Origin of the sequence: Herbaspirillum sp. WGmk3, assembly GCF_023952535.1 — a bacterium.
Lineage (GTDB): Bacteria > Pseudomonadota > Gammaproteobacteria > Burkholderiales > Burkholderiaceae_D > Herbaspirillum > Herbaspirillum huttiense.
The window spans coordinates 299092-413438 of sequence record NZ_JAKYWT010000001.1 but is presented as its reverse complement, the minus strand read 5'-3'; the positions used below and the strand labels follow the sequence as shown (position 1 = coordinate 413438).

Sequence of the window (114347 nt, the reverse complement as noted above, 5' to 3'; positions counted from 1 at the left end):
TACTGGACCGCCAGATCCGCCAGCCCTCGACGGCGGACATGGCCCAGGTGGTCACTGCCCTGGGCCGCATGCCCGATGCGGAAAGCCTGCTGCGCGCCGTCAGCCAGACCTTGCCCAGGGACGTCAGCGCCAGTGCCATCCGTGGCACCATGGCGTCTCTGAACCGCGTCATCGCCACCCGCACCGAGAGCGGCAACATGGGCAGCGCCGCTGCAGGCAGCGGCTTGTCCTCAGGCGAGGCAGGCGGCGACCGCCAGGTGTGGATCATGCCCTTCGAGTCGCGCACCAACCAGGGCGACCGTGGCGGCGAGTCCGGCTTCAGCGCCAGCACTTCGGGCCTGGCCGCCGGTGCCGAGATGGAGTTCGACAGCGCACGCGCCGGCCTGTCCTACGCCTATGCCAGCACCAGTGTCAGCGGCAATACCGCCATCACCGGCACCGGCAGCCGCAGCCGCATCGAGTCCAACATGGTGGCCCTCTACGGCAGCCTCCCGCTGGGAGAGATGTCGCTCGGCTGGCAAGCCGACCTCGGCCGCAACGGCAACCGCCTGGATCGCCAGATGCAGTTCGGTGGCCTCAATCGCATCGCTAGCAGCCGCTTCCAGAGCTGGCATGCGCATTTGGGCACGAACGTATCGTTCACGCTGCCGCTGAGTGAAGCAATGAGCCTGGTACCGGCCCTGCAGCTCGACTACACCCGCCTGCAAAGCCCGTCCTACGGCGAGAACGGGGCAGGGGGCCTGAACCTGTCGGTGCAGGGCAAGCGCAGCCAGGCCCTGTTGCTCGGCACGGCGGCGCGCCTGAACTACGCGCTGACAACGTCTTCGCAGATCAGTACCTACCTCGGTGCCAGCTATGACGTCTTCAACGATCGCGATGACCTGGTGGCCACCTATGCCGGTGCGCCGGGCCAGTCCTTCACCACGCCCGGACCGGCTCGCTCGCCGTGGTTGTTGAAGGCGGGTGTGAGCTATCGCTTCAAGCTGGTGGAAGCGGCCGACATCTTGCTGCGCTTCGATGCCGAAGGCCGCAGCGGTTTCATCAACCAGTCGGCGGCGATCAAAGCCAGCTGGCGCTTCTGAGCGATGCACTGACCTGCTGAAAAGCTGAAAGCAGAAACAACGCGGCCGCTCCTGTAGCGGCCGCGTTGCGTTGTTGCGTTTACAGGTCCTTGCTCAATTCCGCGACCAGATAATCCAGGAAGATCTCGACACTGCGCGGCAAGGTCCGTCCGGCCAAGGTCTGTACTTCAACGAAGCGGCCATCGCTCGGACAATCGCGGATCGGCCGCATGGTCAGTTCACCGCGCTCGATGCGGTAGCGCACGGTGACGTCGCCGGTGATGGAGAGGGCATCGTTGTCGAGCACGTAGTTATGCAGCGACTGGATGTAATTGCTGGTCATCACCGGTTCGATCACCACCTGCTGGCGACTGCAGGCGATGTCGAACAACTGCCGCAGCGTCGTGGTCGGATCGGGCAGCGCCAGAGGATAGGGTTTGAGCTGGCCCAGCGACACATGGCGGAAGCGCGCCAGCGGATGATCGTTGCGCATCACCAGCGCAATGGGGCCGGGCTGGCGGTGCACGACCTTGATCTCCGGCTCGGGCAGTCGTGCGAAGGTCAGGCCGATATCGGCATTGCCTTCGCGCACCTGGCGCGACACGACTGCCGGCGCGCCCACGAAGAGCTGGAACACGAAGCCCGGATATTTTTTCTGGAAAGCGTTGATCAGGCGCGGCAGGAAATCGATCGCAAAACCTTCCGAGGCCGACAGCCGCACACGCCCGCTGCGCAAGCCTTTGAGGGCCTGCAGGTCGGCCACCACGCGGTCGGCTTCAAGTGCCATCTTGCGCGCATGCGCGGCCAGCATCTCGCCACCTGCCGAGAGCACCATGCCGCGTGGACGGCGTTCAAACAGAACCGTATCGAGCGTCTCTTCGAGACTGCTGATCTGGCGGCTGATGGCCGAGCTGGCCACGTTGAGGCGCTGCGAGGCTTCGCTGATGGAACCGCAGCGGACTACTTCGAGAAAGTAGCGCAGCGCGGTGTCTTGCAGTTGCTGTGATTTCATCCGGTGACTCCTTCCGTCCTGACCAAGGCTGACCGGCACTTTACCCGGTCGGTGCAAATAATTTCGCGCTTTATTTGGTGCGTGCTTCACGGCTTTGGTGCAGTGCTTGCGGGCTGGGCGCGCACTGCGATGCTGCACCTGCTCCACGCCCCGCAGCCCAGCAGCGATGCGGCTTTTGCCAGGGTGGTCTCATTGTGGTGCAGCATTTCTGCGTTCTGGATTCGGCAACGCAGGCTTAGAAATTTGATGATTGTGGCATCGATAAATCCTAGCCTAGTATCAGCCCCGACGTCGCGATTTTTTCTAAATTGTCTTATTCGAACGAAGGGGCAGGAATGAACGCACTACCGAAATCCCTCATGCGCTGGTCACGTTGCGCGGTATTCGTGGCGGGGGCCATGAGCGCGATGGCAGCCCATGCCGGCAAGGCCAACGACACCCTCATCTACGCTTCCGACAGCGAAGTCGAGAACATCAGCCAGTACCACAACAACCTGCGCGAAGGCGTGATCCTGGCGCACCTGATCTGGGACACGCTGATCTATCGCGATCCCAAGACCAACGAGTACAAGCCGCAACTGGCCACCGCCTGGAAGTGGGAGTCGCCCACTGCGCTGGTGCTGGATCTGCGCCAGGGCGTGCAATTCCAGAACGGCGACAAGTTCAGTGCCGATGATGTGGTGTTCACCTTCAACTATGCCGTCTCGCCGGAATCCAAGGCGGTCACGCGCCAGAACACCGACTGGATCAAGAGCGTCGACAAGCTGGGCGACTACCAGGTGCGCATCAACCTGAAGGGGCCGTTCCCCGCTGCCCTCGAATATCTGGCCGGTCCGCTGCCGATCTATCCGGCGGCCTACTTCAAGAAGGTCGGACTGGAAGGATTTTCCAAAGCCCCCATCGGTACCGGTCCCTACAAGGTCACCAGCGTGACCCCGGGGCAGGGGGTGACCCTGGTCAAGAACGGCAACTACTTCAAGGACAGCCCGCAGGGCCAGCCCTCGATTGGCAACATCAAGTTCGTGGTGATCCCCGATCCGGAAACGCGCGCTGCGCAACTGATGACCGGCGCCATCGACTGGATCTGGCGTGTGCCGCCCGACCAGGCCGATTCACTCAAGACCAATCCCAAGCTGGCCGTGCAGAGTGGCGAGACCATGCGCGTGGGCTTCATCACCCTGGATGCGACCGGTACCTCCGCGCCCAATTCTCCCTTCAAGGATGTGCGCGTGCGCCAGGCGGTCAATCACGCCATCAACCGCAAGGGCTATGCCGAGAACCTCATGCGCGGCGGCAGCCAGCCGGTCTATACCGCCTGCTTCCGCACGCAGTTCGGCTGTGACAGCAATGCCGCCATCAAGTTTGACTACAACCCGGCCAAGGCCAAGGAGCTGCTGGCGGCAGCCGGTTATCCGAACGGCTTCGATACCGACATCTACGCTTACCGCGAGCGTGAAATCGCCGAAGCCATCATCGGCGACCTGCGCAAGGTCGGCATCCGCGCACGGCTGCATTACATGAAGTTCGCGGCCCTGCAGACCGAGTACCGCAGCGGCAAGACACCCATGAGCTTTTATTCATGGGGCTCGTTCTCCATGAACGATACCTCGGCCTTTGCCGGCGTCTACTTCAAGGGCGGGGCCGATGACATCACCAAGGATCCGCAATTGCAGCAGTTCCTGCAGACCGCCGATACCTCCATCGATCCGGCCGTACGCAAAGCCAATTACACCAAGGCGCAGGAACTCATTTCCAAGCAGGCTTACGTGGCACCGATGTTCTCCTATTCGACCTTCTATGCCTTCAATGCGCAGTTGAAGTTCCAGGGATATCCGGACGAATTGCCGCGCTTCTACGAAGCTTCCTGGAAATAAACCCGGTGGCGCATGCCCTGCGTGCGCCGCTCCTGACGTCATCCGCCCAGCTTCTGCAAGGAAGGATCGCCATGTTGATCTACCTCCTGCGCCGCCTCGCCATCGCCTTGTGCGTGGCGCTGACGGTGTCCGTCGTCAGCTTTACCTTGCTGCATCTCTCCGGAGATCTGGCGGTCTCCATCGCCGGGCCGGAAGCCACCGCGGCCCAGGTCGAATCGGTGCGTACCCAGTTCGGCCTGGACCGTCCGCTGACCACGCAATACGTGGACTGGCTGGGGCGCGCCGTGCAGCTCGACTTCGGCAAGTCCTTCTACTTCCAGGGGCCGGTGATGGAAATGATTTCCGAACGCCTGCCCATCACCTTCAAACTCGGCGGCAGCGCCTTGCTGCTGGCGATCCTGACCGCCATTCCATTGGGCGTGCTGGCGGCGCTCTATCGGGATACCTGGCTGGATCGCACGGCGCTGCTGATCGCCGTGGTGGGGCAAGCCATGCCCAGCTTCTGGTTCGGCCTGACGCTGATCCTCCTCTTCGCCGTCACCCTGCACTGGCTGCCGGTGGCCGGCAACGAGAGCTGGCAGCATTTCATCCTGCCGGCCGTGGCGCTGGGCTACTACGCCATGCCCGCCATGATGCGGCTGACCCGCTCGGGCATGCTGGAGGTGCTGGGTTCGGACTACATCCGCACGGCACGTGCCAAGGGCCTCTCCAAATCACGGGTGGTGTTCAAGCATGCCTTGCGCAATGCGGTCATCCCGGTGGTGGCGCTGGCGGCAGTTGAGCTGGGATTCATGCTGGGGGGCTCGGTGGTCATCGAATCGGTCTACTCGATGCAGGGGCTGGGTCAGCTCGCATGGGACGCCATCTCGCGCAACGACTATCCCGTGGTGCAAGCCGTGGTGCTCATCATCGCCATGTTCTACATCGGCCTGACCTTCCTGGCCGATGTCATCAATGCGCTGCTGGACCCGCGCATCCGTACCCGCTGATCTTGTCTGGAGACGACATGAGCGTTACCTCATCATCCACTTTGCCGCCCCCTGCCGTGTTGAGTGCGGCCTTGCCACCGCTGCCGGCGTGGCGCCGCAAGCTGCGCCGCCTGCTGGGCCATCGCGGCCTGGTGCTGGGCGCACTGTTCCTGGCCGTCATCGTGCTGGCGGCGATCTTCGCACCGCTGCTGGCGCCGCATGATCCCTTCGAGCAGGATGTCACGGCGCGCCTGATCCCGCCGGTGTGGCAGGCCCAGGGCAGCTGGGAACACATCCTCGGTACCGACAAGCTGGGGCGCGACTATCTCTCGCGGCTGATCTTCGGTGCGCGCGTCTCGCTGACCATCGGCATTGCCGCCGCGCTGATCTCGGGCCTGATCGGTACCACCCTGGGCGTGCTGGCCGGTTACTTCGGCGGACGCACCGATGCCGTCATCAGCTATCTCATCACCACGCGCCTGGCCATGCCGGTGGTGCTGGTGGCGCTGGCCATGGCCTCGCTGGTCGGCGGCTCGCTGAAGGTGGTGATCGTGCTGCTGGGGCTGTTGCTGTGGGACCGCTTTGCGGTGGTCACGCGCTCGGCCACGCAGCAATTGCGCGATGCCGAATTCATCGCGGCCGCCAAGGCCATCGGGGCCTCGACCCCCTACATCCTGCTGCGCGAGATCCTGCCCAACATCATGGGTGCACTGATCGTCGTGGCGACGCTCGAAATGGCCCACGCCATTCTGCTGGAAGCCACGCTGTCCTTCCTCGGACTGGGCGTGCAGCCGCCCACGCCGTCGTGGGGCCTGATGGTGGCCGAGGGCAAGACCTACATGTTCTTCAAGCCCTGGGTGATCGTCATTCCAGGTGTGGCGCTGGCGCTGCTGGTGCTGGCGATCAACCTGGTCGGCGATGGCCTGCGCGATGTCAATGCGCCCGACGGCCGCAACTAACTGAGGGTTCACGCAAGGAGCACACCATGAGCATATTGCTGGACGTGAAGAACCTGAAGGTGGATCTGCCCACCGAAAACGGCATGCTGCATGCCGTGCGCGGCATCGATTTCCAGGTGCGCAAGGGAGAGATGCTGTGCCTGGTCGGCGAGTCCGGCTGTGGCAAGTCCATGACTTCGCTGGCCTTGATGGGCCTGCTGCCGCGCAAGGCGCAATGCAGTGCCGACCACATCCTCTTCGATGGCGCGGATCTCAACACCATGAGCGAACGGCAGCGCATGCAGTTGCGCGGCAAGCGCATGTCGATGATCTTCCAGGAGCCGATGACGTCGCTGAATCCCGCCTACACGCTGGGCAACCAGCTTTGCGAGGCGATGCTGCAGCAGCCGGGCGTCACACGTGGCGAGGCACGCGAACGTGCGCTCTACCTGCTGCACCGGACCGGCATCAGCAACGCCGAAGACCGCCTGCGCCAGTATCCGCACCAGCTCTCCGGCGGCCTGCGCCAGCGCGTGATGATCGCCATGTCGCTCATGTGCAGCCCGGACCTGATCATCGCCGACGAACCCACTACCGCACTGGACGTGACCATCCAGGCGCAGATCCTGCGCATGATCCGCGAACTGCAGCAGGAGTTCGGGACTGCGGTCATTTTCATCACGCATGACCTGGGCGTGGTCTCGCGCATCGCCGATCGCGTGGCCGTGATGTATGCGGGGCAGGTGGTGGAGACCAGCGGTGTGGCCCAACTCTTCGCGCAGCCGCGCCATCCCTACACGCGCGGCTTGCTCAATTGCATCCCGGTGCGCGGCAAGACCTTGCCGGGCAGCAGGCTGCAAGCCATTCCGGGCGTGGTGCCCAGCCTGGTCGGGCAGGTCAGCGGCTGCGCCTTCCGCAATCGCTGTACCCTGGCCGACAGCGGCTGCGAACAGGATCCGCCCATGGTGCAGCAGGGCGGCCCCGGCTTGCCGCATGAGGCGCGCTGTTTCAAGCTCGATGCGCCGGTGTCGGCGATGGGGGTGGCAGCATGAACACTTCCCTGACACCACGGCCACCGCTCGACGATATTGCGCTGGAACTGTGCGCCTTGTCGAAGGTGTATCCGCTCAAGCGCGGGCTGTTCCAGGCACCGGGTGAACTGAAGGCGGTCGATGACGTGTCGCTGCGTCTTTATCGCGGCGAGACGCTGGGCCTGGTCGGCGAGTCCGGCTGCGGCAAGAGCACCCTGGCCAAGATGCTGCTGGGGCTGCTGGCGCCGACGTCGGGCAACGTGCTCATCAATGGCCAGGAGGTCGATCCGACCGAGCGCCGCGCGCATGCACGGCACATCCAGCCGATCTTCCAGGACCCGTATTCGTCGCTCAATCCGCGCAAGACCGTGGGCGAGATCGTCGGCCTGCCGCTGAAGCTGCATGGCATCGGCAATGCGGCCGAGCGCAATCGCCAGGTGCGCCAGATCCTCGATCTGGTCGGCATGCCGGAGCGCACCCACACGCAATATCCCAACCAGCTCTCCGGCGGCCAGCGGCAGCGGGTGGCGATTGCGCGGGCACTGATCCTGCGGCCCGACATCCTCATCTGCGACGAACCGACCTCGGCGCTGGATGTGTCGGTGCAGGCGCAGATCCTGAACCTGCTGCTGGACCTGAAGGCCGAGTTCGGGCTGACCTACCTGTTCATCAGCCACGACCTGGGCGTGGTGGAGCATCTGGTGGACCGGGTGGCCGTGATGAACAAGGGCAGCATCGTGGAATTGGCCTCACGTGAACAACTCTTCAGCGATCCCCAGCATCCGTATACCCGCATGCTGCTGGCCTCGGCGCTGACGCCCGATCCGGGCCTGGGTATTCCGGCGCTGGCGGCAGCCGCCTGAACACATGAACCAAACTGAAAAAAACCAAGGAGCAGCAGCATGAGCAGAGCACAAGCCATCGCCGGCGTACAGGCTTACTTCGACGACGGCCGTTTCATGGAAACCCTGAAGCGCCGCGTGGCCATCCGTACCGAGAGCCAGGAAGCGGCCAGCCTGCCCATCCTCTACGACTACCTGCGGCAGGAGATCACGCCTTATCTCGTCACGCTGGGATTTGACTGCGAAGTGATCGACAATCCGTTGCCGGGCGGCAGTCCCTTCCTGATCGCCGAGCGCCTCGAGGAGGGGGCCGCCTTCACCTTGCTGACCTACGGGCATGGCGACGTGGTGCGCGGCTATGACAATCAATGGCGCGCCGGCCTCTCGCCGTGGGAGATCGTGGTCGAGGGCGAACGCTGGTACGGACGCGGCATCGCCGACAACAAGGCCCAGCACACCATCAACCTGGCCGCGCTGGAAGAAGTCATGAAGGTACGCGGCGGCAAGCTCGGCTACAACGTCAAGCTGATCCTGGAAATGGGCGAGGAAACCGGGTCACCCGGCCTGAACGAAGTCTGCCGCCAGTATGCAGAGCGCCTGAAGGCTGATCTCTTCATCGCCTCCGACGGCCCGCGCGTGAACGCTCCCACGCCGACCATGTTCCTGGGCTCGCGCGGCGGCTGCAACTTTGATCTGACCTGCCATCTGCGCGACGGCGGCCATCACTCCGGCAACTGGGGCGGCCTGCTGCGCAATCCCGGCGTGCGCCTGGCCAATGCGATCGCCTGCCTGGTCGATGAACGCGGTGCCATCCGCGTGCCGGCATTGCTACCCGATGCCTTGCCGCAGAGCGTGCGCAAGGCCCTGGCCAGCGTCAAGCTGGGCGGCGGCCCCACCGATCCCGAGATCGATCCGGATTGGGGCGAGCCCGACCTCACGCCCGCCGAGCGCGTCTTCGGCTGGAATACGCTGGAAGTGCTGGCCTTCAAGACCGGCAATCCCGAGGCGCCCGTCAATGCCATTCCGGGGCGCGCCACGGCGCATTGCCAGATCCGCTTCGTGGTCGGCAGCGATGATGCGCATTTCATCGAACACATCCGCGCACATCTGGATGAGCACGGCTATGACGATGTGCAGGTGACGCTGTCGGGCGTGCAGTTTTCCGCGACCCGGCTCGATCCGGATGATGAATGGGTGCGCTGGGGCCTGGCCTCGCTGCAGGAGAGCACCGGCAAGACACCGACCTTGCTGCCCAACCTGGGAGGCTCGCTGCCCAACGATGTCTTCTCCGAGACCCTCGGCCTGCCGACGCTGTGGGTGCCGCACTCCTATCCGGCCTGCTCACAGCACGCGCCCAACGAGCATATACTGGCCAGCGTATCGCGCGAGTCGCTGCAGCTGATGGCGGGCCTGTTCTGGGACCTGGCCGAGCAGGGCCGCGATGTGCTGGCGCGACGCCCATCCCCCACGGAGAAACAATGAGTCACCCGCATGAACACGCCCTGTGCGAGGTCGCCGACCTGCACGATATCCACGACGAAATCACCGGCATCCGCCGCCATCTGCACCAGCATCCCGAACTGTCCTTCGAGGAAGTCGATACCGCTGCCCTGGTCGCCTCGCGCCTGGAAGAGTGGGGCTATACCGTCACCCGCCACATCGGCGGCAATGGCCTGGTCGCCACCCTCAAAGCCGGCAGCAGTACCCGCAGCATCGGCCTGCGCGCCGACATGGATGCCTTGCCCATCCACGAAGAAACCGGCCTGGACTGGGCCAGCGTGAAGCCCGGTGCCATGCACGCCTGTGGCCATGATGGCCATACCGCCATGCTGCTGGGTGCCGCCAAGCACCTGGCCCGCACCCGCCGTTTTGACGGCACGCTGCACCTGATCTTCCAGCCGGCCGAGGAAGCTGGCTTCGACAGCGGCGCGCAGAAGATGCTGGCCGATGGGCTCTTCGAACGTTTTCCCTGCGATGCCGTCTTTGGCATCCACAATCATCCGGGCGTGGAAGCGGGCACATTCATGTTCAGGAGCGGTCCCTTCATGGCGGCCTGCGATACCGTCAAGATCCGCCTCACCGGGCGCGGCAGCCACGCGGCGCGTCCGCACCTGTCGGTCGATCCGGTGGTGGCTGCCGCCAGCCTGGTGATGGCCTTGCAGACGGTGGTCTCGCGCAATGTCGATCCGATGGAAACGGCAGTGGTCACGGTCGGCAGCCTGCATGCGGGCAAGGCCTCCAACGTGATTCCCGAATTCGCCACGCTGGAGTTGAGCGTGCGCTCCTTCAAGCCCGAGGTGCGCGCGTTGCTGGAAGAACGCATCCGCGCCTTGGTGGCGCTGCATGCCGAGAGCTACGGTGCGCGGGCAGATATCGAGTACCTGCGCGGCTATCCGGTGCTGGTCAACAGCGATGCCGAAACCGAATTCGCCCGTAGCGTGGCTGAGGAACTGGTGGGTGCGGAGAAGGTGATCGCGCCCTTCGGTCCGATTGCCGGCAGCGAGGATTTTGCCTACTTCCTGCAACAGCGCCCTGGCTGCTTCTTGCGGGTGGGCAACGGGCAGGGCCAGCCCATGCTGCACAACGCAGGCTACGATTTCAATGATGCCACCATCCCGGTGGGAGCTGCCTTCTGGACCCGGCTGGTGGAGCGCTGGCTGCCCGTCAAGGCTGGCTGAGAGGGGCAGCGCGCGGCTTATGCATCAACAGCATAAGCGCATGACGAATGCTTCGTTTTCAGCCGCTGCGTAGCCCGGTAAATTAAGGGCGTCTCCTCAGACGTCCTTGGACTTGGACAATTCGAGCCTGAACCCGCCACGCGCAAGCCTGGCGGGTTTTTTTTCGGCTGTTTCCCTGCGGCAGCTCGGCATGAAATTCACGTAACTTTTACAGGTCATGGAAGAGCTTGATATGCGGCAAAGCCTTGTGCCAGCTTGCTGTCGAGCTGACAAGCCGCGTTGCAGGATCAGGAATTCCCCGATGTTCGCAGTCACGTTGGGCCACTACCATGGGAACCAATGAAACACGGTCTGTGCCCCGGACCCCCGACCACAAAGTGGGGTCGTGACTGGCACGCAAGACCTTGACCAAGAATCTTGCCTTAGGAGCCAGCCATGCATTTCGTTACCGAATCCGTACCGGGTGAAATCACCCTGATGTTCATCAGCTACCTGGTCTTCTGCACCGTACTGATGTATCTCTTCGTCAAGACCGACAAGGAGTGGGGCAGCCTGGAAGTGTCGCTGGACGACATCGGCCGGCGCGACCAGCAGGTGATGGCCTCGGCCCTGCGCTACGTGAAGGTGGATGCCGAAGACCGTTCGCTGTTCGACAATGGCCTGACCCGGCCGTCGCTGCAGCACTGCGCACAGTATCACGATGTCGATTGCACCTGCTTCATGCAGGAACCGAAGAAGCCGGATTGAATTCCAGGGGAGCAGTGCCTGGGGGCGAGGGATAGCAGGGCAAGTGAGGGGAAGTGAAGCGAGGGGGAGTGAAGCAGCAAAGGCAGTACCGTTGCGTGGCACTAGGGGTAGTGCCTGCAACAACAGCAAGCATCCGCAGCAGCAGTGAACCAATGTCGTTTCGTTTTGCAATGGGTTTGTAGTGGTAGTTGCAGTTGCAGTGCGTAGCAGCAGTTGAAGTAGCCGTAGCAGTAGCAGCAAGTTTTGCGTAGTAAACATGTCTTGAGGGTGGAACGGCAAGTCGTGCAGCCGCTTTTGTTCCAAAGCGCGTCACGCAACGGGAGTGTGCAGTCCGGCACACCCGTGGAGCGGCCTAGCGGCTTGCCCGTTCTTTTCCATGAGAAAATAGCGCCCATGCAAAGCTCACATTCCTCCGCGCAGAACCTGCGCCCATTGATCCCCCTGGCCGATTACCAACGCATCTTCCGCGTCATCCATTCCGTGCTGCACAGCGTGGAAGCGGACATCCCGGCCGCCAGTTTCTTCTTTTCCGTCACCGCCGCCCAGATCCTCAAGAAGTTCTACAAGCGCAATGCCTTCCCGGTCGCCGGAGCGGCCTTCTACCTGATTCGTGAAGATGGGGGCGGCGCGCTGTCCTTTGGTTCACTGGCCGAAGACGGCCAAAGCGTCACCAGCCACCAGGACGCCTTCCACGCCTGGGTACAGTGCGACGGCTATGCGCTGGACTTCATGGCACCGCTGTTCCAGGAGCTGCTGGTTTCGGCCGGCCACCCACTGCCGGTGCCGCGCCAGATGTTCCAGAAAGACCTGCAGCGCATGAGCGCGGACGTGCAGGCGCTGGCCAAGCCGGGCGACTTCTACCTGGCTTCCAACCTGGAACTGACGCGTGAGCTGTTGCAGCAGTTCATGGCCAAGAAAGCGCTGACCAATCTGTCGCAACTGTGCCTGGAATGGTTCCGCAAGCCGCCCAAGGCCATGCCGGATGACCTGGCCTTGCAAGGCGCCGATGGCGAAGTCTCGCGCATCAAACTGCAGGCCACGGCCATCGAAGGCGTCTGGTAAGACGTCCGTCGTTTTTCTTCAGTAATGTAGTTCGGGAATGTCATGGAGGCGGATGCCTCCGAGAGGAGGGTGTGCTGGACTGATGTCCAACACACCATGCGATCATGCATATCGGTTGCATGTACCGCACTAAGGTTCACACTATAGTTCGTCGTTATGACGGCTTCATGACATTTTCGGTATCACTTTTCTCCCGGCCGCTGCCGTTCTCGCTTTTTCCTTCATCTCCCCTGTGCACTGTCATGGCGCGGTCATACGCGGCTACTAGACTTCAACACGTCTCCTCTGACCCTGTGCAGATGTTGTTGCCTGCGATGCGAGCGCGTCGCAGGCCTTTTTTTCTGCGGGTCAGCCAGTTTCTCCCAGCTTCATGCTTCACGCCCAGGCCGGACAGTGGCGTCGTAACCCGGCAGGTCGCACACGTGATGGAAGCCGCAGTCCTCCCTTCCCGTCAGGCGCAAGCTTGTCGGTGCGCGGCGCGGGGTGCGTCCCTCCCTTCCGGGCAGGCTCCGTCACCGGGGCCTGCTCATCGCTTTTTCCTCTCTTCTGCTCCCCGTGTTGCCCGCCGATTGCCCATCCGCTGCCCTGGTGGTGAATTCCCTTTGCAATCAACGACTTGATGCGCTTACCCAGCGCTTTTCCACAGGCTTGCTCCCAAAAAATGTGGATATCCATGCAAGGGCTGCAGGCCAACGGGCCTTGCCCGTCTCGTATCATTTTTCATAAAGCCCTTAACAATCAATGGCTTGAGTGGCTTGTCCAGTGCTTTTCCACAGGCTTGCTCCCAAAAAGTGTGGATATCACCCCGCTCGGCCAGTCTGGGCGCGGCTTTGCGGCGGACGGACTGGTGCGCCAAAAAACTGCCCGGGTTTGCATCTGAAATGGTTTTTCCTTTGTAATCAATTACTTGGATCTCTTGTCAAGCGCTTGTCCACAGGCTTGCTCCCAAAATGTGTGGATATCCTGCCGGAAGCGCCTGGCAATGCCGTATTTCGAGTTCGGAGCAAGCTGAAAAGCCAAGGTCGGGCGTATTTGGGTGGTCTTTGCCGGCCGCAGTTGCGTTAATGAAAAGTTGTTTTGAATCAACGGCTTGAGTGCCTTGTCAAGTGCTTCTCCACAAGCTTGCTCCCAGAAAATGTGGATATCCTTGCAGGTCCTGCAACGCTTATCGGGTCTGCCGGGCCGCCCGTTTTTTGCCTGCTGCAGCCTCGGCTAAGGAAAGTCCTTTGCAATCAAGACCTTGCCTGACTTGCCCAGCGCTTCTCCACAGGCTTGCTCCCAAAAAATGTGGATATCCGCTCAAGGGACAAGGACAAGTCAGGGCGGCGAGATGGGCGGAAGGCGACTGCACCATTTCTGCGCGTTGCCGAGGCGGGAGGGAAAAGTACTGAAGAATCAAGGGCTTGGGTGGCTTGTCAAAGCCTTGTCCACAAGCTTGCCCCCGTAAAATGTGGATAAGGCCTGCGCAGGGCAGGCCTTGGAGGAGGCAGCGGAGAAACTGGGGATAAGCCGTCGGGGCGACGACTCAGCTCTTGTCCGGCGCGCTGTAGGGTTCAACGCTGACCGCTTTCATGCTGTAGCTGGAGGCCCCCATGGAAGAATCCGAGCGTTCCACCTTGAGCACGCCGCTGATCCACACCGCATCCATGGTGCGCACATTCTTGACGGCCTTGGCGCTCTTGACGTGAATGATCTGGTTGGCCGGCGGTGGCGGCACGTGAATGCAGGCACCGAAGTAGGGGACCAGCAGGAATTCCTTGAGTGCCTCGCCTTCCCGGTCCAGGGACACCACGAAGCCGGGCAGGCGCACCGGCTTGCCTTCCATGGCCGGGTCGACCGGGGCATCCTTCCAGTATTTCTTGGCCTTCCACAGCGCCGCATCGGCACGCGGATCGTCATCGGTCATCTGGTCCAGTTTCAAGCCCTTGAAGGGGGCCATCGGGTCCCAGTCCTTGGGGATCAACGATTCCCAGGCGATCTCCTGGAAGCCGTTCACCATCTTGCCCGAGGCCTGGTAAGGCTTTTCGGTCACGGCGGCACTTTGCTGCAACTGGTCGCCGACCTTGTAGGGGCCGTTGGATGCGTCCGCCACGCCCGGCACGGTGCTGCCGGCATCGGCGCGTGCCGTGACGGCGGGGACCGCGCCGGCCAGCGCGGCAGACGTCGCCGGGGCTGCGCTGACCGCTGCAGGCGCGGCCGCCGGGGCCGCGTGGGCGTTGACTTGCGAGAGCAGGCGCACGCCGAGCCCGGCCCACAGGCCGGCGACCACGATGCCGCCTATCCAGTAAAGAGTCTTCATATCATGGCTTCCAGATCAGAGTCTTGGTGTCAGGCCGTCCGCCAGGCTCAGGCGATACGCGCGCCAGGCCGGCAACAGGCTGGCCACCAGTCCGGCCAGCACGGTCCAGAGCAGCAATTGTAATTCGCCTGCCGCCGGCCAGGCGGGATGCAGGGCGATGCCGAACTGGTCAGCCAGCATCGGCCCCAGCACCCAGATCAGTCCGCTCAGCAGCAACAGCCCCGCCAGCACGCCGCACAGCATCACGCCCAATCCCTCCACGCACAGCAGCCACAGCACATCCAGCGGACGCGCTCCGACCGAGCGCAGAATGGCCAGCTCGCGCCGCCGCTCGCCCAGGCTGGCCAGGATCGCCGCCACCAGCCCGGCCAGGCCGACCACCACCACCATGCCCGAGACCACCAGCAAGGCGTTCTCGCCGATACCGACCACGTCCCACAGCTGGTCCAGCGCCACGCCCGGCAGCACGGCCATCAAGGGCTCCTTGAAGCCATCGCCATCGGCAATGGCGCGCTGCACGGCGAACACGCGGGCGCGGCTCTTCAGGCCCACCAGGACGGCGGTGATGCTGGTCGGCGTCAGGTTGAATTTCTTCACGAATTCGGCCGGGATATGCACCCCCGGCAAGGGCGCACCGCCTTCCCAGTCAAGGTGGATGGCCTGCATGCCATCCAGGCCGATATGTACCGTGCGGTCCACCGGGGTGCCGGTGCGGGCCAGGATGCCGACCACCTTGAAGGGTTTGTCGGCGTGCTGGGTCAGCCCGAGACCACCCATGCCATGGGCCAGGACGATGACGTCTCCGAGGTGATAGTGCAACTTGTCGGCCACGTCCGCCCCCAGCACGGCATCGAAGACGCCGGCAAAGGGCTGGCCTTGGGCCAGCTTGAGCGACTGGCCGCTGCCATAGCGGAAATGGGTGAAGTAATCGCCGTTGGTGGCCAGCACCGGGAAGCCGCGATGCGAATCGCCCAGCGAGATCGGGATGGTCCAGGCCACCGCCGGATTGCGCGCCAGGGTCTGGGCACTGTCCCAGCCCATGTTGTTGGTGGCGCCGCCGATGCGGAAGATGGCGTACAGCATCAGCTGGATCGGACTGGTCCGCGCACCGACCACCAGGTCCGTGCCGGACACCGATTGCGAGAATCCGGCCCGCACTTCATGGCGCACCCGTTCGATGCCCAGCAGCATGGTGGTAGAGAGGGCAATGGCCAGCAGCATCAGCCCCAGCGTGAAGCGGCGGTTCCAGGCGCTGCGCGCGGCCAGTCGCAGGAGCAGCTTCATGCGGCCTCCTCGGGGCGGGCGGCCTGGTTCAGCTGTTCCAGCGCGATGCGGCGGTTGAAGCGTTCGGCCAGGCGCTGGTCGTGGCTGACGAAGACCAGCGCCGCGCCGCTCTGCGCACATTCGCGCTGCAGCAGGTCGAGGAAGGCTTGCTGGCGGTCGCTGTCCAGGGCCGAGGTCGGTTCATCGGCGACGATGATTTCCGGACGGCCGATCAGCGAGCGCGCGGCGGCCACGCGTTGCTGCTGGCCGATGGAGAGTTGGGTCACGGGGCGCGTCCACAGGCCCGGTGCCAGATCCAGCGCCGCCAGCAGGGATTGCGCCACGCCCTTGAGATCGGCCCCTTGCTGGCCGGCACGCTCCCTGCGGTAGGACGAGAACTGGCAGGGCAGCAGCACGTTGTCGAGGATCGACAGATATGGCAGCAGATTGAACTGCTGGAAGATGAAACCGATGTGATCCACCCGGAAGCGGTCCCGGCGCGCCGCCGAGAGGCTGTGCAGCGGCTGGCCCAGGACTTCCACGGTGCCGGCCTGCGGCACGATGATGCCGCCGATGGCCGCCAGCAGGGTGCTCTTGCCGCTGCCGCTGGGGCCGCTGACGAAGACATGTTCACCAGCCGCGACCTGGAAATGCGGCAAGCCCAGCGCCGGGTGCGTCTGGCCGGGCCAGGTGAAGCGCAGATCGCGCATGGCGATGGCGGCGGCCGGGGAGGGGCGTTCAGGGAGAGTCATGACAACATGAAGGAAAAGCGCAGGAGTGCCGAGGCAGAGGGGCAGGGCCGATCATAGCGCCGCTGCCTGTCATTGGCCTGACTGGCCGCCGGGGCAAGTGGCCCCGGCGGTTCGGAGGATCAGTTCAGGGGGATCAGGGCGCTGCCTGGCACCAGTTGCACCGCACCTTGCTTCTTGGGCGTGGCCAGTTGCACGTCGATGCGCTGGAAGCCGGGGAAGGCGGCAAACAGGCCGCTCACATCCACCGTATTGAGTGCGCCAGGGGTGGCGCAGACCAGGGTGAAATCGCCATCGAGGTCGGCATGGCCATCGCTGGGGGCGGGCTCGCTGCTGGCGGGCGTCTTCTCACCCAGGAGAGCCGGTGGCAGCACGGCCGACTCCAGCTGTACTTCGGCCGGCTTGCACTGGGCAGCGGCATCGGTGGCAAACATGCGGTTGACCTCACGCAGGTTCTTGACGGCGGCGCGCACGGTGTCCTTGTCCTTGCCGCTGCTGGCGGCGTGTTCGAAGCCGACCAGGTTGATCAGCGGGCTGTCCAGGTGCAAAGTCAGGGTGTTGCCTTCCAGGGCCACGTCCAGCTTGCCCACGCCGTGCACGTGCGCGGGATGGTTGCCATGATGGTCATGGCCTTCATCGGCGGCCAGCGCTGGCAGGCTGGCCAAGGACAGCAGGACGAGAGGGATCAGGGGCAACGATGGACGGGATCGGAACATGGGCGGCTTCTTTCTTGTGCTTGTTGTAAAGAGAATTTAAGGGGGGGCGGCAAACCGGCAACGCAAGGAAACAGACTGCAAACCAGGGCAGAAGATCCGCCCTCAGAGCGGCATTGTGCCCCGGACAAAGGGCAGATTTGCAGCGTTGTTACATTCTGCAACAGGGTTGCATTATAATGCCTGCTTTTCCTGTTTCTGCAACTCGGTTGCGCCAACGGGCAAGTGTGCTCTTCCCGGCCTTGCTGGCCGCCTTGTCCGGTGCCCGTGTTGCTTCTTCTCAGATTGCCTGCCGTGTCGTTTCTCTCTCGATTCCTGTTGAAGCAAGGCGTGCTCGCCAGCCCCTGGTGGGAGCGTGTGCTGGCCGTTGTGCCCGTAGTCCTGCTGCTGTGGCTGGGCGTGCACTGGGCCTTGGGGGAGGGCTGACATGGACGCTGCCATCTCGCTGGACAACCTCACCGTCAGCTATCGCCGCCATCCGGCCCTGCACCATGTCAACGGGGCCTTTGCGCGTGGTTCGCTCACCGCCATCGTCGGTCCCAACGGGGCCGGCAAGAGCACTCTGCTCAAGACCATGCTGGGGCTGGTGCGCTGCAATGACGGACGCGTGCATACCCATGTCGATGCACGCCGCATCGCCTACCTGCCGCAGCAGGCCGAGATTGACCGCAGCTTCCCCATCACGGTGATCGACTGCGTGCAACTGGGTTACTGGCAGGCCAAGGGCAACTGGGGCGGCATTGACGCCGCCATGCGCCAGCGTGCGGTGCAGGCGCTGGCGGCAGTCGGGCTGGACGGTTTTGCCGGCCGCCCGGTGTCCAGCCTCTCGGTCGGGCAGTTCCAGCGCGTGCTGTTTGCCCGCATCCTGCTGCAGGATGCCGAGGTGATCCTGCTGGACGAACCCTTCAATGCCATCGACGCCCGCACCACCGGCGACCTGCTGCGCATCATCTCGGCCTGGCATGCCGAACGCCGTACCGTCATTGCGGTGCTGCACGACCACGACCAGGTGCGCCGCGCCTTCCCGCAGACCTTGCTGCTGGCGCGCAATGTGGTGGCCTGGGGCGAGACGGCCGAAGTCATGTGTGAAGAAAACCTGCAGCGCGCCCGCGCCATGGCCGAGGCGGTCGATGAGCATGCCGGCGTCTGCGAGGTGAGCGAGGCGGAAGTGCTGGCCTTGTCGCGCGTGCATGACCATGCGCATGAACATTCACATGGGCATCCCCACGCGCACCATGCCGCCAGCCCGGGAGGCCAGGCATGAGCGTACTTTCGACGTTGCAAACGCTGGCCATTGCCCCGTTCCTGGAATTTTCCTTCATGCGCCGCGCTTTGGTGGCTGCCTTTGCCCTGGCGCTGGGCAGTGCCCCGCTGGGCGTGCTGCTGACCCTGCGCCGCATGAGCCTGTTCGGCGAGGCCTTGAGCCACGCCGTGCTGCCGGGTGTGGCGGTGGGTTTCATCTTCTTCGGCCTGTCGCTGCCGGCGCTGTCCATCGGCGGGTTTGCTGCCGGGGTGCTGGTGGTGGCCGTGGCCGGCTGGATCAGCCGCCATACCGAACTGAAGGAAGACGCCAGCCTGGCTGCCATCTACGTGGTGGCCCTGGCGCTGGGCGTGATCCTGATTTCGCGCCACGGCACCCAGCTCGATCTGCTGCACATCCTCTTCGGCAACGTGCTGGGCGTGGACAGCGAAGGCCTGGTACTCATTGCCGGTGTGGCCAGCGCCAGCGTGCTGGGCATCGCCGCGCTCTATCGCGGGCTGCTGCTCGAGAGTTTTGATCCCTCGTATATGGCCGTGGGCGGCGGACGCAGCGGCGGCGCGATCTACCAGCAGGTATTCCTGATGCTGGTGGTGATGAACCTGGTGGCCTCCTTCCAGACCCTGGGCACCTTGATGGCGGTCGGCCTGATGATGCTGCCGGCGGTCTCGGCGCGGCTGTGGCACGACACCTTGCCTGCGCAGCTGTGCAACAGCGTGCTGCAGGCGGCGCTGGCCGGGTATGCAGGGCTGCTGATCTCGTATTACGCCTCGGTGCCGTCCGGCCCCGTCATCATCGTCTGCGCGGGCGTGCTGTATGCCGCCTCGCTGCTGTTGGCCCCGCGCGGCTGGCTGCCGCGCCTGTTGCGGCGACCGCACCTGCAGGCCTGAGACTTCACTTTCTCCTGTCTATTGCTGATTTCTTCTGCTTCTCTTTCTCCGGAGTATTCATGAAACTGTTTCGTCCTCTCTCTGCGCTGCTGGCGGCCCTGGCCGTGGCGGCGAGCCTGCCCGCGGCCGCTGCCGAGCGCATCCCGGTGCTGGCCAGCTTCAGCATCCTGGGCGACGTGGTCGCCAATGTCGGCGGCGAGCGCATCGCCGTCTCCACCTTGGTCGGTCCGGATGAAGATGCGCACGTCTTCCAGCCCGCGCCGGATGACATCAAGGCGGTCTCGCGTGCCAAACTGATCGTGGTCAATGGCCTCGGTTTCGAAGGCTGGATGGAGCGCCTGGCGCAGTCGGCCAATTACCGTGGCCCCATCGTGGTGGCTTCGGCCGGCATCAAGCCGCGCGAGCGCGTGGGTGACGATGAGGACGATCACGCCCACGGTGCCGGACATGAACATCACGGCAAGGACGACCCGCACGCCTGGCAGGATCCGCAGAACGTGATCGTCTACACCCGCAACATCGTCACCGCCCTGGCCAAGCTGGACCCGGCCGGTGCCGAGGTCTACCGCAAGAACGGCGAGGCCTATGTCGCCAAGCTGCAGGACCTGGATGCCTGGGCTGCACGCCAGTTCAGCCAGATCCCGGATGCCAAGCGCAAGGTCATCACCTCGCATGACGCCTTCGAATATTTCGGTGCGCGCTACAAGGTGCGCTTCCTGGCTGCGCAGGGCGTGTCTACCGACAGCGAACCCAGCGCCCGCGAGGTGGCTTCGCTGATCCGCCAGATCCGCAGCGAGAAGATCAAGGCCCTGTTCTTCGAGAACATGAGCAACCCCAAGCTGCTGCAGCAGATCGCCCGCGAATCCGGGACGGCACCGGGCGGCAAGCTGTACGCCGATGCATTGTCGAAACCGGATGGTCCGGCAGCGGACTACCTCTCGCTGATGCGCTACAACATCACGCAATTGCTGGAAAAGATCCGTCTCAACTGAGGCGCGACAAATCGCGTATGCTGGTGGCCCCGCGCCGCCGCCCTGGCGGCGTCCGTCACCTTGCATAGGAGAATTCCCGCATGAGCACCGTTACCGTCGTCGCCATCATCACCGCCAAGCCCGGCCAGCGTGAAGCGCTGCTGGCCATCGCCCGCGCCAACCTGGCCGCCGTGCGTGCCGAGGAAGGCTGCATCGAATATGGACTGGTGGTGGATGTGGATGGCTTCGGCCCGAACCAGGCGCCGCTGGGGCCGGATACCTTCGCCTTCGTCGAGAAGTGGAAGGACGAAGAAGCGCTGAAACTGCACTTCACCCTGCCGCACATGACTGACTATCGCGAGAAGTCCAAGGACCTGATCGCAGATCGCAAGGTGCATGTGCTGAAGTCGGCGGACTGATCCTCGCCGCGTTTGTCCCCGCGCCCGGCGCGGGGATGGACTCCCTCAATATTCGCCAGGAAAATCCGCCGGCCAGGTCTGCTGCGGATCGAACGAAGACGCTTGGCCCATCTGCTTCAACCACATGATGAAAGTCTTCAGTGCCGGATTGGTGTCGGCGCTGCTGCGATAGAGCATGTGGTAACCCTCCCCGTGCAGCACGATCTCCGGAAACAGCCGCACCAGCCGGCCTGCGGCCAGATCGTCATCCACCAGCGCCAGCGTGCCCATGCCCACGCCTTGGTCAGTAGCAGCCGCCTGCAGGCTCAGGAAGGAATGTTCATAGACCGTCCCCGGCATCTTGCGCCGCACCGCCACCCCGGCCTTGCCCAGCCACTGCGACCAGGCCGCTGACCGGCTGGAGAGGTGGATCAGCGGCACCTCCACGAAATCGCGCGGGACCCGGATCGGGTGCGTCTCCAGGAAGTGCGGCGAGGCCAGCGGCACCGACACGTCATCCAGGAAGCGCACGCAGTCATAACCGCTGCGCTCCAGCGGGCTGCGCCAGATGATGACGTCGAAAGGATCCTTCACATCCTCGAAATACTCCGACATGGTCGTGGTGACGCGCACCTCGATCCGCGGGTTGTCAATCTGGAACTGCGACAGGCGCGGAATCAGCCAGCGCATGGCCACCGAGGGCGCGGCGATCAGGCGCACCACGCGGCTCTTGCCGGCCAGCGACAGCTGTTCGGCCGCCAGCGCAATGCGGTCCAGGCTGGCCTTGACCTCGGCATAGAAGGCCAGGGCCGCTTCTGTGGGTTCCACGCCACGCGACTGGCGTAAAAACAACGGTTGTTCGAAATACTCTTCCAGCGTTTTGATCTGCTGGCTGACCGCGCTATGGGTGATGAAAAGTTCATGGGCCGCCAGCGTCAGACTCCGCGTCCGGACTGCCGCTTCGAACACCTTGAGGGCCTTGAGCGGGGGTAAGGATGAAGACATGCTGTAAGAAAAACTTATAGTGGTGACGGAAAATGTTGCTTTGCAAAAGCCGGGGGCGACCTTATTCTTCAATCACCCAAACGTCAAACAGAAGGAATTCATCGTGAACAACGTCAGTATATTGGCAAAAGATGCCGGTTTTTCTAACAATTTGCGCTCCCTGGTCGAGCTGGTGAAGTTTGCTGTCCAGCAAGTCATCGCCGCCCATGCCCTGAAGCCCGTGCGCAACGATGCTACCGACCTGCATGACGCCGCCTACTTCGAAGGCGTGACCGACCACTTCGAAATGGAAGTACGCCTGCGCCAGCTGGATCACAGCCACCTGCACGCCGTCTGGAAGCTGCAATCGCAGATCTGAATGCCGATGCGGCCAGCTTGATGGCAGCACCCGCAGCAATGAAATACCGCAGTACCCGGCAGGACCAGGCCCGATGCGCCTGAAGAACGACGAAGAAGAGACCGGCTCCGCATGCCCGGAGCCGCAGCAGGCAGCCAGCAGTCGCCCACAGAGGCAGACCCTGCCCGACGCATCTCCGTAGTACCCGTATTGCCCGCAACGGTGGCCTGATGGCCGACGGCACCCCCAACATGGCCAGGTGCACGCTGCGTTGAACACCCCCGATCCCCGCTGCTGCGGGGATTTGTCGTTTACGCGTGTGTTTCCTGAAAAGCCATGCCGTCTAGCCCGCTCCGGACACTTTCCTCTTAACAAAAATGACATCGCGCGGTAGTGGAGCACTGCTATATTTGTCGCGGGGAAAAGAAATATGTTGCTGTTCATGCAGGTTCCGCTTCATTGCTTCTTACAGGGGAGTTCGCCATGTTGTCTTCACTTCGTGCCCGGCTGATCGTCATTTGCGTACTGATCGTGGCGGTGGCCATGATCGTTCTCAGTGGTGCCAACATCTACACCGTCCGCAGCGATACGCTGGAGGGCATTTCGACCCAGACCCGCCAGCTCACCGAAAGCTACGCCGCCAACATCACCGAGTGGGTGCGCAGCAAACGCATCATCACCGGGGCCATGAAGCAGGCCTTGAAGCAAAGCGATGTCCTGCCCATCGTCGCGGCGGCCCAGGAGGCAGGTTCCTTTGACGACGCCTACATCGGCTATCCCGACAAGCGCATGCTGGCCCTGCACCCGATGCCGGCCGGCTACGATCCGACCGCGCGGCCCTGGTACAAGCAGGCGGTCGATGCCGGCAAGCCGGTACTCACTGCCCCCTACGTGGACGCCACCACCGGCAAGCTGGTCGTGACCTTCGCCGAGCCGGTCAGCGACAAGGGGACCCTGCAGGCCGTGCTGGGCTCGGACGTGCAACTCGACAACGTGGTGAGTACCGTGGCCGGCATCAAGCCCACGCCATCCAGCTTCGCCTTCATCGTCGGCAAGGATGGCCTCATCATCACCCACCCCAACAAGGAGCTGGCCTTGAAGCCGGTGTCGGCGCTGGACCAGAATCTCTCCGCAGCCTCGCTGGCCGGGATGAAGCAGGGCGGCAGCGCGACCATCGGCGGCGTACCCTATCTGCTCTTTACGCAACCCATCGACAACACTGACTGGTCGCTGGTGGTGGCGCTGGATTATCGCGAGGCCACGCATGCGGTTGGGGCGCTGATGGCGCTGGCGGTGATTCTGGCCGTGGTGGCCATCGTCGCGGCGGCATTGCTGCTGAGCTACACCATCACGCGCCTGCTGCGCCGCCTGGGCGTGGTGCGCAATGCGATGGAAGAAATCGCGTCAGGTGACGGCGATCTTACGCGCCGGCTCGATACCAGCGGCAAGGATGAACTGGCGCAAATTTCCCGCGCCTTCAATCACTTTGCCGACAAGATCTCGCGCACCTTGCTCGATATCCGGCGCGCCAGCGAGTCTGTGAAGGTTTCTTCCAGCGAAATCGCCAGCGGCAACATGGACCTGTCCGCCCGCACCGAGCAGCAGGCCGGTTCCCTGGAAGAGACCGCCTCGGCGATGGAAGAACTCACCTCCACCGTGAAGCAAAACGCCGATAACGCCCGCCAGGCCAACCAGCTGGCGGTGTCGGCCTCGGATGTGGCGGTGCATGGTGGCACCGTGGTGGGCCAGGTGGTCAGCACCATGAGTTCCATCAATGAGTCTTCCCGCAAGATCGTCGACATCATCAGCGTCATCGATGGCATCGCCTTCCAGACCAATATCCTGGCCTTGAATGCTGCCGTGGAAGCGGCGCGTGCCGGTGAGCAGGGGCGCGGGTTTGCGGTGGTGGCGTCGGAAGTGCGTTCCCTCGCGCAGCGCTCGGCCACGGCCGCCAAGGAGATCAAGCAGCTCATCGATGACTCGGTGCAGAAGGTGGAAGCGGGCAGCCAGCTGGTGGCCCAGGCCGGTTCGACCATGGATGAAGTGGTCTCCAGCGTGCGCCGCGTGACAGACATCGTGGGTGAGATCAGTTCAGCCAGCCAGGAGCAGAGTGCCGGCATCACCGAAGTGGGCAATGCCGTGACCCTGATAGATGAGGCGACCCAGCAGAACGCGGCGCTGGTGGAGGAAGCAGCGGCAGCGGCCAAGTCCCTGCAGGAACAGGCGGCTCACTTGGCTGCCGTGGTGGCGGGCTTCAAGCTGGATGAAAGCGGCGGGGCCGCACCGATCACGCCGCCGCCGGTTCATCATGCAGCCCCGCCGCCGGCTGCAGCAGCCCGTCCGGCACCGGTCAACATCACGCCCAAGCCGGCACCGCTGAAGGCCAAGCCCGCCAGCAAGCCTGCGCTGCCGGCCGAACCGGCTGCGCCTGCCGCGCCCAAAGCCGCACCGAAAGCACCGCCCAAGAGCAGTGGCGGCGACGACTGGGAAGAGTTCTGAGCGAGGAAATGGAAGCGGGTCGCCTCAGGCCCGCTTCTTCAGCAGCTGCATGGGCGCAAACAATTGCTGCATGCCGCTGTGCTCGATGAAGCTGAGGTTGTAGGGATGCTCGGCCACCGCGCGCGGGAATTGCGCCACCAGCGGCAGGCCGCTCAGTTGCTCGGCGATCTTCCCCCACAGCACCAGCGTCGGCAGGGATTTGCCCTGTGCCTGGCCATGCTCGGCCAGCGCGCGCAATACCGTTTCAAAGAAGGGCTTCCAGCCCTTGGCGTCCTTCACCGGTGCGACGTGGCTGCGGAACACCAGGCTGGCATTGAGCAGCAGGAAGCCTTGCGCAGTCAGGTTGTCCTGCAGGTCGGCCAGGGTCTGGATGCTGCCTTCGACATCGGCCTGGGCCTGCGCCGCAATGCCGGCCAGCGCATCGCCACTGGTCTGGCCCGCCTGCAGCGCGCCTTCGGCCACCAGCAGCATCTTCATGAAATTGCGCAGCGAGGTCGCCCGATTGACCTGCTTGGACAAGCCCTTTTCCGACCACAGCGAACCCACCGCGCCATCCATGAAGCACACGCCGGTGGCGCTGGCCGCGCGCGGGTAGGGGCCTTCGCCCACCAGTACGTAGCGCACCTGGTCCATGGGCTGCGTGAAGGCTGCGAACAGGCGGCCTTCGGTGGGCAGGTAATCGTCCTGCGCCAAGGTGGGCAGATAGGCGGGATCGGCTTGCTGGATCGCCTCCATGCCGGCGCGCAGGGCGGCATGCCAAGAGGGATGGGCGGTGTGGATCAGGTCGAGCAGGGGAGCGGGGAGGGCGGAAACGGAAGACATGGAAAATGAAGGGGAGGCACGGCCGTATGAATGAAGTGGCGGCATTGTATACCGCCCGGCCGGCCTCCCTGCAGGATCAGGCCACTGCCGAATCGCTGCCCGATGCGCCGAAGAGCTGCTGCTTGAGCAGCTGCAGCTGGTCGCGCGCCGCGGCGGCCTTTTCGAACTCCAGGTTCTTGGCGTGTTCCTGCATCTGCTTCTCCAGGCGCTTGATCTCCTTGCTGATCTGCTTCTCGCTCATGGATTCGTAGTTGCGCTTCTCCTCGGCCACCATCATTTCGGTGCGTGCCTGGGCCGGGTTGAAGATGCCGTCGATCAGTTCGCGGATTTCCTTCTTGATGCCGGTCGGCACGATGCCATTGGCGGCATTGAAGGCCAGCTGCTTGGCGCGGCGGCGCTCGGTCTCGCCGATGGCCTTGTGCATGGAATCGGTCACCACGTCGCCATACAGGATGGCCATGCCGTTGAGGTTGCGGGCCGCGCGGCCGATGGTCTGGATCAGGCTGCGCTCGGAACGCAGGAAGCCTTCCTTGTCCGCATCCAGGATCGCCACCAGCGAGACTTCGGGAATGTCCAAGCCCTCGCGCAAGAGGTTGATGCCGACCACCACATCGAAGGTACCCAAGCGCAGGTCGCGGATGATTTCCACACGTTCGACCGTATCGATGTCGCTGTGCAGGTAGCGCACCTTGATGCCGTTGTCGGAGAGGAATTCGGTCAGTTGCTCGGCCATGCGCTTGGTGAGCGTAGTCACCAGCACGCGCTCGTCCTTGGCGATGCGGTCGTTGATCTCCTGCATCAGGTCATCCACCTGCGTGGTGGCCGGACGCACGGCGATGATGGGGTCCACCAGACCGGTCGGGCGCACCACCTGTTCCACCACCTGGTCGGCGTGGGTGTTTTCATAGTCTGCGGGCGTGGCCGAGACGAAGATGGTCTGGCGCATCTTCTTCTCGAATTCGTCGAACTTCAGCGGCCGGTTGTCCAGTGCCGAGGGCAGGCGGAAACCGTAGTCCACCAGGTTCACCTTGCGCGCGCGGTCGCCGTTGTACATGCCGTTCAACTGGCCGATCAGCACGTGCGATTCGTCCAGGAACATGACGGCGTCCTTGGGCAGATAATCCACCAGCGTCGGCGGCGGGTCGCCCGGCTTGGCCCCGGACAGATGGCGCGAGTAGTTCTCGATGCCCTTGGTGAAACCGATCTCGGTCATCATCTCGATGTCGAAGCGGGTGCGCTGTTCCAGCCGCTGTTCTTCGATGAGCTTGTTTTCCTTGCGGAAGAATTCCAGGCGCTCGGCCAGCTCTTCCTTGATGGTCTCGATGGCGCGCAGCACGGTCGAACGCGGCGTCACGTAGTGCGAACCGGGATAGATGGTGAAGCGCGGGATCTTCTGGCGCACCCGGCCGGTCAGCGGGTCGAACAGTTGCAGGCTGTCGATCTCGTCGTCGAAGGTTTCGATGCGCACGGCCAGCTCGGCGTGTTCGGCCGGGAAGACGTCGATGGTGTCGCCGCGCACGCGGAAGGTGCCGCGGCCGAAATCGACTTCGTTGCGGGTGTACTGCATCTGGATCAGGCGGGCGATGACGTCGCGCTGCGAGACCTTGTCCTTGGCGCGCAGGGTCAGGATCATCTGGTGGTATTCGTTCGGGTTACCGATACCGTAGATGGCCGAGACAGTTGCCACGATCACCACGTCGCGCCGTTCCATCAGCGACTTGGTGCAGGACAGGCGCATCTGCTCGATGTGCTCGTTGATCGAGGAATCCTTCTCGATGAACAGGTCGCGCTGGGGGACGTAGGCTTCCGGCTGGTAGTAGTCGTAGTAACTGACGAAGTATTCCACCGCATTGTGCGGGAAGAATTCGCGGAATTCGCTGTACAGCTGCGCCGCCAGCGTCTTGTTGGGGGCGAACACGATGGCCGGGCGGCCCAGGCGGGCAATCGTGTTGGCCATGGTGTAGGTCTTGCCCGAGCCGGTCACGCCCAGCAGGGTCTGGTAGAACAGGCCGTCGTTGACGCCTTCGACCAGCTTGTCGATGGCCGCCGGCTGGTCGCCCGCCGGGGGGAAGACCTGGTAGAGCTTGAAGGGCGAGTCGGGGAAGGTGACGAACTTGCTCTCGTCCAGCTCGGTATTGATGGGGGTCAGTTCAGCCATGGTCTGGGTTGCCTTTGTCGCGCGGGTTCCGGTGAGCCGCCACGGTGCAGGAAGAACCGGCAAGGCCCGCAAACGGGGCATTGCACACAGGCAAGGTGGAGGCGTGAATATTCATCAAATGCTGCCGGGATGCTGAAGTTCAAGACACAATCTGCGCCTCCGCAGCCGGCAAAACCGGACGCAAAGCCGCGTCAGGAGCCAGCTCATCCACTGGGGCGGACGGCCTGGCGCGGAGTGGGTGCAGATCGGGGTTATGTCGATAGAACATGGTGTCATGCAGATTCAGCAGGCAATTGGGCCTGTCTGTGTCTGTGATTGGCCATCCACATTTGTTAGAATGCAGTGTTGCAAAAAGGTGCACATCCGAATCTCTCCCTGTGCACCCATTTCCTTCTGCAGCGCTTTGTTGCAGCTAACTTTTCATGTTATCACGATGAACGCACCTGTCTCCGCCTCCCTGTTTTCCGCCATCGAAATGGCGCCGCGCGACCCCATCCTGGGCGTGACCGAAGCCTATAACGCCGACCAGAACCCGGCCAAGACCAATCTGGGCGTGGGCGTGTACTACGACGACAACGGCAAGGTCCCCCTGCTGGAATGCGTGAAGAAAGCCGAGGCGGAACTGGCGGCCAAGCTGGCCCCGCGTACCTACCTGCCCATCGACGGCCTGGCCACCTATGACCGCGCCGTGCAGGAGCTGGTCTTCGGTGCCGGCAGTGCCGTGGTGACCGAGAAGCGTGCGATCACCGTGCAAGCCTTGGGCGGCACCGGTGCCCTGAAGCTGGGTGCCGACTTCCTGAAGCACTTTTCGCCGGCCGGTACCGAAGTCTGGATCAGCGATCCGAGCTGGGAAAACCACCGCGCCCTGTTCGAGATGGCCGGCTTCAAGGTCAACGCCTATCCGTACTACGATCCGTCTACCCGTGGCGTGAACTTCGCCGGCATGCTGGAGGCTTTGAAGTCCATGAGCGCCGGCTCGGTCGTGCTGCTGCACGCCTGCTGCCACAACCCGACCGGTGCCGACCTGACCGACGACCAGTGGACCCAAGTCATCGACGTGGTGACCTCGCGTGGCCTGGTGCCCTTCCTGGACATGGCTTACCAGGGCTTTGGCGACGGCATCGCCGAAGACGGCCAGGTGGTGCGCCGCTTCGCTGAAGCCGGCGGCCCGCTGTTCGTGTCGAACTCCTTCTCCAAGTCCTTCTCGCTGTACGGCGAACGCGTCGGCGCACTGTCGATCGCTGCGGCCAGCGCCGAAGAAGCGGCACGCGTGCTGTCGCAACTGAAGCGCGTGGTGCGTACCAACTACTCCAACCCGCCGATCCACGGTGGCCAGGTGGTCGCGACCGCCCTGGCGTCGCCCGAACTGCGCAAGCTGTGGGAAGACGAACTGGCCGAGATGCGCGTGCGCATCCGCGAAATGCGCCAGCTGCTGGTGGCCAAGCTGAAGGAAAAGGCCCCGGGCCATGACTTCGACTTCGTCATCAAGCAACGCGGCATGTTCTCCTACTCGGGCCTGACCAAGGCCCAGGTGGATCGCCTGCGCAACGAGTTCTCCATCTACGCCGTCGACACCGGCCGCATCTGCGTGGCTGCGCTCAACACCAAGAACATCGACGTGGTGGTCGACGCCATCGCCAAGGTGCTCTAATTGGCATGCGCGGCCCCGTCTTCGGAGGGGCCGCGCAGGGCGCTTTCTCCTATGAAAAAATGCGCCTTTCCCTGAAAAAAGTTTTGACATGAAGTAAAAATCGCGTCATAATCTTTTTCTCAGCTGTTCCCTGATAGCTCAGTCGGTAGAGCGACGGACTGTTAATCCGCAGGTCCCTGGTTCGAGTCCAGGTCGGGGAGCCAAAGAATGCGAAGGCCTCGCAAGCAATTGCGGGGCCTTTTCAATTAGTGTGAGGCTGGTGTTTTGGTCTCGTACGAAGGGCGGCAGGGCTATGCCGCCACGATGCAGAACGATGTAAAAAATTTTCGTTTTACACTCTGGTAAATCTGAAAAAAATCGTTCATAATCGCGCCCTCAATTGATCCCTGATAGCTCAGTCGGTAGAGCGACGGACTGTTAATCCGCAGGTCCCTGGTTCGAGTCCAGGTCGGGGAGCCAGAATACGAAAGCCTCGCAAGTTTCTTGCGGGGCTTTTTTGTTTTTGGCTTCGTATCTTGTGATGCTCACGCACTGCGCTGGAAACGAGCACAGTTGAGCTGGTTTTTAGCTCACCAGATAAATGCTTCGCCTAGCGTGTCTTCATCTCGTAGCAGTCGCTACCGGCCTTTTCCGTTTCACTTCCTGTCAATTAAACGCTGCTAGAATCGGCATCCCCCGACCAGCCAGGACTTTGCCATGAGCGACCCCATTCGTCTGACCCAATACAGCCATGGTGCCGGTTGCGGCTGCAAGATTTCGCCGCAGGTGCTGGAAGTCATTCTGGCCGGCAGCGGTGCCCAGCATCTCGATCCCAAACTCTGGGTCGGCAATGCTTCGCGCGATGACGCCGCCGTCTATGCCATCGATGAAGAGCGCGGCGTGGTATCAACCACCGATTTCTTCATGCCCATCGTCGATGATCCCTTCGACTTCGGCCGCATCGCCGCCACCAATGCCATCAGCGACATCTACGCCATGGGCGGCGATCCGCTCATGGCCATCGCCATCCTCGGCTGGCCGGTCAACGTGCTGCCGCCGGAAGTGGCACGCGAAGTCGTGCGCGGTGGCCGCGCCGCCTGTGATGCGGCTGGCATCCCGCTGGCTGGCGGCCATTCCATCGATGCCCCGGAACCCATCTTCGGCCTGGCCGTGACCGGTGTGGTCGAGAAGCGCCACATGAAGCGCAACGACACCGCCAGTGCCGGCTGCCTGCTCTACCTCACCAAGCCGCTGGGCATCGGCATCCTCACCACCGCAGAAAAGAAGGGCAAACTGCGCCCTGAAGACGTCGGCACCGCGCGCGACTGGATGTGCCAGCTCAACCAGCCCGGCAGCCGCTTCGGCAAGCTGGCGGGCGTGGCCGCAATGACCGATGTCACCGGCTTCGGCCTGCTGGGCCATCTGGTGGAGATGTGCGAAGGCAGCGGCGTGAGCGCACGCATCCAGCACGCGCTGGTACCCAGCCTGCCGGGCGTGCCTTACTACCTGGCTGAAGGCTGTGTGCCGGGCGGCACCGGGCGCAATGTCGAGAGCTACGGCAGCAAGATCAGCCCGCTCAGCGAAGCCCAGAAGAACCTGCTGTGCGATCCTCAGACCAGCGGCGGCCTGCTGGTGGCGGTGCGGCCCGAAGCCAATCCGGAATTCCTGGCCACCGCCGCCGCCCTCGGACTGGAACTGGCCCCCATCGGCGAACTGGTGGAACGACAGCGTTACGCCGTAGAGGTGCTTTGATGGCCGATCTGCAGCCCAGCCGCGAACTGTTCCTCGCCGATACGCCCATGCTGGATGCCCGGGCGCCGGTGGAGTTCGGCAAGGGCGCCTTTCCGACTGCGGTGAACCTGCCGCTGATGAATGACAGCGAGCGCCATCAGGTCGGCCTGCGCTACAAGGAGCAGGGCCAGCAGTCCGCCATCGAACTGGGTCAGCAACTGGTCAGCGGAGCGGTGAAGGACGAACGGATTGCGGCCTGGGCGGCGTTCGCAAAAGCGCATCCGGAAGGCTGCCTGTATTGCTTCCGCGGCGGCCTGCGCTCGCAAATCACCCAGCAGTGGTTGAAGAGCGAAGCCGGCATCGCCTATCCGCGCGTGGCCGGCGGCTACAAGGCGCTGCGCCATTTTCTGATGGAAGCCATCGACCAGGCCTTGGCCGAGTGTTCCTTCGTGGTGGTGGGCGGCATGACCGGCTGCGGCAAGACCGACGTGCTGCTGCAGCTCGACAACGCGCTGGACCTGGAGGCTTACGCCAATCATCGTGGCTCCAGTTTCGGCAAGCGCGCCAGCCCGCAGCCTGCGCCCATCGATTTCGAACACCGTCTGGCCATTGCCCTCATCAAACTGCAAGCGCAGGGCCATCACTGGTTTGCGCTGGAAGACGAAAGCCGCCTGATCGGTGCCTGCGCCTTGCCGCTGGCCCTGCACCAGCGCATGCAGAGCCTGCCCATAGTGTGGCTGGAAGACAGCCGGGAAGGGCGCGTGGAGCGCATCCTGCGCGATTACGTCAGTGGGCTCTGCGAGGAATACGTGGCGCTGGATCCGCGCCACGGGTTTGAACGCTATCGCGCGCATCTGCTTGCTGCATTGGGCAAGCTGGTCAAGCGCCTCGGCGACCAGCGCTACCGCCGCCTGCTGCAGATGATGGAATCGGCGCTGGCGCGCCAGGAACAAGACGGCGTGGTCGACCTGCACCGCGCCTGGATCGATGCCTTGCTGGCGGAATACTACGATCCCATCTATGCCTTCCAGCGGGAGTCCAAGCGCTCCCGCCTGCTGTTCGCAGGACAGCAGGCCGAGGTGGTCGGCTTCCTGCGCCAGTATCGGCCCTGAATCAATTTACAGCAGCACCACCGCCACCAGCCCGCTGACCACGCCGATGAGCATGGTCAGCAGGGTGACGGTCGTGAGTACGCGCGGCGTGAAGGATTTGCGCAGCATCAGCAGCGACGGCAGGCTGATGCTGGGCAAGGTCATCAGCAACGCCACGGCCGGCCCCACGCCCATGCCCAGCGAGAGCATGGATTGCACGATGGGGATCTCGGCGGCCGTCGGAATCACGAAGAGCGTGCCCACCACCGCCAGCGCCACGATCCACAGCAGGCTGTTGCCCATGCTGGCATCGACCTGCGGGAACAGCCACACCCGCGCCGCGCCCAGCGCCAGCACCACCACGATGTAGACCGGTGCCGTGGTCCAGAACAGTTGCCACAGCTTGCTGCCCCAGCGGACCAGGAAATGACGGCCATCGTCCATCGGTTCATATTCGGCGGCGGCCACCGCATCGAGGGCGGCCTGCGGCAGGGTCTCGGTCTGCGCCACGCGTTGCGCGATCAGCGACACGCCCACTACCAGCAGCACGCCGGCCACCAAACGCAGCGCGGCCAAATGCCAGCCCAGCACGAAGCCCATGAACACCAGCGTGGCCGGATTGAGCACCGGGTTGGCGATCCAGAAGGCCAGCGCGGCCCCCACCGACACCTGCTGGCGGCGCATGCCCGCCACCACCGGTGCGGCGCAGCAGCTGCACATCATGCCGGGCAGGGCGAACAGGCCGCCACGCAGGGTCGAGCCGAGGCCAGCGCGGCCGAACACCCGCAGCAGCCAGTCGCGCGGCACCAGTACCTGCACCAGCGAACCCAGCAGCACACCCAGCACGGCGGCTTTCCAGATGGCCAGGAAGTAGACGGTGGCATATTCCAGCGCAGCCGACCACGGAGCAGTTGGCGCATTGGCCAGGATGGAGCCGCCAATGCTGTGCTTGTCGGCGGCCACGAAGGATTTCAGGTAGTAGGGCGACCACTTCACATAGTAGAGGCCGATGGCCGCCACCAGGATGAACAGCAGCGGCTTGAGCCAGGCAGAAGAGCCGCGCGAGGCGGAGGATGAGAAGGTCATGGGAAGATCTGGTGGTAAAGAATAGTGGGAGAGCAGGAGAGTGCGCGCATGATACCTGCCGCGCGCCACTTCGTCAGTGCGCCAGAAGGACATGTCAGACAACTGCGGCGCCCCCTGTCACCGGCCTGAAGTGCAGATTCCTTCACATTCACCGCTTGCGTCCGTTTCGTGTCCTGTTATACTGCGCTTGCTGTTGTATGACGTCTTATGACAATCACCCCAACACACAACAATACGCCAAGAGACACTTCCGGCAAGTCCCGATGCCAGTCCGCCCGCGTTCTTGCGGCGGCGCTTTCGGGGCCGGCCAGGCGGAGCGGATGGCGAGAGACCTGGAGAATCCAATTGGCGCAAAGCAACACCCCCAGCGGGGCAGCGGCCGGCAAGCCGACCCATATCCGCTACCTGATCCTGTTCCTGCTGTTCGTCGTCACCACCGTCAACTACGCTGACCGCGCCACGCTTTCCATTGCCGGTTCGGCCATGAAGACCGAGCTGTCGCTGGACCCGGTCACCATGGGCTACATCTTCTCGGCCTTCAGCTGGGCCTACGTGCTGGCCCAGCTGCCGGGCGGCTGGCTGCTGGACCGCTTCGGTTCCAAGAAGATCTACATGTGGAGCATTGCCCTGTGGTCTTTCTTCACCTTCCTGCAGGCCGGTGTGACGTGGATGAGCACGGGTGCGGCCGTGATCGCGCTGTTCCTGCTGCGCTTCATGGTGGGCCTGGCCGAAGCGCCGTCCTTCCCGGCCAATGGCCGCATCGTCGCCGCCTGGTTCCCGACCAAGGAACGCGGTACCGCCTCGGCCATCTTCAATTCGGCGCAGTATTTCGCCGCCGTGATCTTCACCCCGCTGATGGCCTGGATCGTGCACACCTACAGCTGGCACCATGTCTTCACCGTCATGGGCGTGGTCGGCATCCTGCTGGCCATGGTCTGGGGCAAGATCATCTACAGTCCCAAGGACCATCCGCGCATCAACCCGGCTGAACTGGAGCACATCGAATCCGGTGGCGGCCTGGTCGACATGGACAATAAGAAGGTCGCCGCCCCCTCCACCAAGGGCAAAGGCTACATCCGCCAGTTGCTGTCCAACCGCATGCTGCTGGGTGTCTACATCGGCCAGTACTGCATCAACGTGATCACCTATTTCTTCCTGACCTGGTTCCCGGTGTACCTGGTGCAGGAGCGCGGCATGTCCATCCTCAAGGCCGGTTTCGTGGCCTCGATCCCGGCGGTGTGCGGCTTCATTGGCGGCGTGGTCGGCGGCCTGATCTCGGACCGCCTGATCAAGAGCGGCATGTCGGTGACCTGGGCGCGCAAGATCCCCATCGTGGGCGGCATGCTGCTGTCGATGACCATGATCCTGTGCAATTACGTCGATGCACAGTGGATGGTGGTGGGCATCATGGCCCTGGCCTTCTTCGGCAAGGGCGTGGGCGCGCTGGGCTGGGCGGTGGTGGCCGATACCGCGCCCAAGCAGATCGTGGGCCTGTCGGGTGGCCTCTTCAACATGTTCGGCAATGTGGCCGGCATCACGACCCCGATCGTGATCGGCTATATCGTCAAGGAGACCGGTTCCTTCTCCGGTGCGCTGGTCTTCGTGGGCATCAATGCACTGGTGACCGTGATCAGCTATCTTGTCATCGTCAAGGAAATCAAGCGCGTCGAACTCAAGGACGCCTGATCCGTTTTACGGGCGGCCGCTGTTGCAGTGGCCGCCCTTCATTTGAATTGCAGCATTCTGTCGCATGGGACTTAGCATGAGCACCGATACCGCCGCCAGCCAGGCATTCACACCGCGCTACATCATGATGAACGACAGCGACAATGTCGCCATCGTCGTCAATGACGGAGGCCTGCCTGCCGGCACCGTCTTCCCCGACGGCCTGACCCTGGTCGACCGCGTGCCCCAGGGCCACAAGATCGCGCTGCGCGATCTCAAGCAGGGCGAGGCCATCGTGCGTTATGACGTAGCCATCGGCTACGCCGTGCGTGACATCCCCAAGGGCAGCTGGATCGAGGAATCGCTGGTGCAGATGCCCCCGGCGCGCGGTCTCGACAACCTGCCCATCGCCACCAAGAAACCGGCCCCGCAGCCGCCGCTGGAAGGCTATACCTTCGAAGGCTACCGCAACGCCGATGGCTCGGTGGGCACCCGCAACCTGCTGGCCATCACCACCACCGTGCAGTGCGTAGCCGGTGTGGTGGAGCATGCGGTCAAGCGCATCCGCGCCGAGCTGCTGCCCAAGTATCCCAATGTGGAGGACGTGGTGGCGCTGGAGCACACCTATGGCTGCGGCGTGGCCATCGATGCGCCCAATGCCGGCATCCCCATCCGCACCCTGCGCAACATCAGCCTGAACCCCAACTTCGGCGGCCAGGCCATGGTGGTGAGCCTGGGCTGCGAAAAGCTGCAGCCCAACCGCCTGCTGCCGGAAAACATGATCCCCATCCACAAGGCCGGCGAGCCCTATGTGGTCTGCCTGCAGGATGCGGAACACGTCGGTTTCAACTCCATGATCGATTCCATCATGAAGATGGCCGAGGCGCGCCTGACCGAACTGGACAAGCGCCGCCGCGAAACCTGCCCGGCCTCGGACCTGGTGGTGGGTGTGCAATGCGGTGGCAGCGATGCCTTCTCGGGCGTGACGGCCAACCCGGCAGTGGGCTTTGCGACCGACCTGCTGGTGCGCGCAGGCGCCTCGGTGATGTTCTCGGAAGTGACCGAAGTGCGCGACGGCATCGACCAGCTGACCTCGCGCGCGGTCAACGAGGAAGTGGCCCAGGCCATGATCCGCGAGATGGACTGGTACGACAATTATCTGAAGCAGGGCGGTGTCGACCGCAGCGCCAACACCACCCCCGGCAACAAGAAGGGCGGCTTGGCCAACATCGTCGAGAAGGCAATGGGCTCCATCGTCAAGTCCGGCTCCAGCCCGATTTCGGGCGTGCTCTCGCCGGGCGACAAGCTTCAGCAGAAGGGCCTGATCTATGCGGCCACGCCCGCCTCCGACTTCATCTGCGGCACCTTGCAACTGGCGGCCGGCATGAATCTTCATATCTTCACCACAGGCCGGGGTACGCCGTATGGCCTGGCGGCCGTGCCGGTCATCAAGGTCGCGACCCGCAATGACCTGGCGCGGCGCTGGCATGACCTGATGGATGTCAACGCCGGTCGCATCGCCAGCGGCGAGGCCACCATCGAGCAGGTCGGCTGGGAGCTGTTCCAGCTGATGCTGGACGTGGCCAGCGGCAAGAAGCGCACCTGGGCCGAACAGTGGAAGCTGCACAATGCACTGACCCTGTTCAATCCGGCACCCGTGACCTGATCCTCCCTTGGGGCCCGCTTGCGGGTCCTTTTTTTTGTTCCATCGTCATGCCAACAACAAGATGATTCGCCAGGAGACCGCATGAGCAACACCCTTTCTTCACCTTCTTCCCGCCTCGCCACCTTGATTGCCTCTTCCGTCCTCAGCCTGGCCGCAGCGCATGCCGGTGCGGCCACTGTCGCCTACGTCTCCAATGCGGACAGCCAGGACATCTACGTGCTCCGGCTCAATGGCGATGGCAGCGTCAACCTGATCGACAAGGTCGATACCGGCAGCACCGTGATGCCGCTGGCGCTGAGCCCGGACCACAAATTCCTCTATGCCGCGCTGCGCGGCCAGCCGTATTCGGTGGTGAGCTATGCCATTGATCCCGCCAGCGGCAAGCTCAAGGCGCTGTCCAAGGTGCCGCTGGCCGACAACATGGCCAACATCGCCACAGACCGCAGCGGGCGCTACCTGCTGGCCGCGTCCTACTCCGGCAACAGGATCTCGGTCAATGCCATCGGGACGGACGGTACCGTGCAGGCCCCGCCGCTGGCGGTGATCCCGACCGGGAAGAACGCGCATTCCGTGCAGGTTTCTCTTGACAATGCTTTCGTCTTTGCCAGCAACCTGGGCAGCGACGTGATCCTGCAATACCGTTTCGACCCGGCCACCGGCACCGTCACGCCCAACAGTCCGCCGTCGGTCGCCACCAAGGCCGGTGCCGGGCCGCGCCATTTCGTGTTCTCGCCGGACCAGCGCTTCGTCTATTCGACCAATGAGCTGGACGCCACTGTCAACACTTACGCCTACGATCGCCAGTCCGGCACCCTGACCCTGCTGGCCAGCGACTCGGCCTTGCCGGAAGGCTTCAAGACCAGTGAACAGCTGGCGGCCGCCGACCTGCACCTGACGCCGGATGGCCGTTTTCTTTATGCCACCGAGCGCGCCTCCAACACGCTCAGCGCTTATCGCGTGGACCCGGCCAGCGGCAAGCTCACCCGCATCCTCAACATTCCCACCGAAACCCAGCCGCGCGGTTTCAACATCGATCCGCAAGGGCGTTACCTGCTGGCCGTCGGCCAGAAGGCCGGGCTGACCAGCTATGCCATCGACCGCGACAGCGGGGCGCTTACGCCGGTCTTCCGCTACACCTTGGGACGCAATCCGAACTGGGTCGAGATCATCGACTTGCCCGGCGTACGCTGATCCCTGAAGGGTTTTGATTCACCCTCAGAAACCTCAATATGTTGTTTTTTGGGCTTGCCGAATGTCATTTCGGCAAGCTTTTTCACATCTGTGCCCCGTCGTATGAATCAGGCTTGATCCAGGACAGCCAGTCCCGGGTGTTGCCGGTGCACAATGCGAAAACGGACATTTGCTGACTGCCCTAACCGGGAATTGGGGGAGTTTTGGTTGGTTTGCCGCCGATATGAAGCGCGACGCGGTGTTGTATCGTCTGCGCCATGTTGTTCATTTCACTTGTTGTATCAATATTAAGCGGAGAGAGGGAATGCGAAATCTGACGGTTCGCTTCAGCCTGATGAGCGCGCTTGCGCTGTTTTCATGCATGATCGTAGTGGGGGCTGGCGTAGGCATCTTTGCACTGGGCCGGGCCAACCAATCCACCGAGTACGTCCACGAGATCACCGAGCGCACCTTGCTGATCAATGACGCCTACAAGGACACCACCCGTACCCGGGCCGCCCATTCGCGCATCTATTCAACGCTGATGGAGAAGGGCGATGCGGCCGTCATCGAGTCTGCCTTCAAGAGCGCCCAGATGACCTATGACCGCAGCCTGAAGTATCTGGATGAATACGCCAAGCTGCCCGACCTGGAGGGGCAGGATCCGGCTACCAAGACCGAATTGATCGAATCGGCCAAGGCCCTGAACGAGATCCTGAAGAAGGCCACGGATACCCTCAAGGCCGGCGACGCGCAGGGCTATTCCCAGCTCAACAACAATTTCATCAGCAAGGGCGGAGCCCGCTTCTCCACGGCGCTGGAGGCTTATCAAAAGCGCGCCATGGAGCTCAATGACAAGGCCACGGCCGAGCGTCAGCGCGAGTACAACCTGGTGGTGTGGCTGGTGGTCGCCGGTCTGATCGGCGCGATGTTCCTGGTCGTGGGCGTGCATTTCCTGCTGCGCAACATCGTCCTGACCCCGCTCAACCGCGCCGTACACCTGCTGGACCTGGTTGCCAATGGCGATCTGAGCACCAAGGTCGAGGTCAAGAATGACAATGAAATTGGCCGCCTGTTCTCGGCCATCCGCAGCATGCAGCAGGGTCTGCTGACTACCGTCTCGCGTGTGCGCAGCAGTTCGGACAGCATCGACACCAGCGCCAAGGAAATCGCCGCCGGCAACATGGACCTGTCTTCGCGCACCGAGCAGCAGGCCAGCTCGCTGGAAGAAACCGCGGCCTCCATGGAGCAGCTGACCGGTACCGTCAAGCAGAATGCCGACAATGCCCTGCAAGCCAACCAGCTGGCGCATTCGGCGTCTTCCACCGCCAGCAAGGGCGGGGAGGTGGTGTCGCAGGTGGTCGATACCATGCAGGCCATCAATGAATCCTCGCGCAAGATCGTGGACATCATCAGCGTGATCGACGGCATCGCCTTCCAGACCAACATCCTGGCGCTCAACGCCGCAGTGGAAGCTGCCCGTGCCGGTGAGCAGGGCCGCGGCTTTGCCGTGGTGGCGTCCGAAGTGCGTTCGCTGGCCCAGCGTTCAGCCGCCGCCGCCAAGGAAATCAAGTCGCTCATCGATGCCTCGGTGGAGAAGGTCGAAGCCGGCAGCCAGCTGGTGGAACAGGCCGGTGCCACCATGGGCGAAGTCGTCACCAGCGTGCAGCGCGTCACTGACATCGTCGGTGAAATCGCCGAAGCCAGCCGTGAGCAAAGCACCGGCATCGAGCAGGTCAACCGTGCCATCACCCAGATGGATGAAGTGACCCAGCAGAATGCTGCGCTGGTGGAGCAAGCAGCCGCTGCGGCCCAATCGCTGCAGGCCCAGGCCACCAATCTGGTTGGCGCGGTCAGCATCTTCAAGATCGATGCGCATCAGGTCGCCAGCCCGGCGGCCAAGCCGCGTCCGGCGCCGATGGCACCGCCGCCGGCCCCGGCTGCGCCCGCTGCACCTGCCTTGAAGCCTGCGCCGCCCGCACCCGCTGCTGCGGCACCGAAAGCGGCCCCCAAGCTGCCGCCGGCCAAGCCGGCCAAGGCCGCGCCGCCTGCGCCGACCAGCCGCCTCAAGGACGATGCACAGGATTGGGAAGAGTTCTGAGTTTTTGACATTCCCCTTCATCAAAACCTCCGTCGCTCAGGCCACGGAGGTTTTTTTTCGGCCAGGGCCTGCACTTTCTTTCATATCGCCCAAAAAGGGAGGGGCCGCAGCTGCCTGCGGCCCCTCCCTCGGGTACTGCCGATCAGATCAGGCAGTCTTTATTGCGGACCCAGCTTCTTGATCAGTGCAGCCAGTTCTTCGTGCTCTTCCGGCGTGCAGTCGGTCAGGGGCGTACGCACCGGTCCGGCATCGTGGCCGACGATCTTGGCACCGGCCTTGACGATGGAGACGGCATAACCGGCCTTGCGGTTGCGGATGGCGAGGTAGGGCAGGAAGAAGTCATCGATCAGCTTGCCCACGGTGTCGTGGTCTTCCTTGGCGATGGCCTGATAGAACTCGACGGCGGTCTTGGGGATGAAGTTGAAGACCGCCGAGGAGTACACCGGCACGCCCAGCGCCTTGTAGGCGGCAGCATAGACTTCCGCAGTCGGCAGGCCACCCAGGTAGGTGAAACGGTCACCCAGCTTGCGGCGGATATGCACCATCGGTTCGATCTCGCCGATGCCGTCCTTGAAACCGATCAGGTTGGGGCAGCGGTCAGCCAGGCGTTGCAGGGTCTCGGCATTGAGCTTGCAGACTGCACGGTTGTAGATGATGACGCCGAAGTTGACCGATTTGCAGACCGCTTCCACGTGGGCGGCGATGCCGTCCTGGCTGGCTTCGGTCAGGTAATGGGGCATCAGCAGGATGCCGTGGGCACCCAGGCGCTCGGCTTCCTGGGCGTAGGCGATGGCCGCGCGGGTGGAGCCGCCGGCGCCGGCGATGATGGGCACCTTGCCGCGGCAGGTGTCGACGGCGGTGCGGATGATGTCCGAATATTCACCCGGGACCAGCGAGAAGAACTCACCCGTGCCACCGGCGGCGAACAGCGCGCTCGCGCCATAGGGCGCCAGCCATTCCAGACGTTCGATGTAGGTCTTGGGGCGGAAGTCGCCTTGCTCGTCGAAGTCCGTCAGCGGGAACGACAGCAGGCCGGAAGAGAGGATCTGTTTGAGGTCTTGGGGTGTGTACTGGGACATGGTTTCGCTCGACGCCGTTAGGAATGGGTTGGAAAACGAGGCAAATAGGATGAATGTTGTCTCTGATCTTCTTGTATCCAATTAGGATATCAGTCATCGTACAACATAAGATTTCAGAAAGCCAGTACTTTGTTGTGATGGTTTGCGCAAGGTGGAGGGCGGGATTTCCGGCCGGCCGGGCCGAGGAGATCGTCGGATGGCGGGGGCTTGCTGAAGAGGGGGGAGAACGGAAGCGGCCGGTCCGTGCAGCACGGACCGGCCGGACTTGCGCGGGATCAGGCGTTGCCGGCGGTGCCCGATTCGGCTTCCTGCTGCGCGCGGCGCAGGCGCTCGCGGCTGTTGGTGAGGTGATTGCGCATGGCGGCGCGGGCGGCTTCAGCATCGCCGCGGGCGATCGCCTCATAGATGTCTTCGTGCTCGCGCTGTACCCGCTCCAGGTAGCTGGCCTGCTGGTCATGCGCCAGCTCGGCGGTATTGATGCGCTTGCGCGGGATCACACCCATGCCGAGATGGCTAATGATCTCGATGAAATAGCGGTTGCCGGTGGCGTTGGCGATGGCGAAGTGGAAACGGAAGTCCGGGCCCACGGTGTCGCCGCCGCTTTTCTGGTTGGCGTGGAACAGGTCCAGCGCCTCGCGGATTTCCTGCAGCTGGGCATCGCTGCGGCGCGATGCGGCCAGGCCGGCGGTTTCGGTCTCCAGGCTGATGCGCAGCTCCAGCAGCGCCAGCAGGTCGCGCATGGTGGTGATGGTGGCCGGGTCGATGTTGATGTTGGAACCCTTCTTGACCTCCAGCACGAAGGTGCCGATGCCGTGCCGCGTCTCCACCAGTCCGGCCGCCTGCAGGCGCGAGATGGCTTCACGCACCACGGTGCGCGAGACGCCCTGGGTCTGCATGATCTCGGATTCGGTGGGCAGCTTGTCGCCCGGCTTGAGGCTGCCGTTGGAGATCATTGCGGTCAGCGCCGCCACCACTTCCTGCGACAGGCTCTGGGGCTTGCGGCGCGGGCGCAGCAGCGGGTTGGGGGTATCGCTTACATCCATATCGTTTTATTTCTCGGGAGCGCTGGCAGACCGGATTGTGAATGGTTGTGATCGGTCCGCATCAGGCGGGGTGAACATAGTCGCGCCATCTTACCAGATCGATAAGCCGCCACGACGCCAGGACCAGCCGTAGTCGTGAGAGTAGCGCACTTTGCGCAAGAGGTCAGACAGTTTCAGGTGAATTTGTCGACGGCTTGCGCCAGGCCGGGTTTTGGCCGATATGAAGGAAAAGGCAGGGTACCTGACAGAATTACTCGGGTTTGCTATACTTGACTCAAATATTCGGGAATTCAGGGTAACCGGCCCCGCCGGTGCATTTGTTTCTGGAGCGAACTTCATGCGTCTTACCACCAAAGGCCGTTTTGCCGTGACAGCGATGATTGACCTGGCTTTGCGCCAGGGCAAGGGCCCCGTCACGCTGTCGGCCATCAGCGAGCGCCAGGAAATTTCTTTATCATATCTGGAGCAGTTGTTCGGCAAGTTGCGGCGTCACCAGATCGTCGAGTCCGTGAGGGGGCCCGGCGGTGGTTACAATCTCGCCCGCAAGGCGGCTGACGTATCGGTCGCCGACATCATCATCGCGGTGGACGAACCCCTGGATGCAACCCAGTGCGGTGGCAAGGAAAATTGCCACAGCGCGGCGCATCCGGGCGGCGCACGCTGTATGACGCATGAGCTGTGGTCCACCCTGAACGAGAAGATGGTCGAGTACCTGGATTCGGTATCCCTCCAGGACCTGGTGGACCAGCAAAAAGAACCCAAGGCGGCCGAACACCGTGCCGCCGACTCGCAGAGCGTGGTGGTGATGCACCGCCCGCAAGCCGCAGCCTGATTTGGAGCAAGGACCTTATGAACGCACCCCTGGAAAAAAGCCTGCTGGAGACCATCAAGGCTCCGCACTTCCCGATCTACATGGACTACTCGGCGACCACCCCGGTCGATCCGCGCGTGGCCGACAAGATGATTCCCTACCTGCGCGAGCAGTTCGGCAACCCCGCTTCGCGCAGCCACATGTACGGCTGGACTGCTGAAAAGGCCGTGGAAGAGGCGCGTGAAGAAGTGGCCAAGCTGGTCAACGCGGATTCGCGCGAGATCATCTGGACCTCCGGTGCCACCGAGAGCAACAACCTGGCCATCAAGGGTGCGGCGCAGTTCTACAAGTCCAAGGGCAAGCACATCATCACCGTCAAGACCGAGCACAAGGCGGTGCTGGATACCTTCCGCGAGCTGGAACGCGTGGGCTTCGAAGCCACCTACCTGCAGCCCCAGGACAATGGCCTGGTCACCGTCGAGCAGATCGCTGCGGCCGTGCGTCCGGATACCATTCTGGTGTCGGTCATGCTGGTGAACAATGAAATCGGCGTGATCCAGCCGGTGCCGGAAATCGGCGAGTTCTGCCGCTCCAAGGGCATCATCTTCCACAGCGACGCCGCCCAGGCGACCGGCAAGGTCAAGATCGACCTGGAAAACTGGAAGGTCGACCTGATGAGCTTCTCGGCTCACAAGAGCTACGGCCCCAAGGGTATCGGTGCGCTGTATGTGCGCCGCAAGCCGCGCGTGCGCATCGAAGCACAGATGCACGGCGGTGGCCACGAGCGCGGCCTGCGTTCGGGCACCCTGGCTACCCACCAGATCGTGGGCATGGGTGAAGCCTTCCGCCTGGCGCGTGAAGAAATGGACAGCGAACTGTCCCGCATCCGCGCGCTGCGTGATCGCCTGGCCAAGGGCCTGCAAGAGATCGAAGAGACCTACATCAACGGCGACATGGATCATCGCGTGCCGCACAATCTGAACGTGAGCTTCAACTACGTGGAAGGTGAATCGCTGATCATGGCCATCAAGGACATCGCCGTTTCGTCCGGTTCGGCCTGCACCTCGGCCAGCCTGGAGCCGTCCTACGTGCTGCGCGCCCTGGGCCGCAGCGACGAACTGGCGCACAGCTCGATCCGCTTCACCATCGGCCGCTTCACCACCGAGGAAGATATCGATTTCACCATCGAGCTGATCAAGAGCAAGGTCGGCAAGCTGCGCGAGCTGTCCCCGCTGTGGGACATGTACAAGGACGGCGTGGACCTGTCCACCATCCAGTGGGCGGCCCACTAAACCAGGATTCTGCCAGCCATCGCCAGCAGCCGCAGCAGGGCAGGGGCGATGGCCGAAACCATCATCTAGGGAGCAAAGAACATGTCTTATTCCGAAAAAGTACTCGACCACTATGAAAACCCCCGCAACGTCGGCGCCTTCGAAAAGGGCGACGACACCGTGGGCACCGGCATGGTCGGCGCGCCGGCCTGCGGCGACGTGATGAAGCTGCAGATCAAGGTGGGCGCGGATGGCGTCATCCAGGATGCCAAGTTCAAGACCTATGGCTGCGGTTCGGCCATCGCTTCGTCGTCGCTGGTGACCGAATGGGTCAAGGGCAAGACCCTGGACGAAGCCCTGTCCATCAAGAACACCCAGATCGCTGAAGAACTGGCCCTGCCGCCGGTGAAGATCCACTGCTCGATCCTGGCCGAAGACGCCATCAAGGCTGCCGTGCAGGACTACAAGGCCAAGCACGGCGAACAGCAGCAAGCCGCCTGAGCGGCTTGACGGGCAGGACAGCAAGGCCGTTTTCGATTTCGTAAGGCAAGCATCATGGCAATCACGTTGACAGAGAAGGCAGCAAAACACATCAGCCGCTACATGGAGCGCCGTGGCAAGGGCATCGGCCTGCGCCTGGGTGTGCGCACCACCGGCTGCTCCGGCCTGGCCTACAAGCTGGAGTATGTGGATGAACAATCGTCCGAAGACACCGTCTTCGAGTCGCATGGCGTGCGCGTCTTCGTCGATCCCAAGAGCTTGCCCTACATCGATGGTACCGAGCTGGACTTCGCCCGGGAGGGACTGAACGAAGGATTCAAGTTCCAGAATCCGAACGTCAAAGATGAATGTGGCTGCGGCGAAAGCTTCCGCATCTGACCTGCATTTTCAGTTTCTTGTCGATGCCGTCGTACCGGCTTTGTGGTGCAGGCGGCCCCAGTGCTTAGCCGGACCGTGATAGCCCTGTGACAGCCTCGTGATTGCTCCCTGCGGGGCCGACCTGGTCACCGTCCGCCGTCCCTGATGTGCCAAGCCTGTTGCAGTCCGACAGGCTTTTTATTTTTCAGCCATGCAAAACCACTTCGATCTGTTCCAGCTGCCGCAACGTTTCGCCATCGACCAGAAGGCGCTGGAGCAGGCTTTCCACAGCGTGCAGGGCCAGGCGCATCCGGACAAATTCGCGCACGCCAGCGATGCCGAAAAGCGCGTGGCCATGCAGTGGGCCACACGTGCCAACGAGGCTTACCAGACGCTGAAGAACCCGTTGAAGCGCGCACGCTACCTGTGCGAGCTGCACGGCGTAGACCTGCAGACCGAATCCAACACCGCCATGGCCCCCGCTTTCCTGATGCAGCAGATGGAATGGCGCGAGACGCTTGACGACGCCAAGGCCGGCAAGGACATCGATGCCTTGGAACAGCTCAACACCGAACTGCTGACCGAGAAGAAAGCCGAGATCGCGCGCATCGAAGCGCTGCTGGATGCGGGCGACTACGCCGCTGCCGGCAAGCTGGTGCGCCAGCTGATGTTCCTCGACAAGTTCGGGGCCGAGATCGGCGATGCCTTCGCCCTGATCGAAGGCTGATGGGAGACGCACGATGCCCGATCTGTTCCTGTTCCTGCTGGCCGCGATGACGCTGACCCTGGCACCGGGTCCGGACAACCTCTATGTGCTCACGCGCGGCATCGCCCAAGGGCGCAAGGCCGGGCTGGTGGCCGCTGCCGGGTTTTGTTCGGGACTGATCTTTCATACGCTGCTGGCCGTGCTGGGTTTTGCCGCCCTCATCAAGGCTTACCCGCCGGCCTACCACGCGCTGCAATACGCGGGTGCCGCCTATCTGGCCTATCTGGGTGTGCGCACGTTGCGTTCGGCTTCCAGCGGCATCGCGATGTCGGCAGACGGGCAGGGCGCTGCTGCGGTCCCGCTGCGCCGCATCTATTGGCAGAGCGTGCTGGCCAATATGCTCAACCCGAAGGTGACGCTGTTCTTCATCGCGTTCCTGCCGCAGTTCGTGCAGCGCGAGGCTGGCCATGAAGCCCTGCAGATGCTGATATTGGCGCTGGTGTTCATTGTTCAGGCCTTCGTCATCTTCAGCGCCATCGCGCTCTTTTCCGGTGCCGTCGGTGCGGTCTTCCGCCGTCGCGCTTCCGCTTCCGTTCATCTGAATCGCCTGGCAGGCTGTGCCTTCATCGGCCTGGGCATCCGGATGGCCTTACCTGAATAACGGCGAGTCACTTCGCCCCAACGCTCCACGACGAGTCCACACCTTATGGCTTTACTGCAGATTTCCGAACCGGGCATGTCCACCGCGCCACACCAGCGTCGTCTGGCCGTCGGCATCGACCTGGGCACCACCAATTCGCTGGTGGCGACCGTACGCAACAGCATTCCCGAAGTCCTGGCCGATGATGACGGCCGCGTGCTGCTGCCCTCGATCGTCCGCTACCTGCCCAACGGCCATGCCAACATCGGCTACAAGGCCCAGGCCGCGCAGACCATTGATCCGCGCAATACCATCGTCTCGGTCAAGCGCTTCATGGGCCGTGGCCTCAAGGACATCGCCCACGCCGAGAACATGCCCTATGACTTCCAGGACCAGCCCGGCATGGTGCAGATCAAGACCGTGGCCGGCGTGAAGAGCCCGGTGGAAGTCTCGGCCCAGATCCTGGCCACGCTGCGCCAGACAGCTGAAGATGCCCTGGGCGACGACCTGGTGGGTGCCGTCATCACCGTGCCCGCCTACTTCGACGATGCCCAGCGCCAGGCCACCAAGGACGCGGCGCAATTGGCCGGTCTCAATGTCCTGCGCCTGCTCAACGAACCGACGGCGGCAGCCATTGCCTACGGTCTGGACAATGCCTCCGAAGGCATCTTCGCGGTCTATGACCTGGGCGGCGGTACCTTCGATATTTCCATCCTCAAGCTCACGCGCGGCGTCTTCGAAGTGCTGTCCACGGGTGGCGACTCGGCCTTGGGCGGGGATGACTTCGACCATCGCCTGTTCTGCTGGATCAGCCACGAGGCGCAACTGCAGCCGCTGTCGGATGAAGACACGCGCCTCCTGATGGTCAAGGCGCGCGAAGTCAAGGAGCTGCTCTCCACCAAGGAGGAAGTGCAGATCGATGCCGTGCTCAAGTCCGGCGAAGAAGTGCACCTGTCGATTACCGCCGCACAATTCAACGAGATCACCCAGCACCTGGTCGCCAAGACCATGGCCCCGGTCCGCAAGGCCCTGCGCGATGCCGGCCTGACCGTGGAAGACGTGGATGGCGTGGTGCTGGTCGGCGGTGCTACCCGCATGCCGCACATCCGCCGCGCGGTGGGCGAGTTCTTCAAGACCAATCCGCTGTCCAACATCGACCCCGACAAGGTGGTGGCGCTGGGTGCGGCCGTGCAGGCCAACCTGCTGGCTGGCAACCGCGCGCCGGGTGACGACTGGCTGCTGCTGGACGTGATCCCGCTGTCGCTGGGCATCGAGACCATGGGTGGCCTGGCCGAGAAGGTCATCCCGCGCAATTCCACCATCCCCTGTGCCCGCGCCCAGGAATTCACCACCTTCAAGGATGGCCAGACCGCCATGGCGATCCACGTGGTGCAGGGCGAGCGTGAGCTGGTGGCCGACTGCCGTTCACTGGCCCGCTTCGAGCTGCGCGGCATTCCGCCGATGGCTGCCGGTGCGGCGCGCATCCGCGTGACCTACCAGGTCGATGCCGATGGCTTGCTGGCGGTGTCGGCGCGCGAGATGACCTCGGGCGTGGAAGCCTCCATCACCGTCAAGCCTTCGTATGGCCTGGGCGACGACGAGATTGCGCGCATGCTGCAGGAATCCTTCAGTTCGGCCGATGAAGACATGCAACGCCGCGCCCTGCGCGAAGAACAGGTCGAAGCCGAGCGCATCGTCCTGGCCACCCGTTCGGCCCTGCAGGCCGATGCCGCGCTGCTTTCGGAAGAAGAGCGCGTGGCCATCGAAGCGCAGATCGACGCCGTGACGGCCGCCGCGCAAGGTGCGGATCACCTCGCCATCAAGGCGGCGGTGGATGCGCTGGCGCATGGCACGGAAGAATTCGCCGCACGGCGCATGGACCGCAGCGTCCACGCCGCGCTGGCCGGCAAGAAACTGGACGAAGTCGCGTAAGCGATGTCGTCACCCCGAATACTGTAGACACGATAGACAAGACACGAGAGCCACCATGCCCCAGATCGTCATCCTCCCCCATCCGGTCCTTTGCCCTGAAGGCTCGGTGATCGATGCCCCCGCCGGCAAGACCCTGTGCGATGCGCTGCTGGACAGCGATATCGACATCGAGCACGCCTGCGAAAAGTCCTGCGCCTGTACCACCTGCCACGTGGTCATCCGCGAAGGTTTCGAGACCCTCGATGATCCGACCGACAAGGAAGAAGACCTGCTGGACATGGCCTGGGGCCTGGAAGCGACGTCCCGCCTGTCTTGCCAGGTGGTGCTGGGCGAAGACGACCTGACCGTCGAAATCCCCAAGTACACCATCAACCACGCTTCGGAGAATCACTGATCTTCCGAGGTTTTCGTTCGGTGCCATGGCACCGGGGAGACTGACATGAAATGGACTGATACCCAGCAGATCGCCGAGGAACTCTACGACAAGTTTCCCGAGGTCGATCCCAAGACCATCCGCTTTACCGACCTGCATCGGTGGGTGATGGAGCTGGATGGGTTTGAGGATGATCCCAATCGCTCTGGTGAGCGCATTCTGGAAGCCATTCAGGCGGCGTGGATTGCCGAGGCTGAATGACATCAGCCAGATTGCCGATCATGATCTGTCTCTCGGGTCAGAACAACGGCAATCTGGCTCGGATCCAATCCCACTTTGTTGGCGGGATGCTCAAGTGCTTCTTGTATCCTGACTCGTCCGACGTATCCACATAGCTGACAGATTCACTGTCAAACTTCAGCGCTTCGTGGAAGCTTTTTCCCGCATACCAGTTGACTGCAAAGTAGCGCCTGGCAAGGAGCGTACCTTTTTCGTCGAACACCTTGAGTTCGATGTTGTCGTCGGAGCCGTCTTGATCGTTGCCACCTGTGCCGCACATCTGGAATCGATATGAAGTTCCGTTCAGGAACTTCACGCCCCCGTCCAGCGTATCTGGCCGATTGTAAAAATCGCAGCGAGCATAATGAGGCCGCGTGAGATGAACGATAAGGCCTGCGCCAAGATAAATCAGAAAAGCTAGCCCAATGAGCTTAAGGATTCTGGTCGGCATATTTCACCAAGTTTCAGGTCGATGGGCTTCTTCAGTTTCAGGTGCAAGGGTTTTGAATACACCATGAAGTCGCCGCCTCGTTGGTGTTTTTCTCTCCATCGATTGTAGTCTGCGTTAAACACCGGGAAGTAGACGTCAGGCTCCTTGAATTTACCGAACACGCCTTTACGCGTGTCCACCGGTTTGTTGATCGCCTTTAGCCAGATATCGATATCCGTGTCTTTCTTGGACGAACTTGATCCCGTAAGCCATGTGCCTGGTGCGATGATGATTCCGTGCTTGTTCCAATGTCCAAGATATTGTTTTCCGTTGAATGAATAATTATCTTTCACATAGACATAGATATGAGTAATCTTCCCGGTGGCATTCAGGCAATAGAGGGTGCGACCTCTTTCATATCTGAAGTATTTTTCAGCCAAAATCTCGACGTTCCCTACTGCAGCATAGATATTGAAATTCGCCAGCGAACCGGTGAGATCGGTCAGCGTAAGTCCATTGAAAGTATCTCCGTCGCTGATCGTTAGCTTCTGGAACTGCCATTCGGCATGGAAGTTCCGCAAGTCGCCTAAAAACGAGGAGGTATCAACGCTTAAATTGCTATTCCTGCTTTCGAAGAGATGACGGACGAAACCCTTTACCGCGTCTGTAGCAGCACCAACGGCACGCGGCGTATAGATGTCACTGGCAAGAAATTTTTCGTATTTCTTCCGAACACTTCCGAATCTCAATGCCCATTCAAGAGATACGACGCTGTCATTGAGGGGCTGCTCTGAACGAGGATCATCGTTAAAGATATGGGCCGCACTGGAAAACCACGTTCGCGCCAGTTTCGCCGATACGGTCCAGCCCAATTGGTCCATCGCGAAAGGTACGTCTTGCAGATCGAAAGCCGGCGGGTTTTCACAAACTTCAAATTCAAGTTCGGTCGGTATCGTCTTCCTCTTGGCCTTCGCTTGTGGAGTTTTTGATTGTTGTGCAGGCGGCGGGACCCGAGCTTGCTTCTCACCCTTTTTTGACTCGGTAGTGTGGTTTGGTGGAGAAGGAGGCTTTGCTCCTGGTGGAAGCCTCTCAATTGATATGCCCGTTGGGGTCTCCAGAGGAATGCATCCCCTGACTCCCTTGAATTCTTTCAATTCGATACCGAACAAGCCTTTCTGAGGTTGGTAATACGGCGCTTTCTTTAATTCGGCCATGGACATCCCGTCTCTAGAGTTAAGGCATAGCAGCCTTTGCGGCGTCACCCGTGACGGAACGCCGTTGCGAACGCAAAAGGCTACCGTTAACGGGTACCGAAAATCTTCGAAACTAGAGTGGGAAATTCATCCCAGGATTTGCCTGCAGTGATCTAGATGAACAGGTCGGGCATCCCTTTCGATCCGCCAGCATATTGTGGAAAAATTTTCTCCAATGCCTGATCCGGGATGCGCATATGCCGCTCCGACAGCGCACACAAGACCGCCCGGAAATCCGTCGTGATCGCCAGGTCGCGCCCCTCGTTCAAGACTGTCTGATTCAGCCCCGGCCACTGACCATAAATCTTGCCGCCGCGCAGATTGCCTCCCATCAGCCACATCGCATTGCCGTGGCCATGATCGGTCCCGCCGTTGCCATTCTCCTTGAAGGTGCGGCCGAATTCGGACATCACCACGATCACCGTGTCATTGAAGGCTGGCCCCAGTTCACGCGCCAGCATGGCCAGGCCCGTGGCCAGCGGCGACAGACGCCCGGCTAACTGGCCGGTCCCGTTGCCTTGTGCAATGTGCGTATCCCAGCCCCCCACGGCCAGGAAGGCCAGCCGGATGCGCGGATCATGCCGCATCAGCCGGCCCAAGCGTGCCGTATCCATGGAGAGCCCATTGGGCAGCGGCGCGCCGTTGTTGGCCATCTGCTGCTCCTGGCTGTTGATCTCGGCCATGAGCTGCTTGCGCGCGGCCATGCCATCGCGATAGGCCTTGCCCAGCGCATCATCACCGCCATACAGCGGATCGAAGACCTGGCTCCAGCGCGGCTGGTCAATCATGCTCGGACGCGTGGCATCGCGCCCGGTCTGCAGATTGGCCGCCACGTTGTGGCCGCTCAGGATGCGCGGTGTGGCGCTGCCGACGTTGATGGCCTGCAGTGGCGACTCGGCCGGCGGCAGGTAATCCATCACCCGGTTGAGCCAGCCATCGCGCGTGCTGTGCTGGCCGGGTGTGCCGGTTTCCATATAGTCCTGCGCTTCGAAGTGCGAGCGCGAGCCATCGGGCGAACCCGATGCATGCACGAAGGCCAGCTGCCCGCTTTCCCAGTACGGCATCAGCGGCTGCAGCGCCGGATGCAAACCGAAGTAACCGGTCAGGTCCAGCGCGCCGTTGGCCTGGCCGGGACGTGCCACCGCAATGGTCGGACGCGCCTGGTAGTACAGCGGATCGCCATGCGGCACCACCACGTTGAGGCCATCGACGGCCCCGCGCAGGAACACCACCACCATGCGCGGCGCACCGTCACCCTGGGCATGCGCGCGCGGGGCAGGGGAGCCGTAGGCCACCTTGCCGGGCGTGTGGTTGCTGCGGCTGATGGTCTGGTCGCCGGTCGGCACGACAGCACAGCCGGACAAGCCGATCGGCACCAGGATGGCGCCGCTGCCGGCAGCGCCCAGATAACGGAGAAAATGGCGGCGGTTCATGCTGGCCTCCAGCGGTTAGCGTTTCATGAAATCGGGACTGCCCAGGACCAGGCCGGCACGCTGGTTCTCAGGTGCGGCATTGATCTGTGCGGCGGTGGCCGGCGTGATGGCCGGGCCGAGGGTGCGCAGCAAGGCCGCTGCGTCCAGCGGCGGAGCCTCCGTATTGGAGGGCGCAGGCGCGCCTTCCACGCGGGCGATCGGCGACTTGCCGCTGGCCAGGTTGCCGGCCAGATTGATCCGCCGCAGCAGCGCGCCGGGATTGAGCCAGGCCGCCTGCGAATACTTGTAGCCCTCGGGCGTGAGCCAGCCGTACAGCGGCATGCCGAATTGCCCCAGTTCGCCATTGACCGGCTTGGGATTGCGCACCGGAATATCACCCGCGCGCAGGGCCGAGACCACGAACTGGTACGGCGTCTTGAATTGCGTCTGGTAATTGCTGCGGGCCCAGAATTGCGGACTGTCGAACAGGGTCTGCAACACGGCCCGGATATCGCCATGGCTGGCCAGGAATTTCTGCGCCAGCTTGTTCACCAGCGCCGGATCGGGTTGGTCGGCGACGAAGTATTCCACCAGCTGGGTCGAGATGAAGCGTGCCGTCGACGGATGATTGGCCAGGATGTCCAGCGCTGCCTCTCCTTCCTGATAGCCGCTCGCCTGCAGCGGTTTGCCGAGGAAGATCTTGGGGCCGTTGTCATGCCGTTGCGCGGCGAAGCGGAAGGGCGAGGCACCGGCCTTCATGGCGTCCACATCGATGGTCCAGCCGGAGAGAATGCGCGCCAGCGTGATCACGTCGGCCTGCTGATAGCCACCATTTACGCCCAGCGTATGCAGCTCCATCAGCTCGCGTGCATAGTTCTCGTTAAGCCCCTTGAAGCGGCCGCGCGCACCGGGCGTGCCGGCACCGCTGGAGAGCCAGTTGTCGAGGTAGTAGAGCATCGCCGGATGATGCGCCACCGCCCCCAGCAGATCGCGGAAGTTGCCCAGGGCATAGGGGCGGATGGCGTTCTTTTCATAGTCGCCCACCCAGTAGCGCACCCACTCCTTGCCTTCGAAGACGTTGAAGTGATTGGCCCAGAATTCCGTCATGACTTCTTCCAGCTGGCGCGGGCTTTCGCTGGCCTGCAGCAGCCGCGCCATGTGGAATTGCGGCGTCAGTTCGCGCGGCGCGCGCTGGCGCGCGGCCTGCTGCTCTTCCTTGCTGGCGCTGCGGTCGAAGGAGGGCGGGCCATAGTCGACGAACAACTGTGCCGGCGTCATCTGCAGGCCCGGCAGCGCCGCCAGGCGCGCCTGCAAGTCATCGGGCAGGGGGATGCGCTCGGGATGCAGTTGCTGGTCGATGTAGCGCTTCACGCCCATGCGCTCCACCTGCTCCAGATCGCCGGGACGCGGGCCATAGGCGAGCCGGTTGAGTACGTGCAGGGCGCGCTCCTGTTCCGACAGCGGGGCACTGGCGGAAGTCGGTCCAGCCGCCTGGGCCTGCCCCAAGGTGCAGGCAACCAGTGCCAGCATCAGCCAGGCTGAACGTGAAGGAAAAAGCTGCTTGAAGGGCGCTTGCATCGACGAGCCTCGCGAAGTCGAAAATTGGGGAGAACAGCTGCAGGCCAGTATGGTGATGGACTTGCACGCGGGCTGTAATAAAGTGTAATGCACGGGGCTGGCCGCGCCGCGATCCCGTGCTGCGGCGGCCGAGCGCCACTGTAGCGCAGCAAGCATTGTTCTTCATACAGGGTGTTACAAAGCTGACGCCTTCGTCAGCTTCCCGCAAGCGCGGTAAAGTATAAAAATTCTGCGATTTGTCACTGTTTTTCAGACGATTCTTATGCGCCGGAAGGCGGCGCTCGACCACAATAACGCCTTCGTCAGCGGCTGCATCAGAAGGGGGGCTGATGATGCACCGCAGCGGCTTCACATGATCAGAATACGAGGGGATAGCGCATGACATGGACCTTGGCATCGGCGTTGCGCATCGCGCTGCTGGACGACCACGCCGTGGTGCGTTACGGCCTGGCCAAGCGTCTGGCCGAGGAGCCGGATTTCACCGTGGTCGGCGCTTTCGCCACCAGCAAGGAGCTCATGGCAGCCTTGCGCGCCTCGCCGGCCGATCTGCTGCTGATCGATTATTCGCTGGGCAGCAATGACATCGACGGTCTCAACCTGATCCGCGCCTTGCGCGTGCGCTTTCCGCGTTCCAAGATCCTGGTGACCTCGGCCCACAGCAGCCCGGCGACGGTGGCCATGGCGATGAAGGCGGGGGCACGCGGTTTCGTCAGCAAATCGCAGGAGCTGGCCGAACTGATCCTGGCCATCCGCACCATCAGCCGGGGACGCGAATATCTCAACAGCACCATGACCCGCGAGCTGGCCATCATGCAGGCCGCCGAAGCGGCCACGCGCAGCCAGCCCGAAGTGCGCCCGCCGCGCCGGCGGCCGCGCGGGACCGACATCTCGCCGGACTCGCTGTCGGACATGCCCAGCCTGTCGCCGCGCGAACGGGAAGTCCTGCGCTGCTGCCTGGACGGCATGTCGGTCACCGACATCGCGGAAAAATTCGCACGCAGCGTCAAGACCATCAGCGGGCAGAAGCAATCGGCCTTCCGCAAGCTGGGCGTGCGCAGTGACAATGAACTGTTCAAGATCGAATACCAGATCAAGGAGCTGTAAATGCCGCACCAGAGGGAAAGCGCCACTACCGGGCAACGTGAACCGGCCGTGCTGCTGGTCGATGATTCCGTCACCATTCGTTACGCCATCCAGAACCGCCTGCAGCGGCTCGGCTGTCAGGTCGATTGCGTGGCCGATGGCGGCAGCGCATTGGCCGCCATCCGGGCGCGGCCCTACGGGCTGGTGCTGCTGGATTGCTTCCTGCCCGACATCCCCGGTCAGGAAGTCGCCCGCCAGGTGCGGCAGCTGGAACAGACGCAGCGCCAGCGTCCTTATACGCCGCTGATCGGCATTTCCGCCGAAACCGACGCCCTGCATGTGCAGCGCTGTCTCGACAGCGGCATGGACGGCATGCTTCCCAAGCCCCTGCAGACCCAGGCCATCCGGCGCCTGCTGGCCCTCTGGTGCGATCTCGACAATGAGGAGGATGGCCAGGCCATGACGCCTGAACAGGAATATGGACAGGATCTGGACCGGCTCTTCCTGCAAACCACCCGCAACGATCTGGCGGCGCTCGAACAGGCCAGCCTGCAGGGCGACAGAGGAAGGATGGTGCAGCTCGCACATCGCATGAAGGGAGCCGCCCTGACCATGGGCCGGCTGGAACTGGTGGCGCTGCTGGATTGCGTGGAAGAAGCGCTGCGCGCCGAGGCCGATGGCCAGGCCGCCATCAGCCTGCTGCTGCAGTCGCTGGCCAGTGCCCTGCAGGCGCGCAGCCTGCAGGCCTGATTCCGTCAGATTCGTTCAGGCACCCACCCACGGCAGGCCGGCCTTGCACCAGCCCTCGATGGTCTTGCGGTGGCCGTCGGCGTCCTTGTTGCCTTCAAAGCCTTCCAGGATATCGAAGCACTGCGTGTAGCCGTTTTCCGTGGCCAGCTTGGCGGCATGCTTGGAACGCACGCCCGAGCGGCACAGGAACAGCAGCACTTCACCGGGCCGGGCGACTTCCTGCAGTTGTTCGAGGAACTGCGGATTGGGCTTGCCCTCGGGGTAGAGATTCCATTGCACGGCCAGATGCTGTCCGGACGGGATCTGGACCACGCCGACCCAGTCACGCTCGGCGCGGGTGCGCACGTCGACCAGCTTGATGGCGGGATCGGACTGCAGCAGGGCCAGGGCTTCCTGCGGGGTCACGGCACCGGCATAGGGCAGTTGCCCGTCGGTCGCGCGTTGGGTGGCAGTGCTGAGAATCGAATCGTTGCTCATGGGTAAAGCCTCTGAAGAAGAAAGAAGCGCGTACAAGGAAGCGCAGGAATGCCGGTGAAAGCCCCTGAAGCGCAACGAAGCCAGTGAAGGCAATGTGCACCCAGGGGAGATGATTTTAAACAATATAAACAGTTAGGCAATTTTCCCAAGCTGGTGCACGCATGGCAGTTCATCCGGGGGGTGCCCCAACACGGCGCATGCGCCATAGTGGTGCAATTCATATCCAAATCCATGGATATGCATTTACTTGGTGCATTATTGGTAAATTGCACTAAAATAATGCATATCTGCAGTACCTCTGCACCGCGCGCAGCGCCCCAACTGGCGCGTCCTCCCTAAAAACTTCCATTATTGGCGCACCCGAAAGGTTGGTGGCATGGAATCTGCTATCATCCGCGACTGAGTTCGGCGCAAGACCGTTGTATCAAATGCAAAGATCCAGTCGCAGAAAACGGCTCAACACCCCAATTTATACTACTTCCTCGTTTTAGGAGATTCGCATGGCAAGGACGGCCGCAGAGGTTTTGAAGATGGTGAAGGACAACGAAGTCAAGTTTGTCGACTTCCGTTTCGCTGACACCCGTGGCAAGGAACAGCACGTTTCCGTGCCTGTTTCGCATTTCGACATCGACAAGTTCGAATCCGGTCACGCCTTCGACGGTTCGTCGATCGCCGGCTGGAAGGGTATCGAAGCCTCCGACATGCTGCTGATCCCGGACCCGAACACCGCCAACATCGACCCGTTCATGGAAGAGACCACCCTCTTCATGCAATGTGACGTGATCGAGCCGTCCGACGGCAAGGGCTACGACCGCGATCCGCGCTCCATCGCCAAGCGCGCTGAAGCCTACCTGAAGTCCTCCGGCCTGGGCGACACCGCCTACTTCGGTCCGGAACCCGAATTCTTCATCTTCGACGGCGTCCGTTGGGGTGCTGACATGTCCGGTTCCTTCGTCAAGATCGACTCCGAAGAAGCTTCCTGGAGCACCGGCGCCAAGATCGAAGGCGGCAACTCCGGCCACCGTCCGACCGTCAAGGGCGGCTACTTCCCGGTTCCCCCTGTCGACAGCTTCCAGGACATGCGTTCGGAAATGTCCCTGATCCTGGAATCCCTGGGCATCCCCGTCGAAGTGCACCACCACGAAGTTGCTGGCGCTGGCCAGAACGAACTGGGCACCAAGTTCTCGACCCTGGTCGAGCGCGCTGACTGGACCCAGACCCTGAAGTACGTGATCTGGAACGTCGCCCACACCTACGGCAAGACCGCAACCTTCATGCCCAAGCCCCTGGTTGGCGACAACGGCTCCGGCATGCACGTGCACCAGTCGGTCTGGAAGGATGGCAAGAACCTGTTCGCTGGCGACGGCTATGCCGGCCTGTCTGAGTTCGCGCTGTACTACATCGGCGGCATCATCAAGCACGCCAAGGCCCTGAACGCGATCACCAACCCCGGCACCAACTCGTACAAGCGTCTGGTCCCTGGCTTCGAAGCTCCGGTCAAGCTGGCCTACTCGGCCCGCAACCGTTCCGCTTCGATCCGTATCCCGCACGTGGCGAACCCGAAGGGCCGCCGCATCGAGACCCGTTTCCCGGATCCCCTGGCCAACCCGTACCTGTGCTTCTCGGCTCTGCTGATGGCCGGTCTGGATGGCGTGCAGAACAAGATCCACCCGGGCGAAGCTGCCACCAAGGACCTGTACCACCTGCCGCCGGAAGAAGACAAGCTGATCCCGACCGTCTGTGCTTCGCTGGATGAAGCCCTGGAGCACCTGGACAAGGACCGCGAGTTCCTGACCCGTGGCGGCGTGTTCACCGACAGCATGATCGATGCCTACATCGAGCTGAAGATGCAGGAAGTCCAACGCTTCCGCATGACCACGCACCCGATCGAATTCGACATGTACTACTCGCTGTAATCGAATCCGCATCCGGAGAAAAAGGGGAAGCTTGCTTCCCCTTTTTTTATGCGCGGCGCACCGCCCGCTGCAGGGCAGTGCGCCCGAAAATTGCTAGTCAAAACAGATCCAGTACAACATCCGCCGCGGCAAGCCTTTGCAAGATGCAGCCAGACCGGCACGAGACGACATGACCCCAGGCATCAAGAATCCTCCCATGAAGACACCGCTCCCATCCCTCGATGGCCTCGACCTGCTGGCCTCGGCCGTGATCATCCTCGATGCCAATGGCGGCATCGTCTACGCCAATGCCGCCGCCGAGAACCTGCTGGAGAGCTCCTTCAAGGTGCTCTCGCAGCAGAAGCTCTCGGAGCTCTTCCTCAATGGCAAGGAGCTGACCGCGCTGTTCTACCAGGCCATCGAACACCAGTTCGCCGACAAGCGCCTGGACCTGGTGCTGGAGCGTGCCAACCGCGAGCCGCTGCAGGTCCACACCATCGTCACGCCCCTGGACAGCACCGACTGGCCGGTGCTGCTGGAGCTGCGCGAGAACGTCCAGCAACTCAAGCTGGACCGCGAAGAGCGCATGTTCGACCAGAGCCAGGCCAACAAGGAACTGATCCGCAACCTGGCCCACGAGATCAAGAATCCGCTGGGCGGTATCCGTGGCGCCGCCCAGCTGCTGGAGCTGGAGTTGCCCGAGCGCCACCTCAAGGAATTGCGCGAATACACCCAGGTCATCATCAAGGAAGCCGACCGCCTGCAGACCCTGGTGGATCGGCTGCTAGCCCCGCACCGCCACCCGCACATCGTGGGCGACGTCAACATCCACGAAGTCTGCGAACGCGTGCGCAGCCTGGTGATGGCCGAGTTCCCGCAGGGGCTGACCATCAAGCGCGACTATGACCTGTCGATCCCCGAATTCCGGGGCGACAAGGAGCAACTGATCCAGGCCGTCCTGAACATCGTCCACAACGCTGCGCAAGCGCTGGCCGACCGCATCCGTGCCGGTGATGGCGAGCTGATTCTGCGCACGCGCGTCTCGCGCCAGGTGACGCTATCCAAGGTCAGATACCGGCTGGCACTAGACTTGCATATCATCGATAACGGTCCGGGCATTCCTCCCGACATCCAGGAAAGAATCTTCTATCCGCTGGTGTCGGGTCGCGAGGGAGGCAGCGGACTGGGGCTGACCCTGGCGCAGACCTTCGTGCATCAGCACATGGGGGTCATCGAATGCGACAGCCGGCCCGGTTGTACCGATTTCAGAATACTTATACCGCTGCCGTGAGCATGGCCGCAGGCGGCGCGCCAAAGCCGAGTGGATGCAGAGCATCCGGTCCACCAAGGGGGCTGCGGACAGGGCGTCAGAAGCGCCGTGGATCGCGGGAGCATTAACAGCATGACCAACGCAGGAAGAAGTTATTTATGAAGCCAATCTGGATTGTTGACGACGACGAATCGATACGCTGGGTGCTCGAAAAAGCCCTGGCCCGAGAAAATCTCGCCACGCAGAGTTTTTCCAGCGCACGCGATGCGATGGCAGCCCTGCAGAACGGCACGCCGCAAGTGCTGGTGTCCGACATCCGCATGCCCGGTGCCTCCGGCCTGGAACTGCTGCAGACCATCAAGGCCAAGCACCCCGGCATCCCGGTGATCATCATCACCGCCTTCTCGGACCTGGATTCGGCGGTCTCCGCCTTCCAGGGCGGCGCCTTCGAATACCTGGCCAAGCCCTTCGACGTCGACAAGGCGGTCGAACTGATTCGCCGCGCGCTCGACGAGAGCCTGCGCGAAACCGATATCGAACAGGGCGCGGCCCAGACCCCCGAAATCCTCGGGCAGGCCCCTGCGATGCAGGACGTGTTCCGCGCCATCGGCCGCCTGTCGCAATCCAACGTGACGGTGCTCATCACCGGCGAATCCGGTTCCGGCAAGGAGCTGGTGGCGCGTGCCCTGCACAAGCACAGCCCGCGCGCCAGCCAGCCGTTCGTGGCGCTCAACACGGCGGCGATTCCCAAGGACCTGCTGGAATCCGAACTGTTCGGCCATGAACGCGGTGCCTTCACCGGCGCGCAAGCGATGCGCCGTGGCCGTTTCGAACAGGCCGAGGGCGGCACGCTGTTCCTCGATGAAATCGGCGACATGCCGCTGGACCTGCAGACGCGCCTGTTGCGCGTGCTGTCCGACGGGCACTTCTATCGTGTCGGCGGCCATCAGTCGCTGAAGGCCAATGTACGCGTCATTGCGGCCACTCACCAGAACCTGGAGCAGCGTGTACGTGAAGGTTTGTTCCGGGAAGACTTGTACCACCGCCTGAACGTGATTCGCCTGCGCCTGCCCAGCCTGCGCGAACGCAGCGAAGACATTCCCATCCTGGCCCGCTACTTCCTGGCGCAGAGTGCGCGCCAGCTGGGCGTGGAGGCCAAGCGCCTGTCGCCGCAGGCGATGCAGTTCCTGTCGCAGCTGGAATTCCCCGGCAACGTGCGCCAGCTGGAAAACCTGTGCAACTGGATCACCGTGATGGCCCCGGGCCAGACGGTCGAGATCAAGGACCTGCCGCAGGATCTGGTGGAAGAACGCGTCCATGCACCGCAACCGGCGCAGACCGTTTCCGCGCCCGCCTCGGCGGCTGCCGTGGCCGCTCCGGTGGCGTATGCCGATCCGGCGTCCGCCGCTGCACCGGCGGATGCTGCGGCCGGCAACTGGATCTCGCTGCTGGAAGTGGAGGCGGCGCAGATGCTGGCCTCCGAACAGCCTGAAGTGATGGACATCCTCGGCCGCCAGTTCGAAGCGGCGCTCATCAAGATCGCCCTGAAACACACCCACGGCCGCAAGAACGACGCCGCCGTGCGCCTGGGCATCGGCCGCAACACCATCACCCGCAAGATCCAGGAACTGGGGATCGGCGGCGCGGAAGACGACTGATCCGCAGCGCAACCGTCAAGCAGGGGAGGTCTGCCCGCGTGCCGCCGCGTGGGCAGCATCAGCAAGGGGAAGAGGCGGCGGCCACAAAAAAGGAAATGGCCTGGATCGCGAGATCCAGGCCATTTTTATTGATGCTGCTGATAAACGATTTATAAAATTTAAATCATTTAGTTAATTCAGCAAGAGGGGCGCGTTCACATGGCCAGGCGCGGCATGTGAGGCTGGCCATTGGTCGCCAGAGCGGGCATGAGCGGCGCAGCCTGCAGGAGCTGCGCGTCGATGCGGAACACCGACGCCGCCGCCGTCAATTGTTCGGCCTGTTGCATCATGGCCTGGGCGGCAGCAGCGGCCTGTTCCACCAGGGCGGCGTTTTGCTGCGTGACCTGGTCCATCTGCAAGATGGCTGCATTGATTTGCGTGATGCCGGCGCTTTGCTCTTCCGAAGCATGCGCGATGTCGCTGATGATGCGGGTGGTATCGACCGAGGCGCGCATGACTTCGGCGATGGTGCCGCCGGCCTTTTCCACCAGCGTTGTGCCGCTCTGGATGCGCCCCACAGAGCCTTCGATGAGTCCCTTGATTTCCTTGGCGGCACCGGCGCTGCGCTGGGCCAGCGCGCGCACTTCGGTGGCCACCACGGCGAAGCCGCGGCCGTTCTCGCCGGCGCGTGCCGCTTCCACGGCGGCATTGAGGGCCAGGATATTGGTCTGGAAGGCGATGCCTTCGATGACGCTGATGATGTCCGACATCTGGTGCGAGCTGACGGCGATCTCGCGCATGGTGCTGACCACTTGCGCGATTTCCGTTTCACCACGGCGGGCCACATCGGCACCGGCACTGGCAACGTGGCTGGCCTTGCGGGCGTGGTCGGTATTCTGCTGCACGGTGCTGGTCAGCTGTTCCATGCTGGAGGCGGTTTCCTCCAGCGAGGCGGCCTGTTCTTCGGTACGTTGCGAGAGATCGGTATTGCCCTGGGCGATTTCGCGTGCGGCCACGTGGATGGCACCGCTGGCCTGCTGGATCTGGCCGACCAGGCCGGCCAGCTGTTCGCGCATGGTCATGAGCGAATGCATCAGGCTGGCGCGGTCACCCTTGCGCAGTTGCAGTTGCGCGCTCAGGTTGCCGGCGGCGATCTGGGCCGACAGCCACATCGCTTCGGCCGGCTCGCCACCCAGCTGGCGCGTCAGGCGGCGGCTGATCAGCAGTGCGATCAGCAAGCCGATCAGCGCCGATGCCAGGGTCAGGCCGATGATCAGCATGCGGCTGCCGGCATAGGCTTCGCGCGCGCTGGTGGCGGCCTCGGCGACGCCCTTTTCGTTGACGGTGATGAGACGCTGGATCTGCACTTCCATCGCCGCGCGCAGCGGGAAGAGCTGGTCTTTCATGATGTCCACGGCCTGCTCCTGCTTGCCTTGCTCAAGGGCGGCCAGCATCTGCTGGCTCACGGCCAGGTACTTGGGCAGCAGGGCCTGCAGCTCGTCGTAGGCGGCTTGTTCCTCGGACGTATGGATGAGCGGACGATACTGGTCGGCGGCGCTGGTGTAGCGTCCCAGCGAGGCGGTCAGGCGCGTGCGGGCATCCTGCATGCGCTGCGCATCATTGGCGGTGAGCGCACGATACTGGGCCAGGTTGAAGGCGCGGATCTCGGCCTGCATGGTCTTGGCCGTGGCGACGCTGGGCATGAGGTTGGTCTGCACTTCGTTGAGCTGTGCGTCGACGGTATTGAGTCCGTACCAGGCCGCCGCACCGAGCACGGCCATGAACAGGATCAAAACGGAAAAACCCAACATAAGCTGGGTGGCAACTTTGGTCTGTCTGAAATTCACGATATCCCTCAGGGGGCTGGCCTGCCGCCACTGACGGCAGACGAAGGGTGGATGATGATTCCGACGCAGGCGCACGGCCTGCAAGGGTGAGCGGCAGTGCCGTCAGGATGAGCTCCGGGGGAAGCGCCATGAACTTTAATGGCAGTCTTGCCCAAATTCAAGATGAATTTGGCAGGATGACGCCAAACGGAAACACTCTTTCAATTATGCTTATCAATGCATAAATATGGATTGGCAACAAGTTGACCGAAGTGCCACCGCATCTCGATCAAAACTGACAAATTGCGTGGTGTGCACCCGTGACGAGTCCATCAAGAAAAATGGCCAGGATCGGGTGATCCTGGCCATTTGGCGGATGTGCCATGTACGGAGCGGAAGTCGCTGCAGCAGCGCCTGCCGCTCCGCTAAAAAGCAGTAAATGATTTATATCATTTGTCTGTTTTCGGTCAGCGCAGGCGCAGCACGAAACGTGCGGCCAGCGTGGCGATCAGACTCAGCACTGCGCCAAAGATGACGAAGTAGCTCACCGACAGCTTGTTGCCGGTGAAGTCGATCAGCCAGGTGATGATGAGGCCGGCGAAGCCGCCGAAGATGGTGACGGCAATGTTATACGCCAGCGACATGCCGGTGCCGCGCGTGGCCACCGGGAAGATGTCGGCCAGCAGGGCCGGCATGGAGGCGAAATACATGGTCATGAGCACGCCGATGACGGTCTGCAGCAACAGCAGTTGCAGGAAGCCCGGCGAGTTGGTCAGGAACACGAACATCGGATAGGTCAGCACGATGTACAGCGCGCTGCTGGTGATCATGAAGGGCGTGCGGCCGATCTTGTCGGACATCGCACCCACCAGCGGCGAGCCGATGAACATGATCAGGCCGGCCACCGACATGGCGGCAAACGAGGACCAGGCCGGCAGGCCCAGCTGCTTGACCGCATAGGTCGGGATGTACAGCGACAGGTACACCGAGACGGTCGCCATGATGACGCTGCCGGCACCGATCAAGAGGCGCATCTTCTGGTGGGCGAAGGTATCGCGCAGGGGCGCATCGGTCTTTTCGCTGGATTCCTTGAACTCGGGTGCTTCATCCAGATGGCGGCGGATGTAGATGCCGGCCGGTGCGATCAGCAAGCCGAAGATGAACGGCACGCGCCAGCCCCACGAGGCCAGTTGCTCGGGCGTGAGCATGTTGTTGAGCACGGCGCCGAAGATGGCCGCCAGCAGCAGGCTGATGCCCTGGCTGGCCACCTGCCAGCTGGAGAAGAAACCACGGCGATGCGGGGCATGTTCCACCAGGAAGGCGGTGGAGCTGCCGAACTCGCCACCGGCGGAGAAGCCCTGGATCATCTTGCCCAGTGCGATGCCGGCCGGCGCCAGCAGGCCGATGCTGGCGTAGCTGGGCATGAAGGCGATCATCGCCGTGCCGACCGTCATCAGCATGATGGACAGCATCAGCGCCGCCTTGCGGCCTGCGCGGTCGGAGTAGGCGCCCAGCACCACCGCGCCCAGCGGACGCATGAAGAAGGACACGCCGAAGGTGGCGAAGGTCAGCAGCAGCGAGACGCTGTCGTCGCCGGTCGGGAAGAACTGCTTGGCGATGACCACGGCGAAGGCGCCATAGATGAGGATGTCGAACCATTCGAGCGCATTGCCGATGGAGGACGAGATGATCGCACGCCGCGCTTGCGGATGCGTGGTGCCGGCGCCAGGCGCCGCGGTGTTGCTGGTCATGGAGACTCCCTGATGGATACGTGGATGGAGGAGCAGCACGCCGTTCTGACCCTGGCGGAGCAGAAGGCTGCCTGGCTGTGTATGGATGGTTGTGGGCTCCCTGTGACGGCCGGGGCCGTTACAGCGGGCGAGGATAGGCGGCGCGACGCGGCACTGTCAAGGCGCAGTGCGGGGGATTATCAGGAGGCAGGACGCGCACCTGATTTTGCGAAATAATTTTCTCGTTTCCCGTGCCTGCAGCCTCATGATGGCTCCCTGTTCTGCGCTTCCGTTTCCTTGAGCTTGCGCCACAAGGTCGTGCGGCTGATCCCGAGATGGCGCGCAGCCGCGGCACGGTTGCCACGGAAGCGGCGCAGTGCAGCTTCAATGGCATCAGCGTCGGGGGCGATGTCGGACGTGATCAGCTCATGGGGTGCCACCACTTCCGCCGTGTTCGACAGCAGCGGCTGCGCCATCCCCGCCAGCTCCGGCGCCACCCGCTGGATCAGCGCCGGTGTCAGCGCCTGCAGCGGTTCTGCGGCCAGGAACAGGGCCAGTCTTTCCATCAGGTTGCGCAGTTCGCGCACGTTGCCGGGCCAGTCATAGGCACACAGCAGCGGTGCACAGCGCAGGATCTCGGCCCCCAGGTTGGCGTGCGGCCGCGCATCCATTGCCGCCAGCGCATGCTTGAGATGCCATTCGGCCAGCGCCGCAATATCCTCGCGGCGCGCGCGCAAGGGCGGCAACTGCAAACGCAGTACGCTGAGCCGGTAATACAGGTCCGCCCGAAATCGGCCTTCACGCACCCGCGCTTCCAGATCGCAGTGGGTGGCGCTGATGATGCGCACCTGGACCGCAATGGGCCGCGTGCCGCCCACGCGCACGACTTCGCGCTCTTCCAGCACGCGCAGCAATCGCGTCTGCAGTGGCAGCGGCATCTCGCCGATTTCATCGAGCAGCAGCGTGCCGCGATGGGCCGCTTCAAAGACACCGGCCCGTCCGCCACGGCGCGACCCGGTGAAAGCGCCTTCCTCATAACCGAACAGTTCGGATTCCAGCAGCGATTCGGCCAGCGCGCCGCAATTGATGGCCACGAAGGGGTGGGCTGCCTGGGTCTTGCCCTGCATGCGCGGATGAGCACGATGGATGGCTTGCGCCGCCAGTTCCTTGCCGGTGCCGGTCTCACCCTGGATCAATACGTTGGCCGGCGAGCGCGCAAAGAGCGTGATCGACTGGCGCACCGTTTCCATCACCTCCGAATCGCCCCGCAGGTCCTTGAGGTGATGCCGTGCGCGCAGGCTGTCAGCGACCGGCAGGCTGGGGCCACGCGTGCTTTCCAGCTGTGTCAGCCGCGCCAGTTCCAGCGCATCTTCAAAGGCCTGCCGCACCGTGGCCGAGGAGTAGAGGAAGATCCCCTGCATCCCCGCTTCCTCGGCCAGGTCGGTGATGAGCCCGGCCCCGACCACCGCCTGCACGCCGCCGGCTTTCAGTTCCTGCACTACGGCGCGCGCGTCTTCTTCGGTGGCATAGGTGCGCTGGGCAATGTCGAGTCCGAACATCTGCTGGAATTCGGTCAGGGCCGGCATCGCCTCCTGATAAGTGACCAGCCCGATGCGCGCGCTGATCTGGCGGGCACGGGCCAGTGCCTGCATCACGTCGAAGCCGCTGGCGCGCGCCACCACCACCGGCACTGGCAGGCGGCTTTTGAGATAGGCACCGTTGGAGCCGGCCGAGATCACCACATCGCAGCGCTCGCTGGCCAGGCGCTCGCGGATGGCGCGCACGGCCTCGTCGAAGCCCAGATGTATGGGCTCGATATCGGCCACGCCGTCGAATTCCAGCGTGATGTCGCGGAAAAGTTCGGAGAGGCGCGACACGGACACGGTCCAGATCACGGGCTTGTCGGCCAGGCGGTCAGCGGGGGCAGGGCGTTTCATGGTGGGCGTTCGCGGCGTTTCGATGAAACGTTAATGTAACACTGATGAAACGGCCAGGGTTGTGGAACATCAACCCGACAGAAGGCGGGTACGCCCGGAGAGCGCACCGGAAGGGAAGCCTGCCAGCCTTGTCCGGCGCTGGTTTCAGACGATATGAAGGTTTTTTCATGCCTTGCGCCATGCAATGCTGCACTGCGATGGCACGGCCGTTGCAATGGTGAACGCACATGTCGCAGGACGGGTGTGATGCAGCCCCGCCCGCCGCAGTCAGGCAATCCAGACTTTCCGTATTTCAACCTCATCGAGAAGGTGTCCACCATGGCTCTCCACTCCGCAGGCGCAGCGTTCCGCCAGGCCGTCCAGGAAGAATCCCCCTTGCAAGTCATCGGCGCGATCAACGCCAATCACGCCCTGTTGGCCAAGCGTGCCGGCTTCCGCGCGATCTACCTGTCCGGCGGCGGCGTGGCTGCGGGTTCGCTGGGCCTGCCTGACCTGGGCATCTCCAACCTGGATGACGTGCTCACCGACGTGCGCCGCATCACTGACGTGTGCGACCTGCCGCTGCTGGTGGACGTCGATACCGGCTTCGGTGCCTCGGCCTTCAACGTGGCGCGCACCGTGAAGTCCATGATCAAGTTCGGCGCGGCCGCCATGCACATCGAAGACCAGGTCGGCGCCAAGCGCTGCGGCCATCGTCCCAACAAGGAGATCGTCACCAAACAGGAAATGGTGGACCGCATCAAGGCCGCCGTCGATGCCCGTACCGATGAGAACTTCGTCATCATGGCGCGCACCGATGCGCTGGCGGTCGAAGGGCTGGACGCCGCCATCGAGCGCGCCGTGGCCTGCGTCGAAGCCGGTGCCGACATGATCTTCCCGGAAGCCATCACCGACCTCGCCATGTACAAGCAGTTCGCCAATGCGGTGAAGGTGCCGATCCTGGCCAACATCACCGAATTCGGCTCGACGCCGCTGTTTACCGTCGACGAATTGAAGGGCGCCGATGTGGGCCTGGTGCTCTATCCGCTCTCGGCCTTCCGCGCCATGAACAAGGCCGCCGAAAACGTCTACCAGGCGATTCGCCGCGACGGCACCCAGAAGAACGTGGTCGATACCATGCAGACCCGCATGGAGCTCTATGACCGCATCGATTACCACAGCTACGAGCAGCGTCTGGATGCGCTGTTTGCCCAGCAGAAGAACAAGTAAAACATTACCGCAAGACCGAATACCCCCTTCCGATAATCAGTTTCGAGCCAATACAGACTACGAGGAGAACACGATGAGCGATCAGCAAGCCCCCGGTTTCAAGCCCAAGAAATCCGTTGCCCTCTCTGGCGTGACCGCCGGCAACACCGCCCTGTGTACCGTCGGCAAGACCGGCAATGACCTGCACTACCGCGGCTACGACATCCTGGACGTGGCCGACAGCTGCGAGTTCGAGGAAATCGCTCACCTGCTGGTGCACGGCAAGCTGCCCACCGCCGCTGAACTGCGCGCTTACAAGGCCAAGCTCAAGGCCCTGCGCGGTCTGCCGGCCAACGTCAAGGCGGCGCTGGAGTGGCTGCCTGCGGCCTCGCATCCGATGGACGTGATGCGCACCGGCGTCTCGGCGCTGGGTTGCGTGCTGCCCGAGAAGGATGACCACAACACCCCCGGCGCGCGCGACATCGCTGACCGCCTGATGGCGTCGCTCGGTTCCATGCTGCTGTACTGGTACCACTACAGCCACAATGGCAACCGCATCGAAGTCGAGACCGATGACGATTCCATCGGCGCGCACTTCCTGCACCTGCTGCACGGCGAGAAGCCTTCCGACGCCTGGGAGAAGGCCATGCACACCTCGCTGATCCTGTACGCGGAACACGAATTCAACGCCTCCACCTTCACCGGCCGCGTCATCGCCGGCACCGGTTCGGACATGTATTCGGCCATCACCGGTGCCATCGGCGCACTGCGCGGCCCCAAGCACGGCGGCGCCAATGAAGTGGCCTTCGAGATCCAGAAGCGCTACGACAACCCCGACGAAGCCGAGGCCGACATCCGCCGCCGCGTCGAGAACAAGGAAGTGGTGATCGGTTTCGGCCATCCGGTCTACACCATCTCCGACCCGCGCAACAAGGTCATCAAGGAAGTGGCGCGCAAGCTCTCCAAGGAAGCCGGTTCGACCAAGATGTTTGACATCGCCGAACGCCTGGAAACGGTCATGTGGGACATCAAGAAGATGTTCCCCAACCTGGACTGGTTCTCGGCCGTGTCCTACCACATGATGGGCGTACCGACCGCGATGTTCACGCCGCTGTTCGTCATTGCCCGCACCTCGGGCTGGGCGGCGCACATCATCGAACAGCGCATCGACAACAAGATCATCCGCCCCTCGGCCAACTACGTGGGACCGGAAGACCTGAAGTTCGTGCCGATCAGCAAGCGCAAGTAAGACCAAGCAAGACGAAGTGCCCGCGCAGTTGAGTCATCAGCGGATGGCGCGGGCATGAGGGGCAAGAGAGGGAGAGGGAGCAGCAAGAAGAAGGAAGCGGCGGCCGGCGCGTGTCGGCCGCAGCATTCCCCGGGACAGTGGCAGTGCGCAGGCAGATTTGTAACAAGCGTTACATGTGGTCGAGTCAGATGCAATAACTTGCTAAGATGCGGTCGGATCTTTTTCGCCCCCGCGTCCACCCCTGACTCTCCATGGATCATCCGATGATTGCTGCCATCGTTTCCCGCCGTCTTTCCGCATTGCCCCTGACTTCCTTCGCACTGGCCGGTGCCGTGGCTGTTGCCCTGTCCGCCTGTTCTTCCACGCCCGTGCCGGTCACCGAGACCAAGCCGGTGCTGCCGCAGCTGCTGCAGTCGCCCGCCGCCACACAGCCGAGCTGGGCCACGCAATTGAAGACCGGTGCCTTCAGCTGCGAGATGGGCAACAAGGTGGAAATCCGCATGGATGGCCGCGTGACCGATGGCGTCACGCTGGTGTGGAAGGGCAGCAGCTACATGATGAACCCGGTCAGCACCTCGACCGGTGCAGTGCGTCTGGAGAACAAGGGCGAAGGCCTGGTGTGGATCCAGATCCCGTCGAAGTCCATGCTGCTCAATTCCAAGATCGGGCAGCAGCTGGCCAACGACTGCCGCACGCGCTGACAATGCAGCGCCGCGCCGTCGTGCAGGTCTGACGTCGGCGCGTTCTTTCCACCTCGCATTTCCTCCTCCCTTGTCATGCCGATGGCGTCTTGCTGTCGGCATCGCTCCTGCTTGATTTGAATCATCGAAGACCGCTGATGCAAGCGGCGGATTCAGCCCCTCGTAAGATTCAGGTGCAAGACTGGTTTCATCGTCGCATGAGGGCCACGCATGGCAAACAGGTTTTTGCCCATGCACCAGAGCCACGCGACCATCGGCCTGCAAGCCACGCTGCGCAAGGCCGACAGCGGTTTTCAATTCGAGAGACATGAGGAGACGTCATGCAATACGAGGATTTCTATCGCCGTTCCATCGAGCAGCCTGAAGCCTATTGGGCAGAAGAAGCGCAGCGCATTCATTGGGACAAACCGTTCACCCGCACGCTCGATTATTCCCGCGCACCGTTTGCGCGCTGGTTCATCGGCGGCACCACCAATCTTTGCCACAACGCGGTGGATCGCCATCTGGGCGAGCGGCCGCATCAGGCGGCGCTGATCGCCATCTCCACCGAGACCAACACCGAACGCGTCTACGACTTCGCCGAGCTGCATCGCGAAGTGCAGGCCATGGCCGCCACCATGCTGTCGCTGGGCGTGCGGCGCGGCGACCGCGTGCTGATCTACATGCCGATGATCGCCGAGGCGGTCTTCGCGATGCTGGCCTGCGCCCGCATCGGCGCGGTGCATTCGGTGGTGTTCGGCGGCTTTGCCTCCAACAGCCTGGCCTCGCGCATCGATGATGCGCAGCCGACCCTGATCGTCTCGGCTGATGCCGGTTCGCGTGGCGGCAAGGTGATCCCTTACAAGGGTTTGCTGGACGAAGCGATCAACCTGGCGCAGCACAAGCCGCAGAAGGTCTTGCTGGTGGATCGCGGTCTGGCGGAGATGGCGCGCACGGCGCAACGCGACGTCGATTACGCGCCCTTGCGTGAACAACACCTGGACCAGCCGGTGCCGGTGGCCTGGCTGGAATCGAATGAAACCAGTTACGTGCTCTATACCTCCGGTACCACCGGCAAGCCCAAGGGCGTGCAGCGTGACGTGGGCGGCTACGCGGTGGCGCTGGCCTCGTCCATGCAACACATCTTCTGCGGCAAGCCGGGCGAGACCTACTTCTGCACATCCGATATTGGCTGGGTAGTGGGCCACTCCTACATCGTCTACGGGCCGCTCATTGCGGGCATGGCGACGGTGCTTTATGAAGGCTTGCCGATCCGGCCCGATGCGGGCATCTGGTGGAGCATCGTCGAGAAATACAAGGTCACGCGCATGTTCTCGGCACCGACGGCCATCCGCGTACTGAAGAAACAGCCGGCCGAATGCATGGAGCGCTACGACACGTCTTCGCTCAAGGCCCTTTATCTGGCCGGCGAGCCGCTGGATGAAACGACGTCGAGCTGGATCTCGGGCGCGCTGAAGGTGCCGGTCATCGACAACTACTGGCAGACCGAATCGGGCTGGCCCATCATTTCGATTGCCAAGGGCATCAGCGACAAGCCCACGCGCCTGGGCAGTCCCGGGGTGCCGATGCCGGGCTATCGGCTGGCCATCCTGAACGAAGCGACCGGCGAGCCTTGCGCGGCTGACGAGAAGGGCGTGGTGGCCATTGAAGGCCCGCTGCCGCCGGGCTGCATGCAGACCGTCTATGGCGACGATGAGCGCTTCGTCAACACCTACTGGCGCAGCCTGCCGCGCGAGGTCTACTCGACCTTCGACTGGGGCATCAGGGACCAGGACGGTTACTACTTCATCCTGGGCCGCACCGATGACGTCATCAACGTGGCTGGCCATCGGCTGGGCACGCGCGAAATCGAGGAGAGCATCTCCAGCCATCCCAACGTGTCCGAAGTGGCCGTGGTCGGCGTGGAAGACAAGCTCAAGGGACAAGTCGCGATTGCCTTCGCCATTCCCAAGCAGGCCGATGCGATTGCCACGCCCGAGGGGCGCCGTGCGCTGGAAGCGGAAATCATGGGCGTGGTGGACAAGCAGATCGGCGCAGTGGGCCGCCCAGCGCGGGTGTTTTTCGTCAGCGGCTTGCCCAAGACGCGTTCGGGCAAGCTCTTGCGCCGGGCCATCCAGTCCATCTGCGAAGGACGCGATCCGGGCGACCTGCCCACCATCGAGGATCCGGCCGCGCTGGAGCAGGTGCGGGCGGTCATCAAGGACTGACTCGCAATACCCTCATGAAGGCACGGCGTTCCTGCAGCGGAGCAGGGACGCCGTGCCTGGCGTAATTTGGTTACACTGACGGCTTTCGCTTTTCCACGATTGCGTCCCGCCCATGTCGCCCTCCATCCGCCCGGCCACCGCTGCCGATGCTCCCGCCCTCTGCGGCATCTACAACCATTACGTGCAGACCACCGTGATCAGCTTCGAGACCGAAGCGGTCAGCGTCGAGACCATGGCCGCGCGCATTGCTGATGTGCAGGCTGATTTCCCCTGGCTGGTCTTTGAAGAGCAGGGCGAGGTGCTCGGCTATGCCTATGCCAGCAAGTGGAAGCCGCGTGCGGCTTACCGGCACTCGGTGGAGAGCTCGGTCTACCTGCGCCACGATGCCGGTGGACGCGGCATGGGCAAGCAGCTTTATCGCGAACTCATTGCGCAGTTGAAGCCCTTGGGCGTGCATCTGGTCATCGGGGGCATTGCCCAGCCCAACCCGGCCAGCGTGGCGCTGCATGAGAGCGTGGGCTTCGTGGCCTGTGGCGTCTTTACGGAAGTGGGTTACAAGATGGGACGCTGGATCGACGTGGGATACTGGCAACTCAAACTGCAAGAGGCCCAATGATGAGATCGACCCGAGCCGCCAGCGCCATCGAGCGCCTGAACGAACGTACCGAATCGCGCGAGTACTCCATGCTGCGCACCTCCGATGAACGTTTCATCCTGACCCGGCGCGTGGCCGGGCAGCCGCTGGAGAAGCTCAACGAGGCCATGGAGCTGGATGATTTCGTGCGCTTCGTCAACGCCCAGGGACCGCAGAAGGCCAAGCGCGTGAGCAAGCTGGATGTGCAGTTCGAGAAGAACATGCGCAACAAGAAAGAACAAACGCCACCTGAAGGTGGTGTTGAATAAATCCTCATGAGCTTGAACGCAAAACGGCAAATGATATAAATCATTTGCCGTTTTTTTTATGGCTGGAGGGGTATGTGTCTCAGTCCGCCAGGGTGGCGATCACCGGTGCGTGATCCGAGGGTTGTTCCCACTTGCGCGGCACCTTGTCGATGACGCAGGCGGTGCAGCGCGGCACCAGTTCTTCGGACAGCAGGATGTGGTCGATGCGCAGGCCGCGGTTCAGGCGGAAGCCCATCTGGCGGTAGTCCCACCAGCTGTACATCTTTTCCGGTTGTTCGAAGAGGCGATAGGAATCCGTCAGGCCCAGGGCCTGCAGCTTACGGAAGGCTTCGCGTTCCGGTTCGGAGACCAGCACTTGGCCTTGCCAGGCGACCGGGTCGTGCACGTCGCGGTCTTCGGGGGCGATGTTGTAGTCGCCCAGCAGGGCCAGGCGCGGGTTCTTCGCCTTTTCCTGGGCCAGCCATTCGTGCAGGGCGGCCAGCCAGCTGAGCTTGTAGGGATACTTTTCGGATTCCAGCGACTGGCCGTTGGGAATGTAGGCACAGACATAGCGCACGCCTTCGATGGTGGCGGCGATGATGCGCTGCTGTTCGTCGGGGAAGAGCGGGTTGTTCTTGACCACGTCGTTCATCGGATGGCGCGAGAGGATGGCCACGCCGTTGTAGGTCTTCTGGCCCGAGAACTCGACCAGGTAGCCGGCGGCGGCGATCTCGGCTGCGGGGAACTTGTCGTCGGTCAGTTTGGTTTCCTGCAGGCAGAGCACGTCGACCGGGTTTTCTTCCAGCCATTTCAGCACTTGCGGCAGGCGGACCTTGAGGGAGTTGACGTTCCAGGTGGCGATTTTCATGGAGACAATGCAGTGGTGAATCGGAGGCGGGCCGTGCGCATCATGGCCGATGCGTCGTGGACAACGGGCGACATCTTACCGCATTCACCAAGGCGGCAGGTTGGACTAGGTCGGCCGAGACCGAAGACTTCCTTCAAAACAGAAGGGGAAGGCCCTCGCAGACATTCCCCTTCGTTGTGCCATTGCCGGCCCGCAATCCGGGCCAAGCAATCAGATCCCGAGCATTACGCCGGCATCATCTGCGCATTCATCTGCGCCTTGTCACCCTTGTCACCCGCCTTGCGACGACGATAGGCCGCGAAGCCGATCAGGCCCAGGCCGCCGATCATCATGGCGGTGGTCGAGGCTTCCGGGACCGGTGCCACGCTGATGTTGCCGGCGAAGCTGCCGCCCGCCGAGCCCAGCACGGTGCCGGCCACCGACAGGGTGTACAGGCCGGAAGTCAGGCCATTGGTGCGCAGGCTGAAGATCTGCAGGTCACCGCCGGACAGTTGGGTGCCGGTGTAGGTCTGGCCGTTGCCGCTCAGGGTGAAGCTGTTGATGCCCACGCGCGAGAGGCCGTCCAGGGCGATCGACACCAGGGCCGAGGAAACCGACGCGCCGGCACCGCCGATGTTGAAGGTGAAGTTCTCCAGGAAGGTCTGGCCAGTGGTGCCATCGCCGAAGCGGGCGTTGAAGGTCGACGTGGCGTCGGTCCACACCAGCGTGCGCGTACGCTCCAGGTCCGCGGCGCCAGCCGAGGATGCCATGGCGACGAATGCGGACGCGACAAGGAAACTGCTCAACAGTTTTTTCATAAAAGACCTCTTTCCAGTTCGATTGATTGGTGGGTATTCGATTGGTATTTGATTGCGAAAGCACTGCAAGGGGGATAGCGATCCGACAGGTTTTTTTATTGGTGTTGGCGAGGCCGGAATCCTGTCTCTGTTTGTGATATTTGTTCATCGAGACGGAGTGAGAATAATGGAAAAATGCTAACGTTAGCAATAAATTATTACGCTTTTCCTGTCACTCCTGTTGTGATGTAGGAATCCATGAAGCCGCGCCGGTAAAGGGTTTCCGACGAAGTATGGATTCTCTTGAGGCAATTAGTTTGGATGCGGAAACTAAGTTTTTAGGGCAACATGAACTCCTTCTCATGGGCTGAAAAACAGGACGAAATTTGCGTCAGAAAAAGTGACGCATGAACATATTCGGGAACTATTTACGCAAGGGAAGCGCGGCCGTAATGCTCAGGATCACGCGAAAAAAATTCGCAAGGAAGTCCAGCTCATCCGTAGAGAAAAAGTGCGCTGTGCGCAGAGCGCGCTTCAGCGGAACGTGACGATCCTTGACTACATCACAGCGCGTGTGCAGCAGCGGCAAGCGAGGACATCAGAAGACAACGAAGAGAAGAAGAGAAGAAGAGAAGAAGAAAAATCGGGAGAGCAGGTACGGCAGTGACGCGACCTGAAGCCGGGCAGGGCGCCGGCTTCAGGCAGGGATGAGAAGTGGCTTACTTGAAGCGATAGCTGACCGCCACGATGGCGGTGTCATCGGTGTGACGGCGCACCAGCGGACTGTCGGCCACCGCGTTGTCCAGCCATTTGCGGCGCAGGTGCAGGTTGAGGTGCCAGTCGCCGGTCAACGGGACATCGGCGGCCAGACCAAGGGTCGGGCTGGTGGACGCACCGGCGCTGTACTGGCGCAGGCCGCTGGCGGCCGCTTCGCTGGAAGTGACGCCGACGAAGTAATCGTTGTAGCTGCCGCTGCGGTATTCGACGCCGAGCTGCGGATAGAGGGTCACCGGACCCAGGTCGATCTGCGCCGCATAGATGGCCTCGGCCAGGGTGCCATGCGACTTGTTGAAGTCACGGAAGACGTTGAGGAAGAAACCGCCGATGGGCGTTTCCTGATAGGTACCGATGCCGAGCGGAATCGGATCCGAACGGCGCTGCAGGCCCCGCTGGGCATCGAAACCGTCCAGGCTCACGCGCCCGGCCAGTTCCAGATAGCCGTAGCCCATGCGCACGGTCTTGACGCCGAAGGTGTCGAGCCGGGCAAAGAAGCGCCCGTAGTCGGCATAGGCATAGGGCAGGACGTGGTTGCTGCGGTCGGCATCGGGGCCGTTGCGGTCGACGCGGTAGACGCCTGCGCCGATGTCACCGGTGAGACGGTCCTGCAGTGGCAGGGGATCGGGCGTGGTGGTTGCTGGAGCGGCTTGCTGAGCCAGAACGGGGAGGGCGCAGCAGGCCAGCGTGAGCATGGCGAGTATGTTTTTCATGATGGGCAGTGGTGTGGAGGCAAGCGGCATTGTAGCGGTCAGCGGGGCGCTGCGGCATCCGCTCACGAAAATGGCCTGCCGCGCAGGCAGGCCATGGCTGTCATGGGCAATTGGCGCCGGACGCAGGCGGCCCGGCACGGTTCAGTGCATCAGGACTGCTGAAGGGTCGGGTAGTCGGTATAGCCTTCCGCACCGCCGCCATAGAGCGTGGCCTGGTTGATCTCGGCCAGCGGTGCGCCGGCCTTGAAGCGTTCCACCAGATCCGGATTGGCGATCCACGGGCGGCCGAAGGCGACCAGGTCGGCCAGATTGCGGTCGCGTGCCTTCACGGCCATCTCCAGGTCATAGCCATTGTTGGCGATGTAGATGCCCTTGAAGAGATCGCGCAGGATCTGCAGGTCGAAGCCACCTTCGACTTCGCGCGGGCCGCCGGTAGCACCCTCCACCACGTGCAGGTAGACCAGCTTGTAGCGGTTCAGCTGCTCCACCACATAGCTGAAGAGTGCCTTGGGATCGCTGTCGGCGATGTCATTGGCCGGGCTGATGGGCGACAGACGGATGCCCACGCGCTCGCTGGGGATCACCGAGGTCACCGCTTCCACCACTTCCAGCAGCAGGCGGGCACGGTTCTCGATGCTGCCGCCGTAGTTGTCGCTGCGCTGGTTGGTCTTGTCACGCAGGAACTGGTCCAGCAGGTAGCCGTTGGCGGCGTGGATTTCCACACCATCGAATCCTGCCTGCAGGGAAAGTTGCGCAGCGATCTTGTATTGCTCGACGATGGCGGGCAGTTCAGAGGCATCCAGTGCGCGCGGTTCCACGAAGGGCTTGAAACCGCTCTCGGTGAAGGCATTGCCTTCCGGCTTGATGGCCGAGGGCGCGACCGGCAGCGCGTTGCCCGGCTGCAGGTCAGGGTGCGAGATGCGGCCCACGTGCCACAGCTGCAGGAAGATGCGGCCGCCCTTGGCGTGGACGGCGTCGGTGATTTTCTTCCAGCCGGCCACATGCGATTCGTTGTAGATGCCCGGGGTCCAGGCGTAACCCTTGCCCTGTGGCGAGATCTGGGTGGCCTCGGCGATGATCAGGCCGGCACCGGCGCGCTGGGCATAGTATTCGGCCGCCAGTTCGGTGGGCACGTCGCCCGCCTTGGCGCGGCTGCGGGTGAGCGGCGCCATGACGATGCGGTTCTGCAATTGCACCGCACCCAGTTGCACGGGCTTGAAGAGGTCACTGTGAAGATGGGCATTGGTATTGGCGTTGGTCATGCTGATCCTTTCTTGTTGGCATTCGTTGGGATGAACTGCGTCGACCTTGCTACCGACCACGGCGGGGGCGGCAGTGTTCCGGAAAAAGTTCACAGTCTAGAGGGGAACGCGCAGCCTTGCAGGCGGTCGCTGCGGCTTTGCTGATGGGCAATGTTCAGGGTGGGATCTGGTCCAGCCAGGGCCCCAGGCGGGTCTGCGCATCCTGGCGCGCAGCGCGGTTGGCCTCGACCGACTGGCGTGCACGGCCCGGGTCGTCGAAGTCATGTGTGGCCCCCGCATAGAGCGTCACCACCGGCGGCGGTGCCTGGCGCAGGCGGATGGACTGGCGCAGGACGCGCTCGCAGGTCTGCGGCGAGACTTCCTCGTCGGCGCTGCCCAGCAGCACCTGCATCGGTTTGTCGAACTCGGGGTGGGACGACAGCAGGGCCTGCTTGCCGCAGCCCGGATAGAACACCAGCGCGGCGGCGAAGGAGGGCGCATCGCCCGCCGGCCGCGCAGCCTGGCGCTGCATCACGTTCAGTGCCGTGCTGCCGCCATTGGACCAGCCTTGCAGCATGATGCGGCGGACATCGACTTCGCTGCGCGTGGCCAGCCATTGCAGCGCTCCTTCCGCGTCCAGCGGCCGAACGGTGAGTTCATTGACGGCGGCGCGTTCGGGCGCACCATGCGTATGGCGGCCAAAGCCGTGGGCTACGCCGCGCGGCCCGAAACTGTCCACCAGCAGGACCACGTAGCCGCGTGCCAGCCAATAGCGCGTCCAGTCCAGATGGCGGGCGGTCAGCGTGCTGGCATCGCAGGGCGAGGGGATGGCCGGGCCGATCTGCGTGCAGGCCGCATTGACGCGGGAGGAATACAGGCCGGCGCGTCCATGCAGCAGCACGATGGCCGGATGCGGGCCGGCACCGAAGGGATCGTAGAGATAGCCGGTGAGGGTGGTTTTACCGTCAGATGAAGGAAAACGCACGGTCTGTGCGGGCGGCATCGGCGCGTCTTGCGCCATGGCCGGTCCCGGCAGGATCAGTCCAGGGCTGGCAACCAGCAGTAAAAAGATGAAAAAAAACCACCGCAACACGGCGTGCTGCGGTGGTCTTGCTCGGGCGGCGTCCGGGGACGTCTGCGACAAGAGGGCGGTCATGGCGTGGCCGGTTCCGTCTCCGTGTCGCAGGCCCATCAGGCGCGTGCCGACTTGGCGCGCGCCTGGTTGAGCAGCCAGGTGGTCAGCAGCGGCACCGGGCGTCCGGTGGCGCCCTTGGCCGCGCCGCTCTTCCAGGCGGTGCCGGCGATGTCCAGGTGGGCCCAGGTGTACTTGCGGGTGAAGCGCTCCAGGAAGCAGGCTGCCGTCACGCTGCCGCCGGGCTGGCCGCCGATGTTGGCGATGTCGGCGAAGTTGGACTTCAACTGCTCCTGGTAGGCGTCCTGGATCGGCATGCGCCAGGCGGTGTCGCCGCTTTCCTTGCCGGCCGCCAGCAGGGCGTTGGCCAACTGGTCGTGGGTGTCATCCTCGCGGGTGAACAGGCCCGTGTTGTGATGGCCCAGGGCCACCACGCAGGCACCGGTCAGGGTGGCGATGTCGACCACGGCAGCCGGCTTGAAGCGTTCCACATAGGTCAGCGCGTCGCACAGGATCAGGCGGCCTTCGGCGTCCGTGTTGAGGACTTCGATGGTCTGGCCGGACATCGAGGTGACGATGTCGCCCGGCTTGGTGGCGCGGCCCGAGGGCATGTTTTCGCAGGTCGGGATGACGCCGATGACGTTCAGTTTCAGGCCCAGTTCGGCGATGGTACGGAAGGTACCCAGCACCGAGGCGGCACCGCACATGTCGTACTTCATCTCGTCCATGTTCAGGCCCGGCTTGAGCGAAATGCCGCCGGTGTCGAAGGTGATGCCCTTGCCGACCAGCACCACCGGTGCATCCTTGGCCTTGCCGCCCAGGTGCTTCAGGACGATGAACTTGGGCGGCTGGTCGCTGCCGTTGGTGACCGACAGGAAGCTGCCCATCTTGAGCGCTTCGAGCTGCTTGCGCTCCAGCACTTCCACGCCCAGCTTGAATTCCTTGGCCAGTTTCTTGGCGGTCGTGGCCAGGTAGGTCGGGGTACAGACGTTGCCGGGCAGGTTGCCCAGTTCCTTGGTCAGTGCCATGCCGTTGGCCAGCGCCACGGCCTCGCCCAGGGCGGCCTTGGCGGCAGCGCCTTGCTCGGCGGCGACCAGCAGGGTGATCTTCCTGACGCCGGTGGGCGCCGGGTCCTTCTTGCTCTTCATCGTGTCGGAACGATAGACGGCGTCACGGCCGGCCAGCACCACGGTGCGGATGGCCCAGTCCAGGCCACGGCCCTTGATGCCATCGAAGGGCAGGGCCAGGGCGGCATCGTCACAGCCCAGGGTGGCCAGGGCGCGCACCAGGGCGCTGCTGGCAGCGGCAAAGTTCTTGTCAGCGCCCTCGTCTTCGTTGCCCAGGCCCAGCAGCACGATGCGTTCGGCGGCGATGCCGGTCACGCCGCGCAGCAGCAGGGTCGAGCCCGGCTTGCCGGAAATGTCGCCCGACTTCAGCGCGGCGCTGATCGCGCCCAGCTTGTCGAGGGCACCGGCGGCCTTGGACAGCTTGCGGTTTTCATAGATGCCAACGACCAGTGCGCCGGTCTTTACGCCCGTCAAGGCGTTTTTTGCGTCCAATGTTTTTGTGCTAAAGTCCATCGTTCGTCCTTTATATGAATTACTTGGCGATTATAGAGCCCATTTCGTCGCGACGCGCGCATGAGTTCTGTCAGGTGAGCCAGCCTCGGACACGATGCCGGGCACCGGCCATCCCTACAACGATCCCGACACCAGAAACCAAGCCAGCATTCCCATGATTTTCCAACGCGCCCTACGACGCGAACTGACCAGCACCGCAGGTGGGGTCTTCACTACGCTGTTCACCATCACGCTGACGGTGATGCTGATCAAGATCCTCGGCCAGGCCGCAGGCGGCCAGGTTGCGTCGCAAGACGTGCTGGCCCTGATCGGCTTCCAGTCGCTGAACTACATGCCCATCATCCTGATCCTCACCGGTTTCATCTCGGTGCTGCTGGTGATGACGCGCAGTTACCAGGATTCCGAGATCGTGGTCTGGTTCGCCTGCGGCATGTCGCTCACGCGCTGGATCGCGCCGGTGATTCGCTTCGGCTGGCCCATCGTGGCCCTGGTGGCGACGCTGTCCTTCGTGGTGACGCCCTGGGCCAACGAACAGAGCAGCGAATACCGCAGCCGCTTCGAACAGCGCGAGGACATCGCCCGCGTCTCTCCCGGCAAGTTCCAGGAGTCGGCGGCGGCCAACCGGATCTTCTTCGTCGAGGGTATTTCCGGCGATGCCTCCAAGGTGCGCAACATCTTCGTCAACACCATCAACGCCGACGGCAAGAACAGCGTGGTCGTCGCCAAGGAAGGCGAGACCCAGATCGATCCTGATGGCGAGAAGTTCGTGGTCATGAACAAGGGCCGCCGTTACGATGGCTCGCCCAGCCTGCCGGATTTCCAGATTGTCGATTTCGAACGCTATGGCCTGCTGATCGGCAACCAGTCGCAGAGTGCCGCCGGTGAACGCTCGGCGCGCGCCTTGCAGATGAAGGAACTGCTGGCCAAGCAGGACGGCTATGCGCGCGGCGAACTGCTGTGGCGCATCGCCCTGCCGCTGATGGCGCTGGCGCTGATGCTGCTGGCCATTCCGCTGTCCTTCGTGAACCCGCGCGCCGGCCGTTCGCTGGGGCTGCTGGTGGCCTTGCTGCTGTTCGTCGTCTACTCCAATACGGTCAGCGTGTTCCAGGCTTCGGTGGCGCAGCAGCGCATGAGTTTCGTGATGGCCTGGTGGCCGGTCCACCTGATCGTGGTGGCGCTGATCGTGGGCATGTTCGTCCTGCGCCTGAACATCAACCATCCCTATCACCCATCCCGGATGTGGAGCCGAGTGCGCCGCGCCCTGACGTTCAAGCGCGAGGCCTGAGATGAGAGTCATCCAACGTTACTTCACTGCCGAGATCACGCGCTCGGTGCTGTTCGCACTGGCGGCCTTCCTGGCGCTGTTCGCCTTCTTCGAGATGATGGGCCAGCTGGAGCAGGTCGGCCGCAATGGCTACAAGCTGCAGCAGGCGGTGTTCTATGTGCTCATGGGCTTGCCCGGCAATGTCTATGAACTGATGCCGACGGCGGTGCTGATCGGTACCATCTACACGCTCTCGCAACTGGCGGCGCGCTCGGAATTCACCATCATGCGTGTCTCCAGCATGTCCACCGGCATGGCGGCCAAGGTGCTGCTGCGCATCGGTGTGGGCTTTGCGGTGCTGACCATCGTGTTCGGCGAACTGATCGCGCCCAAGGCGTCCGAGTGGGCCGAAAAGCTCAAGCTGCAGGCGCAGGGGGCATCGATGTCTTCGCAGTTCCGCTCGGGCATGTGGGCCAAGGACGTCATCAAGGACAACGGCCTGGAAGGCAACGTCACCGGCAGCCGCTTCATCAACATCCAGACCGTGCAACCGGATGGCCGCATCGAAGGCGTCAAGCTCTATGAACTTGATACCGACTTCCACATGGCGCGCATGGTCGTGGCCAAGGATGGCATCTACGAGGGCAATCATCAGTGGGTGCTCAACGACGTGGTGCAATCGGACTTCGTCGGCGGCAAGGACCGAAAGATCACCGAGCCGGTCAAGACCGTGAAGCTGCCGCAGCTGAAGCTGGTGTCGGAAGTGACGCCGGAAATTCTCTCGGTGCTCTTCGCCGATCCGGACCGCATGTCGGCTTATGACCTGCTGGCCTACACCAAGCATTTGGAAGCCAACAATCAGCGCACCGACCGTTACGAAATCGCGTTCTGGAAGAAGATCGTCTATCCGCTGTCGATCTTCGTGATGCTGGCGCTGGCCTTGCCGTTTGCCTACCTGCATTTCCGTGCCGGTGGCGTGAGCCTGAAGATCTTCACCGGCATCATGATCGGCGTCTGCTTCCAGCTCATCAACAGCCTGTTCTCCCATCTGGGTCTGCTCAATACCTGGCCGGCCTTCATGACCGCGGCCTTGCCCAGCCTGCTGTTCATGGTGCTGGCCATTGGCGCGCTGTGGTGGGTGGAGCGGACCTGAGTTCGTCCTGCGATTTCGTTTATTTAGCCTGAAAGACTGCTGCACATCATGAGCCAAGCCACCTCCCAAAGCCTGATCCTGTTCGCCCACGGCGCTCGCGACCCTGCCTGGGCTGCGCCTTTCGAGCGCCTGCGCGCGCTGACGCAGGCGGCCATGCCGGGGACCAGCGTGGAGCTGGCCTTTCTGGAACTGATGCAGCCGGACCTGCCGACCGTGGCAGCCAGGCAGATTACCGCCGGCAGCCAGCGCGTGACTGTCATTCCGGTATTCCTGGGGCAGGGCGGCCACGTGCGCCGTGATCTGCCGGAACTGCTGGAGCAATTGCGCCAGGCGCATCCGGGTGTGGACGTGCGCACCGTCGCTGCAGTTGGCGAGGATGAGGCGGTGTTGAAGGCGATTGCGGCGTATTGCGTGGGGACGGTCAATAGCTGATCCGGCGGTCAGCACTCCTGGATGCGACGATGGCCCGGAAACAGGCCATCTTTTTTTTGGGGGGCCGTGAGCCCTTCAGAACAGGCGAGCGCCGTTGGGCACGGCCTGGTCGGGCTTGAACAACACCACCTCGCCCTGGGCGTCAGGAAAGCCCAGCGTCAGGACTTCCGACATGAACTTGCCGATCTGGCGCGGCGGGAAATTCACTACCGCCGCCACCTGACGGCCGACCAACTGCTCCAGCGTGTAGTGGGTGGTGATCTGGGCGCTGCTCTGGCGCACGCCGATGCCCGGGCCGAAATCGATCTTCAGTTTGAACGCAGGCTTGCGTGCTTCAGGGAAGGCGTCTGCGGCGATGATGGTGCCGATGCGGATATCGACCTTGAGGAAGGCCTCGAAATCGATGGCAGCAGCTGCAGGGGCGGCAGGGTCGTGGAGCAGGTGCATGAGCTTCAGTCCCGATCCGCCAGCGCCGGCCCGATCATCACCAGCACCGGCCCGCTACAGGCTTGCAGTCCGGCCTCCAGACCGGCCAGTTGCAGATGGTAGATGTGCTCGTCAGGACGGCTGCAGTTCTCCACCACTACGACCGGCGTATCGGGCGCATGGCCCAAAGCCAGCAAGCGCTGCGCAGTGGCCGTGGCTTCGCGTCCGCCCATGTACTGCACCAGCGTATCGCCATTGGGCATGCGCACTTCATCCGGCTCGTCCACACCCGTGCTGGAGGTGAACAGCGAGACGCTGCGCGCAATCCCGCGCCGCGTGAGCGGACGCTTGGCGGCCGAGGCGGCGGCCAGTGCGGCAGTGATGCCGGGGACGATTTCGTAAGGGATGTGGTTGGCTTCAAGCGCCCGCATCTCTTCATCGGCACGGCCGAAGAGCATGGGGTCGCCGCCTTTGAGGCGTACTACGCGGCGGTACTGCTGCGCGGCTTCGACCAGCTTCTGGTTGATGACGGGCTGGGCCGTGGAGCGCTGGCCGCTGCGCTTGCCCACCGACACCTTCACGGCTTGCGGACACAGTGCCAAGATTTCTTCGGTGACCAGGGCATCGTGCAGCACGATGTCGGCCTGCGCCAGCAGGCGTGCGGCGCGCACCGTCAACAGGTCAGCGGCCCCGGGGCCCGAGCCGATCAGCCACACCATGCCCGGATGCTCCGGGCTGGGGGCGGGTGAATCGGAAGAAGGTGAAGTCGCTGCCTGTTGGGTGGCCATGGCCTGGTCGAAGAGACGATTGCGGATCGAAGGAAATTCAGTCGATCCGAATCATACCAGCGGCCACTGTCTGGTGGCTCACTTCGTCGATCAGGATGAAGGCGCCAGTGGCACGGATGTCCTGGTAGGCATCGGCCGCGATGGGCTGCTGCACGTTCACGCTGATGCGGGCGATGTCATTGAGCTTGAGCGTATCGGCGGGACGGCGTTCCTGGGTGTTGATGTCCAGCAGCGTATCGACCTTGGCCACGCGCGCCGCCACCTGCTTGGTGGTGTGCTTGAGCCAGTACTTGCGGCGCAGGTCCAGCGGTTCTTCGGAGAGCCAGCAGACATCCGCGTTGATGGTCTTCAGGATGGTGGACGGCTGTGCCTCGGCGGCCAACAGGTCGCCGCGCGAGATGTCCAGGTATTCGTCCAGCAGGAGGGTCACTGACTGGCCGGCCGTGGCCGATTCCAGTGAACCGTCCAGGGTCCGGATGTCCTTGACGGTGGCGCTCTGGCCGCTGGGCAGCACTACCAGCTTGTCACCCTTGGCCACCTTGCCGGCTTCGATGCGGCCCATGTAGCCGCGGAAGTCATTGGCTTCATGGCCGTTGTGGCGCGCCACCAGCTGCACCGGGAAGCGGAAGGCTTCTTCGTGCGCATCTTCATAGACCGACAGCGACTCCAGCAGGGTGATCAGCGTCGGACCCTGGTACCAGGGCATGCGCGCGCTGGCTTCCACCACGTTGTCGCCGGCCAGCGCCGACAGCGGGATGGCGTGCACATCCTTCAAGCCCAGTTGCTGCGCGAATTGCTGGTAAGCACCGACGATGCGTTCATAGACGGTCTGGTCGTAGTCCACCAGGTCCATCTTGTTGACGGCCACGATCACGTGCTGGATCTGCAGCAGGTGGGCGATGGTGGAGTGGCGCTTGGTCTGGGTCAGCAGTTCCACGCTGCCATCGTCGCCCAGCTTCACCTTGGACACGTCCACCAGGATGATCACGGCGTCGGCAGTCGAGGCACCGGTCACCATGTTGCGGGTGTACTGCTCATGGCCCGGGGTGTCGGCGATGATGAACTTGCGCTTGGGGGTCGCGAAGTAGCGATAGGCCACGTCGATGGTGATGCCTTGCTCGCGCTCGGCTTCCAGGCCATCGGTGAGCAGCGACAGGTCGACCGTGTCGCCCACGGTACGCTTGTGCTTGGCGCGCGAGATGGCGTCTAGCTGGTCGGCGAAGATGCCCTTGCTGTCGAACAGCAGGCGGCCGATCAGGGTGCTCTTGCCATCGTCCACGGAACCGGCGGTGATGAAGCGCAGCAGGCCGCGTTCGTGCGGTTGCGCGGAGGCCTGGGCCAGTTGTGCTTGGGTTGCGGCGGCGTTCATCAGAAATATCCTTCCTTCTTGCGTTTTTCCATCGAGGCTTCGGACGTCTGGTCGTCCATGCGGGTCGCGCCGCGCTCGGTAATCTGGGTCACTGCGGTCTCGGCGATGATGGCTTCCACGGAAGCGGCATCGGAAGACACCGGGCAGGTGCAGGAGATGTCGCCCACGGTGCGGAAGCGCACGACCTGCTTCTCCACGGTCTCGCCTTCGCGCGCCGGGGTGAGGTCGGTGAGCGGCACCAGGAGGCCATTGCGCGGAATCACCTCGCGCTCATGGGCAAAGTAGATCGAGGGCAGGGCCAGCTTTTCGCGGGCGATGTACTGCCACACGTCCAGCTCGGTCCAGTTCGAGATGGGGAAGACGCGCATGTTCTCGCCCGGATGCACGCGGGTGTTATACAGGTCCCACAGCTCGGGGCGCTGGGCCTTGGGGTTCCATTGGCCGAATTCGTCGCGGAAGGAAAAGATGCGTTCCTTGGCGCGGGCCTTTTCTTCATCACGGCGCGCGCCGCCGATACAGGCGTCGAACTTGAATTCTTCGATGGTTTCCAGCAGCGTCACGGCTTGCGCGGCGTTGCGCGAATCGGTTTGCGGGTTGCGCAGGCGCACGGTGCCGCGCTTGATCGAATCTTCCACCGAACGCACCACCAGGCGCTCGCCCAGTTCAGCGGCGCGGCGGTCACGGAATTCGATGACTTCCGGGAAGTTGTGGCCGGTGTCGATGTGCACCAGCGGGAAGGGGAACTTGCCGGGACGGAAGGCTTTCTCGGCGATGCGCAGCAGCACCACCGAGTCCTTGCCGCCGGAGAACAGCAGCGCCGGGTTGCTGCACTCGGCCGCGACCTCGCGCATGATGTGGATGGCTTCCGATTCCAGCCAGTCGAGGTGACGGTTGCTGGCGTTGTCCAAAAAGAGGGTGTCTACCGCAGTGTTCATGCCGGACCTTCCGATGCGTTGCTTGTTGTTGCTTTGATTGAATTCTGGTTCAGCTCGCTGCATGCGCCTTGATGCGCACCAGCTTGCCGTCGACCACGTGCAGGCCGCATTCCTTGGAGTCGGGGTTCTCCCACCACCAGCGGCCGGCGCGGATATCTTCACCGGGCTGGATGGCGCGGGTACAGGGCTCGCAGCCGATGGACGGGTAACCCTGGTCGTGCAGCGGGTTGTAGGGCACGTCGTTGGCGCGGATGTAGTCCCACACGTCCTGTTCGGACCAATCGGCCAGGGGGTTGAACTTCTCCATGCCGTGGGCTTCGTCCCGTTCCTGCACGTGCAGCTCGGCCCGCGTGACCGATTGCGCGCGGCGCTGGCCGGTGACCCACGAGGCCTTGCCCTGCAGGGCGCGATTGAGCGGCTCCATCTTGCGGATGTGGCAGCACTCCTTGCGCAGTTCCACACTGTCGTAGAAGGCGTTGGCGCCGTGCTTCTGCACGTAGGCTTCCACCGCCTCAGGCTGGGGACGATAGGGCGCGACCTCGTAATCGTAGGCCTCGCGGATGCGGTCCAGCATGCCTACGGTTTCCTTGTGCAGGCGGCCGGTTTCCAGGGTGAAGATGCTGATGCGATCCTGCAGCTGGCCGCGCAGGATCAGGTCGGTCAGCACCATGTCTTCGGCCGCCAGGCTGGAGGCCAGCGCCGCCGGGGCGTACTCGGCGGCGATGCGTTCCAGCGTGGCCTGGGTCTTGGCGATGAGTTCTTGCAAGCCTGGGGTAGCCATGGGCTGTCCTTCCTTCTTCACGATCGCGCCTCAGTCGGCGGTCTGCACGGTTTCGCGCTTGACGCGGCGGAACAGCGGGTTCTTCTCGTCCCAGGAGGTCTGGTACTTTTCCGAGAAGTCGGTCAGGCCCTTGACGGCATCGTGGATGTTCTTGTCGGCACGCACGGCGAAGGCGTCGAAGCCCACGCGCTGCATGTAGAACAGCTGGTCGCGCAGCACGTCGCCGATGGCGCGCAGCTCGCCGGTGTAGCCCAGGCGGGCACGCAGGTTGTAAGCGATGGAATAGCCACGGCCATCGGCGAACTTGGGGAAGTCCACGGCCACGACCTTGAAGCTGTCCAGCTGGCCCTTCAGTTCTTCCGGACGTTCATCGCTGGCCAGCCAGACGCCGATCTCGGCGCGCGACTTCAGGGCATCGCCCTGGGCCTGCCACACCTTCAGCGGCACGATCACGCGGCCTTGCGGCACGGTCACGGTGTCTGCGGTCTCGCCTTCAGCCAGGCGCAGGACGGTCCAGTCGTCGCTGACGACGGTCTTGTTCTTGATGATTTCAGGCATTTGCGTCTTCTCCTGCGACATACTCGGCCGAACGGATCGGCGTTGCGTAAACGAATTCCTTGAACGGGGTCACACCGATGCGGCGCACGGTGTCGATGAAACGTTCTTCCTCGGTGCGCTGCTTGACGTACACCTGCAGCAGGCGGTCGATCACGGTCGGCATCTGGGTGGCCGAGAACGAGGGGCCGATGATCTTGCCGATCGAGGACTCGTTGCCCTGGGCGCCGCCCAGCGACACCTGGTACCACTCGGAACCATCCTTGTCCACGCCCAGGATGCCGATGTTGCCCACGTGGTGGTGGCCGCAGGCGTTGATGCAACCGGAGATGTTCAGTTCGATGTCGCCGATGTCGTGCTGGAAGTCGATGTTCTCGAACTTCTCGGCAATGGCCTGGGCGATCGGGATCGATTTGGCATTGGCCAGCGAGCAGAAGTCGCCGCCGGGGCAGCAGATGATGTCGGTCAAGAGGCCAATGTTGGGCGTCGCCAGTCCATGCGACTTGGCGGCCTTCCACAGGGCATACAGGTCGGATTGCTTGACGTCGGCCAGCACCAGGTTCTGTTCGTGGGTCACGCGCAGTTCGCCGAAGCTGTATTGATCGGCCAGGTCGGCCACGAAGTTCATCTGGTCAGCGGTGATGTCGCCCGGGGGCACGCCCGGTTTTTTGAGCGACAGGAGCACGGCGGCATAGCCGGCCTGCTTGTGCGCCTTGACGTTGCGCTTGATCCAGTTGGCGAAGCCACGGTCTTCGGCCTTCAGGCGTTCATATTCCGCATCCACCGCCGGCAAGGTTTCGTAGGCCGGATCGGTGAAGAACTTGGCCACGCGCTGCAGTTCTTCTTCGGTCAGGGTGGAGGGGCCGTCCTTGATGTCGGCCCATTCGGCTTCGACCTGGCGTGCAAACTCTTCAGGGCCGATGGCCTTGACCAGGATCTTGATACGGGCCTTGTACATGTTGTCACGGCGGCCGTACTGGTTGTAGACGCGCAGGATCGCTTCGAGGTAGGACATGGCGTGCTTCCAGGGCAGGAAGTCACGGATCACGCTGCCCAGGATGGGGGTGCGGCCCATGCCGCCGCCCACCAGCACGCGGAAGCCGACTTCGCCGGCTTCATTCTTGATGACGTGCAGGCCGATGTCGTGCACAGCAGTCGCGGCGCGGTCTTCGGCAGCGCCGCTGATGGCGATCTTGAACTTGCGCGGCAGGTAGGCGAACTCGGGGTGGAAAGTGCTCCACTCGCGGATCAGTTCGGCGTAGGGCCGCGGATCGACGATTTCGTCGGCAGCCACGCCGGCCAGTTCGTCCGAGGTGGTGTTGCGGATGCAGTTGCCGGAGGTCTGGATGGCGTGCATTTCCACGCTGGCCAGTTCGTCCAGAATATCGGGAGATTCTTCCAGCTTGATCCAGTTGAACTGGATGTTCTGGCGGGTGGTGAAGTGGCCGTAGCCGCGATCGTACTTGACGGCGATTTCGGCGAACTTGCGCAGTTGCCGAGAGGCCAGCATGCCGTAGGGAATGGCGACGCGCAGCATGTAGGCGTGGCGTTGCAGGTAGAGCCCGTTTTGCAGGCGCAGGATGCGGAATTCGTCTTCGATGAGCTCATCCGACAGGCGCCGACGCACCTGGTCCCGGTATTGTGCGACTCGCTCTTTGACGATCAGGTGATCGTATTGGTCATAGCGGTACATCTTGTCTTCCCTGTTAACGTCTTATGGGCGACCGGATCAGGGTGCGCCCGATTGAAAATGAGCCTACCAAATCAGCTTGACTGCAACGCTCGTCAGCGTAATGGCCAGCAGGCCGCGCAAGAATTTCTCCGGCACCGCTCGCGCCGCGAGCGATCCGATGGTGATGCCTGGCACCGATCCCAGCAACAAGGTCGCCAGCAGTTCCCAGTTGATCGAACCCAGCCACCAGTGGCCCAGCGCCGCAATGGCGGTCAGCGGCACGGCATAGGCAATGTCGGTGCCGGCAATCTCCGCCGGAGACAGGCGAGGATACAGCAACACGAGCAAGGTGGCGCCGACGGCACCGGCACCGATGGAGGAAATCGTCACCAGCGTGCCTAGAAGGGCACCGGCGGCGATGGTGGCGTTGGCGAGCGTGGCACCCTGCAGCTGGCGTTGCGGATGGGCATTGAGCCAGGCTTGCATGCGGGCGCGGAAGAGCAGGGCCACCACGGTCAGGAACACCGAGATCGCAATCGAATAGCGGATGGTCAGCGCGATGCCGTCGCTGACGGCACCGAAGTGCTTGAGCAGCAGGGTGGTCACCAGCGCAGCGGGCAGGGCGCCATAGGACAGGCGGCGCACCACATCCCAGCGTACCGTACCCTTGAAGCGATGGGCCAGGGTGCCGGCGGTCTTGGTCGCGGAGGCAAAGGCCAGGTCGGTGCCCACGGCCACCGAGGGATGAATGCCGAACAGCAAGGTCAACAGCGGTGTCATGAGCGAGCCGCCACCGACCCCGGTCAGTCCGACCAGCAGTCCAACGGCAAATCCGCTTACTACATAAGAAACAGTCATAACACCTCGCCCATTAGTCTGCGAATCGTAATAAACTTATGTTTCAAACCAAACTACATAGTATTTATTTGCTTATATACGCCTTTGGCATATGGAAATGCGCCAAACGAGGCAGGTAAGGCCGGTGAGGCCAGCAAGGCAGGCGCGGTGCGCCGCCATACCAGGTAGAAGCGAAGGAATTCCCTCATGAATCTTCATCAATTCCGTTTCGTTCGTGAAGCGGTAAGGCAGAACTTCAACCTCACGGAGGCCGCCAAGGCCCTGTATACCTCGCAGCCCGGGGTCTCCAAGGCCATCATCGAGCTGGAGGAGGAGCTGGGCGTGGACATCTTCACGCGCCACGGCAAGCGTATTCGCGGCCTGACCGAGCCGGGCCGCGCGGTGCTGCGCTCGGTCGAGCTGATCATGCAGGAAGTGGATGGCCTCAAACGTATCGGCAAGGAATTCGCCGCCCATGACAGCGGCAGTTTCACCATCGCCACCACCCACACCCAGGCGCGCTATGCGCTGCCCAAGGTGGTGCAGGCCTTCACGCAGAAGTATCCGAAAGTGCATCTTTCCTTGCTGCAGGGTAACCCCAAGCAGATCACCGAGATGGTGCGCAACGACCAGGCGGACATTGCCATCGCTACTGAAGCGCTGGCTTCAGGCGAGGGATTGGTCTCGCTGCCTTGTTATCAGTGGGAGCATGTGGTGGTGGTGCCGCCGGATCACCCCTTGCTGCAGTCCAGAAGCCTGACGCTGGAAGAGATTGCCGGCAATCCCCTGATTACCTACGATTCCGCCTTCAGCGGCCGCAGCAAGATCGACCATGCCTTCTCGCTGCGCCAGTTGAAGCCTGACGTGGTGCTGGAAGCCATCGATGCCGATGTGATCAAGACCTATGTCGAGCTGGGCATGGGCGTGGGCATCATCGCCGGCATCGCCTTCGATGCCGAGCGCGACCGTGGCTTGCGCGCCATTCCGGCCGGCCACCTGTTCGGCACCAATGTCTCGCGGGTGGCCTTGAAGCAAGGGGCGTATTTGCGGGGATATGTCTATACCTTCATTGAATTGCTGGCACCGACCCTCAATCGCAAGCTGATTGCGCAGGTCATGGAAGGCGAGAAGGACATGTATGAACTTTAAGGCGTAAGGCCCGGCGCCGAGCAGTGCGCCAGGCCTGAAACAAAACGGCCGGATCCTTGCAGATCCGGCCGTTTGCGTTAGCAGCGCTTGGCGGCAATCTTATGCCACCGCCGTGCGCTCCAGGTCGCGGCAGCCATCCAGCAGGAAGGACAGGCCCACCACCAGCACCAGTTCACCTTCGGCCGAACGGGCCGTACCGGTGATGCCGGCAGTGTGGATTGCGGTCAGCGGCTTGATCACGAGATCGGCCGTGCCTTCCACCGATTCCACGCCCAGGATGTAGGGGTGGGGAACCGCCATGACGATACCCACTCGCTCATTGCCCGGCTCGTAGCCCAGCACGCCGGCCAGCGAATTGACCGGCAGCGGACGGCCCTGGTCGCGCAGCACCGGGGCGCCGCCGACTTCGTCGAAGGTTTCCGGCAGCTCGACCACGCGCTCCACCACCGCCATCGGCAGGGCCAGCGGAGCACCGGCGCAGCGCACCAGCATGGTCGGGATGATCGACAGTTCGATGGGCAGGCGGATCGAGAACTTGGTGCCCTTGCCGATGGTGGATTCGATGCGGATGGTGCCGCGATGCTTTTCCACCGCCGTCTTGACCACGTCCATGCCCACGCCGCGTCCGGAGACGCTGGAGGCCACTTCTTTGGTCGAGAAACCGGGCAGGAACACCAGCTGCAAGGCTTCGTCGGAGGTCAGCGCCTGGTGTTCGTTGATCAGGCCCTTGGCCAGCGCCTTGTTGCGCAGCATGTCCGGGTCCATGCCCTTGCCGTCATCGAAGACTTCGATCATGACGCTGCTGCCGGCCTGCCAGGCGTTGAGCGAGATGGTCGCCTTGTTGGGCTTGCCGGCGGCGGCGCGGTCCACTTCGATACCGTGGTCCAGCGAGTTGCGCAGCATGTGCACCAGCGGGTCGTAGAGGCTGTCCACCACCACGCGGTCGACTTCGGTTTCGGCACCGGTGATGACCAGGTCGACGTCCTTGCCGAGGTCCTTGGCCAGTTCGCGCACCAGTCGGGGGAATTTCTGGAACAGGCGGCCGACCGGCTGCATGCGCGTGGACAGCGTGGCGCGTTGCAGTTCGCTGGAGTAGCGCGAGGCGCGGCCCAGGGTTTCGGCCAGGGTCGACATCAGGGCCGCAGCGGTCCCTTCGAACTTGAACTGCTGCAGCTTTTCCAGCAGCACGGCAGCCTGGTTGGCGGCCTGCACCGATTCGCCGGCCACTTCCAGCAGGGCGTCCAGCTTGACGGCATCGATACGGATGCTTTCTTCCTTGGCCCCGCCAGGGGAATCGGTGGCGCGGCGATTCTGCTGTACCGGCGCGGCGGCCTTGGGCTCGCCATCGGCTGCGGGCGCGGCAGGCGCGGCGGCAACGGGTGCCGCTGCGGCGGCAGCCACCGGGGCCGCCTCGGCGCTACCCTCCGCGACCGGCGCGGCAGCCGCACCGGGCACCAGGGCCTGGTAGAGGGCGGGCCAGTCCAGTTCGCCATTCTTCATCACGCTGGCACTGCCATCGACGCTGACGGCGGCCACTGCAGCGGCGGCTGCGGGCGCGGCCACCGGTGCTGCGGCTGCCGGTGCTGCGGCTGCCGGGGCAGGCGCTGCTGCCGCTGGGGCAGGGGCCGGCGTGGATTCGCTCTTGCCTTCGATGGCCTGGGTCAGGATGTCCTTCAGTTCGGCCGGCATCGAGGCCAGGCTGTCGGGCGCCGCACCGTTGGACAATTCGTTCAACTGGTCGGCCACGAAGCCGCTGGCCTGCAGCGCTGCTTCGATGGCCAGCGGCGTGACCGGGGCCTTGCCGGTGCGCAGCGCATCGAACAGGTTTTCGGTCAGGTGGCAGGCCGACACCATGGCCGGCAGGTTCACGAACCCGGCGCCACCCTTGATGGTGTGGAATGCGCGGAAGACCGCGTTGAGGATTTCAAGGTCATCAGGATGTCGTTCCAGCGTCAGCAGGTGCTCTTCCACGTTGGTGGCGAGATCCAACGCTTCAACGACAAAATCCTTGAGCATTTCGTCATCCATTAGAACCCCAGGCTATCGAGTAAGTCGTCCACGTCGTCCTGCGCCATGGCGGTGCCTCCCACGGAGGGGCCATTCATCAGGGTTGCCGGTTTGTCTGCATCGATCTGCGCCTTGACTTCCGGCGGCGCGTTGTCGCGCAGCAATTGCGCCAGTTCGCGCTCGGCGGCGGCGGTGATGCCCACGATCTTCTTGATCAACTGGCCGGTGATGTCCTGGAAGTCCTGGGCCATCATGATTTCCAGCATGCGCGCCTTTTCCGCCTCGGTCGATTCCATCACCGAATTGGAGAACTTCTGCGAGTCGCCCGCCAGAGCCTTGAATTCCTCGATGTTCATCTGGCCGGCATACAGCTTGGTCCAGCGCGCGTTGATGTCCTTGGCTTGCTCCTGCAGGCGGTCCTGGGCCGGCATGCCGGAGTCCAGCGCATTGAGCACCTTGTTGGCGGCCTGCTCGGTGAGGGTGGCGATGTGTTCCAGACGGCTCTGGGCGTCGCCGATCTGCTCGGCCACGTCGGTCAGCGAACGGTCGTAGCCGAGTTCGCGCATGGAGTCGTGCAGCAGGCGCACGATACCGCCCAGGCGTTCGTACATGGGCTTGTCGCTCTGGTCCTCCTGTTCGCCTGCAGCCGCTTCTTCGGTGCCGGCGGCGGCGGGGGCGGCGGCAGCGGCAGCCGGTTCGGCAGTCATGCCCGGTAGCGTCTGCGAGGAAATTTCGTCAAACAATGCTTCCAGATCAACGTCGTCGCTCATGATTACTGATTCTCCCAACAAAGGTGTGCGCTCGTCGGCGCACTGCTGTGCAAAGTTGCCCGTAGGCGGATCTAATGCGTCGTTCCGGGAGGCACAGCCACTACCACCGCCCCGATATCAGACAGATATCGGCAGCCAGAGGCAGTCTCTGAAGGCCCGCAGACCACGACAACGTTCAGGATGACAGTGAGGCCGGCCGACCCCGCAAGGGTCCGCCGGTCGACGATGCCATGGCGCCGAGTATAGGACCGCTTGGCGTGATCTCATCGGCCAAACAGCGAGTGAAATCCCCCATTTGTTTCAATTTTTCGGCCCCACCACAAAAAATTGGCAAGAACCGCGATTCAAATGTTTTTTGATAGAAAAATCGAATTTTTTCTATATATCACTGCTGAGGATGGATTTTATCCGGCTTTTTCCTGAAAGCAATTGCGGCTGTCCCGCTTGTGCTGATTTACATCACCTGGGTGCTGCGGCTTGTGGCGTGTACGCTGCACGCCTACAATGGCGCGGTTTTGGTGCCCGCCGGCGTGTCCTCGCCGGCAGTTAAACGGGAAACACGCGCCAGACCGCCTGCAGCCAGCAGGGCGGTCAGCCAAGGTGTACTGCCCCCGCAACGGTAACCAGGTGCCGGCGACGATGTGACGATGCGTCGCGTCTCGCCGGCGAGGCCTCTTCCACGCCACTGTGTTTTTGCGCGAACGTTCACTTCGCCACATGGGAAGGCCGATGGTCATGCCTGCAGTCCGGAGACCGGCCAGAACAGGAGGAGCCCGCACAGCCAGTATTGGTGCGGTTTTCCGTTGATTGCGGCCCGCGGGGAGGCTGGCTGCACAGATTCTTTACCTGATTTTTCATGCATATCGCTTATTTCCAGGCCCGCTGTGGCGGTCCTCGCCCCCGTATTGCCCTGCGCACTGCCAGTGCGCTGATTCTTTCGGCTTTCGCTGCGTCGACCCACGCCGCCGATACCAGCCAGCCACTGTCGGCGGTAGTGGTCTCGGCTTCGCGCTTCCCCAATGATCCGGCATTCCCGCCGGTCGCTGCCACCGTCATCACCGCCGAGCAGATCCGCGAAGCCGGCATCGACAACGCCAACGAAGCCATCCGCAAGCTGGGCGGCGTCTATGGGCGCCAGAGCCTGTCCGGCCCGCGCGACTTCCCGCTGGACCTGCGCGGCTTCGGCACCAATGGCGACCAGAACATGGTGGTGCTGGTCGATGGCGTGCGTATTTCCGAGAATGAACTGGCCACGCCGCTGCTGTCGGCGATCCCCATCGAGACCATCGAGCGCATCGAGATTGTGCGCGGCGGCAGCAGCGTGCTGTATGGCAGCGGCGCTACCGGCGGCACCATCCAGATCATCACGCGCCGCCCGCAGGCCAATACCGTGCGCGGAACCGTGATCGGCGAAGTCGGCAGCAACGGTCAGCGCGCCGGCCGGGCAGCGGTTTCGCGCGGCTGGGACAACATGTCCATCGACGCCAGCTATGCCAAGTCGCATGCCGACAACTGGCGCGACAACAGCAAGTCCAATCAGGAAAATTTCAGTACCACGGTGCAGTGGTTCGCCAGCGACTGGCGCTTCGGCCTGCGCGCCAACTTGTCGCGCGCCGATTTCGGCCTGCCGGGCAGCCTGAGCCAGGCGCAATATGACGCCAATGCGCGCCAGACCAGCAAGCCGCTGGATCACGGCTCCTATGACAATGACAGCATCACGGCCTTCCTCGAGCGCCGCTTCGGTGCCTTCGACGTGGCGGCCGAGCTGTCGCATCGGGAGAAGATTTCGCGCTCCACCTATGTCAGCAGCGGCTCCACCGCGCAAGCCAACATCCGGACCACCCAGTTCTCGCCGCGCCTGCGTCACGTACTCGACAGCGGCCTGTGGAAGAACGAGGCCATTGCCGGCGTGGACCTGGCCGAATGGAGTTCGGCCACCAATGCCAGCTATGGCAACAGCGATGCCTCCCAGCATTCGAAGGCGCTGTACCTGCGCGATGAAATCGAGTTCGACCGCAACGCCCGCCTCGCTGCCGGCGTGCGCCGCGAGCAGTTCACCCAGCAGAGCGATTCCGGCGCCTATGGCCGCACCAGCGCCGTCAATGCCTGGGATCTGCAAGCCAGCTATGCGCCGCTGCCGCTGCTGCGCGGCTTCGTCAAGACCGGCCAGAGCTATCGCCTGGCAACTGCCGACGAGAACGGCTTCACGGCCTTGCCCAGCGGCGCGGTCCTGAAACCGCAGGTTTCGCATGACCTGGAACTGGGCGCGACCCTGGGCCATACGGCGCGCCAGGTGACGCTGCGCTGGTTCCGCCATCGCGTGCGCGACGAGCTGTATTACGACCCGACCGCCAACGGTGGCTTCGGGGCCAACAGCAACCTGGCCCCGACCCGCCATCAGGGCGTGGAACTGGAAGGCCGTGTGCAGCTGACCGAGACCCTGGGCTGGAGTGCGACCTACCAGCACATCAATGCGCGTTTCGAGGAAGGCGACAACAGCGGCAAGCAACTGGCGCTGGTGCCGGCCAATACGCTGTCGACCCGCCTGAACTGGAAGTCCGGACAGCAAAGCGCCGACGTCGGTGCACGCTGGGTGGACCGCCAGCGCATGGGCAACGACTTCGCCAACACCTGCGCGCGCATGCCTTCGTTCACTACCTTCGATGCGCGGTATGCGGTGCGTGTCAGCGCCTGGGAATTTGCCGTCACGGGGACCAATCTGGCTGATCGCAGGTATTACTCGCAGGCGTATGACTGCAGTGGCGGGGCGGTCTCGGGCATCTATCCGGAGGACGGACGGGCCCTGAAATTCACCGCCCGCTACGACTTCTGATGCTGACCTGATCCTGGCCCCGATGCGACGTTACCTGCCTGTGCTGTGCACCTTGCTGCTGCTGTCCCTGCTGGCCTTGTCGGCGGCGGTGCTGTGCGGCAGTACTGGCTGTTTGCGTCCTTCGGCCTCCGCCGACCAGGTGGCGATGCTGCTGTCGCTGCGCGTGCCACGCGCGCTGACCGCCTTTGCCGTGGGCGGCGCGCTGGCCCTGTCGGGGGCGCTGATGCAGGTACTGTTGCGCAATCCGCTGGCCGATCCCTATGTATTGGGCTTGTCGGGCGGTTCGGCGGCCGGGGCCTTGCTGGCCATGCTGGCAGCCCTGCGGCTGGGCTGGCCGGTACAGGCCGTCACCGCACCCGGCGCCTTGCTGGGCGCGGGGCTGGCGATGCTGCTGCTGTTCGGGCTGGTGCGTCCCTCGCTGCGGCATCTGGCGGTGTCTCCCTTGTTGTCCAGCCAGCGCCTGTTGCTGACGGGTGTGATGCTGGCAGCGGGATTCGGTGCGCTGATTTCGCTGGCGCTGTCGATTGCGCCGGATGCGCAGTTGCGCGGCATGGTGTTCTGGCTGATCGGCGACCTCGACGATGCGCGCCTGCTGCCGTTGATGGCACCGGTGTTGCTGCTGGCATTGCTGTGGAGCTGGCGTCATGCGCCCTCGCTCAATCTGCTGGCACGCGGCGATGCCTTTGCGCAGTTGCTGGGCGTGCCGGTGATGCGCCTGCGGGTGATGCTGCTGTGTGTAGCGGCCGCGTGCACGGCCAACGCCGTGGCCATGGCAGGGACCATCGGCTTCGTCGGACTGGTGGTGCCGCATGGCTTGCGCCTGCGGGTCGGCAATGACCAGCGCCTGCTGCTGCCGGCCTGTGTCCTGGGCGGCGGGGCCATGCTGACGCTGGCGGATCTGCTGGCGCGTACCGTGGTCGCACCGGTGCAACTGCCGGTGGGAGTGATCACGGCACTGGTGGGCGTGCCAATGTTCCTGTGGCTGCTGGCGCGGAGCCGCCCATGACGAATATGGCGCATTCTTCAGTGCCCGTTCTGCAGACCCTCCAGCTGGCAGTGCACGCGGGTGCGCGCGTCCTGCTGCAGGCGCTGGATTGGCAGGTCCGCGCGGGTGAATTCTGGTGCGTGCTGGGGCGCAACGGGGTCGGCAAAAGCAGCCTGCTGCATGTACTGGCCGACTTGCAGGCGCCGCATGCCGGCGAGGTTCTGCTGCAGGGAAGGGCGCTGTCGTCCTTTTCGCCGTCGCAACTGGCCTTGCAGCGCGGCCTGCTGTTGCAACATCAACAGGATGCGTTTTCGCTGCCGGTGCTGGATGCCGTCATGGCGGGCCGCTTTGCCCACGGCGATGGCTGGGGCGGGCCGGAGAAGGACAGCGCGCTGGCCTTGTCCGCCCTCGGACAGGTCGGCCTGTCCGGCTTGGCGGGGCAGGATCTGTTGCGGCTGTCCGGCGGGGAGCGCCAGCGCGTGGCGCTGGCGACCTTGCTGGTGCAGGCTCCCGCGCTCTGTCTGCTCGATGAGCCGACCTCGCATCAGGATATCGCGGCCCAATTGCAGGTAATGCAATTGCTGCAGGAATGGGCGCAGGAGGGCAGGGCCGTGGTAGCCAGTTGTCACGATATCAATCTGGCGCGGCGCTTTGCCTCGCATATCCTGCTGCTCGACGGCAGCACCGCGCACGGCGGCACCGCGGAAGCCATCCTGCAGCCTGCAGCGCTGGAGGCGGCGTATGGATGCCGCTTCTTCCCGGTCGCAAGCCTGGACGGTGTGGTGTTCGTGGCGAGCCAGGGTGAGCAGGAGAAGCGCAGGGTTTGAAAGAAGCTTCGTATTCTCATCTGCTGATATGTTGTTTTTCAGCAAAAGAGCTCAAAAAATCAACAGAAAACTCTTTACCAATATTTACGAATTCTCGCCTCCCGATATAATTGCCGCCGGGGAAAACCCTGACGAAGTACTGACAATTATTTAGGGATATCAGGAATGAAAAAGAATATCGCAGCAGCAGTTGCAGCAGTTGCAGCAATCGCAGCAATGATGGCCGCCGGTTCGGTGGCAGCGCAGACCGTTGACAGCGGCGTGTACATCGGCCTGGAAGGCGGCGTCGCCACCATCAGCAGCATCGCTACCCCGACCAACGGCGTGAAGACCTCCGAAACCAACGAAACCGGTGCCCTGCGCGCCCTGGTTGGTTATCAGATCAACAAGAACTTCGCGATCGAACTGGGTTACTTCGCCACCGACGACTTCAAGCAAGACGGTACCAACCGCACCGGTACCGTGCGTTACAACGTCAAGGCTGACGTCAAGGGCGCCGATCTGTCCGTGATCTACAAGTTCACCGAATTCGTGCCAGGCCTGTACCTGAAGGCGGGTGCGACCCGTTCCAAGGTTTCCCTGGAACTGAGCCAGCCGTCCGGCACGAGCTCCTTCTCGCAAACCGGTACCGGTTACCTGTACGGCCTGGGCTATGAGTTCGCCGTGGCGAAGAACGTTGGCATCAACGTTGGCTACACCCGCTTCGAAAAGTTGGGTGGCGAAAGCGACAACAAGATGAATCTGTACTCGGCTGGCGTGAAGTACAAGTTCTAAGCTTTACCTGCAGTTTTGCGGGTCTTGAAATCCCTCCCTGGTGGAGGGATTTTTTTCGTTCGCGCGATCCACTGACGATTTGTCTTCTCGCTGCTGGTCGAGCAGGCTTTCCCTGATGATCCCATCAAGGGCAGCGCCAAACTTTCTTCCATTCCCGAAAAGCTTTTGGAGTGACATCGAACTCCGTCGACAAAGCAGTTGAACTTTGGTGTCAGACAGCCATGACAGCCTTGTTGCTCATTAATATCGCGCCGGCTTTCCGGTTCCTCTTTCTGGATCGGATGGCAATCTCCGCGCCGGTCTGGTGCCGTTGCGGATCTGTCAAACATGCACTTACTTTGTCGGGGTAATGATGAGCAAAATCAAATTGCTGGTGTCCGGGACGATGCTGCTGGTGGCTACCGCTGCATCGGCGCAGGCGGTCAAGGCCGAGCGGGGATTCTATGTGGGCTTGGAAGGCGGGGCCGCCACTTACGATACCGATATCGAACGCGACCGTGATGTCCGCGAGAACAATGATGCCGGCCTGGTACGACTGGGCGTCGGATATCAGTTCAATCCCAATTTTTCGGTGGAGGCCGGTTATTTCCGGATCGGGGATGCGACGCTGGAATATCGCGACCGATTCTCCCGGGATTTTTCCAGCGGCGGTGTGAAGGGCTTCGATCTGCTGGCGACCTACAAATTCACCGGTGGATTGCCTGGAGTGTATCTCAAGGGCGGGCTTACCTTGGCAACGCTGACTGAGAACGGGTCATATGAATTCAATGATGGCTACATGTCATCCGTCAGCCGTACCCGCTCGAGCGAATCGGGAGCCGGCTATCTGCTGGGTCTGGGCTATGAGTATGACGTGACCAAAAGTGTCAGCCTCAACGGCGGTTATACCCGCTATCAGAGTCTGGGCGGCAATTCCCATGCTCACGTCAATCTGTTCAGCCTGGGCCTGAAATATCGCTTCTGAGTGCTTCATTCTGACGCTGCACATCCCTCTTCGTGAGGGATTTTTTTATTGAGCGCTTGTTGCTTGCCGTGCCTGATCCAGCTTCCCGCACACTTCCTGCGCCGCCTCCAGCACCCGTGGCCCGGCGCGGTTCAGCCAATCCGCATTGACGGTATGGAGCTGCCCGTCGCGCACGGCTCGCAGGCGGGGAAAGGCCTTCCAGCGCTCCAGCGGCTGGTCGCGCGCATCGCCTGCCGTGAGAATCACTTGAGGATCTGCTGCCAGTACCGACTCCACACTGACCGTAGGCGCCAGTTGCGGCAGGTCGGCGAAGATATTGCGTCCGCCGCACAGGCGCAGCACGGACGACACCATGTGCTGGCCGTTGAGCGTCATCAGAGGCTGGCTCCAGATCTGATAGAACACGCTCACCGGCGTACGGCCGCGATATTGCGCTTCCAGCTGCTGCCAACGCGCACGGAAGGCAGTCGCCGCCGCTTGGGCGGTGGCCTCGGTACCGGCCAACTGGCCCAGTCGTTCCAGCGAAGTAGCGATCATGCCGAAATCGGCCGGCTGGCTCTCGAAGACGGGAATGCCCAGGCTGCGCAGGCGCGCCAGTTGCAGGGGTTTGTTGCCGCTGTGCCAGGCCACGACCAGATCGGGTTTGAGGCTGGCGATGCGCTCCAGGTCGAGCGCGTTGTAGCCGCCCAGGTTGGGCAGGCGGGCAGCTTGCGGGGGATAGTCGCTGTGATTGCTGGCGCCGACGATCTGCTCGCCGGCGCCGGCCGCGTACAGCAGTTCGGTAACATGTGGGGCCAGGCTGACGATGCGGCGCGCCGGCTGTAGCAGGGTGACGTTCTGGCCCAGGTCATCCTGGACGGTGATGCTGGCGTGAGCCGCGCCGGCAGCCAGCAATCCGGTGAGGGACAGCAGCCAGGCCGCCAGCGCACGCATGGATCAGATTTCCAGGTTGTCGATCAGGCGCGTGGCACCCAGCTTGGCGGCAGACAGCACGACCAGCGGCGCGCCTTGTTCCATGTCGGCTGCTGAAGGCGGCTGCAAGTCGATGCGCTTGCGCACGGCCACGTAGTCCGGCTTCCAGCCACGGCCGGCCAGGCGTTCCATGGCCAGTTGCTCGACCAGGGCGACGTTGTGCTGGCCGCCGCGCACTTCGTTGGCGACGTCGTTGAGCACCTGGTAGAGCAGCGGCGCTTCGGCGCGTTCTTCGGCCGACAGGTAGCCGTTGCGCGAGGACAGTGCCAGGCCGTCGTCGGCGCGGTAGGTTTCGGCGCCCACGATTTCGGTCGGCAGGGCGAACTGGCGCGCCATGTTGCGCACGATCATCAACTGCTGGTAATCCTTCTTGCCGAAGACGGCGACGCGCGGCTGCACGCAGGAAAACAATTTCATCACCACGGTGGAGACCCCGGTGAAGAAGCCGGGACGGAATTCACCTTCCAGGATGTTGCCCAGGTCATTGGGCGGCTGCACGCGGTATTCCTGCGGTTCCGGGTACATATCCTTTTCGGTGGGGGCGAAGAGGACGTAGACGCCTTCCTTTTCGAGCTTCTCGACGTCGGCCTGGAAGGTGCGGGGATACTTGTCGAAGTCCTCGTTGGGGCCGAACTGCAGGCGGTTCACGAAGATCGAGGCCACCACCGGGTCGCCGTGGGTGCGCGCCAGGCGCATCAGGGACAGATGGCCTTCGTGCAGGTTGCCCATGGTCGCCACGAAGGCGGTGCGCAACTGGCCGCGCAGGTGGTCGCGGAGTTCTTCGATGGAGGAAATGATTTTCATGCGGATTCTCTGGTTGCGGGCGGACTGTCGCGTGGCTTGTCGCTCAAGCCTGCGCAGCCCGGCCCCGGTTGCCGGTCGGCTGCGCCCGCTCAGCTGGGCGAGTACGACAGTCTGACATAGATGGGCGCGAAGGCTTCGGCCTGGGTGATTTCGATGAGCGTTTCCTTGGCCAGTTCGAGCAGGGCGATGAAGTTGACCACCACCACCGGCACCCCGCGCGAGGGATCGAAGAGGTCCGAGAACTCGACGAAACGCGCCGACTGCAAACGCCGCAAGATGCCCGTCATGTGCTCGCGCACCGACAGTTCTTCGCGGCTGATGTGGTGATGCTGGGTCAGCTTGGCGCGTTTGAGGATATCAGCCCAGACCGCCTTGAGGTCGTCGATGTCAACCTCGGGCCAGCGCGTGACCACGGTCTGCTCGATGTGGACCTGGGTGCGCACGTAGTCGCGGCCGACTTGCGGCAGCTGGTCCAGCTCCTGGGCGGCCAGCTTGATCTGTTCATATTCCAGCAGGCGGCGCACCAGCTCGGCGCGCGGATCTTCCGGCTCCTCGCCGGGCTCGGCCTTCTTGGCCGGCAGCAGCATGCGCGACTTGATCTCGATGAGCATGGCGGCCATCAGCAGGTACTCGGCGGCCAGTTCCAGGTTCTGCTTGCGGATCTGCTCGACGTATTCCAGGTATTGCGCGGTGACTTGCGCCAGCGGAATGTCGAGGATGTTGAAGTTCTGCTTGCGAATCAGGTACAGCAGCAGGTCCAGCGGACCCTGGAAGGCTTCCAGGAAGACTTCCAGCGCATCCGGCGGGATGTAGAGGTCATTGGGCAGCTGGAACAGCGGTTCTCCGTACAGGCGTGCCAATGCCACGCCGTCGATCACGTCGGGCGTGGTGTCCTGCTGGCCTGCGGGGGTGATGTCGATGGCGTCGGCGCTGGGTTCCGCGCCGGGCTGGCCGGCGGGATCGGTGCCACCTGCTTGAACCGTCATGCGAACAGCTTAGTGGCTCTGGTAGACGTAGGGCTGCTGGGCCACGCGCGAAGCCTTGTCACGGGCGGACTTGTCCAGGTCCAGCGGTTCCTTGTCCCACAGCAGGGCGCGGCCGGCGCGTTGGGACTCTTCCAGCTTCGGGTTCTTCGTCTTCAGTTCGTCGATGAACTGGGTGATTTCAGATACGTAGGTGGTCTTTTTTCCGAAGAGCATGATATTTTCAGGCCAAATGTTACACAGAAGCCGTATTTTACCTTGTCTTCATCAGGGATAATCAATTACCTATGCGTGAACCCATCTTCACCCGCCTGCGTCGCCACGCCGGTCATTTCGGCGCTTTGCTTGTCGCTCTGGCCATGTTTGGCTGCGACCGCAATGGCAATCCCATCGAGGAGTTCGGTTTGGACAAGCTGCAAAAGGGTGTTTCCAGCGAAGCCGACGTGCGCGGCGTAATGGGCCAGCCCGATACCGTCTGGGAAGACGGGGGCGGGGCCAGGACCCTGGAATACCCCAAGGGACCAGAAGGCATCCGGACCTGGATGTTCCGTATCGGGGCCTCCGGTACGCTGATCGACTACACGCAGGTGCTGACGCAGGATCATTTCGACACCATTCGTCCCGGCATGAGCACCGAGCAGATCCGGCGCGAATTCGGCCGGCCGCGCAGCGTGGTGCAGTTCGCCCGCAAGAATGAGGAAGTGTGGGACTGGAAGTATCGCTACGTGCACGAGGACCGGCTTTTCAACGTGCATTTCGACATCACCACCAAGCAGGTCGTGCGCACCTCGATTTCGGAAATCTCTGGCCACTGAACCGCTGCGGGTTCAGCGTATTCCCGCCCGCATGAACGACTGCACGAATTGCCGCTGGAACAGCAGGAACGCCAGCAGCAAAGGCGCAGAAGTCATCAGCGTGGCCGCCGTGATGATGGACCAGTCTACCCCCTGGTCGGTGGAGGAGAATACCTGCAGCCCCACCGTCAGCGGGCGCGATTCCACCGAATTGGTCACGATCAGCGGCCACAGGAAGTTGTTCCAGTGGGTACTGACCGAGACCAGCCCGAAGGCGATATAGATCGGCTTGGCCAGCGGCACATAGACCTGCATCAGGATCTGCCAGGCCGAGGCGCCTTCCACGGTTGCGGCTTCATCCAGCTCGCGCGGCACCGTCTTGAAGGTCTGGCGCAGCAGGAAGATGCCGAACGCCGAGGCAAAGTAGGGCAGGCCAATCGAGAGGATGGTGTCGCGCAGACCCAGCAGGTTCATGGTCTGGTAGTTCTCCACGATCAGGATGTCGGGCATCACCATCAGTTGCACCAGTACCAGCATGAACATCACATTGCTGCCCCGAAAAGTGAAGCGGGCAAACGCATACGCGGCCAGGGTGGCCAGCACCAGCTGCGCCGCCAGGATCATCGTCACCAGCAGGAAGGTGTTGAGGAAATAGCGCGGAAACGGCGCGGCATGCCAGGCGTTGGCAAAATTCTGCAGCGTCAGCGGCGCATCCGGCACGAAGCGGGTGGCGTAGGCGGCCGGATGGAAGGCCGTCCACAGCGCGTACAGCAGCGGCAGTAGCCACAGCAGCGCCAGCACCCAGGCAGCGACGGTTTCCAGCGCACGATGGCGCTCAGCGAAGGGTGAGGTAGGCGCGATCATTGATAGTGGGTCCTGCGGTCAAGTACACGAAACTTCACCAGCGCAATCAGTCCCAGCAGGGCCAGCAGCACTACCGTCAGGGCTGCAGCGTAGGAAGAATCCCAGAAGGCGAAGCCAACTTCATAGATGTAGTACAGCAGCAGGGAGCTGGCGTTGTCCGGTCCGCCCTTGGTCATCACCACGATGTGATCCACCAGGCGGAAAGCGTTGATGAGCGCATTGATCAGCACGAAGAGTGTGGTGGGCATGAGCAGCGGGAACTGCACGCGCCAGAAGTATTGCCAGCGCGACGCCCCTTCGAGTGCGGCGGCTTCGGCCAGCACCGGCGAAATCTGCTGCAGGGCGGCCAGGTAGAAGATCATGAAGAATCCCGCCTCCTTCCACACTGCCACCACCATCAGCGCACCCAGCACGGTCTGCGGATTGCCCAGCCAGTTGTGCGAGGGCAGGCCCAGCGCGCCGGTGATCTGCTCCAGCAAGCCATATTGCGGCGTATAGAAGAACAGCCAGATATTGGCCACCGCGATCATCGGCAGCACCGTCGGGGTGAAATAGGCCAGGCGCAGTATGCCGCGCCCGGCCAGTTTCTCGTTGACCCACAGCGCCATCAGGATGGCCAGGGCGATGGCCAGCGGAATGGTGCCGAGGGCGAACCAGAGGTTGTTGCACAGGGCCTGCCAGAACACCGGATCCTCCGCCATCAGTCGGTAATTCTCCAGCCCGACGAAGACCGGCGGGCGGCCTGCCTTGGGCGTGGAAAAGAAGCTGTGCCAGAGCGTGGCCAGCGCCGGATAGTGCGTGAAGGCGATCAGCAGCACCATGGCCGGTGACAGCAGCAGCCAGGGCAGCACGGAGGAGGGCAGGCGTTTCATCGGCAGGTCTTGTGCAACGGACAGCGCTTAGCGGCCGTAGGCGCGCAGGATGCGCTCGGCTTCGCGCTGGGCATCCTTCAGGGCAGCCTCCGGGGTCTTGGTGCCGGACAGCGCCGCCTGCAGGTTGTCGTTCAAGGCCTTGGTCACACGCTGGTTGTCGTGGGTAGACAGTTCAGCCACGCCATACTTCATCTGCTCGCGCGCCACGTCGGCGGCCGGGACGTCCTGCAAATATTTCTTCATTTCCGGGGTATCCCAGGCATCCTGGCGCGGGGCCACATAGCCGGTGGCAATGGACCACTGTGCCGCGCGTGCCGGCTCGGTGGCGAAGCGGATGAACTTCATGGCGGCCTGCTGCTCGGCCGGCGAAGTCTTGTTGAAGACGTAGAAGTTGCCGCCGCCGGTGGGGCTGCCCGGATGCTTGATGCCGGGCAGCATGGCCACGCCGAAGGGGAAGCTGGCGTTGGTGCGGATGTTGGTCAGGTTGCCGGTGGTGGTCCAGACCATGGCAGCCTTCTGCTCCAGGAAGTCCTTGGGCGTGGTGCCCCATTCGATGGAACCGGCCGGCATCACCTTGTCTTTTGTGGTCAGGTCGACCCAGTGCTGCAGGGCCTGCACGGCGCCCGGCTTGTCGAAGTAGGTCTTGGTGCCGGCGCTGTTCATGAGGATCGTGTCATTGGAAGCGGTCATGGCCTGGAACATCCAGTAGCCGAAGCCGGTGGAAGGAATCTTCACACCCCACTGGCTGACGTTGCCGGCGGCATCGCGCTTGGTCAGCTTCTTGGCGGCTTCCACCATCTCGTTCCAGTTGGCCGGGGCCTTGTCGGGGTTCAGGCCGGCTTCCTTGAACAGGTTCTTGTTGTAGTACATCACGATGGTCGAGCGCTGGAAGGGAATGCCCCAGGTCTTGCCTTCGGTCTGGCTGTTTTCCATGAAGCCCTTGTAGAAGCCGTCGATCCACTTCTTGTCTTCGGCGCTGCTGGCCAGGCTGTCGATGGGGACGATGGCGTTCTCGTCGATCAGGGTGAAGAGATCGGTCGAGAGCAGCACGGCCAGGGTCGGCGGGGTGCCCCCCTTGAAGGCGGTCAGTGCCTTGACGATGCTTTCCTGGTAGGTGCCGGCATAGATGGCCTTGACCTTGATGTCGGGATTGGCCTTCTCGAAATCGGCCACCATGCTGTCGATGGTCTTGGTGACCGCGCCGCCCACGGCGACCGGGTAATAGAAGCTGATCTCGACCGGATTGGCGGCCAGCACCGGCGCACAGAAAGCGGCTGAGACAGCCAGGGCGGCCAGGGACTTGAGGAAGGTTCTACGCATGATGCATCTCCATGAGGTGGATGGGTTGGCTTGCTGCGGAAATCGTTTTACGGATCAGGACCGGCGCAGGCCGCTCTCCTGGTCGAAGAAATACTGGTCGCGGTCGTTCCAGGCCAGGTGGACCGTTTCGCCCGCGTTGAAGCGATGTTGTCCGGGCGCGCGCACCAACAGCGAGGCGCTGCCGATGCGCGCGCCGATGATGGTGTCGGCACCGAAGTATTCGACCGTCTCCACCAAGGCGGGCGCGGTGGCCTCGCTGGCAGCGGCCAGGCGGATGTGTTCAGGGCGCAGCCCGAGTTGCAGGGGGGGCTGGCCGAGCTGATGCAACACCACGTTGCTACCGGCGATGGCCAGGCCTTGCGCATGCGCTTGCAGGGGCAGCAGGTTCATCGGCGGCGTGCCGATGAAGCGGGCGGCAAAGGCCGTGGCCGGCTGGGCGTAGAGATCGGCGGGCGCTGCGTCCTGTTCGATGCGGCCTTCACGCAGCAGGATCACCTGGTCGGCCATGCTCATGGCTTCGGTCTGGTCATGGGTGACGTAGACCATGGTCATGTTCAGCTGCTGCTGCAGGGCGCGGATCTCGCGGCGCATTTCCTGGCGCAGCTGCGCATCGAGGTTGGAGAGCGGCTCATCCATCAGGCACACCGGTGCATCGGCAATGATGGCGCGGCCCAGCGCCACGCGCTGCTGCTGGCCGCCGGAGAGCTGCGCCGGGCGGCGCTCCAGCAGGTGCGACAGGCCGAGAATGTCAGCCACGCGCTGCAGGCGCGACGCATGGCCTGCACGCGGCTCCTTGCGCACGCGCACGCCGAAGAGAATGTTGTCGCGCACGCTCAGGTGCGGGAACAGCGCATACGATTGGAACACCATGGAAATCTTGCGCTGCGCCGGGGGCAGTTGCGTGACATCGCGGCCGCCGATGTGGATGCTGCCGGATGTGGGTTTGTCCAGTCCTGCGATCAGGCGCAGGGTGGTCGACTTGCCGCAGCCGGAGGGCCCCAGCAGGACGGTGAACTGCCCCGACTTGACCTCAAAATCGATGTTGCTCACCGCCTGGGCTTGACCCCAGTGCTTGCAGACGCCCTGCAAGGAGATGGCTGCCATGCTGGTTTCCTCGTGGAGATGCGATCACGCCGCCGCGCCGCTGCGGATCTGCTCCACCAGCAGGCGCGCGCTCGGTTCGTCGATGATCAGTTCGTTGATGAAGCCGCCGCGCAATGCGGCTTTGAGGCCCGGCAGCTTGCCGGTGCCGGAGACCACGCACAGCGAATGCGCGGCGCGTGCAAAGCACGCCATGTCCGGGCCGCTGTTGCGGGCATTGAAGGCCACATCGCGCCAGGAACCATCGGCGCGGAAGAAGACGGTTGCGATGTCGCCGACCAGGCCTTCGTCGCGCAGGATCTGGCGTTCTTCTTCACCCAGATAGCCAGCGGTATGGATATAGCTGCCGGTGGCCTCGGCTCCGATGGAGAACAGCAGGATGGAGGCGCGCTCCTGCAGGTCGCGGATGGCCTTGATGCTCTTTTCTCGCCACAGCGCCGTGCGCGTTTCGGGATAGTCGAAGAAGGCCGGCACCGGCAGGTGATGGGCGCGCGCACCATAGTTCTGGGCAAAGCGCGAGACGATGGATTCGCTGAAGCTGTTGATGAAGCTGGCACCGCTGCCCGAACCGTTCAAGGCGACAACGTCCACGTCATGCACATGACGCGGCAGCAGCTGGTCGGCGATCTGCGCCACGGTCGTGCCCCAGGCCAGGCCGATGACGGTGCCCGGCGTGACCAGTGAATTGACATAGGCCGCAGCGTGACAGGTGACCCGCTGCAGGGTTTCCTTGTCGGTGGCTGCCGCCGCCACGGGCACTACCTGGATCGACCGCAGGCGATAGTGATGGGCGATGGCCGCTTCCAGGCTGCCGGAGACCTGCTGCGGATCGTGTACGCGGATTTCCACCAGTCCGCGCTCCAGTGCGAAGGACAGCAGGCGCGAGACGGTCGCGCGCGAAGTACCGATTTCGTCGGCAATCGCGGCGGTGGTCATGTTCTGGAAGTAGTAGAGTCGCGCAACGCGCACCGCCATGTAGACAGTTTCCTGTCTATCCCCTTGGGCCATTGTTATTGTGCTTACCTGTGAATGTGAACTGATGGCGCATGCCCTTGGACTGCTCCCCGGCAGGCCAGGCGGGCTTGGCCTCCTGACAACGTTTTCACGATGGTAGCGAGCGAATGTTACCGCTTGATGAACAAACGTTCCAATTTGCCGAGGTGGCGGGGAGGCAAAAGAAAAGCGACGCATCAGGCGTCGCTTTCAAGGGGGATCACAGGAGGAGAAACATCAGTGCCGCATCACGCGCCGCATCACGATGGGCGGGGCTTCCTGCGGATTGGCGCGGGTGTATTCCAGTTCCGGCGCGATCTCGAAGCCGAAGGCGGCATACAGGTCTACCAGCTGCACCTGATCGGTGCGTACCGCCAGCCGCAATTCGCGCACATCGGCTGACTGGGCACGATGGATCAGGGCTTCCATCAGGTGCTGGGACAGGCGTTCACCCCGGAACGCCGGGGCGATGCCCATGCGGCGGATTTCCCAGACATCGCTTTCGGTGTCCAGAGGCAGCCAGCGCACCGATCCGGCGGGCGTCTCGCCACTGAGCAGGATGAAGGCACCGCCATGCTGCAGGTCTTCCTGCACATGGTCGGGTGCCTCGCGATGGCCCGAAGAACTGGGCGCAACCTTGTTGGCCCAGCTGTGACGGGTCAGTTCGGCGATCAGACTGGCATCTTCCGAGGTGGCTTCACGTATCACCAGGTTCATGACGTTCTTTCCTCCTGCACAGGCAATCGGCGGCGAATGCCTCAGCGCACGCGCATGCCCGGCTCGGCACCCGGCCAGGGGGTGAGCACATAGATGCCCGGATTGGCTTTCTCGTCCTTGGCGGAGGCGGCCAGCACCATGCCCTCGGAGACACCGAACTTCATCTTGCGCGGCGCCAGGTTGGCCACCATCACGGTCAGCTTGCCGACCAGTTCTTCCGGCTTGTAGGCCGAGGCGATGCCCGAGAAGACATTGCGGGTGCGGCCTTCACCGGCATCCAGGGTCAGGCGCAGCAGCTTGGTGGAGCCTTCCACCGCTTCGCAGTTGACGATCTTGGCGATGCGCAGGTCGACCTTGGCGAAGTCATCGATGGAGATTTCCGGCGCCAGCTCTTCGATGGCGCTTTCTGCCGCTGCGGGTGCGGCTGCAGGCGCTTCCGGCGCTTCGAACAAAGCATCCAACATCTTGGGATCGACGCGCTGCATCAGGTGCGAATAGGCATTGATGACGTGGCCATCGGCCAGCGGCACGGCCACATCGCTCCACTGGAAGGGCTGGACCTGCAGGAAGGCTTCCACCTGGGCGGCCAGTTGCGGCAGCACCGGCTTGAGGTAGACGGTCAGGATGCGGAAGGCTTCCAGCAGGCGACTGCAGACTTCGTGCAGTTGCGCATCCTTGCTGCTGTCCTTGGCCAGTTCCCAGGGCTTGTTGGCGTCCACGTAGGCGTTGATGGCGTCGGCTTGCTCCATCACCAGGCGCAGGGCCTTGCCGTATTCGCGCTGCTCGTAGAGGCTGCGGATCTCTTCAGCCACGCCGCGCAGCTTGGCCAGGAAGGCATCGCCAGCGATGGCCCACTGGGTGGAAACACGGCCTTCGAAGCGCTTGGCGATGAAACCGGCAGCGCGGCTGGCGATGTTGACGTACTTGCCGATCAGGTCGGCGTTGACGCGGGCGACGAAGTCGTCCGGGTTGAAGTCCACGTCTTCCACCTTGGCATTCAACTTGGCGGCGATGTAGTAGCGCAGCCATTCCGGGTTCATGCCGATATCCAGGTAGCGCAGCGGCGAGATGCCGGTGCCGCGCGACTTGGACATCTTCTCGCCGCTGACCGTAATGAAGCCGTGCGCGAACACGTTGGTCGGCGTCTTGCGGCCGGCGAACTTCAGCATGGCGGGCCAGAACAGGGTGTGGAAGTAGGTGATGTCCTTGCCGATGAAGTGATACTGCTCGGTCTTGTCATCGGCCATGAAGGCGTCGAAGTCGCGGTCGGTCTTGACGAAGTAATTCTTCAGCGAGGCCAGGTAGCCGATGGGCGCGTCCAGCCAGACATAGAAGTACTTGCCCGGTGCGTCCGGGATCTCGATGCCGAAGTAGGGCGCGTCGCGGCTGATGTCCCAGTCGCCCAGGCCGTCTTCGCCATCCAGCCACTCGCGGGCCTTGTTGGCCACTTCCGGTTGCAGGCGGTTGCTGTCCAGTGCCCATTCGCGCAGGAAGGCCACGCACTTCGGATCCGAGAGCTTGAAGAAGAAATGTTCAGACGACTTCATCACGGGCGTGGCGCCCGAGAGGGTCGAGTAAGGATTCTTCAGGTCGGTCGGGGAATAGACCGCGCTGCAGTTCTCGCAGGAGTCGCCATACTGGTCCTTGGTGCCGCACTTGGGGCATTCGCCCTTGATGTAGCGGTCCGGCAGGAACATGTTCTTCACCGGATCGTAGAACTGGTCGATGGTCTTGGTGGAGATCAGCTTGGCCTCGTCGCGCAGCGCGCGGTAGATTTCCTGCGACAGTGCGTGGTTCTCCGGGCTGTCGGTGGAGCTCCAGTTGTCGAAGGCGATATGGAAGCCATCCAGGTACTGCTTGCGGCCGGCGGCAATGTTGGCCACGAACTGCTGCGGCGTGATGTTGGCCTTTTCGGCGGCGATCATGATGGGCGCGCCGTGGGCGTCGTCGGCACCGACGAAGTGCACCTCATTGCCCTGCATTCGCTGGAACCGGACCCAGATATCGGCCTGGATGTATTCCATGATGTGGCCGATGTGGAAAGCGCCGTTGGCGTAGGGGAGTGCGGTCGTGACGAAGAGTTGGCGAGGTGCGGAAGTGCTCATTGGCGATACGGACGATGCAAGTAGGTTAAGGCGCGTGCGCGCCGAAAAAGCAAGAAAGCTGCAAGAAAACTGCCATGAAAGAGGGGCATTCTATCAGTCAGAGGGCCTTGGGCGCAGTAGTTGCTCCATTGCAATCAAAGTGAAGCTTTGTGCAAGGGTGGTTTGATTGCCGCACAGGGCGGCCCTGGCGCGATTGGTTTAGACTTGCGGGTTCTGAGCAAGGAGAACCAATGAGCATTACCGTGGAAGAGATCAAGGCGGCCCTGTTGCAGGTGATCGACCCCAATACCGGCAAGGACATGATCCGTGGCAAGGAAGCCCGCAACATCCGCGTCGAGGCTGGCCGCGTGCTGCTGGATGTGGAGCTGGGCTATCCGGCGGCCAGCCAGATTGCGCCTATTCGCCAGCTGGTTGAAGAGGCGCTGGGCAAGCTGCCGGGCGTGACCGCAGTCGAGGCCAACGTCTACTTCAAGATCGTGGCGCACGCGGTGCAGCGCGGCATCAAGCTCAAGAGCAACGTCAAGAACATCATCGCCGTGGCGTCGGGCAAGGGCGGGGTAGGCAAATCCACCACGGCGGTCAACCTGGCGCTGGCGCTGTCGGCCGAGGGCGCGCGTGTGGGCATCCTGGATGCCGATATCTACGGTCCTTCGCAGCCCATGATGATGGGCATCTCCGGCCAGCCCGAGACCAAGGATGGCAAGACCATGGAGCCGCTGGAAAACCACGGCCTGCAGGTCTCGTCCATCGGTTTCATGATCGATCCGGACGAGCCCATGGTCTGGCGCGGCCCCATCGTCACGCAAGCCCTGCAGCAATTGCTGGACCAGACCAACTGGCGCGACCTGGATTACCTGATCGTCGACATGCCGCCGGGCACTGGCGATGTGCAGCTGACCTTGTCGCAGAAGGTGCCGGTCACCGGTGCGGTCATCGTCACCACCCCGCAGGACATCGCCCTGCTGGATGCGCGCAAGGGTTTGCGCATGTTCGAGAAGGTCGGCATTCCCATCCTGGGCATCGTGGAAAACATGAGCATGCACGTCTGTTCCAACTGCGGCCATGCCGAGCCCATCTTTGGCGTGGGCGGTGGGGAGAAGATGTGTGCGGACTTCGGCGTGGACTTCCTGGGGGCCTTGCCGCTGACCATGGAGATCCGCCAGCAGACCGATTCCGGCAAGCCTACCGTGGTGGCCGATCCGGATGGCAAGGTGGCCGAGATCTACAAGGCCATCGCCCGCAAGGTGGCCGTGAAGGTGGCCGAGAAGGCGCGCGACATGACCAGCAAGTTCCCCAGCATCGTGGTGCAGAACGACTGATGTCTGCCCCGGAGCGGCCCGCCGGCATGGCGTGCCGCCCTGCAAAGGCATTAAAATGACGCCTTTCCGAATTTCTTTGCTTGACCGATGGCCGGCCCTGGCATTCCAGGACCGGCCTGATTTTTACTCGCTATCATGACTGCCACTCAAGTTCGTACCCGTTTCGCTCCCAGCCCCACCGGCTACCTGCACCTGGGCGGCGCCCGCACGGCGCTGTTCTCCTGGGCCTATGCCCGTCGCTTCGGCGGCACTTTCGTGTTGCGCATCGAAGATACCGACGTCGAGCGTTCCACCCCGGAAGCGGTGCAGGCCATCATCGAGGGCATGCAGTGGCTGGGGCTGGAGCATGACGAAGGTCCGTTCTACCAGATGAAGCGCATGGATCGCTATCGCGAAGTGATCGGCCAGATGCTGGAGCAGGGCACGGCCTACTATTGCTACTGCACCCCGGAAGAAGTGGAAGCCATGCGCGAGCGCCAGCGTGCGGCCGGCGAGAAGCCGCGCTACGACGGCACCTGGCGTCCGGAACCGGGCAAGACCTTGCCGGCCATCCCGGAAGGGCGCAAGCCGGTGGTGCGATTCAAGAATCCGCAAGACGGCGAGGTGAGCTGGAATGACGTGGTCAAGGGCCCCATCACCATCTCCAACCGTGAGCTGGACGACTTGGTGATCGCCCGTCCGGACGGCACGCCGACCTACAACTTCTGTGTTGTGGTGGATGACTGGGACATGAAGATCACCCACGTCATCCGTGGCGACGACCATGTGAACAATACGCCGCGCCAGATCAATATCCTGAAGGCCCTCGGCGGCACGCTGCCCGAGTATGGCCACGTGCCGATGATCCTGGGTGCGGATGGCGAGAAGCTGTCCAAGCGCCACGGTGCGGTGAGCGTGATGGATTACCCGGCCCAGGGCTATCTGCCTGAGGCCATGCTGAACTATCTGGCGCGCCTGGGCTGGAGCCATGGTGACGACGAGATTTTCTCGATGCAGCAGTTCTGCGAATGGTTCGACCTGGATCACCTGACCAAGGCGCCGGCGCAATTCAATCCGGAAAAGCTGAACTGGCTCAACAACCACTACATCAAGCTGGCTGACAACGCCCGCCTGGCTGATCTGGTTCGCTCGCTGCTGCAGGCACAGGGTGCGGTGTTCGAGGGCGCGCCTGATCTGGCGGCCGTGATTGCTCTGCTGAAGGATCGTGCCAATACCGTCAACGAGATTGCGGCTGCGGCGCTGATGTTCTATCGCCAGCCGGCCCCGGATGCGGCCCTGGTGGCCCAGCACATTACCGAGGCGATCAAGCCGGCGCTGGCTGACTTTGCCCGGCGCGTGGCGACGGTGGAGTGGAGCAAGGAAGCGATTGCGCCGATGATCAAGGAAGTGCTGGCTGCGCACGGCATCAAGATGCCACAGCTGGCGATGCCGTTGCGCCTGATCGTGGCGGGGCAATTGCAGACGCCGGCCATTGACGCCGTGCTGCAATTGTTTGGCCGTGAGGCTGTAGAGGCACGTTTGGCGGCATATCTTTGAAAAAAAGAAATTATTTTTCAAAAAGCTGTTGTCTTTTGAAAAGAGGTATTGCATAATCTCGCTTCTTCGCAACGGGGGTATAGCTCAGCTGGGAGAGCGCTTGCATGGCATGCAAGAGGTCAGCGGTTCGATCCCGCTTACCTCCACCAG

General features: G+C 62.9%; 103 protein-coding genes, 3 tRNA genes and 1 riboswitch (1 of these 107 running past the window's edge). Of the genes, 60 read left to right on the top strand and 46 right to left on the bottom strand.

Features of this window, described 5'->3' with window-relative positions; genetic code table 11:
- A protein-coding gene (locus MKD49_RS01655; protein ID WP_252695263.1) for a S8 family serine peptidase crosses the window boundary here: on the top strand, positions 1 to 1082 show its final stretch. Its footprint begins 3094 nt before the window's first position; the window shows 1082 of its 4176 coding nt (coding positions 3095-4176); its start codon lies beyond the left edge, outside the window; the stop codon is at positions 1080 to 1082.
- A gap of 79 nt (positions 1083 to 1161) precedes the next feature.
- Here MKD49_RS01655 and MKD49_RS01650 read toward each other — a convergent pair whose 3' ends face one another.
- A complete protein-coding gene (locus tag MKD49_RS01650; RefSeq protein WP_034331414.1) occupies positions 1162 to 2073 on the bottom strand; it encodes a LysR family transcriptional regulator in 912 nt (303 codons plus the stop codon).
- A 335-nt stretch (positions 2074 to 2408) separates the two neighbouring features.
- Here MKD49_RS01650 and MKD49_RS01645 point away from each other — a divergent pair, with 335 nt between their 5' ends.
- The 9 genes from MKD49_RS01645 to MKD49_RS01605 all read left to right on the top strand — a co-directional run bounded on the left by MKD49_RS01645 (position 2409) and on the right by MKD49_RS01605 (position 12213).
- Positions 2409 to 3947 (top strand): ABC transporter substrate-binding protein, encoded by a 1539-nt coding sequence (locus MKD49_RS01645; RefSeq protein ID WP_252695262.1) that lies wholly within the window; start codon positions 2409 to 2411, stop codon positions 3945 to 3947.
- A gap of 71 nt (positions 3948 to 4018) precedes the next feature.
- The gene (locus MKD49_RS01640) at positions 4019 to 4936 is read left to right on the top strand and encodes an ABC transporter permease (RefSeq protein ID WP_121042182.1); all 918 of its coding nucleotides are present in this window, start codon (positions 4019 to 4021) and stop codon (positions 4934 to 4936) included.
- A gap of 17 nt (positions 4937 to 4953) precedes the next feature.
- Positions 4954 to 5874 carry an ABC transporter permease gene (locus MKD49_RS01635; RefSeq protein WP_252695261.1) on the top strand — a complete coding sequence of 307 codons (921 nt, stop codon included), beginning with the start codon at positions 4954 to 4956 and terminating at the stop codon, positions 5872 to 5874.
- Between the two features lie 26 nt (positions 5875 to 5900).
- Positions 5901 to 6905: an ABC transporter ATP-binding protein gene (locus tag MKD49_RS01630; protein ID WP_252695260.1), complete on the top strand. Its 1005-nt coding sequence runs from the start codon at positions 5901 to 5903 to the stop codon at positions 6903 to 6905.
- Positions 6902 to 7747, top strand: a complete 846-nt coding sequence (locus MKD49_RS01625; RefSeq protein ID WP_252695259.1) for an ATP-binding cassette domain-containing protein — start codon at positions 6902 to 6904, stop codon at positions 7745 to 7747. The genes MKD49_RS01630 and MKD49_RS01625 overlap by 4 nt, the downstream gene beginning before the upstream one ends.
- 39 nt (positions 7748 to 7786) lie before the next feature.
- On the top strand, positions 7787 to 9208 hold the full coding sequence (locus tag MKD49_RS01620) for a M20 family metallopeptidase (protein ID WP_252695258.1): 1422 nt from the start codon (positions 7787 to 7789) through the stop codon (positions 9206 to 9208).
- Positions 9205 to 10404 (top strand): M20 aminoacylase family protein, encoded by a 1200-nt coding sequence (locus MKD49_RS01615; RefSeq protein ID WP_252695257.1) that lies wholly within the window; start codon positions 9205 to 9207, stop codon positions 10402 to 10404. The genes MKD49_RS01620 and MKD49_RS01615 overlap by 4 nt, the downstream gene beginning before the upstream one ends.
- Positions 10405 to 10839: 435 nt before the next feature.
- Entirely contained in the window at positions 10840 to 11151 is a 312-nt protein-coding gene (locus tag MKD49_RS01610) for a hypothetical protein (RefSeq protein WP_121042171.1), read from the top strand.
- Positions 11152 to 11544: 393 nt separating this feature from the next.
- Positions 11545 to 12213: a DUF2026 family protein gene (locus MKD49_RS01605; protein ID WP_039784845.1), complete on the top strand. Its 669-nt coding sequence runs from the start codon at positions 11545 to 11547 to the stop codon at positions 12211 to 12213.
- 1525 nt (positions 12214 to 13738) lie between these two features.
- Here the strand turns inward: MKD49_RS01605 and MKD49_RS01600 are convergent.
- The 4 genes from MKD49_RS01600 to MKD49_RS01585 form a co-directional block, all read right to left on the bottom strand.
- Positions 13739 to 14512 (bottom strand): DUF3299 domain-containing protein, encoded by a 774-nt coding sequence (locus MKD49_RS01600; RefSeq protein ID WP_121042167.1) that lies wholly within the window; start codon positions 14510 to 14512, stop codon positions 13739 to 13741.
- Between the two features lie 15 nt (positions 14513 to 14527).
- Positions 14528 to 15796, bottom strand: coding sequence for an ABC transporter permease (locus MKD49_RS01595; RefSeq protein ID WP_252695256.1), 1269 nt, complete (start codon positions 15794 to 15796; stop codon positions 14528 to 14530).
- Complete coding sequence (locus MKD49_RS01590; RefSeq protein WP_252695255.1) at positions 15793 to 16527, bottom strand: ABC transporter ATP-binding protein; 735 nt, start codon at positions 16525 to 16527, stop codon at positions 15793 to 15795. Before MKD49_RS01590 ends, MKD49_RS01595 begins: the two co-directional genes overlap by 4 nt.
- Before the next feature lie 119 nt (positions 16528 to 16646).
- Complete coding sequence (locus tag MKD49_RS01585) at positions 16647 to 17240, bottom strand: DUF2796 domain-containing protein (RefSeq protein WP_252695254.1); 594 nt, start codon at positions 17238 to 17240, stop codon at positions 16647 to 16649.
- Between the two features lie 291 nt (positions 17241 to 17531).
- Here MKD49_RS01585 and MKD49_RS26400 point away from each other — a divergent pair, with 291 nt between their 5' ends.
- From MKD49_RS26400 to MKD49_RS01565, 5 genes are all read left to right on the top strand, one after another.
- Complete coding sequence (locus tag MKD49_RS26400; protein ID WP_256497406.1) at positions 17532 to 17663, top strand: hypothetical protein; 132 nt, start codon at positions 17532 to 17534, stop codon at positions 17661 to 17663.
- Position 17664: 1 nt separating this feature from the next.
- Positions 17665 to 18501: a zinc ABC transporter ATP-binding protein AztA gene (gene aztA, locus MKD49_RS01580; RefSeq protein WP_039784849.1), complete on the top strand. Its 837-nt coding sequence runs from the start codon at positions 17665 to 17667 to the stop codon at positions 18499 to 18501.
- Positions 18498 to 19385 (top strand): metal ABC transporter permease, encoded by an 888-nt coding sequence (locus tag MKD49_RS01575; protein WP_039784850.1) that lies wholly within the window; start codon positions 18498 to 18500, stop codon positions 19383 to 19385. The genes aztA and MKD49_RS01575 overlap by 4 nt, the downstream gene beginning before the upstream one ends.
- Before the next feature lie 59 nt (positions 19386 to 19444).
- Positions 19445 to 20377, top strand: coding sequence for a metal ABC transporter substrate-binding protein (locus tag MKD49_RS01570; RefSeq protein ID WP_134136120.1), 933 nt, complete (start codon positions 19445 to 19447; stop codon positions 20375 to 20377).
- Between the two features lie 80 nt (positions 20378 to 20457).
- The gene (locus MKD49_RS01565) at positions 20458 to 20775 is read left to right on the top strand and encodes a putative quinol monooxygenase (RefSeq protein WP_039784852.1); all 318 of its coding nucleotides are present in this window, start codon (positions 20458 to 20460) and stop codon (positions 20773 to 20775) included.
- A gap of 45 nt (positions 20776 to 20820) precedes the next feature.
- Here MKD49_RS01565 and MKD49_RS01560 read toward each other — a convergent pair whose 3' ends face one another.
- Positions 20821 to 21759: a LysR substrate-binding domain-containing protein gene (locus MKD49_RS01560; protein ID WP_252695253.1), complete on the bottom strand. Its 939-nt coding sequence runs from the start codon at positions 21757 to 21759 to the stop codon at positions 20821 to 20823.
- A 19-nt stretch (positions 21760 to 21778) separates the two neighbouring features.
- On the opposite strand from MKD49_RS01560, the gene MKD49_RS01555 reads away from it, so the two are divergent.
- Both MKD49_RS01555 and MKD49_RS01550 read left to right on the top strand, forming a co-directional pair.
- The gene (locus MKD49_RS01555) at positions 21779 to 22117 is read left to right on the top strand and encodes a hypothetical protein (protein ID WP_252695252.1); all 339 of its coding nucleotides are present in this window, start codon (positions 21779 to 21781) and stop codon (positions 22115 to 22117) included.
- A gap of 462 nt (positions 22118 to 22579) precedes the next feature.
- The gene (locus MKD49_RS01550; protein ID WP_252695251.1) at positions 22580 to 24595 is read left to right on the top strand and encodes a methyl-accepting chemotaxis protein; all 2016 of its coding nucleotides are present in this window, start codon (positions 22580 to 22582) and stop codon (positions 24593 to 24595) included.
- Positions 24596 to 24619: 24 nt separating this feature from the next.
- Here MKD49_RS01550 and MKD49_RS01545 read toward each other — a convergent pair whose 3' ends face one another.
- Together MKD49_RS01545 and uvrB are read right to left on the bottom strand one after the other, a co-directional pair.
- Positions 24620 to 25417 carry a uracil-DNA glycosylase gene (locus MKD49_RS01545; protein WP_209583726.1) on the bottom strand — a complete coding sequence of 266 codons (798 nt, stop codon included), beginning with the start codon at positions 25415 to 25417 and terminating at the stop codon, positions 24620 to 24622.
- 76 nt (positions 25418 to 25493) lie between these two features.
- A complete protein-coding gene (uvrB, locus tag MKD49_RS01540) occupies positions 25494 to 27575 on the bottom strand; it encodes an excinuclease ABC subunit UvrB (protein ID WP_034334595.1) in 2082 nt (693 codons plus the stop codon).
- A 433-nt stretch (positions 27576 to 28008) separates the two neighbouring features.
- On the opposite strand from uvrB, the gene MKD49_RS01535 reads away from it, so the two are divergent.
- From MKD49_RS01535 to mnmH, 5 genes are all read left to right on the top strand, one after another.
- The gene (locus MKD49_RS01535; protein ID WP_252695250.1) at positions 28009 to 29226 is read left to right on the top strand and encodes an amino acid aminotransferase; all 1218 of its coding nucleotides are present in this window, start codon (positions 28009 to 28011) and stop codon (positions 29224 to 29226) included.
- A gap of 127 nt (positions 29227 to 29353) precedes the next feature.
- Positions 29354 to 29429 (top strand) — tRNA-Asn (locus tag MKD49_RS01530).
- A gap of 180 nt (positions 29430 to 29609) precedes the next feature.
- Positions 29610 to 29685, top strand: a tRNA-Asn gene (locus MKD49_RS01525).
- Between the two features lie 237 nt (positions 29686 to 29922).
- Complete coding sequence (selD, locus tag MKD49_RS01520; protein ID WP_134222881.1) at positions 29923 to 30957, top strand: selenide, water dikinase SelD; 1035 nt, start codon at positions 29923 to 29925, stop codon at positions 30955 to 30957.
- The gene (gene mnmH, locus MKD49_RS01515) at positions 30957 to 32048 is read left to right on the top strand and encodes a tRNA 2-selenouridine(34) synthase MnmH (protein WP_252695249.1); all 1092 of its coding nucleotides are present in this window, start codon (positions 30957 to 30959) and stop codon (positions 32046 to 32048) included. The genes selD and mnmH overlap by 1 nt, the downstream gene beginning before the upstream one ends.
- Positions 32049 to 32054: 6 nt before the next feature.
- Here mnmH and MKD49_RS01510 read toward each other — a convergent pair whose 3' ends face one another.
- Positions 32055 to 33113: a permease gene (locus tag MKD49_RS01510; RefSeq protein ID WP_252695248.1), complete on the bottom strand. Its 1059-nt coding sequence runs from the start codon at positions 33111 to 33113 to the stop codon at positions 32055 to 32057.
- A 345-nt stretch (positions 33114 to 33458) separates the two neighbouring features.
- On the opposite strand from MKD49_RS01510, the gene MKD49_RS01505 reads away from it, so the two are divergent.
- The 4 genes from MKD49_RS01505 to MKD49_RS01490 all read left to right on the top strand — a co-directional run bounded on the left by MKD49_RS01505 (position 33459) and on the right by MKD49_RS01490 (position 39715).
- Complete coding sequence (locus MKD49_RS01505) at positions 33459 to 34799, top strand: MFS transporter (protein WP_204725682.1); 1341 nt, start codon at positions 33459 to 33461, stop codon at positions 34797 to 34799.
- Between the two features lie 76 nt (positions 34800 to 34875).
- Positions 34876 to 36444 (top strand): galactarate dehydratase, encoded by a 1569-nt coding sequence (garD, locus tag MKD49_RS01500; protein ID WP_252695247.1) that lies wholly within the window; start codon positions 34876 to 34878, stop codon positions 36442 to 36444.
- 81 nt (positions 36445 to 36525) lie between these two features.
- The gene (locus tag MKD49_RS01495; protein WP_252695246.1) at positions 36526 to 37635 is read left to right on the top strand and encodes a beta-propeller fold lactonase family protein; all 1110 of its coding nucleotides are present in this window, start codon (positions 36526 to 36528) and stop codon (positions 37633 to 37635) included.
- 304 nt (positions 37636 to 37939) lie between these two features.
- Positions 37940 to 39715, top strand: coding sequence for a methyl-accepting chemotaxis protein (locus MKD49_RS01490; RefSeq protein ID WP_252695245.1), 1776 nt, complete (start codon positions 37940 to 37942; stop codon positions 39713 to 39715).
- A 158-nt stretch (positions 39716 to 39873) separates the two neighbouring features.
- On the opposite strand, the gene kdgD is transcribed toward MKD49_RS01490, so the two are convergent.
- Positions 39874 to 40794, bottom strand: coding sequence for a 5-dehydro-4-deoxyglucarate dehydratase (gene kdgD, locus MKD49_RS01485; RefSeq protein ID WP_088757000.1), 921 nt, complete (start codon positions 40792 to 40794; stop codon positions 39874 to 39876).
- Positions 40795 to 41069: 275 nt separating this feature from the next.
- Entirely contained in the window at positions 41070 to 41837 is a 768-nt protein-coding gene (locus MKD49_RS01480) for a FadR/GntR family transcriptional regulator (RefSeq protein WP_121042135.1), read from the bottom strand.
- Positions 41838 to 42174: 337 nt separating this feature from the next.
- On the opposite strand from MKD49_RS01480, the gene iscR reads away from it, so the two are divergent.
- The 9 genes from iscR to iscX all read left to right on the top strand — a co-directional run bounded on the left by iscR (position 42175) and on the right by iscX (position 48689).
- On the top strand, positions 42175 to 42669 hold the full coding sequence (iscR, locus tag MKD49_RS01475; RefSeq protein WP_034331344.1) for a Fe-S cluster assembly transcriptional regulator IscR: 495 nt from the start codon (positions 42175 to 42177) through the stop codon (positions 42667 to 42669).
- Positions 42670 to 42686: 17 nt separating this feature from the next.
- Entirely contained in the window at positions 42687 to 43940 is a 1254-nt protein-coding gene (locus tag MKD49_RS01470) for an IscS subfamily cysteine desulfurase (protein WP_034331343.1), read from the top strand.
- Positions 43941 to 44021: 81 nt separating this feature from the next.
- The gene (iscU, locus tag MKD49_RS01465) at positions 44022 to 44420 is read left to right on the top strand and encodes a Fe-S cluster assembly scaffold IscU (RefSeq protein ID WP_034331342.1); all 399 of its coding nucleotides are present in this window, start codon (positions 44022 to 44024) and stop codon (positions 44418 to 44420) included.
- Positions 44421 to 44474: 54 nt separating this feature from the next.
- Positions 44475 to 44798 carry an iron-sulfur cluster assembly protein IscA gene (gene iscA, locus MKD49_RS01460; RefSeq protein WP_006712826.1) on the top strand — a complete coding sequence of 108 codons (324 nt, stop codon included), beginning with the start codon at positions 44475 to 44477 and terminating at the stop codon, positions 44796 to 44798.
- Between the two features lie 190 nt (positions 44799 to 44988).
- Positions 44989 to 45504: a Fe-S protein assembly co-chaperone HscB gene (hscB, locus tag MKD49_RS01455; protein WP_252695244.1), complete on the top strand. Its 516-nt coding sequence runs from the start codon at positions 44989 to 44991 to the stop codon at positions 45502 to 45504.
- 13 nt (positions 45505 to 45517) lie between these two features.
- Positions 45518 to 46144 carry a LysE family translocator gene (locus tag MKD49_RS01450; RefSeq protein ID WP_252695243.1) on the top strand — a complete coding sequence of 209 codons (627 nt, stop codon included), beginning with the start codon at positions 45518 to 45520 and terminating at the stop codon, positions 46142 to 46144.
- Positions 46145 to 46189: 45 nt separating this feature from the next.
- Positions 46190 to 48055, top strand: coding sequence for a Fe-S protein assembly chaperone HscA (gene hscA / locus MKD49_RS01445; protein WP_252695242.1), 1866 nt, complete (start codon positions 46190 to 46192; stop codon positions 48053 to 48055).
- Between the two features lie 55 nt (positions 48056 to 48110).
- Positions 48111 to 48449, top strand: a complete 339-nt coding sequence (gene fdx / locus MKD49_RS01440; RefSeq protein WP_013235088.1) for an ISC system 2Fe-2S type ferredoxin — start codon at positions 48111 to 48113, stop codon at positions 48447 to 48449.
- A gap of 45 nt (positions 48450 to 48494) precedes the next feature.
- Positions 48495 to 48689 carry a Fe-S cluster assembly protein IscX gene (gene iscX / locus MKD49_RS01435; RefSeq protein ID WP_252695241.1) on the top strand — a complete coding sequence of 65 codons (195 nt, stop codon included), beginning with the start codon at positions 48495 to 48497 and terminating at the stop codon, positions 48687 to 48689.
- Between the two features lie 37 nt (positions 48690 to 48726).
- Here the strand turns inward: iscX and MKD49_RS01430 are convergent, their stop codons facing one another.
- From MKD49_RS01430 to MKD49_RS01415, 4 genes are all read right to left on the bottom strand, one after another.
- Complete coding sequence (locus tag MKD49_RS01430) at positions 48727 to 49023, bottom strand: hypothetical protein (protein ID WP_252695240.1); 297 nt, start codon at positions 49021 to 49023, stop codon at positions 48727 to 48729.
- A gap of 101 nt (positions 49024 to 49124) precedes the next feature.
- Complete coding sequence (locus tag MKD49_RS01425; protein WP_252695239.1) at positions 49125 to 50357, bottom strand: DUF6402 family protein; 1233 nt, start codon at positions 50355 to 50357, stop codon at positions 49125 to 49127.
- A gap of 146 nt (positions 50358 to 50503) precedes the next feature.
- Entirely contained in the window at positions 50504 to 51823 is a 1320-nt protein-coding gene (locus MKD49_RS01420) for a DUF1501 domain-containing protein (RefSeq protein ID WP_252695238.1), read from the bottom strand.
- A gap of 15 nt (positions 51824 to 51838) precedes the next feature.
- A complete protein-coding gene (locus MKD49_RS01415) occupies positions 51839 to 53332 on the bottom strand; it encodes a DUF1800 domain-containing protein (protein ID WP_252695237.1) in 1494 nt (497 codons plus the stop codon).
- Positions 53333 to 53758: 426 nt separating this feature from the next.
- On the opposite strand from MKD49_RS01415, the gene MKD49_RS01410 reads away from it, so the two are divergent.
- On the top strand, positions 53759 to 54484 hold the full coding sequence (locus tag MKD49_RS01410; protein WP_252695236.1) for a response regulator transcription factor: 726 nt from the start codon (positions 53759 to 53761) through the stop codon (positions 54482 to 54484).
- Positions 54485 to 55213 (top strand): response regulator, encoded by a 729-nt coding sequence (locus MKD49_RS01405; protein WP_121042121.1) that lies wholly within the window; start codon positions 54485 to 54487, stop codon positions 55211 to 55213.
- Between the two features lie 15 nt (positions 55214 to 55228).
- Here the strand turns inward: MKD49_RS01405 and MKD49_RS01400 are convergent, their stop codons facing one another.
- Positions 55229 to 55690 (bottom strand): rhodanese-like domain-containing protein, encoded by a 462-nt coding sequence (locus MKD49_RS01400; RefSeq protein WP_252695235.1) that lies wholly within the window; start codon positions 55688 to 55690, stop codon positions 55229 to 55231.
- A 500-nt stretch (positions 55691 to 56190) separates the two neighbouring features.
- Here MKD49_RS01400 and glnA point away from each other — a divergent pair, with 500 nt between their 5' ends.
- The 3 genes from glnA (at position 56191) to ntrC (ending at position 60513) form a co-directional block, all read left to right on the top strand.
- Positions 56191 to 57606: a type I glutamate--ammonia ligase gene (glnA, locus tag MKD49_RS01395; RefSeq protein WP_034331334.1), complete on the top strand. Its 1416-nt coding sequence runs from the start codon at positions 56191 to 56193 to the stop codon at positions 57604 to 57606.
- A gap of 196 nt (positions 57607 to 57802) precedes the next feature.
- On the top strand, positions 57803 to 58876 hold the full coding sequence (gene glnL, locus MKD49_RS01390; protein WP_034331333.1) for a nitrogen regulation protein NR(II): 1074 nt from the start codon (positions 57803 to 57805) through the stop codon (positions 58874 to 58876).
- 137 nt (positions 58877 to 59013) lie between these two features.
- The gene (gene ntrC / locus MKD49_RS01385; RefSeq protein WP_121042117.1) at positions 59014 to 60513 is read left to right on the top strand and encodes a nitrogen regulation protein NR(I); all 1500 of its coding nucleotides are present in this window, start codon (positions 59014 to 59016) and stop codon (positions 60511 to 60513) included.
- 194 nt (positions 60514 to 60707) lie between these two features.
- Here the strand turns inward: ntrC and MKD49_RS01380 are convergent, their stop codons facing one another.
- The 3 genes from MKD49_RS01380 to prpR form a co-directional block, all read right to left on the bottom strand.
- Positions 60708 to 62339 carry a methyl-accepting chemotaxis protein gene (locus tag MKD49_RS01380; protein ID WP_310839796.1) on the bottom strand — a complete coding sequence of 544 codons (1632 nt, stop codon included), beginning with the start codon at positions 62337 to 62339 and terminating at the stop codon, positions 60708 to 60710.
- 446 nt (positions 62340 to 62785) lie between these two features.
- Positions 62786 to 64069, bottom strand: coding sequence for an MFS transporter (locus MKD49_RS01375; protein ID WP_121042112.1), 1284 nt, complete (start codon positions 64067 to 64069; stop codon positions 62786 to 62788).
- Positions 64070 to 64311: 242 nt separating this feature from the next.
- Positions 64312 to 65985: a propionate catabolism operon regulatory protein PrpR gene (gene prpR, locus MKD49_RS01370; RefSeq protein ID WP_252695233.1), complete on the bottom strand. Its 1674-nt coding sequence runs from the start codon at positions 65983 to 65985 to the stop codon at positions 64312 to 64314.
- 318 nt (positions 65986 to 66303) lie between these two features.
- On the opposite strand from prpR, the gene prpB reads away from it, so the two are divergent.
- The 6 genes from prpB to MKD49_RS01340 all read left to right on the top strand — a co-directional run bounded on the left by prpB (position 66304) and on the right by MKD49_RS01340 (position 72233).
- A complete protein-coding gene (prpB, locus tag MKD49_RS01365; protein WP_121042346.1) occupies positions 66304 to 67194 on the top strand; it encodes a methylisocitrate lyase in 891 nt (296 codons plus the stop codon).
- A gap of 73 nt (positions 67195 to 67267) precedes the next feature.
- Positions 67268 to 68422 (top strand): 2-methylcitrate synthase, encoded by a 1155-nt coding sequence (gene prpC / locus MKD49_RS01360; RefSeq protein WP_039784877.1) that lies wholly within the window; start codon positions 67268 to 67270, stop codon positions 68420 to 68422.
- Positions 68423 to 68685: 263 nt separating this feature from the next.
- Complete coding sequence (locus MKD49_RS01355; protein WP_209583748.1) at positions 68686 to 69123, top strand: hypothetical protein; 438 nt, start codon at positions 68686 to 68688, stop codon at positions 69121 to 69123.
- A 320-nt stretch (positions 69124 to 69443) separates the two neighbouring features.
- Positions 69444 to 71330 carry a propionate--CoA ligase gene (locus MKD49_RS01350; RefSeq protein WP_252695232.1) on the top strand — a complete coding sequence of 629 codons (1887 nt, stop codon included), beginning with the start codon at positions 69444 to 69446 and terminating at the stop codon, positions 71328 to 71330.
- Between the two features lie 112 nt (positions 71331 to 71442).
- Complete coding sequence (locus MKD49_RS01345; RefSeq protein WP_252695231.1) at positions 71443 to 71946, top strand: arsinothricin resistance N-acetyltransferase ArsN1 family B; 504 nt, start codon at positions 71443 to 71445, stop codon at positions 71944 to 71946.
- Positions 71946 to 72233 (top strand): hypothetical protein, encoded by a 288-nt coding sequence (locus MKD49_RS01340; RefSeq protein ID WP_134224130.1) that lies wholly within the window; start codon positions 71946 to 71948, stop codon positions 72231 to 72233. The genes MKD49_RS01345 and MKD49_RS01340 overlap by 1 nt, the downstream gene beginning before the upstream one ends.
- 79 nt (positions 72234 to 72312) lie before the next feature.
- Here the strand turns inward: MKD49_RS01340 and xth are convergent, their stop codons facing one another.
- Complete coding sequence (gene xth, locus MKD49_RS01335) at positions 72313 to 73080, bottom strand: exodeoxyribonuclease III (protein WP_034330165.1); 768 nt, start codon at positions 73078 to 73080, stop codon at positions 72313 to 72315.
- 224 nt (positions 73081 to 73304) lie between these two features.
- A complete protein-coding gene (locus tag MKD49_RS01330; protein WP_252695230.1) occupies positions 73305 to 73877 on the bottom strand; it encodes an FxDxF family PEP-CTERM protein in 573 nt (190 codons plus the stop codon).
- Between the two features lie 379 nt (positions 73878 to 74256).
- On the opposite strand from MKD49_RS01330, the gene MKD49_RS01325 reads away from it, so the two are divergent.
- Positions 74257 to 74523 carry a hypothetical protein gene (locus tag MKD49_RS01325; protein WP_252695229.1) on the top strand — a complete coding sequence of 89 codons (267 nt, stop codon included), beginning with the start codon at positions 74257 to 74259 and terminating at the stop codon, positions 74521 to 74523.
- 52 nt (positions 74524 to 74575) lie between these two features.
- Here the strand turns inward: MKD49_RS01325 and MKD49_RS01320 are convergent, their stop codons facing one another.
- The 4 genes from MKD49_RS01320 to MKD49_RS01305 all read right to left on the bottom strand — a co-directional run bounded on the left by MKD49_RS01320 (position 74576) and on the right by MKD49_RS01305 (position 79296).
- Positions 74576 to 75343, bottom strand: a complete 768-nt coding sequence (locus tag MKD49_RS01320; protein ID WP_252695228.1) for a MipA/OmpV family protein — start codon at positions 75341 to 75343, stop codon at positions 74576 to 74578.
- Between the two features lie 149 nt (positions 75344 to 75492).
- On the bottom strand, positions 75493 to 76605 hold the full coding sequence (locus MKD49_RS01315; protein ID WP_252695227.1) for an alkene reductase: 1113 nt from the start codon (positions 76603 to 76605) through the stop codon (positions 75493 to 75495).
- 154 nt (positions 76606 to 76759) lie between these two features.
- Positions 76760 to 77605 carry a dienelactone hydrolase family protein gene (locus tag MKD49_RS01310; RefSeq protein ID WP_252695226.1) on the bottom strand — a complete coding sequence of 282 codons (846 nt, stop codon included), beginning with the start codon at positions 77603 to 77605 and terminating at the stop codon, positions 76760 to 76762.
- 170 nt (positions 77606 to 77775) lie between these two features.
- A complete protein-coding gene (locus MKD49_RS01305; RefSeq protein WP_252695225.1) occupies positions 77776 to 79296 on the bottom strand; it encodes a leucyl aminopeptidase in 1521 nt (506 codons plus the stop codon).
- 154 nt (positions 79297 to 79450) lie between these two features.
- Between MKD49_RS01305 and lptF the strand changes: the two genes are divergently transcribed.
- From lptF to MKD49_RS01290, 3 genes are read left to right on the top strand one after another with little or no spacing between them, the layout of a single operon-like run.
- Positions 79451 to 80581 carry an LPS export ABC transporter permease LptF gene (gene lptF / locus MKD49_RS01300; protein WP_121042338.1) on the top strand — a complete coding sequence of 377 codons (1131 nt, stop codon included), beginning with the start codon at positions 79451 to 79453 and terminating at the stop codon, positions 80579 to 80581.
- Position 80582: 1 nt separating this feature from the next.
- Positions 80583 to 81713: an LPS export ABC transporter permease LptG gene (lptG, locus tag MKD49_RS01295; RefSeq protein ID WP_034335073.1), complete on the top strand. Its 1131-nt coding sequence runs from the start codon at positions 80583 to 80585 to the stop codon at positions 81711 to 81713.
- 48 nt (positions 81714 to 81761) lie between these two features.
- Entirely contained in the window at positions 81762 to 82145 is a 384-nt protein-coding gene (locus tag MKD49_RS01290) for a sirohydrochlorin chelatase (RefSeq protein WP_252695224.1), read from the top strand.
- A gap of 75 nt (positions 82146 to 82220) precedes the next feature.
- On the opposite strand, the gene MKD49_RS01285 is transcribed toward MKD49_RS01290, so the two are convergent.
- The 8 genes from MKD49_RS01285 to MKD49_RS01250 all read right to left on the bottom strand — a co-directional run bounded on the left by MKD49_RS01285 (position 82221) and on the right by MKD49_RS01250 (position 89529).
- On the bottom strand, positions 82221 to 82592 hold the full coding sequence (locus MKD49_RS01285; RefSeq protein WP_121042096.1) for a tRNA-binding protein: 372 nt from the start codon (positions 82590 to 82592) through the stop codon (positions 82221 to 82223).
- A gap of 5 nt (positions 82593 to 82597) precedes the next feature.
- Entirely contained in the window at positions 82598 to 83359 is a 762-nt protein-coding gene (gene cobA, locus MKD49_RS01280; RefSeq protein WP_252695223.1) for a uroporphyrinogen-III C-methyltransferase, read from the bottom strand.
- A gap of 37 nt (positions 83360 to 83396) precedes the next feature.
- Entirely contained in the window at positions 83397 to 84728 is a 1332-nt protein-coding gene (locus tag MKD49_RS01275) for a sulfate adenylyltransferase subunit 1 (RefSeq protein ID WP_252695222.1), read from the bottom strand.
- On the bottom strand, positions 84728 to 85663 hold the full coding sequence (gene cysD, locus MKD49_RS01270; RefSeq protein ID WP_034335061.1) for a sulfate adenylyltransferase subunit CysD: 936 nt from the start codon (positions 85661 to 85663) through the stop codon (positions 84728 to 84730). Before cysD ends, MKD49_RS01275 begins: the two co-directional genes overlap by 1 nt.
- A 49-nt stretch (positions 85664 to 85712) precedes the next feature.
- Positions 85713 to 86444, bottom strand: coding sequence for a phosphoadenylyl-sulfate reductase (locus MKD49_RS01265; protein WP_252695221.1), 732 nt, complete (start codon positions 86442 to 86444; stop codon positions 85713 to 85715).
- A gap of 30 nt (positions 86445 to 86474) precedes the next feature.
- Positions 86475 to 87002 (bottom strand): DUF934 domain-containing protein, encoded by a 528-nt coding sequence (locus MKD49_RS01260; RefSeq protein WP_209583762.1) that lies wholly within the window; start codon positions 87000 to 87002, stop codon positions 86475 to 86477.
- Positions 86995 to 88692: a nitrite/sulfite reductase gene (locus MKD49_RS01255; RefSeq protein ID WP_252695220.1), complete on the bottom strand. Its 1698-nt coding sequence runs from the start codon at positions 88690 to 88692 to the stop codon at positions 86995 to 86997. The genes MKD49_RS01260 and MKD49_RS01255 overlap by 8 nt, the downstream gene beginning before the upstream one ends.
- 63 nt (positions 88693 to 88755) lie before the next feature.
- The gene (locus tag MKD49_RS01250; protein WP_121042086.1) at positions 88756 to 89529 is read right to left on the bottom strand and encodes a sulfite exporter TauE/SafE family protein; all 774 of its coding nucleotides are present in this window, start codon (positions 89527 to 89529) and stop codon (positions 88756 to 88758) included.
- Positions 89530 to 89715: 186 nt separating this feature from the next.
- Here MKD49_RS01250 and MKD49_RS01245 point away from each other — a divergent pair, with 186 nt between their 5' ends.
- Positions 89716 to 90657, top strand: coding sequence for a CysB family HTH-type transcriptional regulator (locus MKD49_RS01245; RefSeq protein ID WP_034333711.1), 942 nt, complete (start codon positions 89716 to 89718; stop codon positions 90655 to 90657).
- 99 nt (positions 90658 to 90756) lie between these two features.
- Here MKD49_RS01245 and MKD49_RS01240 read toward each other — a convergent pair whose 3' ends face one another.
- Both MKD49_RS01240 and MKD49_RS01235 read right to left on the bottom strand, forming a co-directional pair.
- Entirely contained in the window at positions 90757 to 92685 is a 1929-nt protein-coding gene (locus MKD49_RS01240; RefSeq protein ID WP_252695219.1) for a chemotaxis protein CheA, read from the bottom strand.
- Positions 92685 to 93434, bottom strand: a complete 750-nt coding sequence (locus MKD49_RS01235; RefSeq protein ID WP_252695218.1) for a protein phosphatase CheZ — start codon at positions 93432 to 93434, stop codon at positions 92685 to 92687. Before MKD49_RS01235 ends, MKD49_RS01240 begins: the two co-directional genes overlap by 1 nt.
- Before the next feature lie 499 nt (positions 93435 to 93933).
- Positions 93934 to 94211: riboswitch (cobalamin riboswitch) on the top strand.
- 79 nt (positions 94212 to 94290) lie between these two features.
- On the opposite strand from MKD49_RS01235, the gene MKD49_RS01230 reads away from it, so the two are divergent.
- From MKD49_RS01230 to MKD49_RS01210, 5 genes are all read left to right on the top strand, one after another.
- Complete coding sequence (locus MKD49_RS01230; RefSeq protein ID WP_252695217.1) at positions 94291 to 96267, top strand: TonB-dependent receptor; 1977 nt, start codon at positions 94291 to 94293, stop codon at positions 96265 to 96267.
- Between the two features lie 22 nt (positions 96268 to 96289).
- Complete coding sequence (locus MKD49_RS01225) at positions 96290 to 97273, top strand: iron ABC transporter permease (protein ID WP_252695216.1); 984 nt, start codon at positions 96290 to 96292, stop codon at positions 97271 to 97273.
- A complete protein-coding gene (locus MKD49_RS01220; protein WP_371925419.1) occupies positions 97270 to 98079 on the top strand; it encodes an ABC transporter ATP-binding protein in 810 nt (269 codons plus the stop codon). Before MKD49_RS01225 ends, MKD49_RS01220 begins: the two co-directional genes overlap by 4 nt.
- Positions 98080 to 98244: 165 nt before the next feature.
- Positions 98245 to 98853, top strand: coding sequence for an outer membrane protein (locus MKD49_RS01215; protein WP_252695215.1), 609 nt, complete (start codon positions 98245 to 98247; stop codon positions 98851 to 98853).
- Between the two features lie 352 nt (positions 98854 to 99205).
- Positions 99206 to 99817: a porin family protein gene (locus tag MKD49_RS01210; protein ID WP_252695214.1), complete on the top strand. Its 612-nt coding sequence runs from the start codon at positions 99206 to 99208 to the stop codon at positions 99815 to 99817.
- Positions 99818 to 99862: 45 nt separating this feature from the next.
- Here MKD49_RS01210 and MKD49_RS01205 read toward each other — a convergent pair whose 3' ends face one another.
- The 4 genes from MKD49_RS01205 to MKD49_RS01190 form a co-directional block, all read right to left on the bottom strand.
- Positions 99863 to 100750, bottom strand: a complete 888-nt coding sequence (locus tag MKD49_RS01205) for a cobalamin-binding protein (RefSeq protein ID WP_204726689.1) — start codon at positions 100748 to 100750, stop codon at positions 99863 to 99865.
- 3 nt (positions 100751 to 100753) lie between these two features.
- Positions 100754 to 101593, bottom strand: coding sequence for a pantoate--beta-alanine ligase (panC, locus tag MKD49_RS01200; protein WP_134222842.1), 840 nt, complete (start codon positions 101591 to 101593; stop codon positions 100754 to 100756).
- Positions 101594 to 101682: 89 nt separating this feature from the next.
- A complete protein-coding gene (locus tag MKD49_RS01195; RefSeq protein WP_039784902.1) occupies positions 101683 to 102579 on the bottom strand; it encodes a ScpA family protein in 897 nt (298 codons plus the stop codon).
- Positions 102580 to 102588: 9 nt separating this feature from the next.
- Positions 102589 to 102792, bottom strand: a complete 204-nt coding sequence (locus MKD49_RS01190; protein ID WP_034337181.1) for a DUF3460 family protein — start codon at positions 102790 to 102792, stop codon at positions 102589 to 102591.
- A gap of 71 nt (positions 102793 to 102863) precedes the next feature.
- On the opposite strand from MKD49_RS01190, the gene MKD49_RS01185 reads away from it, so the two are divergent.
- Positions 102864 to 103391: a hypothetical protein gene (locus MKD49_RS01185; protein WP_121042070.1), complete on the top strand. Its 528-nt coding sequence runs from the start codon at positions 102864 to 102866 to the stop codon at positions 103389 to 103391.
- 12 nt (positions 103392 to 103403) lie between these two features.
- Here MKD49_RS01185 and MKD49_RS01180 read toward each other — a convergent pair whose 3' ends face one another.
- The 7 genes from MKD49_RS01180 to metG all read right to left on the bottom strand — a co-directional run bounded on the left by MKD49_RS01180 (position 103404) and on the right by metG (position 111342).
- Positions 103404 to 104234, bottom strand: coding sequence for a carbohydrate ABC transporter permease (locus tag MKD49_RS01180; RefSeq protein WP_252695213.1), 831 nt, complete (start codon positions 104232 to 104234; stop codon positions 103404 to 103406).
- On the bottom strand, positions 104231 to 105106 hold the full coding sequence (locus tag MKD49_RS01175; protein WP_252695212.1) for a carbohydrate ABC transporter permease: 876 nt from the start codon (positions 105104 to 105106) through the stop codon (positions 104231 to 104233). The genes MKD49_RS01180 and MKD49_RS01175 overlap by 4 nt, the downstream gene beginning before the upstream one ends.
- 27 nt (positions 105107 to 105133) lie before the next feature.
- A complete protein-coding gene (locus tag MKD49_RS01170; protein WP_121042064.1) occupies positions 105134 to 106426 on the bottom strand; it encodes an ABC transporter substrate-binding protein in 1293 nt (430 codons plus the stop codon).
- A 54-nt stretch (positions 106427 to 106480) separates the two neighbouring features.
- Positions 106481 to 107530 (bottom strand): ABC transporter ATP-binding protein, encoded by a 1050-nt coding sequence (locus MKD49_RS01165; protein ID WP_252695211.1) that lies wholly within the window; start codon positions 107528 to 107530, stop codon positions 106481 to 106483.
- Between the two features lie 24 nt (positions 107531 to 107554).
- Positions 107555 to 108535: a sugar-binding transcriptional regulator gene (locus MKD49_RS01160; protein ID WP_371925418.1), complete on the bottom strand. Its 981-nt coding sequence runs from the start codon at positions 108533 to 108535 to the stop codon at positions 107555 to 107557.
- Positions 108536 to 108757: 222 nt separating this feature from the next.
- Positions 108758 to 109237, bottom strand: a complete 480-nt coding sequence (locus MKD49_RS01155; RefSeq protein ID WP_039784909.1) for a GNAT family N-acetyltransferase — start codon at positions 109235 to 109237, stop codon at positions 108758 to 108760.
- Positions 109238 to 109278: 41 nt separating this feature from the next.
- Positions 109279 to 111342 carry a methionine--tRNA ligase gene (gene metG, locus MKD49_RS01150; RefSeq protein ID WP_252695209.1) on the bottom strand — a complete coding sequence of 688 codons (2064 nt, stop codon included), beginning with the start codon at positions 111340 to 111342 and terminating at the stop codon, positions 109279 to 109281.
- A 230-nt stretch (positions 111343 to 111572) separates the two neighbouring features.
- Here metG and apbC point away from each other — a divergent pair, with 230 nt between their 5' ends.
- The 3 genes from apbC (at position 111573) to MKD49_RS01135 (ending at position 114346) form a co-directional block, all read left to right on the top strand.
- Positions 111573 to 112661, top strand: a complete 1089-nt coding sequence (gene apbC / locus MKD49_RS01145; protein WP_134136079.1) for an iron-sulfur cluster carrier protein ApbC — start codon at positions 111573 to 111575, stop codon at positions 112659 to 112661.
- A gap of 135 nt (positions 112662 to 112796) precedes the next feature.
- A complete protein-coding gene (gltX, locus tag MKD49_RS01140; protein WP_252695208.1) occupies positions 112797 to 114197 on the top strand; it encodes a glutamate--tRNA ligase in 1401 nt (466 codons plus the stop codon).
- 73 nt (positions 114198 to 114270) lie between these two features.
- A tRNA-Ala gene (locus MKD49_RS01135) sits at positions 114271 to 114346 on the top strand.
- Position 114347 lies beyond the last annotated feature (1 nt).

Coding starts and splice junctions, on each gene's coding strand:
- MKD49_RS01285 (WP_121042096.1), bottom strand. CDS start 82,592: ATGCACCTGCTCCACGACCCTGCCGCCCCTGCAGCTGCTGCCATCGAT.
- MKD49_RS01220 (WP_371925419.1), top strand. CDS start 97,270: ATGACGAATATGGCGCATTCTTCAGTGCCCGTTCTGCAGACCCTCCAG.
- MKD49_RS01185 (WP_121042070.1), top strand. CDS start 102,864: ATGCGTGAACCCATCTTCACCCGCCTGCGTCGCCACGCCGGTCATTTC.
- MKD49_RS01265 (WP_252695221.1), bottom strand. CDS start 86,444: ATGGCTACCCCAGGCTTGCAAGAACTCATCGCCAAGACCCAGGCCACG.
- MKD49_RS01545 (WP_209583726.1), bottom strand. CDS start 25,417: ATGTCTTCCGTTTCCGCCCTCCCCGCTCCCCTGCTCGACCTGATCCAC.
- MKD49_RS01170 (WP_121042064.1), bottom strand. CDS start 106,426: ATGCGTAGAACCTTCCTCAAGTCCCTGGCCGCCCTGGCTGTCTCAGCC.
- MKD49_RS01250 (WP_121042086.1), bottom strand. CDS start 89,529: ATGACTGTTTCTTATGTAGTAAGCGGATTTGCCGTTGGACTGCTGGTC.
- MKD49_RS01175 (WP_252695212.1), bottom strand. CDS start 105,106: ATGAAACGCCTGCCCTCCTCCGTGCTGCCCTGGCTGCTGCTGTCACCG.
- MKD49_RS01570 (WP_134136120.1), top strand. CDS start 19,445: ATGAAACTGTTTCGTCCTCTCTCTGCGCTGCTGGCGGCCCTGGCCGTG.
- iscU (WP_034331342.1), top strand. CDS start 44,022: ATGTCTTATTCCGAAAAAGTACTCGACCACTATGAAAACCCCCGCAAC.
- xth (WP_034330165.1), bottom strand. CDS start 73,080: ATGAAAATCGCCACCTGGAACGTCAACTCCCTCAAGGTCCGCCTGCCG.
- MKD49_RS01340 (WP_134224130.1), top strand. CDS start 71,946: ATGAGATCGACCCGAGCCGCCAGCGCCATCGAGCGCCTGAACGAACGT.
- MKD49_RS01210 (WP_252695214.1), top strand. CDS start 99,206: ATGAGCAAAATCAAATTGCTGGTGTCCGGGACGATGCTGCTGGTGGCT.
- MKD49_RS01355 (WP_209583748.1), top strand. CDS start 68,686: ATGATTGCTGCCATCGTTTCCCGCCGTCTTTCCGCATTGCCCCTGACT.
- MKD49_RS01420 (WP_252695238.1), bottom strand. CDS start 51,823: ATGAACCGCCGCCATTTTCTCCGTTATCTGGGCGCTGCCGGCAGCGGC.
- MKD49_RS01620 (WP_252695258.1), top strand. CDS start 7,787: ATGAGCAGAGCACAAGCCATCGCCGGCGTACAGGCTTACTTCGACGAC.
- iscR (WP_034331344.1), top strand. CDS start 42,175: ATGCGTCTTACCACCAAAGGCCGTTTTGCCGTGACAGCGATGATTGAC.
- prpR (WP_252695233.1), bottom strand. CDS start 65,985: ATGAAACGCCCTGCCCCCGCTGACCGCCTGGCCGACAAGCCCGTGATC.
- MKD49_RS01425 (WP_252695239.1), bottom strand. CDS start 50,357: ATGTCCATGGCCGAATTAAAGAAAGCGCCGTATTACCAACCTCAGAAA.
- MKD49_RS01205 (WP_204726689.1), bottom strand. CDS start 100,750: ATGCGTGCGCTGGCGGCCTGGCTGCTGTCCCTCACCGGATTGCTGGCT.
- MKD49_RS01615 (WP_252695257.1), top strand. CDS start 9,205: ATGAGTCACCCGCATGAACACGCCCTGTGCGAGGTCGCCGACCTGCAC.
- ntrC (WP_121042117.1), top strand. CDS start 59,014: ATGAAGCCAATCTGGATTGTTGACGACGACGAATCGATACGCTGGGTG.
- MKD49_RS01180 (WP_252695213.1), bottom strand. CDS start 104,234: ATGATCGCGCCTACCTCACCCTTCGCTGAGCGCCATCGTGCGCTGGAA.
- MKD49_RS01245 (WP_034333711.1), top strand. CDS start 89,716: ATGAATCTTCATCAATTCCGTTTCGTTCGTGAAGCGGTAAGGCAGAAC.
- MKD49_RS01255 (WP_252695220.1), bottom strand. CDS start 88,692: ATGTACCGCTATGACCAATACGATCACCTGATCGTCAAAGAGCGAGTC.
- MKD49_RS01225 (WP_252695216.1), top strand. CDS start 96,290: ATGCGACGTTACCTGCCTGTGCTGTGCACCTTGCTGCTGCTGTCCCTG.
- prpC (WP_039784877.1), top strand. CDS start 67,268: ATGAGCGATCAGCAAGCCCCCGGTTTCAAGCCCAAGAAATCCGTTGCC.
- MKD49_RS01345 (WP_252695231.1), top strand. CDS start 71,443: ATGTCGCCCTCCATCCGCCCGGCCACCGCTGCCGATGCTCCCGCCCTC.
- MKD49_RS01610 (WP_121042171.1), top strand. CDS start 10,840: ATGCATTTCGTTACCGAATCCGTACCGGGTGAAATCACCCTGATGTTC.
- iscA (WP_006712826.1), top strand. CDS start 44,475: ATGGCAATCACGTTGACAGAGAAGGCAGCAAAACACATCAGCCGCTAC.
- MKD49_RS01415 (WP_252695237.1), bottom strand. CDS start 53,332: ATGCTGGCACTGGTTGCCTGCACCTTGGGGCAGGCCCAGGCGGCTGGA.
- MKD49_RS01510 (WP_252695248.1), bottom strand. CDS start 33,113: ATGACCTTCTCATCCTCCGCCTCGCGCGGCTCTTCTGCCTGGCTCAAG.
- MKD49_RS01490 (WP_252695245.1), top strand. CDS start 37,940: ATGCGAAATCTGACGGTTCGCTTCAGCCTGATGAGCGCGCTTGCGCTG.
- MKD49_RS01470 (WP_034331343.1), top strand. CDS start 42,687: ATGAACGCACCCCTGGAAAAAAGCCTGCTGGAGACCATCAAGGCTCCG.
- MKD49_RS01645 (WP_252695262.1), top strand. CDS start 2,409: ATGAACGCACTACCGAAATCCCTCATGCGCTGGTCACGTTGCGCGGTA.
- selD (WP_134222881.1), top strand. CDS start 29,923: ATGAGCGACCCCATTCGTCTGACCCAATACAGCCATGGTGCCGGTTGC.
- MKD49_RS01410 (WP_252695236.1), top strand. CDS start 53,759: ATGACATGGACCTTGGCATCGGCGTTGCGCATCGCGCTGCTGGACGAC.
- MKD49_RS01600 (WP_121042167.1), bottom strand. CDS start 14,512: ATGAAGACTCTTTACTGGATAGGCGGCATCGTGGTCGCCGGCCTGTGG.
- MKD49_RS01550 (WP_252695251.1), top strand. CDS start 22,580: ATGTTGTCTTCACTTCGTGCCCGGCTGATCGTCATTTGCGTACTGATC.
- MKD49_RS01240 (WP_252695219.1), bottom strand. CDS start 92,685: ATGGATGACGAAATGCTCAAGGATTTTGTCGTTGAAGCGTTGGATCTC.
- MKD49_RS01375 (WP_121042112.1), bottom strand. CDS start 64,069: ATGACCAGCAACACCGCGGCGCCTGGCGCCGGCACCACGCATCCGCAA.
- apbC (WP_134136079.1), top strand. CDS start 111,573: ATGAGCATTACCGTGGAAGAGATCAAGGCGGCCCTGTTGCAGGTGATC.
- MKD49_RS01215 (WP_252695215.1), top strand. CDS start 98,245: ATGAAAAAGAATATCGCAGCAGCAGTTGCAGCAGTTGCAGCAATCGCA.
- MKD49_RS01330 (WP_252695230.1), bottom strand. CDS start 73,877: ATGAAAAAACTGTTGAGCAGTTTCCTTGTCGCGTCCGCATTCGTCGCC.
- lptG (WP_034335073.1), top strand. CDS start 80,583: ATGAGAGTCATCCAACGTTACTTCACTGCCGAGATCACGCGCTCGGTG.
- MKD49_RS01640 (WP_121042182.1), top strand. CDS start 4,019: ATGTTGATCTACCTCCTGCGCCGCCTCGCCATCGCCTTGTGCGTGGCG.
- MKD49_RS01450 (WP_252695243.1), top strand. CDS start 45,518: ATGCCCGATCTGTTCCTGTTCCTGCTGGCCGCGATGACGCTGACCCTG.
- MKD49_RS01235 (WP_252695218.1), bottom strand. CDS start 93,434: ATGAGCGACGACGTTGATCTGGAAGCATTGTTTGACGAAATTTCCTCG.
- MKD49_RS01535 (WP_252695250.1), top strand. CDS start 28,009: ATGAACGCACCTGTCTCCGCCTCCCTGTTTTCCGCCATCGAAATGGCG.
- aztA (WP_039784849.1), top strand. CDS start 17,665: ATGGACGCTGCCATCTCGCTGGACAACCTCACCGTCAGCTATCGCCGC.
- MKD49_RS01165 (WP_252695211.1), bottom strand. CDS start 107,530: ATGGCAGCCATCTCCTTGCAGGGCGTCTGCAAGCACTGGGGTCAAGCC.
- MKD49_RS01155 (WP_039784909.1), bottom strand. CDS start 109,237: ATGAACCTGGTGATACGTGAAGCCACCTCGGAAGATGCCAGTCTGATC.
- MKD49_RS01195 (WP_039784902.1), bottom strand. CDS start 102,579: ATGACGGTTCAAGCAGGTGGCACCGATCCCGCCGGCCAGCCCGGCGCG.
- prpB (WP_121042346.1), top strand. CDS start 66,304: ATGGCTCTCCACTCCGCAGGCGCAGCGTTCCGCCAGGCCGTCCAGGAA.
- MKD49_RS01585 (WP_252695254.1), bottom strand. CDS start 17,240: ATGTTCCGATCCCGTCCATCGTTGCCCCTGATCCCTCTCGTCCTGCTG.
- MKD49_RS01190 (WP_034337181.1), bottom strand. CDS start 102,792: ATGCTCTTCGGAAAAAAGACCACCTACGTATCTGAAATCACCCAGTTC.
- MKD49_RS01560 (WP_252695253.1), bottom strand. CDS start 21,759: ATGTCTTCATCCTTACCCCCGCTCAAGGCCCTCAAGGTGTTCGAAGCG.
- MKD49_RS01605 (WP_039784845.1), top strand. CDS start 11,545: ATGCAAAGCTCACATTCCTCCGCGCAGAACCTGCGCCCATTGATCCCC.
- fdx (WP_013235088.1), top strand. CDS start 48,111: ATGCCCCAGATCGTCATCCTCCCCCATCCGGTCCTTTGCCCTGAAGGC.
- MKD49_RS01630 (WP_252695260.1), top strand. CDS start 5,901: ATGAGCATATTGCTGGACGTGAAGAACCTGAAGGTGGATCTGCCCACC.
- MKD49_RS01625 (WP_252695259.1), top strand. CDS start 6,902: ATGAACACTTCCCTGACACCACGGCCACCGCTCGACGATATTGCGCTG.
- cysD (WP_034335061.1), bottom strand. CDS start 85,663: ATGAACACTGCGGTAGACACCCTCTTTTTGGACAACGCCAGCAACCGT.
- MKD49_RS01275 (WP_252695222.1), bottom strand. CDS start 84,728: ATGAACGCCGCCGCAACCCAAGCACAACTGGCCCAGGCCTCCGCGCAA.
- kdgD (WP_088757000.1), bottom strand. CDS start 40,794: ATGTCCCAGTACACACCCCAAGACCTCAAACAGATCCTCTCTTCCGGC.
- MKD49_RS01315 (WP_252695227.1), bottom strand. CDS start 76,605: ATGACCAACGCCAATACCAATGCCCATCTTCACAGTGACCTCTTCAAG.
- MKD49_RS01260 (WP_209583762.1), bottom strand. CDS start 87,002: ATGCCTGAAATCATCAAGAACAAGACCGTCGTCAGCGACGACTGGACC.
- MKD49_RS01590 (WP_252695255.1), bottom strand. CDS start 16,527: ATGACTCTCCCTGAACGCCCCTCCCCGGCCGCCGCCATCGCCATGCGC.
- MKD49_RS01595 (WP_252695256.1), bottom strand. CDS start 15,796: ATGAAGCTGCTCCTGCGACTGGCCGCGCGCAGCGCCTGGAACCGCCGC.
- MKD49_RS01650 (WP_034331414.1), bottom strand. CDS start 2,073: ATGAAATCACAGCAACTGCAAGACACCGCGCTGCGCTACTTTCTCGAA.
- glnA (WP_034331334.1), top strand. CDS start 56,191: ATGGCAAGGACGGCCGCAGAGGTTTTGAAGATGGTGAAGGACAACGAA.
- MKD49_RS01575 (WP_039784850.1), top strand. CDS start 18,498: ATGAGCGTACTTTCGACGTTGCAAACGCTGGCCATTGCCCCGTTCCTG.
- MKD49_RS01405 (WP_121042121.1), top strand. CDS start 54,485: ATGCCGCACCAGAGGGAAAGCGCCACTACCGGGCAACGTGAACCGGCC.
- mnmH (WP_252695249.1), top strand. CDS start 30,957: ATGGCCGATCTGCAGCCCAGCCGCGAACTGTTCCTCGCCGATACGCCC.
- hscA (WP_252695242.1), top strand. CDS start 46,190: ATGGCTTTACTGCAGATTTCCGAACCGGGCATGTCCACCGCGCCACAC.
- garD (WP_252695247.1), top strand. CDS start 34,876: ATGAGCACCGATACCGCCGCCAGCCAGGCATTCACACCGCGCTACATC.
- MKD49_RS01495 (WP_252695246.1), top strand. CDS start 36,526: ATGAGCAACACCCTTTCTTCACCTTCTTCCCGCCTCGCCACCTTGATT.
- MKD49_RS01310 (WP_252695226.1), bottom strand. CDS start 77,605: ATGGCGCAAGACGCGCCGATGCCGCCCGCACAGACCGTGCGTTTTCCT.
- MKD49_RS01565 (WP_039784852.1), top strand. CDS start 20,458: ATGAGCACCGTTACCGTCGTCGCCATCATCACCGCCAAGCCCGGCCAG.
- MKD49_RS01635 (WP_252695261.1), top strand. CDS start 4,954: ATGAGCGTTACCTCATCATCCACTTTGCCGCCCCCTGCCGTGTTGAGT.
- iscX (WP_252695241.1), top strand. CDS start 48,495: ATGAAATGGACTGATACCCAGCAGATCGCCGAGGAACTCTACGACAAG.
- glnL (WP_034331333.1), top strand. CDS start 57,803: ATGAAGACACCGCTCCCATCCCTCGATGGCCTCGACCTGCTGGCCTCG.
- MKD49_RS01400 (WP_252695235.1), bottom strand. CDS start 55,690: ATGAGCAACGATTCGATTCTCAGCACTGCCACCCAACGCGCGACCGAC.
- MKD49_RS01230 (WP_252695217.1), top strand. CDS start 94,291: ATGCATATCGCTTATTTCCAGGCCCGCTGTGGCGGTCCTCGCCCCCGT.
- MKD49_RS01350 (WP_252695232.1), top strand. CDS start 69,444: ATGCAATACGAGGATTTCTATCGCCGTTCCATCGAGCAGCCTGAAGCC.
- panC (WP_134222842.1), bottom strand. CDS start 101,593: ATGAAAATCATTTCCTCCATCGAAGAACTCCGCGACCACCTGCGCGGC.
- MKD49_RS01290 (WP_252695224.1), top strand. CDS start 81,762: ATGAGCCAAGCCACCTCCCAAAGCCTGATCCTGTTCGCCCACGGCGCT.
- metG (WP_252695209.1), bottom strand. CDS start 111,342: ATGAGCACTTCCGCACCTCGCCAACTCTTCGTCACGACCGCACTCCCC.
- MKD49_RS01320 (WP_252695228.1), bottom strand. CDS start 75,343: ATGAAAAACATACTCGCCATGCTCACGCTGGCCTGCTGCGCCCTCCCC.
- MKD49_RS01305 (WP_252695225.1), bottom strand. CDS start 79,296: ATGGACTTTAGCACAAAAACATTGGACGCAAAAAACGCCTTGACGGGC.
- cobA (WP_252695223.1), bottom strand. CDS start 83,359: ATGGCCACCCAACAGGCAGCGACTTCACCTTCTTCCGATTCACCCGCC.
- lptF (WP_121042338.1), top strand. CDS start 79,451: ATGATTTTCCAACGCGCCCTACGACGCGAACTGACCAGCACCGCAGGT.
- MKD49_RS01480 (WP_121042135.1), bottom strand. CDS start 41,837: ATGGATGTAAGCGATACCCCCAACCCGCTGCTGCGCCCGCGCCGCAAG.
- uvrB (WP_034334595.1), bottom strand. CDS start 27,575: ATGGCTGAACTGACCCCCATCAATACCGAGCTGGACGAGAGCAAGTTC.
- hscB (WP_252695244.1), top strand. CDS start 44,989: ATGCAAAACCACTTCGATCTGTTCCAGCTGCCGCAACGTTTCGCCATC.
- gltX (WP_252695208.1), top strand. CDS start 112,797: ATGACTGCCACTCAAGTTCGTACCCGTTTCGCTCCCAGCCCCACCGGC.
- MKD49_RS01160 (WP_371925418.1), bottom strand. CDS start 108,535: ATGGCCCAAGGGGATAGACAGGAAACTGTCTACATGGCGGTGCGCGTT.